This window comes from Cupriavidus sp. L7L (genome assembly GCF_004353535.1).
Lineage (GTDB): Bacteria > Pseudomonadota > Gammaproteobacteria > Burkholderiales > Burkholderiaceae > Cupriavidus > Cupriavidus oxalaticus_A.
The window spans coordinates 1-111203 of the sequence record NZ_SMNY01000009.1 but is presented as its reverse complement, the minus strand read 5'-3'; the positions used below and the strand labels follow the sequence as shown (position 1 = coordinate 111203).

Genomic DNA, 111203 nt, shown 5'->3' with positions numbered 1-111203 from the left:
GGCGGCCTCCCCCGCCGTCAACGCCGACGTCCGGTCTGCCGTTTTGTGCTGTAATGGGCATCGAGCCCATTCCAAGGCCGCCACGAGCCCCTGACACCGTGCGGCCGTGATGTTTTCCACACCAAGGAGAGCGAGCATGAAGAAACTGATCGCGATGTGCGCGCTGGTCACCCCGCTGCTGGCATCCGTGGCCTTCGCCCAGTCGGCGTCGGCACCGGCCGCCCCGGCAAAGGACGCCGCCAAGGCGCCCACCGCGCAGCAGGAAAAGATGAAGACCTGCAATACGCAGGCCGGCGACAAGAAGGGCGACGAGCGCAAGGCGTTTATGAAGCAATGCCTGTCGGCCAAGCCGGACGCCACGCCCAAGACCCAGCAGGAAAAGATGGCTGCCTGCAGCAAGGAAGGCAAGGGCAAGAAGGGCGACGAATACAAGGCGTACATGAAGGAGTGCCTGTCGAAGTCGGCCTGAAGCAGGTCTTCTTCCGAAGCAAACCACGGCAATGGCGGACCGCAAGGTTCGCCATCGTTGTTTCCGGGTCCGCAGTCATCCCCCTGTCATGACGCGGCCATCACGTGATGCTATGCTTCAGTTGCTATGCGCATCATCCTCATCACCGGCATTTCCGGTTCCGGCAAGTCCGTCGCACTGAACGTCCTCGAAGATGCGGGGTACTACTGCGTGGACAACCTGCCGGCGCAGTTCATCCCGGAACTGGCCCGCTACCTCTCCAGCCAGGGCTATACGCACCTGGGCATTGCCACCGACATCCGCAGCCGCGAGTCGCTCGACCAGTTGCCCGATACCGTGCGCACGCTCGCCGGCGAGCACCAGGTCGAGGTGCTGTTCCTGACGGCCAGCACGGACGCGCTGGTGCAACGCTACTCCGAGACGCGCCGGCGCCATCCGCTGTCGATCCGCACCGATGGTGGCGTGGCAAGCCCCGGCGGCGAGCCCGCCTTCAACGACACCGCGCTGATGGAAGCGATCGAGATGGAGCGCGAGCTGCTGAGCCCGCTGGCCGAGGCCGCGCACCGCATCGATACCAGCAATGTGCGCACCAATACGCTGCGCAGCTGGATCAAGGAGCTGATCCGCAACGACAGCGAGCGCCTGACGCTGCTGTTCGAATCCTTCGGCTTCAAGCACGGCGTGCCCAGCGACGCCGACATGGTGTTCGACGTGCGCTCGCTGCCCAACCCCTATTACGACCTGGTGCTGCGCCCGCTGACGGGGCGCGACACGCCGGTGATCGATTTCCTGCAGGCGCAGCCGATGGTGCTGGCGATGGCCGAGGATATCCGCGCCTATGTGGAAAAGTGGCTGCCAAGCTTCATCGCCGACAACCGCAGCTACCTGACCGTCGCCATCGGCTGTACCGGCGGCCAGCATCGCTCGGTCTATATTGCGGAAAGGCTCGCCAACTATTTCCGCGCGCATGGTAATGTGCTGGTGAGACACCGAGAGCTCGCGCCGGCGGGCTGACGCCAAGCGCGCGTGCCTGGGGGCACCGGCGGCGTACGGTCCGGCGGCGCGCCGTTGCTGCATTCTGGCATCCCACTGCATCCCCTTATGCACGCTGGCACCGCATGTCTTCCACCGACCTCTACCGCCCCACCTCGTCCGCCGGGTCCGACCCCGAGCCGCAGACGCTAGACAACCTCCCGCTGTTCCCGCTGCACACCGTGCTCTTTCCCGGTGGCCGGCTGCCGTTGCGCGTGTTCGAGGCGCGCTACGTCGACATGGTGCGCAACTGCCTGCGCGACGGCACGCCGTTCGGCGCCTGCCTGATCGAGAGCGGCGAAGAAGTGGCGCGGCCAGGCAAGGCGACCGTGCCGGAGTCCGTGGGCTGCCTGGCCGAAATCGTCGATTGCAACATGGAGCAGCTGGGCGTGCTGCTGATCCGCGCGCGCGGGCGCGAGCGTTTCCAGATCATCAGCCACGAGACCCGCGACGACGGCCTGCTGGTGGCGCGTGCGCAGGTGCTGCCCGCCGACATCATCGACTGCAAGCTCGAGCTGCTGGGCGAATGCCTGGACGCGCTGCGCCGCATCGTGACGCGGCTGCATGCCGAGCAGCCCGACCGGATGCCGTTCGATGAGCCTTACCTGTGGGACGATCCCAGCTGGGTCGCCAACCGGCTGTGCGAACTGCTGCCGGTGCCGCTGAAGGCCAAGCAGATGCTGATGGCGCTGCCTGACGCGGGCATGCGCATCGAGATCGTGCACCGCTACATGCGGCAGAACCACATCGTCTGAGCGGCGCCGGGGCCGGCTTCAGAACAGGCCGCCGCGGGCCTGGTCTTCCAGCAGCCTGCGCACCGGCGCGGGCGTGCCCAGCGCATCGAGATCGTCGAGCGAGAGCCAGCGCTGTGCCGCTTCCGTGGCGCTGTCCTGCGCCATCAGCTCACCTGACCCCACATCGACGCGAATCGCGCGGATCAACAGGCGGAAGTGCGTGAAGACGTGGGTCAGTTCGCCCGCCATCGCGGCGCGCACGGGTGCGCCATAGGCGCGGGCGTAGTCGAGCGCGGCGGCTTCGGCGGCTTCCGCATCGAAGGGCACGGTGTCGACCGGCATCTCGGGCAGGCTCCACAGGCCGCCCCAGATGCCGCTGCCGGGGCGCAGCCGCAACAGCACTTCACGCTCGCGCCGCACCATCAGCATCACCGTGCTGCGCTCGGGGATCGCGGCGCGCGGCTTTGGCGTGGGCAGCACGCCGGTCAACCCTTCGCGGCGCGCCACGCAGTCGGCGGACAGCGGGCACGCGCCGGCATCGGCCAGGCATGCCGGCTTGCCGCGCGAGCAAACCGTCGCGCCGAGGTCCATCAGCCCTTGCGTATAGGCGACCATGTCTTCGGCCTGGCGCGTGCCCGCTGCGGGCAGCGCGATCTCGGCCAGCTGCCACATGCGCGTTTCCACCGCGCGCTCGCCCGGGTGGCCATGGATGCCGAAGCAGCGCGCAAACACGCGCTTGACGTTGCCGTCGAGAATCGGCGAGCGTACGCCGGCGCTGAAGGCAGCGATCGCCGCCGCGGTCGAGCGGCCGATGCCGGGCAGCGTCGCCAGTACCGCGGGATCGGTCGGGAAAACGCCGCCGTGCTCGCTGACCACCTGCATGGCGCAGCGGTGCAGGTTGCGCGCGCGCGAGTAGTAGCCAAGGCCGGCCCAAAGGGCCATCACCTGGTCCGCGGGCGCGGCGGCCAGTGCATGCACCGTCGGCAATGTAGCGACAAAGCGCTGGAAATACTCGATCACCGCGCTGACCTGGGTCTGCTGCAGCATGATTTCCGACAGCCAGATGCGGTAGGCGTCGCGCGTGTTCTGCCACGGCAGGTCGTGCCGGCCGTGGCAGCGTTGCCAGTTGACGACCCGTGCGCCGAAATCGGGGGGCACCTGGATGTCGTCGGGGATGGGTGCGGTGGCTCGGGGGGCGGACTTGCGGGGCATGGGGTACGGCTTGTGGTGTGGGGCTGGTGTTGGGCCAGCAGCGTGCGAACGTGTCAAAAAAAGCGCCGCTGTACGCGGCGCTACATGATATACCGGCCCTGAAATACGCCTACCGCCAGCCGCTTCCCGTCACGCCACCGCCAGGCTCGCCTGCTCCGCCACACCCGCCGGCCGCAGCAGGCGTTGCGCAAACCCCTCGATCTTGCCGCTGCGCTCATCCAGCCCGTTCAGCACCTCCTCGAGCTCCGCGATACGGCTTTCCAGCGTATCGGTCGCTTCGTGGATGCGCTCGATCGAATCGACGCGCCGGCGCAACTGCTTCTGGTGCTCGCGCACCTGCGCCTCGAGCGGCGTCATCACCGATTTGAGCCACACCTCGATATCGCGATTCAGGTCGCGGAAGTTCTCCAGCACGCGGCTGGCCATGGTGCTGAATGCGTTCTGCACCAGTTGCGGCCGCGAGCGCGTCAGCATGCTGACCGTGCCGAAGTGCGCATGCACCAGCCGCAGCGTTTCCTGCAGCTCGGCCACGTAGCGCTCGGCGGTGAACTGCATCGGCGTGGGCAGCGTGAAGCCATGCTCGGCATTGAAGCGCCGGTACATGCTTTCGATCAGCTGGTGCAACTGCCCGATCTTGTTGTCGGCATCGGTCACCAGCGCGGTGAGCTGGGCGAACAGCGCATCCATGTCCTCGCGCAGGCCGCGCGAGAAGAAGCGCTCCTTCATCTGCTCGCGCGCGGTCCGCATGGTCCGGCGCACGTCGCGCAGCTGCAGGCTCTTGATGATGTCGGCGCTGTGGCGGCCGAACACCAGCCGCAGCGCCTGGAACTTGCTGATGCTCTGCTCGAACTCTTCCTTCTCGCCCTGCACGCGCATCAGCATGTGCTTGACCATCGCGTGGTTCTTGCCGCGCAGCCCGCGCAGCTCGAACAGTTGCTCGACGATATCGCGGCGGCGGCTCTGCAGCAGCTGCTGCGCGGCCCGCGCCATGTCCTGCGCCTGGCGGTGGACCTGATCGGAGACGATGTCGCGCCGCCGCGGGATCAGCTGGTCGGACAGCACATGCTCGAACTCCGGCAAGCCGCTGCGCGCCAGCAGCGCGTCGTCGTGCGTGACCTTTGCCACCAGGCCCTTCTGTGCCGACACGGGATAGACACGCGCCTGCTCGATGCCCAGCACCTGCGCCGTGCTCGAGACCTGCCGCCCGATCTCGCCGGCGATCTCGGCCGGCTGGCGCAGCGGGTCCCACAGCCCGTCGATCTTGTTGAGCACGGCCAGGCAGCCGCGCCGGTGGCCGGCGTCCACGTGGGTGCGCCACAGTTCCAGGTCGCTCTTGGTCACGCCGGCATCGGCGGCCAGCACGAACACCACCACATGCGCGTCAGGGATCAGGCGCAGCGTCAGCTCGGGCTCGGTGCCGATCGCGTTCAGCCCCGGCGTGTCCAGGATGACCAGCCCCTGGCGCAGCAGCGGATGCGGGAAATTGATCACCGCATGGCGCCAGCGGGATATCTCGACCATGCCCTCGGCATCGACCGCGTAGGCGGCGTCGGGGTCGCTCTCATGGTAGAGGCCCAGCGCCTCGGCTTGCTGCGGCGGCACGCGCACGGTCTGGACCACGTGCTGGAAGGCTTCGAGCATGCCCTCGGGCGAGGACGGATCCAGCGGCACCGTATGCCAGTGTGCCGACGGGCCGGCCTCGAGAAAATCCGCGGTCGAAGCGTCCTGGAGCCTGGTCTCGATCGGCAGCAGCCGGATGCAAGGCGGCTCGGCCTCGTCGTAGCGCAGCTCGGTCGGGCACATCGTGGTGCGGCCCGCCGACGACGGCAGGATGCGGCGCCCGTAGTCGGCGAAGAAGATCGCATTGATCAGTTCGCTCTTGCCGCGCGAGAACTCCGCAATGAAGGCGACCTTGAGCCGGTCGCTGCGCAGCACGTTCTGGATGCGCTGCACGCGGTCGTCGGCCTGCGCGTCGTACAGGTCGTGCTGCTGCAGCCACGACTGGAATTCGGCCAGGGACTGGAGGACCCCCGTTCTCCAGGCGCCGTATTGTTCGAATTGGTGGGCGAGCGTTGTCATGGAGCTGTTCGGCTGACTCGGTTTTTGCCTCGGGGCCGCCAGCGGAGGCGTGCCCGTGTTCCCGCACTGCCGGCCCGCCGCGACCCGGGCGAGCCAATCTGTTCCATTTTTGTAACTTTTTATAACTGCGCACACGATACAGGTTTCCACGGCGGTTTTGTGGAATTCGCGTCCCTTGTGAATGGCGTGCGGGCAGAGTGTTGCGCCGAGCCATCGACAATCGCCGCCGGCGCGCATTGTGCGCCACACGGCGCATCGTAATGGCGGCCACCGGTCAGTGCCGGCTCAGTGCCGGCTCAGTGCCGGCTCAGTGCTGGCTCAGTGCTGGCAGTTGGGGCAGTAGAAGGTGGAACGCTGGCCCTGCACGATCTGGCGCACGGGCGTGGCGCAGACCCGGCACGGCTGGCCGGCCCGGTCGTAGACAAAGCAATCGAGCTGGAAGTAGCCGCTGGCGCCGTCGCTGCCGACGAAATCGCGCAGCGTGCTGCCGCCGCGCTCGATCGCCTGCGCCAGGGTCTCGCGCACGGCCTGCGCCAGCCGGTCGCAACGCGCACGGCTGAGGCGGCCAGCCGGCGTGGTCGGGCGGATGCCGGCGCGGAACAGGCTTTCCGAAGCGTAGATGTTGCCGACCCCGACGACGATGCCGCCGGCCAGCAACACCGTCTTGATGGCGGCACTGCGGCCGCGCGTGTGGCGGTGCAGCCAGGCGCCGTCGAAGGCAGCATCGAAGGGCTCGATGCCGAGCGTGCGCAGCAGCGGGTGGGATGGCAGTTCGTGCTCGGGCAGCGTGGTCCACAGCACCGCGCCGAAGCGGCGCGGATCGCGAAAGCGCAGCACCAGCCGGCCCCCGGCGCCCTCCGCCGCCACTACACCCTCTGCACCAGCGGCCAGCACCATGTCCAGGTGGTCGTGGGCGCCGGGTGGCGGCGCCTGCGGCAACACCCTGAGCGTGCCGGTCATGCCGAGATGCACCAGCAGCCAGCCGGCCGGTTCGGCGGGATCGTCGCTGACACACTCGAGCAGCAGGTATTTGCCGCGGCGTTCGATCCGGCGCACCACGCGCTGCGCCAGGCGGGCTTCGAGGTCCGGCTCGACCGGCCAGCGCAACCCGCGGTGGCGCACCGTCACCGCTTCAATGCGCCGTCCCACCACATGCGGCAGCAAGCCGCGCCGGGTCACTTCGACCTCGGGCAATTCAGGCATCGAACCTCTCCGTTGGTTAGCGCTCCAAACTCCTGCCGGCCTTGCTGGCCATGGGCCGGCGCGCCAAGCAGCGCATTGTAGCGGCAGGCTACAATGCCTTTATCCATTCCTTCGCCAGCGCGCGCCCGGAGCACTCGATACATGTCGGACCTGAAGTTGGACCTGACGCCGGACCTGATGCCGGACGCCACATTGCAAGCCTCCCAGTGCGGCATCCCCGTGCACGAGGGCGCATTTTCGCGCACGGCAGGCGCCGCGGGAGCCTTTGCCAGAACCCGCCGCCACGCACGTGCGCTGGGCGCCGCGGCACTGCTCGCGCTGGCCGGCGCCGCGCATGCGGCACCTCCGGCCGGCGACGTGCCGCTGCCGCAGCTTGCGCAGATGCAGATCGCCGCCTCCGATGACGCGCGCCCCGCCAGCAGCACCGCCAAGCCGGCACGCAGCCCGCTGCCGTCGCTGGAACTGACCGACGACATCGTCTATATGGTGCTGGCGGCCGAGATTTCCATGCAGCGCGGCCTGGTCGGGCCGGCCTACCGCACCTACCTCGAACTGGCGCGGCAGACCCGCGACCCGCGCTTCGCGCAGCGCGCCACCGAGATCGCCTTCAACGCGCGCATCCCGCAGCAGGCGTTGGATGCGGCCCGGCTGTGGCGTGAAATCTCGCCCAATTCGCCCGCCGCCGCGCAGGTCCTGTCGACGCTGCTGGTGCTGAACGGACGCTGGGACGATGCCCGCCCGCTGCTGCAGCAGCAGCTCGCCGCCGTACCCGCCAGCCACCGCGGCGACGCCATCCTGCAGATGCAGCAGCAGCTGTCGCGCACCAGCGATCCCGCCGGCGCGGCCACGTTGCTGCAGGAACTGACGCGCAACGATACGAAACTGCCGGAAACCCACCTGGCGCTGGCGCGCGCGCGCGAAATCGCCGGCGACGTGCCGGGCGCGATCGCCGCGCTGGACCAGGCACTGAAGCTGCGCCCGGGCTTTGAGGCCGCCGCGCTGATGGCCGCCGAGCTGCGCGCCGAAAAGGAGCCCGACGAAGCCGTCGCCATCCTGAAGCGCTTCCTTGACAAGTCGCCCGAATCGGTCAACGGCCATATCACGCTGGCGCGCCTGTACCTGCTGCGCAACGACATGCAGGCGGCACGGCAGGAGTTCGAGACCTTGCGCAAGGTGGCGCCCGCCGATCCGCGCGTGCCACTGGCGCTGGGGCTCACGAGCCTGCAGGCCAAGAACTACAGCGAAGCCGAGCAATACCTGCAGGAGTACCTGCAGCTGGTCGAGAAGCAACCCACGGCCAATCCCGACATCGCCTACCAGTACCTGGCGCAGATTGCCGAAGAACGTAAGGACTATGCCGGCGCGATCCAGTGGCTGGACCGCATCGAGGACATCCGCCTGGCGCCCGCGGCCACCGCCAAGCGCGCGCAGCTGCTGGCACGCCTGGGCAAGCTCGACGATGCGCAGGCACTGTTCGGCGAGATGCTTGCCGATGCCGAGGAAATCCCCGACCCGGGCCAGCGCGCGCAGCGCGTCATGGCGATCCGCCAGGCCGAGGTCGCGACGCTGATGGAGACCAAGGCTTACGACCGAGCACGCAAGCTGCTCGACGACCGCGTCGCCGCCGAGCCCGACAACGCCGACTGGATCTACGAGCTGGCCATGCTCGACGAGCGCCAGAAGCGCTACGACAGCATGGAAAAGGGCCTGCGCCGCGTGATCGCGCTGCAGCCGCAGCAGAAGCAGGGCTACAACGCGCTCGGCTACTCGCTCGCCGACCGCAACGAACGCCTGCCCGAAGCGCGCAGCCTGCTGGAACGCGCCTCCGAGCTGGGCCCGGACGATCCCTACATCATGGACAGCCTGGCCTGGGTCAAATTCCGCATGGGCGAGCTGCGCCCCGCAGCGGACCTGCTGCGCAACGCCTACTCCAAGGCGCCCGAGGCCGAGATCGGCGCGCACCTGGGCGAGGTGCTGTGGCAGCTCGGCGAGCACGAGGAAGCGCGCAAGACCTGGACCGAGGCCATGCGCATCGACCCCGAGAACGAAACCCTGGTCGATACGCTGCGCAGGTACAAGTTCGACGTGCAGCTGGCCAAGTAACCAACCTCCTGATCCCGTGCCCCCGCTTGCCGCGCGCTTGCGTTGCCAGGCGCGGCACGGGATTTCCGTCAGTCCGGCGGCCGCCGCCGCGCGCCGCCGCTCCACGACCATGCCCATGAATCGAACCAGACGCCTGGCACTGCTTTGCCTGGGCGCCCCATTGCTGTTGCAGGCGTGCGCCAGCGTGGCACCGTCGCGCGGCTTCGATGCCGGCGAATCCAGCGCAAGCCGGCAATACACCGGCCGCTTCTCGGCCAACTACCAGCGCTACGGCCGCGACGAAGGCGTGACCGGCAGCTTCCGCTGGGAAGAGCAAGGCCGCAACGTGCGGCTCGACCTGGTCTCGCCGCTGGGCCAGACGCTGGCAGTGGTCACCGCCACGCCGTCCGGCGCCACGCTGGACCTGCCCAACCAGCCGCCGCGCAACGCGCCCGAGGTCGACACGCTGATGGAAGACGCGCTCGGCTTCGCGCTGCCGGTGGCCGGCATGCGCGACTGGCTGCATGGCCGCGCCGCGCAGGGATCGCCCGCGCGCGCCACGCGCGACGAGCAGGGGCGCCTGTCGACGCTGGCGCAGAACGGCTGGACCGTGCGCTACGTCGCGTGGCAGGACACGCAGCCCGCAAGCACCGCCGCGGCGCTGCCGCGCCGCATCGACCTCGCGCGCGACTCCGGCAGCAATCCGCTGTCGGTGCGGCTCGTCATCGATCCCCAGACGCCATGACCCCTGACCGGACCCCGGCACTGCCGCCACCCGAACTGCGCGACTGTCCCGCGCCCGCGAAACTCAACCTGTTCCTGCACGTGACCGGGCGCCGCGCCGACGGCTACCACACGCTGCAGACCGTGTTCCAGCTGGTCGACTGGAGCGACACGCTGCATTTCCGCCGGCGCGACGATGGCATCGTGGCGCGCATCACCGACGTGCCCGGCGTGCCCGCCGACAGCGACCTGGTCGTGCGCGCCGCGCGCGCGTTGCAGGCTGCCACGGGCACCCCCTTCGGCGCCGACATCGAGATCGACAAGGTGCTGCCGATGGGCGGCGGCATCGGCGGCGGCTCGTCGGATGCCGCGACCACGCTGCTGGCGCTGAACCACCTCTGGGGCCTGGGCCTGTCGCGCGAGGAGCTGATGCGCATCGGCCTGGCGCTGGGTGCGGACGTGCCGGTGTTTGTGTTCGGCCAGAACGCATTCGCCGAGGGCGTGGGCGAGCAGCTGACCGCGGTGAAGCTGCCCGAAAGCTGGTTCGTGGTCATCCATCCGAAACAGCATGTGCCGACGTCTGAAATTTTTTCGGACCAGCGCTTGACAAGGGATACGCCCATCTCCATAATTGCGGTCTTCGCTGCTCGCACAAACAAATTCGATTTCGGTCGCAACGACCTGGAACCGATAGCAACAGCGAAGTTCGGCGAAGTCGCCCGAGCCCTGGAATGGCTGAAGCAATACAATCAGCATGCCAGGATGACCGGATCCGGAGCCTGCGTGTTTGCGCGTTTTCCTGACGCAAAGACAGCGCAGCAGGTTTTGGAAAGGTTGCCTCCCGAATGGGATGGCAGATGTGTGAGGAGTCTGGCACATCACCCGCTCGCAGCGCTCGCATAGCAAGTTATCGTTCGGCGCGGTACGGCAGTTTGGTACCACGAAGAACGGCCCGGTTGTGTAGGGGAGTCGCCAAGTTGGTCAAGGCACCGGATTTTGATTCCGGCATTCGAAGGTTCGAATCCTTCTTCCCCTGCCATTACTTCCTATAGTGTCCTAACGGAACACGATATCTTCCAAGTCACCGGCTTCGCCGGTGACACCAAGCTCCCCCAGCAGCAAGACAGGTGCCCCGAATGAGCAGCGACGGCTTGATGGTATTTACCGGCAACGCCAACCCCAAACTCGCGGAGGCTGTCGTACAGCACCTCGGCATTCCGCTAGGCAAGGCCCAGGTTGGCCGTTTCTCCGACGGTGAAGTCCAGGTTGAAATCCAGGAAAACGTTCGCGGCAAGCACGTCATCGTGCTGCAGTCCACCTGCGCGCCGACCAACGACAACCTGATGGAACTGATGGTGATGGTCGACGCGCTCAAGCGCGCCTCGGCACGCAGCATCACCGCCGCCATGCCCTACTTCGGCTATGCCCGCCAGGACCGCCGCCCGCGTTCGGCGCGCGTGGCAATCTCGGCCAAGGTCGTGGCCAACATGCTGGAAGTCGCCGGCGTCGAGCGCGTGCTGACGATGGACCTGCATGCCGACCAGATCCAGGGCTTCTTCGATATCCCCGTGGACAACATCTACGCATCGCCGGTACTGCTGGGCGACCTGCGCGAGAAGAACTATGGCGACCTGCTGGTGGTCTCGCCTGACGTCGGCGGCGTGGTCCGTGCGCGTGCGCTGGCCAAGGAACTGAACTGCGACCTGGCGATCATCGACAAGCGCCGTCCCAAGGCCAACGTGGCCGAGGTGATGAACATCATCGGTGAAGTCGAAGGCCGCAACTGCGTCATCATGGATGACATGATCGACACCGGCGGCACGCTGTGCAAGGCCGCCCAGGTGCTGAAGGAGCGTGGCGCGCTGAAGGTGTTTGCGTACTGTACGCACCCGGTGCTGTCCGGCGGCGCCGCTGCCCGCATCGCCGATTCGTCGCTGGACGAAGTGGTGGTGTGCGACACCATCCCGCTGTCGGAAGAAGCGGCCAAGTGCGGCAAGATCCGCCAGCTCTCGACCGCCCCGCTGCTGGCCGAGACCTTTACCCGCATCGTCAAGGGCGACTCGATCATGTCGCTGTTTGCGGGTTCCTGATAGAATTTAATGCTTTGCTGCGTTGGCAGCCGTTTTGCGGCGGCCAGCGTGACTTGATCGGCGCTGATTGTGTTTTTCACGCCGCAACGAGGCTGTCTGGTCGCGGACGGCCTTCTTTACTTTTGGAGTCATCATGAAAGTTGTCGCTTTCGAGCGTAGCGTACAGGGTACGGGTGCGAGCCGCCGCCTGCGCAATTCGGGCAAGACCCCCGGCATCATCTACGGCGGCGCCGCCGAGCCGAAGATGATCGAACTGGATCACAACGCGCTGTGGCACGCCCTGAAGAAGGAAGCGTTCCACTCGTCGATCCTGGACCTGGAAGTCGCTGGCAAGTCGGAAAAGGCCCTGCTGCGCGCATTCCAGATGCACCCGTTCAAGCCGCTGGTGCTGCACGTCGATTTCCAGCGCGTGTCGGCCAACGACAAGATCCACGTCAAGGTGCCCCTGCACTTCATGAACCAGGAAACCGCTCCTGGCGTGAAGCTGGGCCACGGCCTGGTCAACCACATCGTCAACGACCTGGAAGTATCGTGCCTGCCGGCCGACCTGCCCGAGTTCATCGAAGTGGACGTCGGCGCGATGGAACTGGGCCAGACCCTGCACCTGGCCGACCTGAAGCTGCCGAAGGGCGTGACCGTCATCACCCACGGTGACGAGAACCCCGCCATCGCCAGCATCTCGCTGCCGGCTGGCGCCGCTTCGGCCGCCGAAGGCGCTGCCGAGGGCGAAGGCGAAACGCCGGCTGCCTGAGCTGCTGCTGCAGCGGGCGCGGCTTCCGGGCCGCGCCACTGAGAAAACCGCCGCCCTTCGCGGCGGTTTTTTTTCGACCCCGCCGAACCGGCACCTGGCTGGATTTTCGGTATCCTTGGCGCCTGTGGCGCAGTCCTGCGCGCCAACGACTCAGTCAATCGCATGATCAAGCTCATCGTCGGCCTCGGCAATCCCGGTGCGGAATACGAGGCCACCCGGCACAACGCCGGCTTCTGGCTGGTGGACCAGCTTGCCCGCATGGGCGGCGCCACGCTGCGCGTGGAAGGCCGCTTTCACGGGCTGGCCGCGCGCGCGCGGCTGTGGGACCAGGACATCTGGCTGCTCAAGCCCTCGACCTTCATGAACCGCTCGGGGCTGGCCGTGGTCTCGCTGGCACGCTTCTACAAGATCCTGCCCGACGAGATCGTCGTCGCCCATGACGAGATGGACCTGCCGTCCGGCACCGTCAAGCTCAAGCGTGGCGGCGGCGCGGGCGGCCACAATGGCCTCAAGGACATCTCGGCCCACCTGACCACGCAAGACTACTGGCGGCTGCGCATCGGCGTTGGCCATCCGCGCAATGCGCCTGGCGGCGCCGGCGCTGGCCGCGAGGACGTAGTCAACTTCGTGCTCAAGCCGCCGCGCAAAGAGGAGCAGGAGGCGATCGACGCGGCCATCGACCGCAGCATCGATCCGCTGGGGCTGCTGGCGCGCGGCGATGCCGAACGCGCGATGGCGCAGCTGCACACCACTCGCTGAAGGCGGGCAGCGCAGGCACATTCCTGCGACATCCATGTGACACGGGCCGCACACGCGGCCCGTTTGTCGTTGGCGCGCTGCAACTCTTATGTTGCAGACAAGCTGTCATCAAACTTCCATAGGCAGTCCCTACATTGCGGGGTTTCCACCGCGCCGGCATCACATCGTAGCCGGCGCGCATGACAAACCCGCAAGAGAGGAAAGCCCATGTCGTACCTGACCGACGAAGCGCGCGCCGCCGGCCGTGCTGCCAAGCCTGACGTTGACGTTCCCGGCCAGCGGCTGGAAGACATCGTTGCGGCCAATCCGGCCCGCCGCCGTGTGCTGCGCGGCGGCGTGGGCCTGTCGCTGTTCTCCGCCTTCGGCAGCGGCCTGCTGGCCGCCTGCGGCGGCGGCGACGATCCCGCGCCGGCGCCCGCACCGGCCCCCGCTCCGGCGCCGGCCCCCGGTCCGGCACCTGGCGCGGTCACGCCGAGCTATGAGGTCACCTTCGAGCCGGTCGCCAAGTCGACCGCCGACGCGGTGGTCGTGCCGAACGGCTACAGCGTCGACGTGCTGTTCTCCGCCGGCGATCCGGTCGAGGCGGGCGCCACCGGCTATGCCGGCGCGTTCCAGTCGTCGGCCGAAACCGAGCGCCAGGCCGGCGGCAACCACGACGGCATGCACTTCTTCGCGCTGTCGGGTGTCGATCCGCAGAAGGGCGGCTTGCTCGCCATCAACCACGAACTGCCGGACTACAACATCCTGTTCGCCGGCGGCACCTACAGCGCAGGCACCGCCACGCCGGAGCAGAAGCGCATCGCGCTGTCGGCGGTCGGCATCTCGGTGATCGAGGTCGAACTGGCTGCCAGCGGCAAGTGGCAGGTCAAGCGCGACTCGATCTACAACAAGCGCTACACCGGCAACACGCTGTACCGCGTGGGTGGTCCGGCCGCTCCGGTGGTGGGCCCGACCGTGGTTGGCATGCTGAACAACTGCTCAAGCGGGTACACGCCCTGGGGCACCTACCTGACCTGCGAAGAAAGCACGGACAACTACCTGGATCCGATCCAGGACGAGAAGGGCTACGGCTGGGTCGTCGAGATCGACCCGTACGGCACGCTGGGCGCGCCGGCCAAGCGCACCGCGATGGGCCGCTTCGACCATGAGAACGTTGCCTTCATGACCGACGCCGGCAACAACGTGGCCTTCTACATGGGCGACGACGGCACGCCGGGCTGCATCTACAAGTTCATCCCGAGCAAGGCGTTCGACCCCAACGATCGCGCCGCCAACGCCAACCTGCTGGACAGCGGCACGCTGTACGTGGCGAAGTTCAACGCCGACGGCAGCGGGCAGTGGATCGAGCTGACGCAAGGCAAGAACGGCCTGACCGTCGGCGCCTCGGATCCGGGCAACTGGACCCAGTTCGCCACCGCACCGGCACCGACCACGGTCGACTTCGCCACGCAGGCCGACGTGCTGGTCAACACCAAGGCGGCCGCGCGCGTGGCCGGCGGCACGCTGATGGACCGCCCGGAATGGATCACGGTCGGCCTGGACAAGACCGTCTACTGCACGCTGACCAACAACAGCGGCCGCCAGCAAACCGACGCCGCCAACCCGCGCGTGCAGAACCTGCACGGCCACATCGTCCAGTGGAAGGAAGCCGGCGACTCGCCGCTGGCCACCACCTTCACCTGGAGCATCCTGCTGCAGGCCGGCGACCCGTCGCTGGCCACGGACAACCTGAAGGGCAACATCAACGGCGATACGTTCTCGAGCCCGGACGGCCTGCGCGTGGACCCGAAGGGCCGCCTGTGGGTGCAGACCGACTCGAGCACCAGCTCGACCTACACCAACACCTTCGGCAACAACAGCATGTACTACATCTCGCCGACGGGGCAGTCGAAGCGCTTCCTGGTGGGACCGAAGGGTTGCGAGATCACCGGCATCGCCTACACGCCGGACCTGACCACCTGCTTCATCAACATCCAGCACCCGACCGGCCAGTGGCCGGACGCCGCCAAGCCGCCGCGCTCGTCGACCATCGTCGTGCGCCGCACGGATGGCAAGCCGATGGGTGCGTGACCGCGCAGTACCGTGTAGTGCCGTAGTACCGTAGTAACTGGGGAAAAGTTAAGCCCCCGCCACCTTGCGGTGACGGGGGCTTTTTTTACCTCTGAGTGCAGTGCGACTTGGTGCGGCGTGGTGCGAAGCGGTGCGGGCCGACGGCCAGCCGATCAGGTAGCGTGCTTGGCCGCGGTCAGCAGCCGGTAGCGCTGCATCAGCACCTCTTGCGACTCCACCCGGTTCGGATCCTTGGGGATGCAGGCGACCGGGCAGACCTGCTGGCATTGCGGCTCGTCGAAGTGTCCTACGCACTCGGTGCACTTGTTGGGGTCGATTTCATAGATCTCGGGCCCCATCGAAATGGCTTCGTTCGGGCACTCGGGTTCACAAACGTCGCAGTTGATGCAGTCGTCGGTGATCATCAGCGCCATGGTGTTTCCTTCCTGCGGACACGCCCGCGCCCGACTGGCCGCGGTCTGACGTGTCTGAAGCCGTATTTTATTCCGGTTTGGCGATTTTCTCTTGCAGCCAGCGTTCCACCGACGGGAACACGAACTTGCTGACATCGCCGCCCAGCACCGCGATCTCGCGCACGAAGGTGCCGGAGATGAACTGGTACTGGTCCGACGGGGTCAGGAACATGGTTTCCACGTCGGGCAGCAGGTAGCGGTTCATGCCCGCCATCTGGAATTCGTACTCGAAGTCGGACACCGCGCGCAGGCCGCGCACTATCACGCGCGCATTGTTCTTGCGCACGAAGTCCTTGAGCAGCCCGGCGAATCCTTCCACGCGGACGTTGGGATAGTGCCCGAGCACTTCGCGGGCAATGCCGATGCGCTCGTCGAGCGAAAAGAACGGGCGCTTGTTGGGGCTGTGCGCCACGCCGACCACCAGTTCGTCGAAGATGTTCGACGCACGGCGGACTAGATCCTCGTGTCCCCGGGTCATTGGATCGAAGGTGCCGGGATAGACCGCGATGACCATACTTCCTCCTTGATCTGCCCGCTGCCGGCCGTTGTGGCCGCCTCGTTCGCCGGCCGGACCGGCGCGGGTGCTGCGTCGCGAGCGTTGTGACAGCGGCGTAGTGTAACCCTAAATGCGCCACTTGGAAGGCGGGCGGCACACCGTTTTGCGGCACTGCACCCAAGAATCCGTTCCGCAATCGGAAAGGTGCCCTTAGCACATGGCGAAACTGGAGCTTCGCGCAATCCCGGAGCAGGCCGTCAACCGGCGCCGTTGCCGTGCTGTGGGTGCTGGCGGTGCTGGCGGTGCTGCAGCAGATGGAAATGCACCGCGCCGGCGCGCGCATGGCGCACGATCTCAAGCGATGCCGGGACCGGGGCGTCGACGCCGGTCAGCGCATGGTCGGTTTCGACATAGACGGCGCCACCGGGCCGCAGCAGCCGCGCGGCATGCTCCAGCGACGGGCCGATCCAGTCCTCGGCAAAGGGCGGGTCCAGGAACACCACGTCGAAGCTGCCGTCGGGCAGCTGCGCCGCGACCGTAAAGGCATCGCCCTGCACGACGCGCACCTGGCTGGCATCGAGCCGGTACTGGTTGTCGCGCAGCTGCCTGGCTGCGCGCGGGTTGAATTCCACCAGCGTTACTGCAGCCGCGCCGCGGGAGGCGGCTTCGAAGCCGAGCGCGCCGGAGCCGGCGAACAGGTCCAGGCAGGCTAGCCCCGACAGGTCCTGGCCGAGCCAGTTGAACAGGGTTTCGCGCACGCGGTCGGGCGTCGGGCGCAAACCCTGAGCGTCGGGCACCGGCAGCAGCGTACGCTTCCAGCGCCCGCCGATGATGCGGACCTGGGACGGCGCCTGGCGCGGCACCGGGCGCGGAGGGGCTGCGGGAGAACGTCCGCCGGCGGCAGCGGCCGGCGCGGAGGAAGGAGTACGCCCGCCGGGAGCGGGCGAAGGCAATCGGGAACGCGAATTCATCCCGTGATTGTAGAGCCTGCGGGACGGTTCGCCGCAGCCACGCGTGAGGCCGCGCGCATAGGCGGACCCGCGCGTTGAGGCGCCTGCATCACTTTCGCGAGGCGGTCGGCGCGCTTCCCACCGGGCCGCCGACGATCACCGTGGCCATGCCGTCCGGGCGCACATGGCGCTGGAAGGCCGCCCTGACCTGCTCGCGGGTGACCTTGCCGACCTGCGCGGTCCAGGTGTCAAGATAGTCCAGCGGCAGTCCGTACCAGCCGATATTGGCAACGTTCGTCAGCAGCTTGCGGTTGTTGTCGATGCGCAGCGGGAAGCCATTGATCAGGTTGTCCTTGGCCGCGCGCAGTTCCTTGTCGGTCGGCCCTTCCGCGACAAAGCGCGCCAGCACCTGGCGCACCAATGCCAGCGCTTCATCGGTCTGCGCCTTCTTGGTCTGCAGGCTGATGCCGAACGGCCCCGGCTGTTTCGACGGCGCGAAATAGCTGTCGACACCGTAGGTCAGTCCGCGCTTCTCGCGCACCTCGTCGGTCAGGCGCGAACTGAAACCGCCGCCGCCAAGCACGTAGTTGCCCACCAGCAGCGCGAAGTAGTCAGGGTCGCCGCGCGCGATCGACGGCTGGCCGATGGCCACGCTCGATTGCTGCGCCGGATGCGGCAGGCGCTGCTCGCTGGCCGGGATGTTGAGCTTGACCTGCGGCAGCGCCGGGGCGGCACTGCCCTGCGGCAGCCCGCTCGTAAGCCGCTCGGCAAGGGCTTCGGCCTGCTTGCGGTCGATGGCGCCGATCAGCGTCACCACCGCGCGCTGCGCGCCGTAGTTGTCGCGCCAGAATCTGGCGATGTCATCGCGCGTGATCGACTGCACGCTCTCCGGCGTAGCCGCGATGCCGTAGGGATGGTCCGGGTACATGGCCCTGGACAGCGCCTTGTCGGCAATCACCCCCGGCTTGGTGTCGGCCTCGCGGATGGCGGTGATCAGGCGCTGCTTCTCGCGCCCGACCACGGCGTCCGGGTAGGTCGGCGCCTTGATCAGCTGCGCGGCCAGCGCCACCGACTGGTCCAGCTCGGGTTGCGCGGTCAGCGTGCGCAGCCCGATGCCGCCGCGGTCGCCGCCCGCCGCGCCGCCGAAAGCCGCTCCGGTATCGGCAAAGGCGTCGGCAATCTGCGCCTCGTCACGGGCCGGCTGGCCGTCCTGTGCGCCCGCGCCCTTGTCCAGCAGCGCCGCCGTCAGAGTCGCCAGGCCGGCCTTGCCGGGCGGGTCATAGCGGCTGCCGGCATCGAAGTCGATATTGACGTCGAGCATCGGGATCGACGGGCTGTGGACAAAGTACACGCGCGCGCCGGTGGATGCGGTCCAGTGCTCGATCGGGATCGCGGCCTGGGCCAGCTGCGCGGCCAGCAGCATGGCGGCGCCGAGCGCCGCGCCGGCCAGCATGCGCAGCGTGCGGGGCCGCGCATTGAATGAAGTGGCGGACTGGGACATGGTCGTTCCTCAGTGGCGCAGGCCCGACGGGGCCTGGGTCTTGGGCTTGTTCGGATCGATCGGCTGCGGCACCAGCGTGGCCACGGTCAGGTTATCGTCGTTGAAATACTTCGAGGCGACTGCCTGCACCTGCGCCGGCGTGACGGCCTTGATCTTGTCGAGCATACGGTCGATCTGGCGCCACGAGAGATCAGAAATCTCGGATACGCCGATCTCCATGCCTTGCCCGAACACCGAATCGCGCTTGTAGATCTGCCCGGCCACCACCTGCGCCTTGACCCGCTTGAGCTCTTCCGGCGAGACCCCTTCCTTGGCAATGCGCTGGATCTCGGCGCGCAGGGCGCGCTCGATCTCGTCGGTGCTGTGGCCGGCCGCGGGCGTGCCGTCGAGGACGAACAGCGACTCGCCGCGGTTGATGCTGTCGTAGCCGACGTTGACGTCGTCGGCCAGGCGCTGCTCGCGCACCAGTTCGCGCGTCAGGCGGGCATTGTCGTAGCCGTTGAGCACGGCCGCCAGGACTTCCAGCGCGTACGGGTCGACGTCCTTCTCGACATCGCGCAGCCTCGGCACCTTGTATGCCATCACCATGTACTGGTTCTCGGCCGGTGCCTTGACCCAGATGCGCTTGATGCCCTTCTGCTCCGGCTCTTCCTGGTCCTTGCGCAGCGGCAGCGTGCGCGGCTTGAGCTTGCCGTAGTAGCGCTCGGCGAGCGCGCGCACTTCCTCGGCCTTGACGTCGCCGGTGACGATCACCATCGCGTTGTTCGGCACGTACCACTGGCGGTACCAGTCCTTGACGTCCTCGACCCGCATATTGACCAGGTCGTCCATCCAGCCGATCACCGGATGGCGATACGCCGCCGCGGTATAGACGGTGGCGAGCAGTTGCTCATAGACGGTGCCGCGCGACGAGTCGTCGGTGCGCAGGCGGCGCTCTTCCATCACCACCTTCATCTCGCGGTCGAACTCGTCCTTTTTGATGATGAGGTTGGCCATGCGGTCGGCCTCCAGCTCCATCATCTTCGGCAGGTACTGCTTGCCGATCTGCTGGTAGTACATGGTGAAGTCGCGGTTGGTCAGGGCGTTCTCGCGCCCGCCCAGTGCCGCCACCTGCTTGGAGAACTCGCCCACGCCGACCTTGGGCGTGCCCTTGAACATCATGTGCTCGAGCATGTGGGCCACGCCCGTGGTGCCGCTGACCTCATCGATGCCGCCGACGCGGTACCAGATCTGGTGCGCCACCGTGGGCGCCCGGTGGTCTTCCTTGACGATCAGCCGCAGGCCGTTGGAGAGCCGGTATTCGGTGGTGCCATGCGCGGTGGCGCCGACGGGCGCGGTCTGCGCGGAAGGCATCGGCGATCCGACCACGCCTTGGGCGCCGGCCGGCAATGACCAGGGGAGCAGGCCGAGCAGCAACGCCGGGACGATGCGCCGCGCCAGGCGCGCGGCGCCGGCTGGAAGTGCTGAGGAGGTAGGCTGGGAATGCCGTTGGATGCGTGCTTGGGCACCTTCGGCGCCCGCCGCGGTCAGGACAGCGCAATGGTTCATGCGACCCCGTCTGCTAGAATTTTGCCGATCGATCCGCGCGGGCGGCATGCGCGCGCGGATCAGCCATGTAGCGAACTGATGTAGCGAACTATACGCAATCGCCGGCCGGGACCACAACGGGTTCTCCCCGACCTTCGCGATGTCAGCGTAAGCCCTTGATTATTAACCGGTCGCCTGCCGGCAGTGTGCCACCAGGGTAGCGGCCCCGGTATTGACTCCATTCCCCAATGTTTAGTTTCTGGAAGAAGCGCAAGGCCGAGCCCGCGTCCGTCGAGACGCCAGCGCCGGCACCCGCGCCGCTAGAGGCGCCCGCGCCCACCCCCACGCCTGCCCCGGTCCCTACCCCGGCTCCGGTCCCGACGCCGACACCAGTCCCCGCCCAGGTCCCGCCCCCGGCGCCGGCCCCCGTGGCCGTGTCCCAGGCCGCGCCCGAGGCCGCCACCATCGAAACGCTTGAACTGGTCCCCCCGCCCGCCACCAGCGCCGAAGCCCGGCAAGGATGGATGCAGCGGCTGCGTACCGGCCTGTCCAAGACCAGCCGCAACATCGGCACGCTGTTCGTCGGCGTCAAGGTCGACGAGGCGCTGTTCGAGGAGCTGGAGACCGCGCTGCTGATGGCCGACGCGGGCGTGGAAGCCACCGAATATCTGCTCGCCGAGCTGCGCAAGCGGGTCAGGTCCGAGCGCATCGAATCGGCCGAAGGCGTCAAGGCCGCGCTCAAGACGCTTCTGACCGACCTGCTGCGCCCGCTGGAAAAGACCATGGCGCTGGGCCGCGAACAGCCGCTGGTGATGATGATCGCGGGCGTCAACGGCGCCGGCAAGACCACCAGCATCGGCAAGCTGTGCAAGCACTTCCAGCGCTACGACCAGAAGGTGCTGCTGGCCGCCGGCGATACCTTCCGCGCCGCCGCGCGCGAACAGCTGACGATCTGGGGCGAGCGCAACAACGTCACGGTGGTGGCGCAGGAAAGCGGCGACCCCGCCGCGGTGATCTTCGACGCGGTGAACGCGGCCAAGGCGCGCGGCATCGACATCGTGATGGCCGATACCGCCGGCCGCCTGCCGACGCAGCTGCACCTGATGGAAGAGCTGAAGAAGGTCAAGCGCGTCATCAGCAAGGCCATGCCGACCGCGCCGCATGAGGTGCTGCTGGTGATCGACGCCAATACCGGCCAGAACGCGCTGCAGCAAACCCGCGCCTTCGACGATGCGCTGGGGCTGACCGGCCTGGTCGTGACCAAGCTGGACGGGACAGCCAAGGGCGGCATCCTGGCGGCGATCGCGCGCCAGCGCCCGGTGCCGGTGTACTTCATCGGCGTGGGCGAGAAGGTGGAGGATCTGCAGCCGTTCAAGGCGGAGGAATTCGCCGAAGCGCTTCTGGGATAAGCATCCAGAACAACGCCGAAGCCAACGGTTTTGGGTGCTCCCAAGCCGCCCGTGCTAGCCTTAGCAAGGTGTTCTCCCTCTCCCCTCATGGGGAGAGGGTTGGGGTGTGGTCTAGCAAGGAACCACGTGACGCGAGGGCAGCGGTTTGAACCCACAGGCGTCAGCCGTTGAGACCCTCCAGCCCTCACCCCTGCCCCTCTCCCGCAAGCGGGAGAGGGGAGCAAACCCTCAGCACATCAAAGCAACACGCTCACTCCGCGTCCGGCTGCGCCTTCGGCTCCGCCTTCTGGAACGCCTCCATCGCCATGCACGCTTCGTAGATCCTCGCGATCGCCGGATAGCGGCTCACGTCGACATTGAAGCGCTGCGCATTGAACACCTGCGGCACCAGGCAGATATCGGCCAGCGTCGGCGTATCGCCAAGGCAGAAGCGCCCCGCCTTGCCGCCGCGCGCCAGGTTGGCCTGCAGCGACTCGAAGCCCAGCTCGATCCAGTGGCGGTACCACGCGTCCTTGACCTCGTCGGTCACACCCACCTTGTGCTTCAGGTACTTGAGCACGCGCAGGTTGTTCAGCGGATGGATCTCGCACGCGATTTCCTGCGCCAGCCCGCGCACATAGGCGCGGTCCAGCGCCGTGCCGGGTAGCAGCTTCGGCTCGGGATGGACTTCGTCCAGGTATTCGACGATGGCCAGCGATTGCTGCAGCACGTTGCCGTCGTCGGCCAGCGCCGGCACCAGGCCGTCAGGGTTCACCGCGCGGAATTCGGGCTTGAGCTGCTGGCCGCCGTCCTTGAGCAGGTGCACCGGCACGTATTCGTACGGCAGCCCCTTCAGTTCCAGCGCGATGCGCACGCGGAACGAGGCTGAGCTGCGGAAGTAGCTGTAGAGCTTGAGCATCGGATCAGACTACCTTGATGGTGAGGTCGCCCACGCCGCCGACGTGGCATTGCATGACATCGTCCTTGACCACCGGGCCCACGCCTTCAGGCGTACCGCTGAAGATCAGGTCGCCCGGCTGCAACTCGAACAGCCTGGACAGGTACGACACCATCTCCGGCACCGACCAGATCAGGTCCGACAGGTCGCCGCGCTGCTTCTCCACGCCGTTGACCGACAGCGTCACTTCGCCCTTCTGCGGATGGCCGATGGCCGAGACCGGCACGATCGGGCCGATCGGCGCCGACTTGTCGAAGGCCTTGCCGGTTTCCCAGGGGCGGCCGGTTTTCTTGGACTCGTTCTGCAGGTCGCGGCGGGTCATGTCCAGGCCCACGGCGTAGCCGAACACGTGCTGCGCGGCGCTTTCCACCGGGATGTCGCGCCCGCCCGTGCCGATCGCCACCACCAGCTCCACTTCATAGTGGCAGTTGCTGGTGCCCGGCGGGTACGGGAACGCCCCTTCGGTGCCGTCGGCGACGTAGCTGACCGCGTCGGCCGGCTTGCAGAAGAAGAACGGCGGTTCGCGGTCGGGGTCCGAGCCCATTTCGCGGGCATGGGCAGCATAGTTGCGGCCGACGCAGTACACGCGGCGGACCGGGAAGCTAGCGTCGCTGCCACGCACCGGCACCCCAACGGGGGCCGGCGGGGCGAACACGAATTCGGTCATGCATCTCTCCAGATTTTTTCTGATCGGTCCCGCAGCCGGGATGCGAGGGTGTGCATCGCGGCGTCGCCAGCAGACGCCCCCGGCGCGGCAGGGCCACAGGATACACCGCGCGCGGTGGGCTGCGTACGACGGCATACAATGAATCCAGGCGGGCCCGCGACCACTCTGCACCACGGCAGTGCGGCGTGGACCGCCGAACCCGGCGCGAATCTTGCATGGCGCACTGCAACAGAATCAAGCCATGACCCGACGCCATCCGCCCCCATCGCCATCGACGCCTGCCCCCGCCGCCGGTCGGGCGCTGCGTATCCTGCTGGTGCGCGATCCCCTTGACGGTAACCCACTCAACGTCGAGACCATCCGCAACGGACTGGTCAGCGCGGGCTTCAGCGAGATCCAGATCGTCGATGCCGACTTGCGCCTGCCGGACGTGATCACCGCGACCCAGCCCGACATGCTGATCATCGCCTCGGAATCGGCCGCGCGCGACACCATCGAGCACGTCTGCGTCTCGACCCAGCATGCGCCGCGCCCCATTGTGCTGTTCACCGACAACGACGACAGCCAGCGCATCAAGGCCGCGCTGTCGGCGGGCATCACCGCCTATATCGTCGACGGCCTGCGCGCCGAGCGCGTCAAGACGGTGCTCGACGTCGCCTATGCCCGCTTCGAGCTGGACCAGCAACTGCGCGCCGAACTCGACGCCACCCGCCTCAAGCTGGCCGAGCGCAAGGTGGTCGAGCGCGCCAAGGGCCTGCTGATGCAGGCGCGCGGCATCACCGAGGACGAGGCCTACAAGCGCCTGCGCAGTATGGCGATGGAGCGCGGCCTGAAGCTGGTCGATGCAGCCCAGCGCGTGATCGACGTCATGGGCTGAACGCCCGCCTGCCGGCCGCGGGGCGCCACAGCCCGCGGCTGGTGCAATGCACGATACTGGCGCTGCCCCAAAGCGAATCCTTCGCGCCCCGCCGTCCTCGGCTCTGCCCCGGGATGCGGCAGCGCAGCCGGCGCACGCACCGCGTTCGCTCATTTCATCCCGAAGCATCACTCCGCCGGCACGGTTCCGCCCCGAAATGCTGCACCGCACAGGCTGGCACACGCCTTGCGATATGCAGGCATCGGCCAACGGCGGCCGATCACAATTTAGGCGGACCCAGCCAACGCAGGCTGCGTCACGCCATGGACAACGGCGTCCCTGCACCGTACCCGTCTTCTGGCGAAGCCGGCACGGACGGGGACGCTTTTTTCTTGGAGTTTCGCAATGCCCTCTCGCCTCAGGATTGCCAAGCCGCTGCACGCGGCGGTGAACGCCTCCGAAGCCGCCTCGGCGGCCGCAGCCGACGCGGTGCCGGCCAGCAGCGGCCGCCGCCGCGCGCTGGCGACCATCGCCGGCGCCAGCGTGATGACGCTGGTCGATCCGCTGGTGCGCGCCGGGGCGTGGGCGGCGGGCTCCGACGCCCCCGAGAAGACCGACGTGCGCATCGGCTTCATCCCGCTGACCGACTGCGCTTCAGTGGTGATGGCGTCCACGCTCGGCCTCGACAAGAAGTACGGGATCAAGATCACGCCGACCAAGGAAGCCTCGTGGGCCGGCGTGCGCGACAAGCTGGTCAACGGCGAGCTCGACGCCGCGCACGTGCTGTACGGCCTGATCTACGGCGTGCAGCTCGGCATCGGCGGCCCCAGGAAAGACATGGCGGTCCTGATGAACCTGAACTACAACGGCCAGGCCATCACGCTGTCGTCCAAGCTGGCCGAGAAAGGCGTGCGCGACGGTGCCAGCCTGAAGGCGCTGATGATGAAGGAAAAGCGCGACTACACCTTCGCGCAGACCTTCCCCACCGGCACGCACGCGATGTGGCTGTACTACTGGCTCGCGGCCAACGGCATCAACCCGATGCAGGACGCCAAGGCCATCACCGTGCCGCCGCCGCAGATGGTGGCCAACATGCGCGTGGGCAACATGGACGGCTTCTGCGTGGGCGAGCCCTGGGGCGCGCGCGCCATCGCCGACAAGATCGGCTTTACCGCCGAGACCACCCAGTCGATCTGGAAGAACCATCCGGAGAAGACGCTCGGCACCACCGCGGAATTCGTGCAGAAGTACCCCAACACCGCGCGCGCGATGGTGGCTGCGGTGCTGGAAGCGTCCAAGTTCATCGACGCTTCGGCCTCGAACCGCCGCAAGACCGCCGAGACCATCGCCGCCAAGTCCTACGTCAACACCGACATGGACATCATCCTGGACCGCATGCTTGGCCGCTACAGCAACGGCCTGGGCAAGACCTGGGACGATCCCGATGCCATGAAGTTCTACCAGGACGGCAGCGCCAACTACCCGTTCCTGTCCGATGGCATGTGGTTCCTGACCCAGCACAAGCGCTGGGGCCTGCTCAAGGAGCACCCCGACTACCTGGCCGTGGCGAAGCAGGTCAACCGCATCGACATCTTCAGGCAGGCCGCCACCGCGGCGCAGGTGCCGCTGCCCAAGGGCGACTTCCGTACCGCAAAGCTGATCGACGGCGTGGTCTGGGATGCCACCAAGGACCCGAAGGCGTATGCCGACGGCTTCAAGATCAAGGCCGGCGCGCAGAACGCTTGACCACAGGCCGCCACCACCCCACCGATCCGCAGCGCCCCTGGATAAAGGAGCCCGATGTGAATGCCATCGCCCACACCGCGCCTGAAGGCGCCAATGCTGCCAATGTCGCCGCCACCGACACCGACATCAAGGAACGCGCACGGCGGCGCGAGCTGGAAATCGCCGCGCAGGAACGGCGCGCACAACGCCACGCACAACGCCAAGACCTGCTCGGCGCGCTGGTGCTCAAGGCCGTGCCGCCGATCCTGGGCTTTGCCGTGTTCGTGATGGCCTGGCACGGCATCGCCACGCTGATCCCGGCGATTCCGACGCCGGGTGCAACGTGGAACGCGGCGGTGCCGCTGTTCTCCGACCCGTTCTACCGCAACGGCCCCAACGACCAGGGCATCGGCTGGAATGTGCTGGCGTCGCTGGCGCGCGTGGCCGCGGGCTTCGGCCTGGCCGCCGTGATCGGCATTCCGGCGGGCTTCCTGATCGGGCGCTTTGCATTCCTGAACGCGATGGCGTCGCCCGTGATCAGCCTGCTGCGGCCGGTCTCGCCGCTGGCGTGGCTGCCGATCGGGCTGCTGCTGTTCAAGGCTGCCAACCCGGCGGCGATCTGGGCCATCTTCATCTGCTCGATCTGGCCGATGGTGATCAACACCGCGGTAGGCGTCACGCGCGTGCCGCAGGACTACCTGAACGTGGCGCGCGTGCTTGACCTGTCGGAATGGAAGGTGTTCACGCGGGTGCTGTTTCCCGCGGTGCTGCCCTACATGCTGACCGGCGTGCGGCTGTCGATCGGCACGGCGTGGCTGGTGATCGTCGCGGCCGAGATGCTGACCGGCGGCACCGGCATCGGCTTCTGGCTGTGGGACGAGTGGAACAACCTGAAGGTCGAGCACATCGTGATCGCGATCTTCGTGATCGGCATCATCGGACTGATGCTCGAGCATGCATTGCTGGCACTGGCACGGCGCTTCAGCTACGGCGCCAACTAAGAGCGAGGGAGAGACGCCATGGACAAGTTCGTCAGCATCGAGAACGTCGGACAGACCTTCAAGACGCGCAAAGGGCCGTTCGTCGCCCTGCGCGACATCAACCTTCAGATCGCCGAGGGCGAGTTCATCACGCTGATCGGCCACTCCGGCTGTGGCAAGTCCACGCTGCTGAACCTGATCGCGGGGCTGGCCACGCCGACCACCGGCGCGCTGATCTGCGCCGGGCGCGAGATCGCCGGACCCGGGCCGGAGCGCGCCGTGGTGTTCCAGAACCATTCGCTGCTGCCGTGGCTGACCTGCTTCGAGAACGTCTACCTGGGCGTGGAGCGTGTGTTCGGTGCCAGCGAAGGCAAGGCTGAACTGAAGACGCGCACGCACGAGACGCTGGCGCTGGTGGGCCTGACGCACGCCGAGGGCAAGTATCCGCACGAGATCTCCGGCGGCATGAAGCAGCGCGTCGGCATTGCCCGCGCGCTGGCGATGGCGCCCAAGGTGCTGCTGATGGACGAACCCTTCGGCGCGCTCGATGCCCTGACCCGCGCACACCTGCAGGACGAACTGATCAAGATCGTGGCGCGCACGCGCAGCACGGTGGTGATGGTCACGCACGATGTCGACGAGGCCGTGCTGCTCGCCGACCGCATCGTGATGATGACCAACGGCCCGGCCGCCACCATCGGCGAGATCCTCAGGGTGGACCTGCCGCGCCCGCGCGACCGCGTGGCGCTGGCCGACGACAAGGACTACCACGCCTGCCGTACCGCGGTGCTGGACTTTCTCTACCGCAAGCAGCGCAATCCCGCGCTCCAGGAAGCAGCCTGAGCGTGCTCCCCGCCGTCGCGCTCGTCCGTGGCAACGGGCGGCGATGGGCGCGACGGCGCTGCTCCGCTATCATGAACCCAGAACAGACTCCTCCCCCAAGCCGCCATGACCACGCCAGCCAACCCGTTTTCCGCCGCCCGCTATATCAAGGAAGTCGGCCGTGGCGTCAACGGCGCGCGCGCGCTGCCGCGCGACGACGCCAAGACCCTGTTCGACGCGATGCTGGCTGGGCGCGTGTCCGACCTGGAGCTGGGCGCGATCCTGATGGCCTACCGCATCAAGGGCGAGGCCCCGCACGAACTGGCCGGCATGCTCGAGGCCGCCCATGCGCACTGCCAGCCGCTGCCCGCGCCGCCCGAGCGCCAGGTGGTAGTGATCCCCAGCTACAACGGCGCACGCAAGCAGCCAAACCTGGTGCCGCTGCTGGCGCTGCTGCTGGCTCGCGACGGCATCCCCGTACTGGTGCACGGGACGCGCGTCTTCAATGACCGCATCACCAGCATGACCCTGTTCGAGGCGCTGGGCATTCCCCTGTGCGCCAGCACGGCCGAAGCCTCGGCACGGCTGCGCGAGACCGGCGGCGACGGCCCGCTGGCGGTGCTGCCGGTCGATGTGCTGTCGCCGGGCCTGTCGCAGCTGCTGGAGCGGCGCACCGTGATCGGCTTGCGCAACTCGTCGCATACCGTGGCCAAGATGCTGCAGCCGGTGGGCGAGCACGCGCCGGCTGAAGGCTTGCGGCTGTATAGCTATACCCACCCGGAATACCGCGAGACGCTGACCGACTATTTCTCTCACGAGCCGGCCAACGTGCTGCTGGCACGCGGCACCGAAGGCGAAGTGGTGGCCGATGCGCGCCGCAGCGGCCGCATCGACTGGCTGCATGAAGGGCACCAGCAGACGCTGGTCAATCCCTCCGGCGGATCGCTGGCCGAAGTGCCGGATCTGCCGCCCGGCAATGATGCCGGCCTGACCGCGGCATGGATCCGGCGCGTGCTCGATGGCGCCGTGCCGGTGCCGGCGCCAATCGCCACGCAGGTCGAAGCCATCCGCGAGTGCCTGAAGCTCGGCACCCGCGTCACCTGGGCCAGTCCGGTCTAAACGCGCGGTCTGAGCGCGGTCTGAGCGCGGTCTGAGCCCGGACCGCCCGGTTCAGGGCTTGCGCGCGGGCAGCGGGATGCGCTCGCGCTCGTCGCCCGGCACGCGCGGAAACTGGTCGTCCTCCCAGCGTCTGGCAGCGGACTCGATGGCTTCCTTGCTGCTGGCCACGAAATTCCAGTAGATGAAGCGGCGGCCGTCGGTCGGGTCGCCTCCCAGCAGCATCACGCGCGAAGGCGCCGTCGCCATCAGCAGCGCCGGCTGCCCGGGCGTCAGCACCACCATGTGCTCGGCCGGCAGCGGCTCGCCGTCCAGCGACACCGCGCCGTCCACCGGGTAGATGCCGCGCTCGGCATGGTCGGCGGGGATCTCCACGCTCGCGCCCGCATCCAGCTCGATCGCCACGTACAGGGTGCGGCTGAAGACCTTGACCGGCGAAGTCTTGCCGAAGGCATCGCCGGCGATCACCACCATGCGCACCCCCGGCCGCTCGATGCGCGGCAGCGTTGCAGCGGGATGGTGGAAGAAGGACGGTTCGTCGGTCTCGTGCGACTGCGGCAATGCCACCCATGTCTGGATGCCGTGCAGGCGCGCGCCGTCGGCGCGCGCGGAATCGGGCGAGCGCTCCGAATGGACGATGCCGTGGCCGGCAGTCATCCAGTTGACGTCGCCCGGCCGGATCGCCTGCTCGCTGCCGAGACTGTCGCGGTGAATGATCTCGCCTTCGAACAGGTAGGTGACGGTCGCCAGCCCGATATGCGGATGCGGGCGCACATCGGCACCCTCGCCCGGCGGCATCTGCACCGGCCCCATATGGTCGAAGAAGATAAATGGCCCGACCGTCTGGGTCGCAGCGGCCGGCAGCAGGCGGCGCACGGTGAAATCGCCCAGGTCGCGCACATGCGGTTTCAACAAGTGTTCGATAGCAGACATAGCTCCTCCGGAGTATGAGAGATCGGCAAGCGTGCCAGCTTGCCGCCGCTTGCGTCGAGTGTAGCCGCTGGCGCAACAAATCATTCCACTGGCATGCAGAACCGGCGGGCACACATTCGCTCTAACACGAGTGTACCCAGCCACGAGTATCCCCGACGCCGCCTCATAGCGTTATTGCTATTCTATGCGGCGAGTCAATCGACGGGAACTATCAAGACCGTTGGGACTCCAATTAGCACTCACCCGGATGGAGTGCTAAGATGTGTTGCAGTGCCGCCGCCGTTCCCACAAGGACGTGCGGGACATGACCCGGCAACCCAACCGCCGGATGCGAAAGGAGCGATTGAGTGAACGCAGTCTTGTCTGCCGAACAAACCCTGACGACTAGCCGTCTGCCGACGGCGCCCCGTAGCGGGAGCAGCTTTGCGCTGACCTTCCCGGCGACCGTGGGCAATCTCGACAGCTATATCCAGGCTGTCCACCGAATTCCGTTGCTGACCGCGGAGGAAGAGCAGCGCCTGGCGCGCGATCTCCGCGATAACGATTCCGTCGATGCCGCCCGCCAGCTGGTGATGTCCCACCTGCGACTGGTGGTGTCGATCGCCCGCCAGTACCTGGGCTATGGCCTGCCGCACGCCGACCTGATCCAGGAAGGCAATATCGGCCTGATGAAGGCCGTGAAGCGCTTCGATCCCGAGCAGGGCGTACGCCTGGTCTCGTATGCGATGCACTGGATCAAGGCCGAGATCCACGAGTACGTGCTGAAGAACTGGCGCATGGTCAAGGTGGCAACCACCAAGGCCCAGCGCAAGCTGTTCTTCAACCTGCGCAGCCACAAGCAGGGTTCGCACACGTTCACGCCGGAGCAGGTCGAGGCAGTCGCGCGCGAGCTGAACGTGAAGCCGGAAGAAGTAATGGAGATGGAAACCCGCCTGTCGGGCGGCGACCTCGCGCTGGAAGGCCAGGTCGACGACGGCGAAGAGGAATTCGCCCCCATCGCCTACCTGGCTGACAACCACAACGAACCCACGCGCGTGCTGGAAGCCAAGCGCCAGGACCGCATGCAGGTCGAAGGCCTGGAAGAAGCGCTGGGCCGGCTGGACGAGCGCAGCCGCCGGATCATCGAGGCGCGCTGGCTGAACGTGGCCGACGACGGCTCGGGCGGCGCCACGCTGCATGAGCTGGCCGCCGAGTTCGGCGTCTCGGCGGAGCGCATCCGCCAGATCGAAGCCGCGGCGATGAAGAAGATGAAAGGGGCGCTGCAGGCATTTGCCTGATGCCGGGCACCCATGCAAAAAGCCGGTCCAAGTGGACCGGCTTTTTTTTGCCTGCGATCGCAGCGGTGCGACGTTATGCCGCACCGTCAGGCGTCAGGAAAGCAGCTGCTTCAGGTCGTGCGCGATCGGCTCCGGCCCCTGGCCGTGGCGGATGAACAGCCGCAGCCGGCCTTCCGGATCGAACACATAGCTGCCCGCCGAGTGATCCACCGTGTAGTTGTTGGGCGAGCTGCCCGGCACCTTGGCGTAGAACACCTTGAAGTCCTTGGCCAGCTTCTGCAGCGCGGCGTCGTCGGCCGGGCGCAGGCCCAGGAAGCGCGGGTCGAATGCTGGGACGTACTGCGCCAGCAGCGCCTGCGTGTCGCGCTCCGGATCGACCGTGACGAACAGCACCTGGACGCGGTCGGCATCGGGGCCCAGCTGCTCCATCACCGCCTTGAGCTCGGCCATGGTGGTCGGGCATACGTCGGGGCAATGGGTATAGCCGAAGAACATCACCACCGCCTTGCCCTTGAAGTCGGCAATGGTGCGGACTTTGCCATTGTGGTCGGGCAGCGAGAAATCCTTGCCGAAATCCGCCGCGCCGCTGATATCGACATTGCGGAACGACGCCTTCTGCTGGCCGCAGGCTGCCAGCGCCAGCGCGAGCGCGGCAACCAGGGAAAAGCGGCGGAAGGCTGAGAACAGGCCGGAAGCGGGTCTGGGCATGCGCGAAAGCTTGTGTGGAACGATCAGCAATGGAAAGGTCGGCGAAAGCACCCAGTATCGCCGATGGCGCCGCCGCGCTGCGCCGGCCGCGACAAGATGACGCAGCCCGCAGCGTGGCAAGGCCGGTCAGACCTGCGGCACGAACTTGAAGTAATGGTCGACCAGCAGCGCCGCGAACAGCAGCGACAGGTACAGGATCGAGAAGCGGAAGGTGCGCTGCGCCAGCTCGTCCGAGTAATTGCGGTACATCTTCCAGGCATAGGCCAGGAAGCCGCCGCCCAGCGCCAGCGCGGCCACCAGGTAGATGTAGCCGCTCATGCCGTAGACGAACGGCAGCAGCGTCGCCGCGATCATGATCAGCGTGTACAGCAGGATATGCAGCAGCGTGTAGCGCTCGCCGTGGGTGACCGGCAGCATCGGCAGGCCCGACTTGGCATAGTCGGCGCGCCGGTACAGCGCCAGCGCCCAGAAGTGCGGCGGCGTCCACGTAAAGATGATCAGCACCAGGAACCAGGCCTCGGCCGGCACTTCGCCGGCGACGGCGGCCCAGCCCAGCGCCGGCGGCATAGCGCCGGACAGCCCGCCGATGACGATGTTCTGCGGCGTGGCCGGCTTGAGCAGGATGGTGTAGACCACCGCATAGCCCAGGAAGGTGGCGAAGGTCAGCCACATCGTCAGGTCGTTGGCGAACTCGTGCAGCATCCACATGCCAGCGCCGCCAAGGATGGCGGAGAACACCAGCGTCTGCGGGGTGGTGATCTCGCCGGTGGCGGACGGGCGCCAGGCGGTGCGGCGCATCAGCGCATCGATCTTCTGCTCGACCAGGCAATTGATGGCAAAGGCGGCGCCGGCAAGCAGCCAGATGCCTGCGGCACCGCCGATCAGCACGCGCCACGGCACCATGCCGGGCGTGGCCAGGAACATGCCGATGATGGCGCAGAAGACTGCCAGCTGCGTCACGCGCGGCTTGGTCAGGGCGGCATATTGCCGGGCCAGGTGCCGTATCCGGCTCAGCTTGCCCAGTGAATGAGGGTGTGTAGCGGTAACCACGGAAGGGGTCTTGTCTTTCATGTGGCGCGGGCGGCGTTCGGCATGGCTTTGGGGGCGCCGGCGGCCCGGGTCGCGAGCCCTATATTGTAGTGGAGGCGGACCAGCAGCAGCAGGAGCACCGCCGCGCCGCCGTTGTGGGCGACCGCCGCCACCAGGGGCCAGTCGAACACGATATTGGACATCCCGGTGGCCAGTTGCAGCACCAGCATGCCGAGCAGCCAGCCTGCCTGCCGGTGCAGCCCCTCCAGCCGGCGCGCACGCAAGCCGAACCACGCCAGGTAGCCCAGCACCACGAATGCAAAGCCCCGGTGCACCCAGTGGATCGCAACCAGCGCAGCGTGCGGGATGTAGTCGCCAGCGGCCGTCATGCCAAGCTGGCGCCACAGCGTGAAGCCGTGCCGGAAGTCCATCTCGGGCACCAGCTGGCCGTTGCACAGCGGGAAATCCGTGCAGGCGAGCACCGCGTAGTTGGTGCTGACCCAGCCGCCCAGGAAAATCTGGATCACCAGCAACAACAGGCCGATGCGAACCGGCCAGTGCAGCCGCGCCGCCTCGGGTACGACCGGGTGCGGCGGGTCGCTGCGCGAGCCCAGTTGGATCAGCGCGGCCAGCAGTGCCATGCCCAGCATCAGGTGCGTGACCACGATGATCGGCTGCAGCTTCATGGTCACGGTGAACGCGCCGAATGCGCCCTGCACGCACACCAGCACCAGCACGCCGGTGGCGAACCATGGCGATTGCTTCAGCTCGCGGCGCTTGACCCATGCCAGCACCATCAGCGCGATGATCAGCACGCCCACCGCCATGGCGAAGTAGCGATGGATCATCTCGATCCACGCCTTCATCAGCGTCACCGGACCGCTGGGCAGCGCGGTCTCGGCCGCCCGGATCGGCTCCATTGCGGCATGCGGGTTGGAGTGTCCATAGCAGCCCGGCCAGTCCGGGCAGCCCAGGCCGGAGTCGGTCAGCCGCGTGAAGCTGCCGAACATGATCAGGTCCAGCGTCAGGAAGGCGGTGATCCAGACCAGCTTGCGGTATTTGTTGCGATCGCCCTTGACCAGCACGTAGCTGAGCGGCAGCAGTGCGATCAGGACGCCGATGACGGCCAGTTGCAGCAGCATGCCCTTCCCCTTAACCGATGCGCGAGACCTTGAGCAGCTTCTTCAGGTCGCCGCTCAGCTTCTTGGGGTCCGGATCCTGCGGGAAGCGCATCATCAGGTTGCCGAGCGGATCCACCAGGAAGATGGTGTCCTCGGCACGCTTGCCCGGCTCGGCCGGCAGCCATTGCTGCGCCACCTGGTGGTCGATGCGCAGGAAGCGCACGCCGGCGTAGGGCCCGTTGTAGGCGGTGCTCAGGCGCTCGTCGATCTTGCCGTCATCGGTGATCAGCCACACCGGCACGATGCGCTCGCGGTCCTGGCCTTGCCCGGCGCGGATCTGGCGGATGGTGAAGAGCTTCTTTGCGCAGGCCTCGTCGCACGCGGACGGATCCGCCGTCACCAGCAGCCACTTGCCGCGGTACTGCTCCAGCGGCACGGCGTTGCCTTGCTCGTCGGTGACGCGCACCGGCGGCATCGGCCGTTGTGGATCGACCAGCGCGCCGTAGTTGGTGGCGCCGCCCCTGGGCTTGATGACGTAGTAGGTGAAATAGGAGGCGATCACCGGCGAGGCGCACACCAGCAACAGCATCAGCATCTGCAGGCGGCCACGGCGCGTGCGCGCGTCGATGCGGGGATCCTGCGGCGAGGCCGACATCGCGGGAGGCCCGACGGGTGCCGGGGCGGAGTCTTGCTGTGACATGGGAGTACGTCTGTCCTTTTTCATCTGCAGTCAGGCCCGTCCGGGAACCTGCCCCGGTCGTGCTGCCATCCGTTCATGCGTTGTTGCGGGCCGCGGACGCTACCGCGCGCCGGCGCGCGTGCCAGCCCAGCACCGCCACCAATACCACCGTCAGCGCAGCCAGGCCGAACCACTGGAAGGCATAGCCATAGTGCCGGTCCGCGCCCGCATCGGCCGGCGCCCAGTCGCGAGCGAGGCCGTCGCCGGTATCGCTGCGCTGCGCGACCACCAGCGGCTGCAGCGCCAGCCCGGTTTCGGCGGCGTAGTCGGCGATTTCCAGGTTCTGGCGGATCCTGCTGCCGGCCTCGGCGCTGGCCGCTTGGCCCAGGCCATAGACCCGCGGCACGGCCGCCAGTGCCGTGCCTTCGATGGTCACCTCGCCGTCGGGCGTCGGAAAGGGCGCGATCCGGGTGCGGTCCTGCGCATCGCGCGGCAGCCAGCCGCGCAGCACCAGCACCGCCCGCGTGGCGCCGGCACCGTCCTGTGCCGGACTAATCACCAGCGGCGTGACCACCAGGAAGCCGGCACGGCTGTCGCCGCTGCGCCCGCCGGCGCCGTGGGGGCGATTATCCAGCAATACGGTGCGGGCCGTGTCGAACCGCCCCGTGACCCGCACCCTTCGATCCGTCACAACTTGTGACAGCGGCGCGGTGCCCAGTTCCACCGGCGGCTGTGCCGCCAGTGCCTGCAGCCGCGCGGCGCGCGCCTCTTTCTCGTGCGCGCGGTTGAGCTGCCAGTTGCCAAGCGCAGCGGTCACGGCAATCACCACCAGCGCGGCGGCCAGCGGCAGCACGCCGAGTAGGCGGCCTGCCTTCATTGCGCCGACATGCCCGGCGGCATGCATGCGGGGCCGGTGCGATAATGTGCCGCACCGTCATCCATCGCGGCCACTACTACGAGACTGCGGCAAGCTCCGCTGCCAACCCGCCCCGCCATGCGCTTCGTCATCATCGTCGCCTTCATCCTGATCATCGCCAGCCTGGCCTCCGCCCTGTTCTTCATGATGCGCGACCGCGGCAAGACGCCCAACATGATGCGCTCGCTGATGCTGCGCGTGGGTTTTTCGGTGGCGCTGTTCCTGTTCATCCTGTTCTCGAGCTGGATGGGCTGGATCCACAGCACGGGCATCCGCATGGCGCCCTGACGGACCGCATGGCTTGAGGCCAATGCAAACGACAAACGCCGCAGGCTGCCGGGCCTCCTGCGGCGTTTCTCTTTTGCGTTGGCGCCGGCACCCCGCTGCGGGGCGGCCGGCGGGTATGGCAGCTTACAGCCAGTACACCACGACGTAGAGCAACAGCCACACCACGTCAACGAAGTGCCAGTACCAGGCGGCGCCTTCGAAGGCAAAGTGGTGATCCGGCGTGAAGTGGCCCTTGAGCACGCGGCCCAGCACCACCGCCAGCATGATCGCGCCCATGGTCACGTGGAAACCGTGGAAGCCGGTCAGCAGGAAGAAGGTCGAACCGTAGATGCCCGAGGTCAGCTTCAGGTTCAGGTCCTGGTAGGCGTGCATGTACTCGTACACCTGCAGGCACATGAAGATCGCGCCCAGCAGGATGGTCAGCACCATGCCCTGGATCAGCTGGTTGCGCTTGCCGGCCAGCAGCGCGTGGTGCGCCCAGGTCAGCGTCACGCCCGACATCAGTAGCAGCGCGGTGTTGATGGTCGGGATCGGCCACGGGCCCATGGTCTGGAACGATTCCACCACGCCGGCCGGCCCCAGGTTGGGCCACACCGCGGCGAAGTCGGGCCACAGGATCTTGTTGTTCAGGTCGCCCAGCCACGGCATGGCGATGGCGCGGGCATAGAACAGCGCGCCGAAGAACGCCGCGAAGAACATCACCTCGGAGAAGATGAACCAGCCCATCGACCAGCGGAACGAGATGTCGATGTTCTTGCCGTACATCCCGCCTTCGGATTCGCTGATGGCGTCGCCGAACCAGCTCTTGAGCACGAACAGGAACCACAGCAGGCCGAAGACGCACAGGTACGGCGCCCAGGATTGCCCGTTCACCCAACCGGCGGCTCCGGCACCTGTCATCAGCAGGCCGAAGCTTGCCGTGATCGGGTGGCGCGACGGGCCCGGTACGAAGTAGTACGGAGCGTTTGCGCGATTCGCACTCATTCTTTTATCTCCAGCTCAGAGTCTTTGATTCAGTATTCGTTATCCGTGCCGGTTTTCCCGGGGCCGCCCGCCTCCTGTGGACGGCCGCGTCGGCGCGGTTGTTTTTCTGCGACTGCCTTGTTGTCTACCCTTCCTGCCTTGCTACCCTGCCGCCTGGCTGACCACCATCCGGACGATGACGACCAGCACCGCGATAAACACTGCCGCGGCGATCAGCCCGGCGATGACCACATGCACCGGGTTCAGCCGCGCCATGTCGCGCTCGTGCTCCGCGCCCTTGCGCAGGCCGATAAACGACCACAGCACCGCGCGCATGGTCTGCGCGAAGGACATCTTCCGTTTGGCGGCGTCCTTGAGTTCGTCCATCGCGCCCCCCTCAGCTGCCCTTGCCCGCCGGCGCCGTCGCCGGTGCCGACAACTGGCCTTCGGGAGCCTGCGCCACCGGTGTGCCCACCTCGAAGAAGGTGTACGACAGCGTAATGCTCTTCACATCCCTGGGCAGCGCGGGGTCGATCACGAACACCACCGGCATCTCGCGCGCCTCGTTCGCCTTGAGCGTCTGCTGCTTGAAGCAGAAGCACTCCAGCTTCTTGAAATACTGGGTCGCCTGCTTGGGGGCGTAGCTCGGGATGGCCTGCGCGGAAATATCGCGCGACTGCCCGTTGGCCACCTCGTAGACGATGGTCATCATCTCGCCCGGATGCACTTCCATGCTGTTCTTCACCGGACGGAAGGCAAAGGGCCCGCGCGCGTTGGAGTCGAACTCCACCGTGACCGTGCGGCTCTTGTCGACCTGCGTGTTCTTCACCGAGCCGCCATGCAGCTCGCGCGTGGTCACCACGTTGATGCCGGTGATGTCGCAGATCTTCTTGTACAGCGGAACCAGCGCATAGCCGAAGCCGAACATCACGGCGACGATCACCACCAATCGCACCATCATGCCGCGGTTGAAGCGCTTGTCGGCTTCCCGCGCTTCCTGCGCTTCCCTGCCCTGCTGGTCGACGCTCATCTCGCTACCCTGCCACCTCAGCCAAGGAACACCATCTTGGCGAAGAACCCCAAAAAGAAAACCACCACGATCGACAGCAGGATCAGGCCAAGGCGCCGGTTGGCGGCCTTCGGGTCCGGGTGTGATGGGTTTTTGTCTGGAGCCTGCATGTTGTGTGACTGGCTGGCGTGGCGGCGGACATTGCCGCCACCACGCCTGGTTACGCTGGCCGCTTAGCGAACCTGCGGGGGCACTTCAAAGGTGTGGAACGGCGCCGGCGACGGCACGGTCCATTCCAGCCCTTCGGCGCCTTCCCACGGCTTGTCCGCGGCCTTCTCGCCGCCACGGTAGGACGGCAGCACCACGAAGAAGAAGAAATACACCTGCATCAGGCCGAAGCCGAGCGCGCCGATCGACGCGATCGCGTTGAAGTCGGTGAACTGGGTCGGATAGTCGGCATAGCGGCGCGGCATGCCGGCCAGGCCCAGGAAGTGCATCGGGAAGAAGGTCACGTTGAAGAAGATCAGCGAACCCCAGAAGTGGACCTTGCCGCGGGCTTCGTTGTACATGAACCCGCTCCACTTCGGACCCCAGTAGTAGAAGCCCGCGAACAGCGCGAACAGCGAGCCGGCCACCAGCACATAGTGGAAGTGCGCCACGATGAAGTAGGTGTCCTGCAGCTGGATGTCGATCGGCGCCACGGCCGGCATCAGGCCGGTAAAGCCGCCGATGGTGAACACGAAGATAAAGCCGATCGAGAACAGCATCGGGGTCTCGAAAGTCATCGAGCCGCGCCACATCGTCGCGATCCAGTTGAAGATCTTCACGGCGGTGGGCACCGCGATCAGCATGGTCGCGTACATGAAGAACAACTGGCCGGTCACCGGCATGCCGGTCGTGAACATGTGGTGGGCCCACACGATGAACGACAGGATGGCGATCGAGGCGGTGGCGTACACCATCGAGCTGTAGCCGAACAGGCGCTTGCGGGCAAACGCCGGCACCACCTGCGAGATGATCCCGAATGCCGGCAGGATCATGATGTACACCTCGGGGTGGCCGAAGAACCAGAAGATGTGCTGGTACATCACCGGATCGCCGCCGCCGGCGGCCGAGAAGAAGCTCGTGCCGAAGTGGCGGTCGGTCAGCACCATGGTGATGGCGCCGGCCAGCACGGGCATCACGGCGATCAGCAGGTAGGCGGTGATCAGCCAGGTCCAGCAGAACATCGGCATCTTCATCAGCGTCATGCCGGGGGCACGCATGTTGAGGATGGTCACGATGATATTGATCGAGCCCATGATCGACGACGCGCCCATGATGTGCATCGCGAAGATGGCCATGTCCATGCCCGCGCCCATCTGCACCGACAGCGGCGCGTACAGGGTCCAGCCGGCGGCGGTGGCGCCGCCCGGGGCGAAGAACGAGCCGGCCAGCAGCAGCGCGGCCGGAGGCATCAGCCAGAAGCTGAAGTTGTTCATGCGCGCGAACGCCATGTCGGACGCGCCGATCTGCAGCGGGATCATCCAGTTGGCGAAGCCGACGAAGGCCGGCATGATCGCGCCGAACACCATCACCAGGCCGTGCATGGTGGTGAACTGGTTGAACAGCTCGGGGCGGAAGAACTGCAGGCCCGGCTCGAACAGCTCCAGGCGGATCAGCAGCGCCAGCAGGCCGCCCGACAGCAGCATGATGAACGAGAACAGCAGGTACAGCGTGCCGATGTCCTTGTGGTTGGTGGCGAACAGCCAGCGGCGCCAGCCATGCGGGTGATCGTGCGCGTGGTCGTCATGCGCGTGATCGTGCGGATGGGCGAGCGCGTCCGGGGTAGCAGTACTCATCGCAAATGCTCCTCTAATCCTGTTCTGTCTTCAGCGGGTCAGCCTGCAACGCGGTTGCCCGCGAGGCTGGCCTGCTTGGCGCCGGGCTTGGCGTCGGCCTTGGGGGCTTCGCCGCCGGCCGCGCCGCCGCCTTCGGGGAACTTGCCCGCGCGGGCACCCACGAAGTCGCTCGGCTGGATCACTTCACCCGTCTTGTTGCTCCAGGCGTTGCGCGTATAGGTCATGACCGCCGCCAGCTCGGTGTCCGACAGCTGCTTCCACGACGGCATGCCGCCCTTGCCTTCCAGCAGTATGTGCATCTGGCCGGCCTTCGGGCCATTGACCATCTTGGAGCCGTCCAGCGCCGGGAAGGCGCCGCCGCCCTTGCCGTTGGGCTGGTGGCAGACCGCGCAGTTGGCGGCGTAGACCTTCTCGCCACGCACCTTGGATTCGTCCAGCGTCCAGGTCTTGTTGGGATCGTCGGCCTTGGCCATCAGCTCTTTTTTCTTGCCGTCGACCCACTTGGTGTAGTCGGCATCGGAAACCACGCGCACCACGATCGGCATGAAGGCGTGTTCCTTGCCGCACAGCTCGGCGCACTGGCCACGGTACACGCCGATCTTCTCGGCCTTGAACCAGGTGTCGCGCACGAAGCCGGGGATCGCATCCTGCTTGACGCCGAAGGCCGGGATCATCCAGGCGTGGATCACGTCGTTGGCGGTGGTGACGATGCGGATCTTCTTGTTGACCGGCACGACCAGCTCGTTGTCCACCTCCATCAGGTAGGTGTTGCCCTTGGGCTGCTCGTTGTTGATCTGCTCGCGCGGGGTGGTCAGGGTCGACACGAAGGAGATGCCCTCGCCTTCGCCCTTCAGGTAGTCATAGCCCCACTTCCACTGGTAGCCGGTGGCCTTGATGGTGATGTCGGAGTTGGTGGTGTCCTTCATCGCGACCACGGTCTTGGTGGCCGGCAGCGCCATCGCGATCACGATCAGGAACGGGACGATGGTCCAGACCACCTCGACCGTGATGCTCTCGTGGAAGGAAGCGGGCTTGGAGCCCTTGGCCTTGCGGTGCGTGAAGATGGAATAGAACATCACTGCGAAAACCGCGACGAAGATCACCGTGCAGATGATCAGCATCATCCAGTTCAGCCAGTGAATCTGTTCGGCGATCTTGGTAACGGGCTCGGTCAGGTTGAGCTGGCGCACGGCGGGGCCGCCGGGCATGTCGCTGACCGCGAACGCCGCGTGGCTGGCAAGCAGGGACGCACCTGCCAGACAAGCTGCGGATGCCTTCTTCCACATTTTCATTTGTTATCTACCCAATTTACAGATTCAAATCTGTCCCCGCCGCCGCCCCTGCCCCCCCTCTCAGAGGTGGCGCAAGGCCGCTGCGAGCTCCTGCGCGAACTTGCGCCGCCGGTACGGGTCCACGTAACACCCCACCTGTACCTCACGCCCGCCCGAGCGCAGCGTCACCAGCGCGCGGAGCGATTCACCCAGTTCGACCCGCACCCAGCGCGGGTTGAATTCGTGGCGCGTCACCTGCGTGCCGCTGGCTGTCTCCACGACCAGCATGCCGTCGGTAATGCTGACGCGCTCATAGTCTGTCGCATGGCGCGCATACACAAGCAGGGCGATCCCCAGCCCGGCCAGCTCGATGCTGGCAAACGGCAGCACGAGCCAGGACCCTTGCCACGCGAAAAACAGCGCGATGGCAAGCGAGACAGTGAGGATCGAGAGGTAAAACCAGCCGACCTGGCGTGGACTCAGCGAGCAATTCCGCTTCATCAGCCAGTCGTGGGGCGCGGGGAGAGGTCCGTCGTGATTTCCGCCGGAGTCACCACCTGCCGTCTGGAATGCGATACCCAAGTCTTGCATCGCCAACCACTCTGCATCGGATGCACACCCGGGACGATGGCGCCCGGGCTGCACAGTGCAGGTGCAAAACCAGGACGTTCTTGTGCCAGGGGACCACTGCGACAAACTGGCGCATTATAGGGCGCTTCCCATACACGGACAAGGGCGGTCCTTGACCATGGCGCTTGCGCGCCGCTCTATTCTGTGCATGGGAAATAGCCCGGGATGCCGCGCCAGCCCTCGCTCTGCGGCAATCTGTCGCACGCGCAAGTTAACTCTGTTTTAACCTGCCCGACGCGGCTTTGCACGCCCGATCTGGTCCAGCGGCACCACGGCGCGGCCCTGGTCGTCGAGCGCCTGGCCACCGCGCGCCGGCAGCTTCCACGCATGGCCGTAGACGATCTCGAAGGTCAGCGGGATCACCCCGTCGGCGTTGCGGCGCCGCTCCAGCGCCTGCGTCAGGGCCTGGTACCAGCGCCGGCCGCGCAGGCCTTGCGGCAGCGGGCCGGCCGGGCCGCGCAGGCCGCCGAAGGCCTGCACCTCGCGCAGCAGCGTGGCGGGCGACTCGTAGGTCACGGTCAGCGTTTCCATGTCCATCACCGGCGTGGACCAGCCGCCGTGGACCAGCATGTCGCCAATGTCGTGCATGTCGACAAAACGCAACGTATGGGGCGCGCCGTCGACTTCGGCGAAGGCCGCGCGCAGCTCGCCAAGGGTGTCGGGGCCGAACAGCGAGAACAGCACCAGCCCTTCGTCGCGCGTCACACGGTGCCATTCCGGGAACACGCGGTGCGGCTCCGGATGCCAGTGCAGCGCCAGGTTGGACCACAGCAGGTCGAAGCTCGCGGGCGCAAACGGCAGTGTGGCAAGATCGCCCTGGACCAGGTCGAACAGCGGGCGCTTGCCCAGCATGCGGCCGAGCCAGCCCGGGCGGCGCTGCGGGTCGCGCTGGCCGGCTTCGGCCAGCATCGCCCCGGAGATGTCGAGGCCGGCAATCTGCGCATCCGGGAAGCGGGCGCGCAGCGCCGCCAGCCCCTGGCCATGGCCGCAGCCGATGTCCAGCGCACGCCGCGGCGCCAGCCGGATCACCTCCATGCGCTCCTGCATGCGGCGGCCGATCTCGCCCAGCAGGAAGTCCAGCTGGCCGAAATGGCGGCTGCGCCGGTCGAAGGCGAGCCGGGTCAGGCGCGCGGGCGGCAGGAAGGCATCGTTACCAGCGGAGCTATCGGGGAGATCGGCGGCATGCAGGGACACGGACAGGCAGGGCAGCAAGAAAACCAGGAACCGGCGCGCGCGCCGGACGAACGCGGCCGCCGCGCCCGATGGGCCGCGGCCGGACGGCAAGTATACGCGCGCGCCGCGATGGGCGCCGGGAAGGCTCTCGGCGCCGTCTGGCGGGCCGCTGTGCCCGCGCTGCTGCCAAGCGCCTGCGCGCTATGCGGCAGCGTGCAGCGGGATGTGGTGTGCGCACCCTGCGCGGCCGACCTGCTGCGGCCGGTACGGCGCTGCGCCGTTTGCGCGCTGGCGCTGGGCCGCCATAGCGGCTGCGCGGCCTGCGCCGCCATGCCGCCGGCGTTCGACCATGCCTGTACGCTGGGTGACTACGCCAGCCCGCAGGACAGCCTGGTGCTGTCGCTCAAGTTCGGCCACGCGCTACCGCTGGCCGACTGGCTGGCGGGCCGCCTCGCTGCCGCGCTGCCGGCGGCCTGGGCGGCGCAGCGGCTGGCGCCGCCCGACCTGCTCGCCCCGATCCCGCTGGCGCCGCAACGGCTGGCCGTGCGCGGCTTCAACCAGGCCTGGGAAATCGCCCGCCCGCTGGCGCGCCGGCTCGGCCTGCGCGCCGACCCCGTGCTGCTGCGGCGCCGGCGCGATACCGGCAGCCAGCGCGCGCTGGACCTGGCCGCGCGGCAGGTGAACCTGCGCGATGCGTTCCGGCTGACGCGGCCCGCGCGGCTGGATGGGCTGCATGTGGCGCTGGTGGACGACGTGATGACTTCCGGCGCGACGCTGCATGAGGCGGCGCTTGCGCTCAAGGCGCACGGCGCGGCACACGTCAGCGTGATCGTCGCGCTGCGTACGCCCTAGCCCGGATGACAGCGCCCGGTGCGCGCGTTAAGCTGCGCACCGTTCTCAAGAAGCTCCGCATCATGTTCAACGTCGTCCTGGTCGAACCCGAAATCCCGCCCAATACCGGCAATGTGATCCGCCTGTGCGCCAACACCGGCGCGCAGCTGCACCTGGTGAAACCGCTGGGATTCCCGCTGGAAGACGCGCGCATGCGCCGCGCCGGGCTGGACTACCACGAGTACGCGACCATGCGCGTGCACGAGAACTGGGACGCGCTGATGGCCAGCGAGCAACCCGATCCCGCGCGCATGTTCGCGCTGACCACGCGCGGCTCGACGCCGTTCGGACAGGTGGAATTCAGGCCGGGGGACTGGTTTGTGTTTGGCTCGGAAACGCGCGGGCTGTCGCCGGAGCGGCGCGAGTGGTTCCCACCGGCGCAGCGCATCCGGCTGCCGATGCGGCCGGACAACCGCAGTCTCAATCTGTCGAATACGGTGGCGGTGGTGGTGTTCGAGGCGTGGCGGCAGAACGGGTTCGCGGGAGGGAGCTAGGCGCCCCGTCCCGGTACTCCGCCGCTACTCCGGCTGCACGCCCGCAGCGCGGATGACCTTGTCCCAGCGCGCCTTCTCGCTGACCATCGTCTGCCGCAGCGACGCCGGCGCGGTCCCGGCCGGCACGAAATACTGCGCCCGCATCTTGTCGCGCACGTCGGCGCTGCCAATGATCGCCACCAGTTCACGATAAAGACGATCGATCACCGGCTGCGGCGTCCCGGCGGGCGCCAGCACGGCCTGCCACGAAATCGCCTCGAAGCCCGGATAGCCCGACTCCGCCACCGTCGGCACCGACGGCAGCACCGCGGTGCGCCCGGTGGTCGTCACCGCCAGCACGCGCAGCTTGCCCGCGTTGACCTGCGGCATCGCAATGGCCGGCACCATGAAGCCCGCCTGCACCTGCCCTCCCACCATCGCCGTGGTGATCTGCGGGAAGCCGGGATACGGCACGTGCTGCAGGTCGATCCCCGCGATAGCCTTGAGCTGCTCCATCGCCAGGTGCGACGCGCTGCCATTGCCGGGCGAGCCATAGTTCAGCGCGCCCGGTTTCGACTTGGCCAGTGCGACGAACTCGCGCAGGCTATGCACCGGCAGCCGCGCGTCGACCACCAGCACATTGGGCGATGTGGCCACCAGCGTCACCGGGGCGAGCTGGCGGAACGGGTCGTAGTTGAGGTTGCGCGACAGCGTGGGCGCGGTGACCAGCGGGCCGTTGATGGTGAACAGCAGCGTATAGCCGTCCGGCGCGGCGCGCGCCACCATGCCGGTACCGATATTGCCGCCGGCGCCGGGCCGGTTCTCGATCACCACCGGCTGGCCCAGCGCGGCGGCCAGCTTCTCGGTGACGATGCGGGCGATCAGGTCCGGCGACGAGCCCGGCGGGAACGGCACCACCATGCGGATCGGGTGCGCAGGCCACGGTTGCGCCAGCACGCCGGCGGAAGCACCGGCAGCGCAGGCGGCGGCGAGCGCGATCAGCGCGTGTCGGCGGGTAGGCATGCAGAAATTTTCTTCAGGAGGATTGGAGCGCGCGCGGTGTCATTCATCGCGCGCATCGCGCTGGAGCAACTGCGCGACCGCATCGGCGGCACCCAGGCCCTCGAACAGCACGGCGCACACCGCGCGCGCGATCGGCATCTCGACGCCGTGGGCGGCGGCCAGCTCGGCCACGGCCTGCGCGCAGCGCACGCCCTCGGCGACGTGGCCCAGGCCGGCCAGGACCTGGTCCAGGCTCTGCCCGGCGGCCAGTTGCTGCCCGACCTTGCGATTGCGCGACAGGTCGCCGGTCGCGGTCAGGATCAGGTCGCCCACGCCGGCCAGCCCCATGAAGGTCTCGACCCGTCCGCCCAGCGCCAGCCCCAGCCGCGTCATCTCGGCCAGCCCGCGCGTCACCAGCGCGGCCCGCGCGTTCAGGCCGAGGCCAAGCCCGTCGCTGGCCCCGGTGGCGATCGCCAGCACATTCTTGACCGCGCCGCCGACCTCGACGCCGGTCAGGTCGTCGCTGCCGTAGATGCGCATGGCGTGGTGGTGGAAGGCCCGCTGCGCCCGCTCCGCCAGCGATGGCACGCTGCCCGCCACCGTCAGCGCGCACGGCAGGCCCTGCGCGACTTCGCGCGCGAAGCTGGGACCGGTCAGCACGCCATAGTCGAAGCCTTCGGTGCGGCCGGCGGCGTCCAGTTCGGCGCGCACCATCTGGTGCGGCAGCAGGTGCGTGCCGGCCTCGAAACCCTTGCACAGCCACAGCATCGACACCGGCCGCGCGCTGCGCGTGGCCAGCCGGCGCGTCATTTCGCGCAGCCCGGAGACCGGCGTGGCCACCACCACGATGCCGTCCGGGTCGTCCGCGGCATGGGCCACCGCTTGCTCGAAATCGGCTTGCACCGCCAGCCGCCCGGACAGCTTCACGCCAGGCAGGTAGGCCGCGTTTTCACGCGTGGCGGCGATGGCCGCCAGTTGCGCGGCATCGCGTCCCCACAGCACCACGTCATTGGTGGCCGCGGCATGGCTGGCGAGGGCAGTGCCCCAGGCACCGGCACCGAGAAAGGTCAGTTTCATGGCAGCTCGATCGGAGAGATGATCGGAGAGATATCAGGCGCTGGAACATGCGCACAAACAAAACGGGGCCGCAGCCCCGTTCCGTAGCATGGCGCGGCAGGCCGCTCGCTTAGTGGCGAGCCTGGCTGCCGTCGGGCATCACGATGCCGCTGTTGCCGCCTTCGGCCGCCTGGGCTTCCTGCATGGCCGCCTGCAGGCGTTGCTCGTACAGCGCCTGGAAATTGATTTCCGACAGGTGGATGGCCTGGAAGCCGGCGCGGGTGATCACGTCGGCGATATTGCCGCGCAGGTACGGGTACAGGATGGTCGGGCAGGCAATGCCCAGCAGCGGGTCCAGCTGCTCCACCGGCACGTTGCGGATATCGAAAATGCCGGCCTGGTGCGCTTCCACCAGGAATGCCACCTTGTCCTGCACCTTGGTCGTCACGGTGCCGGTCACGACCACCTCGAAGATGCCTTCCTGCAGCTGCGAAGCGCCGACGTTGACCTGCACTTCCACCGACGGGGCTTCCGATTCCAGGAAGATGCCGGGCGAATTGGGCTGCTCCAGCGACATGTCCTTCAGGTAGACGCGCTGGATGTTGAAGAAGGGTTGATCGTCCTGCTGGGTGTTTTGCTGGTCGCTCATGAAAGGCTTCCGGGAGGATGGGCGTTGGGCGCGGCGGCGGCAGCGCCCGCGAGGCGCAAGGACTGGCCGGTGCCCGGTTGGAAAAGTGGAAAGCGCATATGGTACATGACGCGGGTGGCGATTTCACCCGCGCCGGCGCCCGGCCGGCCAGGAATCAGAGAGTTCTGACCGGCAGCGCGATCAGGCCGCCAGCAGCGACACCAGGCCGCCCTTGCGGTCCAGCGCCGAAAGGTCGTCGAAGCCGCCCACATGGGTCTCGTCGATGTAGATCTGCGGCACGGTACGGCGCCCGGTGCGCGACATCATCTCTTCGCGCTTGCCCGGTTCGCGGTCGATCAGGATCTTCTCGATCGTCTCGACCCCGCGGGACTTGAGCAGGCGCTCGGCCATGTTGCAATACGGGCACACCATGGTGCTGTACATGACGACGCGGGCCATGCGGGTTCTCCTTCAATACGAATGCGGCGCGCCTGGCGAACCGGGCGCACTGTGATGGATGCGGCGGAATTGCCTGCGGGATCCGGGGCTTGCTTAGCCGGGCTTACTTGACCAGCGGCAGACCTGCCTGCTGCCAGGCGGCGATGCCGCCCTCGAGCGCATAGATCTCACTGTAACCGGCTTCCTTCAGCGCTGCCTGGGCCTTGCCCGAGCGCTGGCCATTCTGGCATACCACGATGATGGGGGCCGTCTTGTCCTTTGCAAGACCCGCCGCGCGCGACGCCAGGTCGGCCAGCGGGGCGCTCTTGGCCTGCGGCAGGTGGCCCTTGGCATACTCGGCGGGCTCGCGGATGTCGACCACGACGGCGCCACGCTTGTTGATCAGCTGCGTGGCGGCGGCCGTATTGACGGACTTGGCGCCGGTGCTGCGCGAGATCGCAGGCCAGGCCAGCAGGCCGCCGGAGACCACGGCCAGGGCGATCAGGGCGAGGTTGTTGTAGTCGGCAAAGAAATTCACGTTGGCTTTCCGGTAGGTTGGGTCGGCGGCATTATAAAATACGCGGTTTGGCGTCCGGGCCCCTGCCGCAGCGGGCCACCCGTCATTGTCGCCTGTCCGAGACATGGGACACCCATGGAGCACTTCGGCGCACTTCGGACCAGGTGACGGCGCGGACGCACGCAGGTTACCTACTCTCTGGAAGCAGCAGCATGTACAAGCTCGTCCTTATCCGCCACGGCGAATCCACCTGGAACCTTGAAAACCGCTTCACCGGCTGGGTCGACGTCGACCTGACCGAAACCGGCGCCGCCCAGGCCCGCCAGTCCGGCAAGCTGCTCAAGGAAGCCGGCTTCGACTTCGACATCGCTTACACCTCGGTGCTCAAGCGCGCCATCCGCACCCTGTGGCACGTGCAGGACGAAATGGACCTGATGTGGATCCCGGTGCGCAACGAATGGCGCCTGAACGAACGCCACTACGGCGCGCTCGCCGGGCTGAACAAGGCCGAGACCGCCGCCAAGTTCGGCGACGAGCAGGTGCTGGTGTGGCGCCGCAGCTATGACACGCCGCCCCCGGCGCTGGAGCCGGCCGATCCGCGTGCCTCGTTCGACGATCCGCGCTACGCCAATGTGCCGCGCAACGAGATCCCGCTGACCGAGTGCCTGAAGGACACGGTTGCCCGCGTGATGCCGCTGTGGAACGAATCGATCGCTCCCGACATCAAATCCGGCAAGCGTGTGGTCATTGCCGCGCACGGCAACAGCATCCGCGCGCTGGTGAAGTACCTGGACCAGATTTCGGATGACGATATCGTTGGACTCAACATCCCCAACGGCACCCCGCTCGTGTACGAGCTGGACGCCGACCTGCGCCCGATCCGCCACTACTACCTGGGCGACCAGGAAGCCATCGCCGCCTCGCTGGCGGCCGTGGCCAACCAGGGCAAGGCGCGCTGACGCCCGTCCGGGCAGCCGTGCCGGCGCTGGTGCGCCGATGTGCGGCCGCCCACCCTGAACCGGGACGTGGCAGGCCCGTTTCCCCGCACGCCCTTATACTGTCGGACACAGGCGCCCCGCTAACCCGGTCTCTCCCGGCGCCGGGCGCCCGCAGCCGGCATAATCCCCATACGTACAATCCGTACACGTTCAGGCAGCCCTCATGCGCAAGACGCTCAAGAACATCAGTCTAGTTTCTGTCGGCCTCGTCGCCGGCGTGCTCGCCACGCTGCAGATCTCGGCGACCGCACAGAACTCATCGGGCCCCCTGCCGCTGGACCAGTTGCGGCTGATGGCCGATATCTTCGGGCAGATCAAGCGCGAATACGTCGAGCCGGTCGATGACAAGAAGCTGCTGACCGAGGCCATCAAGGGCATGGTCGCCAGCCTCGACCCGCATTCGTCCTACCTGGACGAGAAGGATTTCAAGGAACTGCAGGAAGGCACCCGCGGCCGCTTTGCCGGCCTCGGCATCGAGATCTCGCAGGAAGAAGGCCTGGTCAAGGTGATTAACCCGATCGAGGACACGCCCGCGTTCCGCGCCGGCATCCAGCCGGGCGACCTGATCACCCGCATCGACGACAAGCCGGTGCGCGGCCTGCCGCTGGAGCAGGCGGTCAAGCGCATGCGCGGCGAGCCGGGCACCAAGGTCACGCTGACCATCTACCGCAAGAGCGAGGAACGTACCTTCCCGGTCTCGATCACGCGCGCCGAGATCCGCGTGCAGTCGGTCAAGGCCAAGATGCTCGACAACAATATCGGCTGGGTGCGCCTGACCAGTTTCCAGGAACGTACCGTTGCCGACCTGTCGCGCAAGCTGGCCGAACTGGCGCAGAAGAACCCCAACATGAAGGGCCTGGTGCTGGACCTGCGCAACAACGGCGGCGGCGTGCTGCAGGGCGCGGTCGGCGTGGCCGCGGCCTTCCTGCCGGAAGACTCCACCGTGGTCTCGACCAACGGCCAGGTGCCCGATGCCAAGCGTACCTACAAGGCGTCGTACAACAACTACCGCCTGTCGTCGCTGGAAGACGATCCGCTCAAGAGCCTGCCCGCGCTGTACAAGAAGATCCCGATGGTGGTGCTGACCAACGCCTACTCGGCCTCGGCTTCCGAGATCGTCGCGGGCGCGCTGCAGGATCACCACCGCGCCCAGATCATGGGCAAGACCACCTTCGGCAAGGGCTCGGTGCAGACCGTGCGGCCGCTGACCAACGACACCGGCATCAAGCTGACCATCGCGTACTACTACACGCCGAGCGGCAAGTCGATCCAGGCCAAGGGCATCCGCCCGGATATCCCGGTCGACCAGAACCCCGAGGGCGATCCGGACGACGCGCTGATCACGCGCGAGATCGACACCGAACGCCACCTGCACAACAAGCAGGAATCGGAAGAGCCGGAAATGACCGAGCGCGAGCAGCGCCGCGTCGAGGAACTGCGCCGCCTGGAAGAAGAGAACGCGAAGAAGTCGCCGGAAGAGCGCGAGAAGGAACGCCGCAAGAAGCCGGTTGAATTCGGCTCCGCCGACGACTTCATGCTGCAGCAGGCGATCGCGCAGCTCAACGGCCAGCCGGTCAAGCGTTCCAAGTCAAAGCTGGAAACTAACCCGCCGGCTGACAACGGCAAGGCGGCGAAGCCGAAGGGCGGCGCCAAGCCGGCCGCCAAACCCGCTGCTCCGGCCCCGGGCAAGCAGCCACCGGCGAGCGCGCCGATCGGCGAGCCGCTGGGGACGCCGACCGGCAAGGCGCCCTAAGGGGGGTTCCTCCCCTCTCCCGCTGAGGGGAGAGGGAGAACACCTTGCTTAGGCTAGCTCGGGCGGCTTGGGAGCACCCAACACCGCGCTCCTCTTCTGCCTTGTTCCGGATTTCATCATGAGCGACGACGGCCTCAACGACGAACAGCTGCTGCGCTACTCCCGGCACATCCTGCTGGACGAACTCGGCATCGAAGGCCAGCGGCGCCTGCTGGCCGGCCACGCGCTGGTGATCGGCGCCGGCGGCCTGGGCGCCGCCGCGCTGCCCTTCCTGGCCTCGGCCGGCGTGGGCCGCATCACCATCGTCGACAACGACGAGGTCGACCTGACCAACCTGCAGCGCCAGATCATCCATACCACCGCCAACGTGGGCCGGCCCAAGGTCGACTCGGCGCGCGAAGGCATGCTGCGCATCAACCCGGGCCTGGACATTGTCACGGTGCCGGCGCGCGTGGGCGATGCGGAGCTGGAACAGCTGGTCGCCTCGGCCAGCGTGGTGCTGGACTGCTGCGACAACTTTGCCACGCGCCAGGCGGTCAACCGCGCCTGCGTGCACCACAACGTGCCGCTGGTGTCGGGAGCGGCGCTGCGCTTCGACGGCCAGATCAGCGTGTTCGACCGGCGCCAGCCCGAAGCGCCCTGCTACGCCTGCCTGTTCCCGCCGGCAGAGCCCGCGCCCGAAGTGGCCTGCGCCACCATGGGCGTGTTCGCGCCGCTGGTCGGCATGGTCGGCACGGTGCAGGCGGCCGAGGCACTCAAGCTGCTGGCCGGCGTGGGCGAGAGCCTGGCGGGACGGCTGCTGATGGTCAACGCGCTGACGATGGAATGGACCACAATGCGGCTGGCGCGCACGCCGGATTGCCCGGTGTGCGGCGGGCACTGATCGCGCGAATGGGGCTGCCGCTCAGTCCTGCGGCGCCGCGTGCGCGAGCAGCCAGTCGGTGACCGCGGCGCGGTCGCCGCGGAACACGATGCGCGGCTCGCGCTGCGCGCGCTGGTAGGCATACATGGGATCGTAGTAGTCGCGCAGCAGGATCTCGATCCAGCCGCGGTGCAGCGCCACGTCGCCTGACCCGGCCTGCCGCGCCAGCGCCTGCTCCAGCAACGCCGACAACTTGCCGTAGCGCTCACCCCCGAGCCGCGGCGCGATCGCCGCCATGGCTTCGCGCAGACGGGCGGAATAGGCGTCGAAACCCATGTCGTCGCCATGCCCGGCGACGAATTCCGCAGCCAGGTCCTGCACGTAGTCGCGCAGCACGCGCTCCACGCGTTCCTCGAAAGACGCCTCCAGCCACACCAGCGGACTGGCCTGCATGCGCTGCGCCAGCGCCTGCGGCACATCGCGGCTGCCGATAAAGCGGCCCTCGTCTTCCACCACCAGCGCGCGGAAGCGGGCCTCGATACGGCGCAGCACATCGATCGCCAGCGCGTTCTCGAAGTCCACCTGCGGCGGCTGCGCCTGCGCGCGCCGGCCAAAGGCCGAGCCGCGGTGCCGCGCATGGCCCTCGAGATCGAGCGCGGCCGGCACGTCGGCCAGCACGTCGGTCTTGCCGCTGCCGGTCATGCCGCCCAGCACCAGCCACTGCTGCGCGGCCGCCGCCTCGTCGAGGGTCGCGATCAGGAAGGCGCGCATCGCCTTGTAGCCGCCCGTCACGCGCGGGTAGTTGATGCCCGCGTCATGCAGCCATTGCTGCACCAGCTGCGAGCGCAGCCCGCCGCGGAAGCAATACAGGTAGCCGTCCGGATGCGCACGGGCAAAGTCCGACCAGCCGGCGATGCGCGCCGACTTGAGTTCGCCCGACACCAGCTGGTGCCCGAGCTCGATCGCGGCCTCCTGCCCTTTCTGCGCGTAGCACAGGCCGACGGCGTGCCGCTCGGCATCATCCATCAGCGGCAGGTTGACCGCGCCCGGAAAGGCGCCGCGCGCGAACTCCAGCGGCGCCCGCACGTCCAGCATCGGCACGCCGCTGAGAAACAGGCTGCGGAAGTCCGCGGTATCAGCACGCATGTCAGCCGGCCTCACACGACCTCGACGGCCAGCGCCGCACGCGCCACCATTTCGCCGATCGGCGTCAGCGACAGGCCGAGGCGCTGGCATTCGGCCGCGAACTCCGCTTCGCCGGCCAGCTCGACCGCCACCAGCAGCCCGCCACTGGTCTGCGGATCGCACAGCACCGCGCGCTGCGCCTCCGTCAGCGGCGTGATGCGGTGGCCGTAGCTGTCGAAATTGCGCTGCGTGCCGCCCGGCACGCAGCCCTGGCCGATGTAGTCAACCACGTCGTCGAGCACCGGCACCGCTGCGTAGTCCAGCCGCGCGGTCAGGCCGCTGCCGTCGGCCATCTCGACCAGGTGGCCGAGCAACCCGAAGCCGGTCACGTCGGTCATCGCGCGCACGCCAGGGAGGCGCCCGAAGGCGCTGCCGGGACGGTTCAGCACGCACATCCAGTCGCGCGCGAGATTGCGGTTGTCGGCCCGCAGCAGGCCCTTTTTCTCGGCCGTGGTCAGCACGCCGATGCCCAGCGGCTTGGTCAGGTACAGGCGGCAGCCAGGCGTGGCGGTGTCGTTGCGCTTCATGTGGGCGCGCTCCACGATGCCGGTAACGGCCAGCCCGAAGATCGGCTCCGGCGCATCGATCGAATGCCCGCCGGCAAGGGGAATGCCGGCGTCGTCGCAGGCGCGGCGCCCACCCGCCACCACCTCGCGCGCTACCTCGGGCGGCAGCACGTTGACCGGCCAGCCGAGGATGGCGATGGCCATCAGCGGGTCGCCGCCCATTGCATAGATATCGCTGATCGCATTGGTGGCGGCGATGCGCCCGAAGTCGAACGGGTCGTCGACGATGGGCATGAAAAAGTCCGTCGTCGACACGACGCCCCTGCCGCTATCCGTGCCATCGAGCGCATACACCGCTGCATCGTCGCGCGAGGCGTTGCCGACCCACAGCCGCGGATCGAGATGCTGCGCGCCGCTGCCGGCGAGGATCACATCGAGCACTTTCGGGGAGATCTTGCAGCCGCAGCCAGCGCCGTGGCTGTACTGGGTCAGGCGGATGGGACCGGTGGTCATGGTGGGCTCCGTCGCAGCGCGCCGGCCGGGGAGGAGCCACTACCCGGCCAGGCACGCCTGGATGAAGAAAGGAATTGGAATGAGAAGGGTTACTGCCTACAGCCGAACAACGTGGCAGCGCCGGGTGGCGCCGCGCGGTGGGGCTGGCCGCCCTTGCAGCATACTGCAGCGGCGACCCGGCCTGTGGGACGGACGGCTTACTGCTCGCCCGGCTCCATCTGCGACTGCAGGTAGTTCTGCAGGCCGACCTTGTCGATCAGGTCCAGCTGCGTTTCCAGGTATTCGATGTGTTCCTCGGTGTCGGTGAGGATATCGACCAGGATTTCGCGGCTGACGTAGTCGCCGACCGATTCGCAGTAGGCGATGCCTTCCTTGACGGTCTGGTGCGCGGTATGCTCCAGCTTCAGGTCGCACTTGAGCATTTCGGGCGTGTCTTCGCCCAGCAGCAGCTTGTGCAGGTCCTGCAGGTTGGGCAGGCCGTCCAGCATCAGGATGCGTTCGATCAGGCGGTCGGCATGCTTCATTTCGCCGATCGACTCCTTGTACTCGACGTCACCGAGCTTTTTCAGGCCCCAGTGGCGATACATGCGAGCGTGGAGGAAATACTGGTTGATCGCGGTCAGCTCGTTCTTGAGCTGGGCGTTCAGATGCTGGATGACCTTCTTGTCACCTTTCATTGGCGGCTCCTGTTGCATCGGGCCCGCGCAAAAACACGAAGCGGCGCCATTGGCGCCGCGTGCAGTCGGTGAGAATAGAAATGCGCAAAACGCGCCGTGAACTGACTTTCAGTTCACATGGGCGCGTTCAGGCAACCAGCGCCTTGCGCCGGTCGTTCGCGACTGCCGGGTCCCGAGTGTCCATTATGGTACATGGGCCCGACACGGAACAGGAAGAAATCTCCACAACCTGGATGCTGGCGAGAGAGGCCTTGGTGACGTTGCGCACCGCTGCAACGCCTTCCTGCAACACTTGCTGCGCGCAGTCGCGGCAGCGTCCGCAGCACGTGCCGACGCCAAGCGTCTCGGCCAGTTCGTCGAGGGTCTCGACGCCCAGGTGAGCGGCACCGTGGATCTCACGATCGGTGATCTGGTTGCAGATGCAGACGTACACAAGTCCCTCCGTTGGGGCGCGTGGCACCGGCATGCCACTGCGAATGAACGTCAGAATATCAGAGATCGAAAATGATAACAATTCCCATTAGCGACGTGGGAACGTCTCTTCACATAGGGTGGTAAAACAGCCTAAGGCGCGATAAGAAGGCGGCGAAAGCGGCACTCATTAACAGGCTCAAGTGTCTTTCCTGCCGCCTCGGAGGCTCGGAAAACCCTGACGTTGTCAGGGTCTGGCGATCTGGCTCAGCGCGGCCGCGAGGTCCTCGGGGTCATAGGCATTGAGCACCTGGTCGACCAGCGGCTCCAGGTGCTCGCAATTGGCGTGCAGGATCTCCTGCTTGACCCGCAGCAGCTGCGCCGGGTGCATCGAGAACTCGCGCAGGCCCATGCCCAGCAGCAGCCGCGTCATGGAAGGATCGCCCGCCATTTCGCCGCACACTGCCACCGGTACGCCGGCGCGGTTGGCCTCGCGGATGGTGCGCGCCACCAGCTGCAGCACGGCCGGGTGCAGCGGATCGAACAGGTGCGCCACGGCATTGTCGGCGCGGTCGATCGCCAGCGTGTACTGGATCAGGTCGTTGGTGCCGATGGACAGGAAATCCATCTTGCGCAGGAACAGTGGCAGCAGCAGCACCGCCGCCGGGATCTCGATCATGGCGCCGACCTTCATGCCGGGGTCGTACGGCTCGCCGCGCTCGTCCAGCTGACGCTTGGCCTTGGCGATCAGCGCCAGGGTCTGGTCGATCTCGCTGGCGTGCGCCAGCATCGGCACCAGCAGCCGCACCGGACCGAAGGCCGAAGCGCGCAGCAGCGCCCGCAGCTGGGTCAGGAACATGGTCGGCTCCGACAGCGACCAGCGGATCGCGCGCAGCCCCAGCGCCGGGTTCAGCGCCGTCTCGAAGTCATCGCCCCGCCCGTCGCCGCGGCCATCGCGTCCGTCGCGGCCGTCTAGCGGCTTGTCCGCGCCGATATCGATGGTGCGGATGGTCACCGGCAGCCCGTGCATGGCATCCACCGCGGCGCGGTAGGCCTGGAACTGCTCGTCCTCGTCCGGCAGATCGCCACGCCGGTTCATGAACAGGAACTCGGACCGGAACAGGCCGACGCCCACCGCACCCGCGGACAGCGCCGCGCCGGCGTCCTCGGCCATCTCGATATTGGCCAGCAGCTCGATCTCGAGCCCGTCCAGCGTCACCGCCGGGGTATGGCGCAGCCGCTGCAGGCGCTTCTTCTCCAGCGCGCGCTCGCTCTGCCGGTGGCGGTATTCCTCCAGGATGATGGCGGTCGGGTCGACGATCACCAGCCCGGCATCGCCGTCGATGATGATCCAGTCGTCCTGCCGGATCAGCTCGCTCGCGCTCTGCACCCCAACCGCGGCCGGGATATCCAGGCTGCGCGCGACGATGGCGGTGTGCGAGGTGCGCCCGCCCAGGTCGGTGACAAAGCCGTGGAACACGGTGTGGCGGAACTGCAGCATGTCGGCCGGGGCGATGTCATGGGCCACCACGATCACGCCCGGCGCCGGCTCGCCGTCCGCCGCCAGCGCCGGCACCGGCGCGGGCACCAGCACGGGGGCGCCGGCCAGCGCCTTCAGGATGCGCTCGACCACCTGCTGGATATCCGCCTTGCGCTCGCGCAGGTATTCGTCCTCGATCTCGTCGAACTGGCGCATCAGTTCTTCGAGCCGCGTGGTGAGTGCCCACTCGGCGTTGTAGCGGCGGCCCCGGATCAGCGCCTCGGGCTCGCGCGCGAGCGCCTCGTCGTCGAGGATCATCGCGTGCACATCGAGGAAGGCGCCCATCTCCTCGGGAGCGTCGCGCGGCAGGTCGCGCTTGAGCGCCGCCAGTTCCGCGCGCACCGCCGCGCGCGCGGCGCGCAGCCGTTCGACTTCGGCATCGAGCTGGTCTTCATCGACCAGGTAGTGCGACACGTCCAGCGCCGCGGGCGCGAGCAGGTGCGCGCGCCCGATGGCGACGCCGCGCGAGACCGGGATGCCGTGCAGGGCGAAAGGCATGTACCGCTCCGTCAGGAACGTTTAAGAATTCGAAGTTGCGGGACCGGGGCCGCCGGCCTCACTCTCCCTCACCAAACCGGTTGGCGATCAGCGCCAGCAACGCGTCCATCGCTTCCTGCTCGTCGGGTCCGTCGGTCTCGAGGGTCACGGTGGAGCCGATGCCGGCCGCCAGCATCATCACGCCCATGATGCTCTTGGCATCGACCTGGCGCCCGTTGCGGGACATCTTGACCTGGCTGACGAAGCTGCCTGCGAGCTGGGTCAGCTTGGCGGACGCGCGTGCATGCAGTCCGAGCTTATTGATGATGGTGGTGTCCCTCTGCAGCATATTTGTCGGGATGGTTGGCGGTTTGGTTCTGTACGGTGGTGGTGCCGACCTGCAGCACGCCCTGCGAGCCGCCCGCCAGCGCCTTGTTGGCAAGCTGGTCGAGCTTTTCGTTGCGGTAGCAGATGGCGCGCACGAGCATGGGCAGGTTGACGCCGGCCAGCACGCGCACGCGGCCCTGCTCGGCCAGGCGCGCGGCGATATTGGCCGGGGTCGCGCCGAAGATATCGGTCAGGACCAGGGCGCCGTTGTCTTCGCAGACGGCAGCCAGGCGGCGCCTGGCCTCGGCCAGCACCGCGGCGGGGTCCGCGTCGGGAAGGACGTCGATGGCTTCCAGCCCTTGCGGCTGGCCGCAGTAGACGTGGGCGGCGCAATCGCGCAGGGCCGAAGCCAGCGGGGTGTGCGCGATGATCAGGATGCCTGCCATGATGGTGAATCCGTTGGATTGCCCAGATTGTAGCAGGCGGCCCCCCGCGTTCCCGCTGCCAGCCGGGATGGTTCCGGTCAGCTGCCGGCCGCGCCCACGGCGTGTTCCAGCGCGTCGATGAACATCGCCGCGACGTGGAACCCGGTCTGCTGGGTGATTTCCTGGAAGCAGGTCGGACTCGTCACATTGACTTCCGTCAGATAGTCGCCGATCACGTCCAGGCCCACCAGCAGCAGGCCCTGCTCCCACAGCCCCGGCGCCAGCGACTCGGCGATCTCGCGGTCGCGCTGGCTCAGCTCCTGGGCGCGGCCGCTGCCGCCGGCGGCCAGGTTGCCGCGCACTTCGCCGGCCATCGGCACGCGCGCCAGCGAATACGGCACCGGCACGCCGCCGATCAGCAGGATGCGCTTGTCGCCGTCCTTGATCGCCGGGATATAGCGCTGCACCATCAGGGTGCGGGCGCCGTCCTGGCCCAGCGTCTCGACGATGGCGGCCAGGTTCATGCCGTCAGAGCCCACCCGGAACACGCCCATGCCGCCCATGCCGTCGAGCGGCTTGACGATGATGTCGCGGTGCTCGGCATGGAAGTCGCGGATGCGCGCCAGGTCGCGCGTGACCAGCGTCGGCGTGATGAATTCCGGATGCTGGGCGATCGCCAGCTTCTCGGAATGGTCGCGGATCGCACGCGGCTTGTTGAACACGCGCGCGCCCTGCTGCTCGGCCAGCTCCAGCAGCCAGGTGCTGGTGACGTATTCCATGTCGAACGGCGGATCCTTGCGCATCAGCACCGCGTCGAAGGCCGACAGCGGTTCCAGCGCGCTGTTGCCTTTGCGGTACCAGGCCTTGTCGTCATCCGTCAGGTGCAGGCGCGTCGCCAGCGTCTCGACGGTGCTGCCAGACAGGCACAGCTGCGGCTGCAGGCACCAGTACAGCTCGTGGCCGCGCGCGGCGGCCTCGGTCATCATGGCGTAGGTGGAGTCCTTGTAGGTCTTGAAGGTCTCCAGCGGATCGGTGATGAAGAGGATGCGCATCAGTCAGGACTCGTCAGGGCTCGTCACAGGATCGGGTTCGGGTCAGTCTTTTCGAGTTCGATCGACGCCGCCAGCAGCGCCAGCCGCGCCACCACGCCGTACATATAGAAGCGGTTCGGCACCGCAGCGCCCGGCTTGGCATGGCTGTCGGGGATGCCGTTGGGGGCAAACGCCAGCGGCACGAAATGCATGCCCGGGGCGTTCAGGTTTTCATCGTTGCCGCGGCCCGTGTGCACGCGGTAGAAGCCGCCGACCACGTAGCGGTCGATCATGTAGACCACCGGTTCGGCCACCGCCTCGTTGACCTTCTCGAAGGTGTGCACGCCTTCCTGGATGATGACGTCGCTGACCTCGAGGCCTTCCTTGACGACGCTCATCTTGTTGCGCTCTTTCCGGTTCAGGCCCTTGACCTCGGACGGATCGCGCACAGTCATGATGCCCATGCCGTAAGTGCCGGCGTCGGCCTTGACCACCACGTACGGCGTTTCCTTGATGCCGTATTCGCGGTACTTCTTGGCGACCTTCTTCAGCACGCCCTCGACCGCGTCGGCCAGCTCCTCCTCGCCCACGCGCTCGTGGAAATTCACGCCGGTACAGCGGGCAAAGTACGGGTTGACCATCCACTGGTCGATGTCGATCAGCTTGGCGAACTTCTTGGCCACCTCGTCATAGGCGGCAAAGTGGCTGGTCTTGCGGCGGGTCGACCAGCCGGCATGCAGCGGCGGCAGCAGGTACTGCTCGTTGATGTTTTCCAGGATGGGCGGGATCCCGGCCGACAGGTCATTGTTCAGCAGGATCGAACACGGATCGAAGTCCTTCAGCCCCAGCCGGCGGCCCTTGGTGCCCAGGCGCGCCAGCGGCTCGACCACCAGGGTCTGGCCGTCGGGCAGCTCGATCGGGGTCGGCTCGGTGATTTCCTCGGACAGCGAGCCCAGGCGCACATTCAGCCCCGCCTGGCGCATGATCAGCGACAGCCGCGCCACGTTCTGCAGGTAGAACATGTTGCGCGTGTGACGTTCCGGAATCAGCAGCAGGTTCTTGGCATCGGGGCAGATCTTCTCGATCGCCGCCATCGCCGCCTGCACGGCCAGCGGCAGCATTTCCGGGGCCAGGTTGTTGAAGCCGCCCGGAAACAGGTTGGTGTCGACCGGCGCGAGCTTGAAGCCGGCGTTGCGCAGGTCCACCGAACAATAGAATGGAGGCGTATGTTCCTGCCATTCCAGCCTGAACCAGCGCTCGATCGACGGGGTGGCGTCCAGGATCTTCTTCTCGAGTTCGAGCAGAGGACCGTTCAGCGCGGTGATGAGATGCGGGACCATATCCATCCTATAGATCGTCTTTATCGTTCGCCCCGATTGTAGAGGAACGGCCAAACAGGCGCTGGCACACTCCTGATAAGGATATGCAGGCCATGGCATGAGGGATAACGATATGGGGACGCCGCGCGGGATATAAAGGGCGCTGGCGAAGCGGACAAAAAAAAGCGCGGCATCGCCGCGCCTTTAAATGGCCTGACAGATACGGGGAGCGTTCTGCAGGTGGAGGAAACTGCCTCACTGGCAATGTATGTGCCCCGCACATTAAAGACAATTGAAGCTTTTTAAGATCGGAGTTAAGCACTTTGCGAAAAGCCCACGGGCGTGCCGGGGAGATCGGCCGCCAGCCCGCACCAGCATTGGACTGGCGGCTTTTGCGAGTTTTCTCCGGCCAGCCGCCGGCGAGCCGGTGTGGCGTTGTGTGCGGTGCTAATGCCTGCTTGATAAGACAAGAAAAAAGCCCGGCACGCGGCCGGGCAAAGCTCCTGAGAGACGATTCCCAATCAGCTCTCCAGCACAACACCTTGGCGATCAGCCTTCATACGCGGTCTCGCCGTGCGAGGTGATATCCAGGCCCTCGCGCTCTTCATCTTCCGGCACCCGCAGGCCGATCAGCATGTCCACCAGCTTGTAGGCCACGAAGGAAACGATGCCCGACCACACCACCGTGGTCAGCACGCCCTCGAACTGGACCCACAGCTGGCCGGCGATCGAATAGTCTTCCGCCACCTTGTTGGCCACGTAGTCGTAGATGCCGGTGCCGCCCAGGCTAGGCGCGGCGAACACGCCGGTCAGCAGCGCGCCCACGATGCCGCCCACGCCGTGCACGCCGAACACGTCCAGCGAGTCATCCATGCCCAGCATGCGCTTCAGGCCGGTCACGCCCCACAGGCACAGCAGGCCAGCCACCAGGCCCATCACGATCGAGCCCATCGGGCCGACGAAGCCGGCTGCCGGGGTGATCGCCACCAGGCCGGCCACCGCGCCCGAGGCACCGCCCAGCATCGACGGCTTGCCCTTGCCGATCCACTCGCCGAAGGTCCACGCCAGCACTGCGGCGCAGGTCGCCAGCAGGGTGTTGACGAAGGCCAGCGCGGCACCGGCGCTCGCTTCCAGGCCCGAGCCGGCGTTGAAGCCGAACCAGCCGAACCACAGCAGCGAGGCACCGACCATGGTGAAGGTCAGGCTGTGCGGACGGATCGCCTCGCGGCCGAAGCCGATGCGCTTGCCGAACAGGTACGCGCCCACCAGGCCCGCCACGGCGGCATTGATGTGCACCACGGTGCCGCCCGCGTAGTCGAGCGCGCCCTTCTGGAACAGCCAGCCCGACTTGGCAGTCGCGGCAGCGCCGGCGGCAGCGTCGGTGTAGGCGTCAGGGCCCGGCCAGAACCAGACCATGTGCGCCATCGGGATGTAGGCGAAGGTGAACCACAGCACCACGAACACCAGCACGGCCGAGAACTTGGCGCGCTCGGCGAAGGCGCCGATGATCAGGCCGCAGGTGATGCAGGCGAAGGCGCACTGGAAGGCGAAGAAGCCCAGTTCCGGGATCACCACGCCCTTGCTGAAGGTGGCCGCCATGGCTTCCACCGTGAGGCCCTTCATGAAGAGCCGGTCGGTGCCGCCGAAGAAGGCGTTGCCCTCGGTGAAGGCGAAGCTGTAGCCGTAGATCGCCCACAGCAGCGCCACCAGCGAGAAGATCACCAGGCACTGCATCAGCACCGACAGCATGTTCTTGGAACGCACCAGGCCGCCGTAGAACAACGCCAGGCCCGGTAGCGTCATCAGGATGACGAAGGCGGTGGCCACCAGCAGCCAGGCCACGTCGCCCTTGTTGGGCTGCGGCGCCGCCGGTGCGGCGGCAGCGGCTTCCGCGGGGGCGGCGGCCGGTGCAGCTGCGGCTGGGGCGGCCGCAGGTGCTGCAGGTGCCGCGGCGGCGGCAGCGGCGGGGGCAGCGGAGGCAGCCGGGGCCGAAGCCTCCGCCGCCGCCGGCTTGTCCTGTGCGGCGGCGGGCGCGGACATGCCCACGCCCGCCGTGCCGATGGCCAGCGCCATTGCGCCGGCCGTCAGGAATCGCTTGATCCAGGTTTTCATGTGATTAGCCTCTGTCTCTATGCTGTCTTGGGTCACAGGGCATCGCCGCCGGTCTCGCCGGTGCGGATGCGGATGACCTGCTCGATCGGTGCCACGAAGATCTTGCCGTCGCCGATCTTGCCGGTGCGGGCCGACTTCTCGACCGCCTCGATGGCGCGCTCGACCACGTCGTCGGGCACCGCCACCTCGATCTTCACCTTGGGCAGGAAGTCGACGATGTACTCGGCGCCGCGGTACAGCTCGGTATGGCCCTTCTGGCGGCCGAAGCCCTTCACTTCCGTGACGGTGATGCCGGACACGCCCACGTCCGACAGCGCTTCGCGCACTTCGTCGAGCTTGAACGGCTTGATGACTGCGATGATGAGTTTCATCCGGATTCTCCTCGAGGCAGGCCAGCGCGGCCCGCCCGGCCTGCAACAGTGATTAGAAAGTCTTGGTGATCGAGGCCCAGGCCGCGGCCTTGCCGAGGTAGCGGCCGCGGTTGGCGCTGGTATAGGCCACTTCCTTGGCGTTCGTATCGACGTAGGCCACGGCCAGTGCAAAACCCTTGCCAAGGTCCTTGGTCAGGCCGATCTTCCAGTCGGTGTAGGAGGCGTCGCTGTTGTGCTTGACGCCCTGGTAGCCGACGTGCGCGTTCAGCGTCAGGTCCCAGAAGTTCAGCGGCACGTTGGCGGTCAGGTCGACGTAGTAGCTGTTCTTGCTGTCGGCCCAGCCGAACAGGTTGGTGACCGAGTGCGAGTACTTCAGGAACACCGGGCCCCAGCCGATGCCGGCATACAGCTCGGTGGTGTACGGGCGCGGGTTGTTGTAGCCGCCCGGGTAGTAGTACTCGAGCACGCCCAGGTCGTAATTCAGTTCCACGCCCGACACCTTGAAGGTGTTCTTGAAGCCGCCGTAGAAGTCCATCTCGACCGGCGCCGACACGGCCGGGTTGGCGTCCTCGAGCCAGCTGATGCTCGAGTTCCAGTTGCCTACATAGAAGCCGCTCTCATGCGCATAGTCGAAGCCGCCCTGGATGGCCGGACGCAGGTTGGTCTGGCTGATGCCGCGATAGCGGTAGTCAGAGACCAGCGAAACGTTGGCCGTAAAGGTATGCGGCGATGCCGGCTCGGCAGCGGCGGCGGCGGGTGCCGCTGCCGCGTCGGTGCTCTGGGCATACGCTGTGGCGGCGGCGCCGGACAGGACGACCGCGCTGACTGCAAGGGCCAACTTCTTCATGAATTTCTTCTCCTTTTCCCGGGATGGCTCGGATTTCGTTTGTTGGATTTTGGTGAGGCAGGCGCGATCACTACTGCAACTGCCGTGCCAGCCGCTGCGAAATCGGTGAACCGAAACCCTCATCCTGGCCGCGCCGGTGACCCAAGCCGCGCTTCAATCTGCCTTGCATCAAAGCCCGATGCCGTGAAAAGGTGTGAAGGCAGGCACGCCGGAGCTTTCCCCCACGTGCCGCACCGGCGATAATTGAGACCTGACGGTGGCAGCGTGCGCCCGCACCAGGGAATTCCGCCCGCATTCAGGGCGCCCAAAACCAGTGCGAAAGCGCGCGATACGCCAGATGCCTACCGGGATTGGCACCAGTTAGGTGCGCAAAGGAGAAATCATGAAACCGACCGATCTCTTCAACGACCTGCAGAACAAGGTCAGCGAGGCGCTGCGCAATTCGCCGGCAAGGGACATCGAGAAGAATGTGCGCAGCATGATGACGCAGGGCTTCGCCCGGCTCGACCTGGTCACCCGCGAGGAGTTCGACGTGCAATCGCAGGTGCTGGCCCGTACCCGCGCCCGGCTGGAAGAGCTGGAAGCCCGCGTGGCCGAACTCGAGCGCCGCGCCGGCATCCCGCCCGGCGCCGGTGCGGTGGACTCCACCGGAGGCGCGTGAGACCGCCAGTCCGCGCTGACCACACCAGCCTGCCTGAAGGCCGCCAATCCTGGCGGCCTTTTTCGTTAACGATTCGATGACATGGAGGGCCTGACATGAGTCTTGCCGTCCTGCGCAGCCGCGCGCTGACCGGCATCGCCGCGCCCCCGGTGCGCGTGGAAACGCACCTGGCCAACGGCCTGCCAGTGTTCACCATCGTCGGCCTGGCCGACACCGGCGTGCGCGAGAGCCGCGAGCGCGTGCGCGCCGCCATCCTCAACAGCGGCTACGAATTTCCCAACCGGCGCATCACCGTCAACCTGGCCCCGGCCGACCTGCCCAAGGAATCGGGGCGCTTCGACCTGGCCATCGCGCTGGGCATCCTCGCCGCCAGTGGCCAGATCCCGTCCGAGGCGCTCGACGCCCACGAATTCGCCGCCGAGCTGTCGTTGTCGGGCGAGCTGCGGCCGGTGCGCGGCGCGCTGGCCATGGCGATGTGCCTGGCGCAGGACAACGCCGCATGCCACGCGGCCGGCGCCGCCCCACGCGCTTTCCTGGTGGCCCGCGACAATGGCCCCGAAGCGGCATTGATCGAAGACCTGGCCGTCCACGCCGCCGCCACGCTGCGCGAGGTATGCGAGCACCTCGGTGGCCAGCCGGACGCGCGCCTGCCGCGCGCCGCCCCCGCCGCGCTGCCGAAGTCGAGCGCCAGCGGACCCGACATGCGCGACGTGCGCGGCCAGGCGCAGGCGCGCCGGGCCATGGAAGTCGCCGCCGCGGGACAGCATTCGGCCTTGCTGGTGGGCCCGCCAGGCACCGGCAAGTCGATGCTGGCGCAACGGCTGCCGGGCCTGCTGCCGCCGATGTCGCTGCGGGAGGCGCTGGAATCCGCGGCGGTCATGAGCCTGACGCCGGGCGGCTTCCGCACCGAACTGTGGGGCCGGCGCCCCTGCCGCGCGCCGCACCACACCGCGTCGGGCCCGGCCATGGTCGGCGGCGGCGGCAACCCGCGGCCGGGCGAGATCTCGCTGGCGCACCACGGGGTCCTGTTCCTGGATGAATTGCCCGAATTCGACCGCCGGGTGCTCGAAGTCCTGCGCGAGCCGCTGGAGTCCGGTCGCATCACCATCGCGCGCGCCAATGGGCACGCCGACTTCCCCGCGTGCTTCCAGTTCGTGGCGGCGATGAACCCGTGCCCGTGCGGCTACCTCGGGCATCCCGACCGGCCATGCCGCTGCACCCCCGACCAGGTGCGCCGCTACCAGTCGCGCATTTCCGGGCCGATGCTCGACCGGATCGACCTGCAGATCGAAGTGCCCGCCCAGGACCAGGGCGAGATGCTCGACGGCCCGCCGGGCGAGCCCAGCGCCGCGGTGCGCGAGCGCGTGCTGGCGGCGCGGGCGCTGCAGCTGTCGCGGCAAGGCAAGCCCAACAGCGAACTGGGCGGCCGCGAGATCGAGCAGCACTGCGTGCTGGAGCCGCAGGCACAGGCGCTGCTGCGCGGCGCGATGACGCGGCTGGCGTGGTCGGCGCGCTCGTACTTCCGCGTGCTGAAGGTGGCGCGCACGGTTGCCGACCTCGATCGCGCCGAGGTGCTGACCGCCAGCCACGTGGGCGAGGCGATCCAGTACCGGCGGGCGCTGCGGATGGCCGGCTAGCGCCAGCCGCGGCGAAGCGGCGGGGACAGCCTCGATCCGGACGACCGGCGCGCCGGTCCGCAGTTGGCGGTGGCGGCGGCGGTCAGGCTTCCTCCGACCACTGCACGCCCTCGCGCGCCATGAACGCCGAAGACGCCGCCGGCCCCCAGGTGCCGGCGGTGTAGGGCCGCGGGCCTTCGTCCTGGTGCCGCCAGGCTTCCAGGATCGGATCGACCCAGGTCCACGCGGCCTGCAGCTCGTCGCGCCGCACGAACAGCGCCAGCCGGCCCCGGATCACGTCGAGCAACAGCCGCTCGTAGGCTTCGGCGCGGCGCGTGGTGAAGGCCGAGTCCAGGTTCAGCGCCAGGCTCAGCGGCTTGAGCTTCATGCCTTCGCCCGGCTGCTTGACCATCAGCATCAGCCGCACCGACTCTTCCGGCTGCAGCCGGATCACCATGCGGTTGGCGCGCAGCGTGCTGCCGGGATCGAAGATCGAGTGCGGCACCCCCGCAAACTGGATCACCACCTCGGTCACCCGTTCCTGCATGCGCTTGCCGGTGCGCAGGTAGAACGGCACCTTGTTCCAGCGCCAGGTACCCAGCTCCGCGCGCATCGCGACGAAGGTCTCGGTGCGGCTGTCCGCCGGGATGCCGTCTTCCTGCAGGTAGCCGGGCACCAGCTCGCCGCCGATGGCGCCCGCGGTGTACTGGCCGCGCACCGTGTTGCGGCGCACGTCCTCGGGCGACATCGGGCGCAATGAGCGCAACACCTTGAGCTTCTCGTCGCGCACGGCGTCCGAGTTCAGCGATGCGGGCGGCTCCATGGCCAGGATGCTGACCAGTTGCAGCAGGTGGTTCTGGATCATGTCGCGCATGGCGCCGGCCTCGTCGTAGAAGCCGCCGCGCGAGCCCACGCCGACCGTCTCGGCCACGGTGATCTGCACGCTGCACACGAACGGCGTGCGCCACAGCGGCTCGAAAATCGAATTGCCGAAGCGCAGCGCCATCAGGTTCTGCACCGTCTCCTTGCCGAGGTAGTGGTCGATCCGGTAGGTGCGGTCTTCGCTGAAGTAGCGCGTCACTACCTCGCTGATGGCAATGGCCGAGGCGAGGTCGACCCCCAGCGGCTTCTCCAGCACCAGCCGGGTGTCGTCGGCAATCAGGCCGTGCCCGGCCAGGTTGTCGCAGGTCTGGGCGAACAGGCCCGGCGGCATCGCCATGTAGTAGATGCGCAGCGCTTCGCTGCGCAGCGCCTTCCCCAGCGTCTCGTAGTGGCCGGGCTGCGAGGCATCGACCCGGACGAAGTCGAGCCGCTGCAGGAACGCGCGCCACTTGTCGGGATCGAGGTAGCGCGCATCGACGAAGGGCTGCGCGCGCTCGTCGGCAAAACGCGCGAAGGCCGCGGCATCCCATTCATGGCGGCCCACGCCGATGATGCGCGTGCCCTCGGGCAGGTTGCCGTCGCGATGGCACATGTACAGCGAGGGCAGCAGCTTGCGGGCCGACAGGTCGCCGGTGCCGCCGAAGATCACAAGATCCACCGGCCGTGGATCGGGCGTGCCGAAGGAAGAAGCTGAAAACGCGGAACGGGCGGTAGGCATGGCGGGCTCCTTGCTTGCCGGGAACACCGGCGCGATGTGGGTCGGGCAGCGCGAGCCCGGCCGGCACGCGCGGCAAGCCGCATGAACCATGCCAGTGAGCACGCTGGCCCCCACCCCGGCGCAGGCACAGGCACAGGCGCGGGTCACAGCGCGCCCGGCGCGATGCTTGGACCGCCATACTTTGCGCCCCCAGCGTGACAGGCGAACCATGCCGGGCGCCGCGCCGCAGCGACGAAAGGGAGGAAGGCCTAAAGCGGCCCCGGCGGGCCGCGGCGATCCCTACGCGCGTTTTCCGATTGGCGTCGCCACCGGCGGCTCGACCGGCGGCGGCACCGGATCTTCTTCCGGCGGCAATGGCAAGTCGGGAGGCACGCCCGGCGGCGACGGTTCTTCCACCGGAGGCACGGTGTGGCGCGGCAGCATGCGCGCGCCGGCGCGGGGAATCGGCGAGGCTGGCATTTGGGGCTCTCCGTGGCCGGGGGGGTTCCCCTCATTGAAGCAAACCCCGAGGGTTGGCGCCAGTGCCGGCGCTCAGGCGTGCTGCCGGCGCACGAAGAACAGCGCCGCGCCAACCGCCATCAGCACGCTGCCGAAGAAGCGGTTCTGCCAGCGCACCGCGCGCGCGTTGCGGAACAGGCCCTGCATGCGCGACGCCAGCAGCGCGTAGCCGTGCATCACCACCAGGTCGACGCAGCACATGGTCAGCGCCAGGATGGCCAACTGCGGCGCCAGCGGGTGGTTCGGGTCGATAAACTGCGGTAGCACCGCGACCATGAAGATGATGCCCTTGGGATTGGTCACGTTGGTCAGCAGCCCGGTGGCGAAGCGCCGGCGTGGGCTCATCACGGCCACGCGGGCGGGACCCTCGCTGGCGCCTTCGCTGCTTTGCACCTTCGCGCGCCACTGCTGCAAGCCCAGGTAAATCAGATACAGCGCGCCCACGGTCTTCACCACCATGAAGGCCTGCTCCGAGGCCAGCAGCAGCGCGCCCAGCCCGCCGCCGGCCACCAGCAGCACGATTACCAACCCCGTCTGCAGGCCGAAGATCGTGGTGGTGGTCTTGCGCAGGCCATACGACAGGCCGTGGCTCATCGACAGCACCGCCCCCGATCCCGGCGACACCGCAATCACCCAGCACGCCGCGAAATAAGCCAGCCACACTTCCCAACGCATTTCGATTCTCCTAGACGACAACTGCCCGACAACTGCCGCCGCCGCACTGACGCGGCCCGGCGCAAACCCTGTATTCCTGCGGCGTCCTGCGGGACCTCAGAACGGGTGGAAGCCGCCGAGGAACTGCTCCACCTGCTCGGCCTGGCGCTGGTCGCGCGCGGCGTCGCCGGACTCCAGCACCACCGCCTGGTAGGCGCGCGCGCCCACCGCCACCAGCCGCGCGGTCAGCCGCCGCGGCGACTGGTCCTGCGGCGACACGCCGCTGGCCTGCACTTCCACGCCGGCCAGCGGCCGCCCCGGCTTGTCGGCGGTCGTGATCGTGACCGGGCGCGTGCGCGCCGGCTCGCCCGACGCCGTGCCCAGGTTGGCCAGCAGGCCCGCCTGCATCGCCGCCAGCGCCTCGCGCCGCAGCGCTTCGTCGTCGGCAGGCAGCGTGACCACGCCCACGGCGAACAGCGTGTCGTCGACGCGCGCCGCCTCCATCGTCATCGGCAGCTTGCGGCCGGCGATGGTGACGTCGCGCGCGGCGCTGCTGGGCTTGCCGGGGTAGAGCGCGGCATAGGCGCCCTCGCCGGACTGGATCGTGCGCCAGTCATAGCGGGGCGAACAGGCGCAGAGGGCCAGCGCCGCGCATACGGCGGCGCGGCGCAGCATGGGACTGCGGGCCAGGGCGGCCAGGCTCGACGACTGGGGCGAAAGAGGACGCATGGGGAAGCGTGTGGCGGACAGCGCGCGCAGGCCATGGAGCGGCTCTGGCGGCCGCCGTCGCCTGCGGGCGGAAACCGGTATTATCGCGGAAGTGGCGCCCCGGTGCATGGTGCGCCGCCTGACAGTCTTTCCCGACCGCATGCCTGTTCCCGCCCTGCCCCGCCTCGCCGTACCAGCCCGGACCGCGCTGCTCCGACTAGCGCAACTGGCGCAACTGGCGCGACTGGCCGCCTGCACGCTGCTGGCAACGGCCGCCGGCGCGGCGCTGGCCGCGGGCACGGCGCTGGCCGCGGGCACGGCGCACCTGCCTGCCGCCACCGACCTGGCCGCGCATGGCGCCGAGGCCGCGCAACGTGGCGAGCCGCTGGTGCTGCTGGTGTCGATGCCAGGATGCGGCTATTGCGACGCGGTGCGCCGCAACTACCTCGGCCCGCAGGCCGCCGCCGGCGAGATCGCGGTGCGCGAGCTCGACCTGACCGCCGCCACGCCGCTGCGCGATGCCGACGGCAGCATGACCACCGCGCGCGACTGGGCGCGGGCGCACCAGGTGCGGGTGGCGCCGACGGTGCTGTTCCTCGATCGCCAGGGCCGCGCCGCCGCCAGTCCGCTGCGCGGCATGCAGCCCGATTTCTACGGCGCCTACCTGGAGCAGGCGCTGGACCAGGCACGCGCCGCCATCGCCACACGGCGCTGAACCGCGCGGTGGCGCCGGCATTGCGACAGATTGACGCAAGCAGACCGCGCGCAACACCGCGGCGCCCGCGGCATTAGAATGTGTCGTTGCCCGAAGAGAATTCGCCTTCCTCCGCCTCCCATGACCACTTCCACTTCCGCCAAGTCCTCCCGCAAGCCCTGGCCCATCGTCGCCGCCGTCGTCGTACTGGCGCTGCTGGGCTGGTTCGGCTACCGCGCGCTGGCACCCTCCAACGCCGCGCCGGCCGCCACGTTCACGCTGCTGTCGGGCGAGAAGGTCAGCACCGCCGACCTGAAGGGCAAGGTCTACCTGGTCAATTTCTGGGCCACCAGCTGCGCCACCTGCGTCAAGGAAATGCCCGACATGGTCAAGACCTACGAGCAGTTCAAGGGCAAGGGGCTGGAGTTCGTCGCCGTGGCGATGAACTATGACCCGCCGATGTACGTGATGAACTACGCCAAGACGCGCGGGCTGCCGTTCAAGGTCGCGATGGATTCGGACGGGTCCGCCGCCAGGGCCTTCGGCAATGTGCAGCTGACGCCGACCACCTTCGTGGTCGACAAGGACGGGCGCATCCTCAAGCGTTATGTCGGCGAGCCCGAGTGGGATGCGCTGCACAAGCTGCTGGACGGCGCGCTGGCAAAGTCTGCGTAACGCTGTCACCCGCCGCCGCCCGCAACATTCAGGAAAAGGTGCTCATCGAGCACCTTTTTTATTGGTTCGTGCCCCATCCCGCGCAAAGCGGCTTGCACTGCCGGGCTGTATGGATATACAGTTAGCGCCAGCTTTTTTTGCCCGCCCCATTCCTCTTTCCTGCCTGTGTCACTCGACCTTGCCCCCGCCGCGGACCTCGAATCCGCCCTTGCCCCCGATGCGGCCGACGCAGGCCCCGCCTACCTGTCCAGGCTCAACCCGGAGCAGCGCGCCGCGGTCGAGCATGGCAGCGACGGGCCGCTGCTGATCATCGCCGGCGCGGGCTCGGGCAAGACCAACACGCTGGCGCACCGGGTCGCGCACCTGGTGCTGGGCGGCGCCGATCCGCGCCGCATCCTGCTGCTGACCTTCTCGCGCCGCGCCGCCGCCGAAATGGGCCGGCGCGTCGAGCGCATCGTCGACCAGGCGCTGGGCACGCAGACCGGCGCGGGCCGCGCGGCGCTGCAGTGGTCGGGCACCTTCCACGCCATCGGCGCGCGCCTGCTGCGCGAGTACGCCGAGACGCTGGGCCTGTCGCCCGCCTTCACCATCAGCGACCGCGGCGATGCGGCCGACCTGATGCACGTGGTGCGCCACGACCTGGGCCTGTCCGAGACCGCGAGCCGCTTCCCCAAAAAAGAGACCTGCCTGTCGATCTACTCGCGCGTGGTCAACACGCAGGCGCCGCTGGAGGACGTGCTCAAGCAGCAGTTCCCGCGCTATGCGATGTGGGCCGATGCGCTGCGCACGCTGTTTGCCGGCTATGTCGAGGCCAAGCAGAAGCAGCACGTGCTCGATTACGACGACCTGCTGCTGTACTGGGCGCAGGCCATGGCCGAGCCGGCCATCGCGCAGGACATCGGCGCGCGCTTCGACCACGTCCTGGTCGACGAATACCAGGACACCAACGCATTGCAGGCGTCGATCCTGCTGGCGATGCGGCCCGATGGCCGCGGCCTGACCGTGGTCGGCGACGATGCGCAGTCGATCTACGCGTTCCGCGGTGCGACCGTGCGCAATATCCTCGATTTCCCGCAGCAGTTCACGCCGCCCGCGCAGCAGGTGACGCTGTCGCAGAACTACCGCTCGACGCAGCCGATCCTGCAGGCCGCCAACGCCGTGATCGGACTGGCGGCCGAGCGCTATACCAAGGATCTCTGGTCCGAGCGGCTGTCGGCCGAGAAGCCCGGCATCATCGTCGTCAACGACGAGGCCGACCAGGCGCGCTACGTGGTCGAGCAGGTGCTGGCGCGGCGCGAGGCCGGCCTGGCGCTGATGGCGCAGGCGGTGCTGTTCCGCGCCGCCGACCACAGCGCGCAGGTGGAGATCGAGCTGGCGCGGCGCAATATCCCGTTCGTGAAGTTCGGCGGGCTCAAGTTCCTGGAATCGACGCACGTGAAAGACGTGCTGGCCGTGGTGCGCTGGCTGGAAAACCCGCGCGACCGCATGGCAGGCTTCCGCACGCTGCAGCTGCTGCCGGGCATCGGCCCCAAGACCGCGGCACGTGTGCTCGACGCGCTGGCGCTGGCCACCGAGCCGCTGTTCTCGCTGCAGGAATTCGAGCCGCCGCCGGCCGCTGCCCCCGCGTGGGCCGACCTGCTGACGCTGGCGCGCGCGCTGATGGCGCCGGCCTCGCCGTGGCCGTCGGAGTTCGAGCAGGTGCTGGCCTGGTACACGCCGCACCTCGAACGCCTGCACGACGACGCCGCCGCGCGCCAGGCCGACCTGCAGCAGCTGGAACGCATCGCCGCCACCTACGGCGCGCGCGAGCGCTTCCTGACCGAGCTGACGCTGGACCCGCCCAGTGCGTCGAGCGATGAATCCGGCGTGCCGTCGCGCGACGAGGACTACCTGATCCTGTCGACCATCCACTCGGCCAAGGGGCAGGAGTGGAAGGCAGTATATGTGCTCAATGCCGTCGATGGCTGCATGCCGAGCGACCTGGCGACGGGAACGACCGAAGAGATCGAGGAAGAACGGCGGCTGCTGTATGTGGCGATGACGCGCGCCAAGGACCATCTGGACGTCGTCGTGCCGCAGCGCTTCTACGTGCACCAGCAGGTGGGCTTTGGCGACCGGCATGTGTATGCGTCGCGCACGCGGTTCATCCCGAATCGCGTGATGCCGAATTTCCACAGCCGGGCATGGCCGCCGCCGCCGATGCCGGGCGAGGGGAAGGCAAAGCCGGCGCTGGCGCCGGTGGACCTGGCCAGCCGGATGCGGAATATGTGGCGGTAGTCTCGTCGCGCCGTTTTTCTCCCCTCTCCCGCGCGCGGGATAGGGGAGAAAACAAGCGGCGCGCTAGGGCTGTCGCCGCTTCCGGATCGCAGCGTTACGCCACCTTCTCCAGCAGCAACCCCTTCAGGTACTCCCCTTCCGGGAACGCCGCCAGCATCGGGTGATCGGTGCCGGCCGACAGCCTGCGCAGGATGCGCGCATCCGCCCGCGCATCGGTCATTGCGCCCGCCACGATCTTCTGGAACAGCTCCATGCTGATCGCGCCCGAGCACGAGTACGTGAACAGCAAACCGCCTGGCCGCAGCAGCTGCGTGCCGACCAGGTTGATCTCCTTGTACGCACGCGCGGCACGGTCGATATGCTGCGCCGACGGCGCGAACTTGGGCGGGTCCAGCACGATCAGGTCGAACTGACGCCCTTCGGCGCGGAATTCGCGCAGCGTCTTGAACACGTCCGCGTCGAGCCAGGTCGCGCGCTCCGGATCAAACCCGTTCAGCGTCACGTTGCCCGCGGCGATCTTCAGCGCCTCGCCCGACGAATCGATCGACGTCACCGCTTTTGCCCCGCCGCGCAGCGCGGCCAGCGAGAAGCCGCCGGTATAGCAAAAGCAGTTCAGCACCTCGCGCCCTTCGGCCAGGTCGCCCACCAGCTTGCGGTTGTCGCGCTGGTCGACATAGAAGCCGGTCTTGTGGCCGTTGCGCACGTCAACGTAGTAGCGCACGCCATGCTCGGTCACCGACAGCGCCGGATCGGGCTCGGCGCCGGCCAGCACGCCGGTCACCAGCTCCAGCCCTTCGCGCTGGCGCACGGCGGCGTCGGAGCGTTCATAGACGTTGGGGCAGCCAGTCTCCTTGACCAGCGCCTGCACGATCGCGGTTTTCCAGTGCTCCACGCCGGCCGCATTGAACTGGCACACCAGCTGGCCCGTTTCCCCACTGCCGTAGTAGTCGACGATCAGCCCCGGCAGCCGGTCCGATTCGCCGAAGATCAGGCGCACCGCATCGCTGTCCTTCACCCACTGGCGCCGGTAGGCGATGGCCGCGGCCACGCGGCGCTTGAACAGCGCGTGGTCGACCGGCTCGTTCTCGTCGAAGGTCCACACGCGCGCGCGGATCTGCGATTCGGGGCTGTAGGCAGCCTTGGCCAGGAAGCGGCCGTCGGCGGCGCGCACGGTCACGGTCGCGCCCGGCTCGCAGCGGCCTTCGGTGGTGGCGATGCCGGTGGCATAGATCCACGGGTGGCGGCGCAGCAGGGATTTTTCCTTGCCGGGTTTCAGGGTGATGGTGTTCATGTCGGTATGGGGAGGATGCGTGCCGCAGCCGCGGTGTTTGGCTCCCTGCGGTGCGGCTCCCCTCTCCCGCCTGCGGGAGAGGGGTTGGGGGAGAGGGCGGGAGTGTCAACAAAGTGACGGGCGTCGGCATTGCCAGCGCCTGCCCTCTCCCCCGGCCCCTCTCCCGCGCGCGGGAGGGGGGAGCAAACAATCAGGAAAGATACGTCAGCGGTTACAGCACCACCTTCACCATCGGATGCGAAGTCAGCGCCCGGTACAGGTCGTCCAGCTGCTCGCGGCTGGTCACCCACACCGTCACGGTGAGTCCGAGATAGTTGCCCTTGCTCGAGGGCCGCATCTCCATCTTGCCCGCATGGAAGTCCGGATCGAACTCCTGCACCAGCGTGACGATGGCCTCGGCAAAGCCGTCCTGCATCGAGCCCATCACCTTGATCGGGAAATGGCTCGGGTATTCGATCAGCGACTGCTCCGGCGGGATATCGCCGGGCTTGTTGCCGCTGCCCTGGTTGTCGGAAGTCATGTCGTTTTCTCCGGCGCGGCCCGGCAAATCTCCAGGCCGCGCGTGCCAATCACTTGCGCTTGAACCACAGGCGGATGGTGTCCCACAGGCGGCCGAAGAAACCGGCCTCGGGCACTTCTTCCAGCGCCACCACGGGGAACTCGGCCACCTTGTTGGCGCCGTCCATCAGCTTGACCATGCCCACCTGCTGGCCCGCCGCGATCGGCGCGATCATCAGTTCCTGGCGCTCCAGCACCGGCTTCAGGCGACCGCCGGTGCCCTTGGGCACGGTGACGAAGGTCTCGTGCTGCACGCCGATCTTGACCGTGCCGGCCTTGCCCTTGTAGATCTCGGGCGTGGCCAGCACCTGCCCCTTGTCGTACAGGCGCAGCGTGTCGAAGAACTGGAAGCCGTAGTTGAGGATCTTCAGGCTTTCCTGCGTGCGCACCTGTTCGGTGGTGGTGCCGATCACGATCGAGATCAGGCGGCGCTGGCCGTTGGGCACGTTGGCCAGCGGACGCTGGGCCGACGAGATCAGGCAATAGCCGGCGGACTTGGTGTGGCCGGTCTTGACGCCGTCCACGGTCGGGTCGATGTACAGCAGGCGGTTGCGGTTGGGCTGCCTGATCTTGTTATAGGTGAACTCCTTCTGCGAGTACATGGCGTAGTACTCGGGGAAGTCCTTGATCAGGTGCGTGGTCAGCGTCGCCAGGTCCACCGCGGTGGTGTAGTGGTTCGGGTCGGGAATGCCGTCGGTGTTGGTGAAGTGGGTGCTCTTCATGCCCATGCGCTGGGCCTCGCGGTTCATCATCGCGACGAAGCCCTCTTCCGAGCCGCCCACGGCCTCGGCCAGCGCCAGCGCGGCATCGTTGCCCGACTGCACGATCAGGCCCAGCAGCAGGTCCTGCACGCTGACCGGCTTGTTGGGCTCGATGAACATGCGTGACTCGTCGCTTTTGACCTTGAGCACGAGGTTGGTCGGCACCACGGTCTGTTCCAGCGTCAGGCGCTTTTCCTTGAGTGCCTCGAACGCCAGGTAGGCGGTCATCAGCTTGGTCAGCGAGGCCGGCTCGATGCGCTGGTCGGCATTCTGCGAGGCCAGCGCCTGGCCGCTGGTCACGTCATACAGCATCCACGACTTGGCGGCGACCTGCGGCATCGGCACGCCCTGCGCAAGGACGGCGGCGGGCGCGGCGGCCAGCGTGGCCGTGGCGACGGCAGCGACGATGGCGGCGGGTGCAAAGGCGGAGGAAAGGCGTGTCGTGGCTCTATTCAGCATTATTTCTGTTTCCGACAAGAAAGGGATCGTGCGGGACGGGATGGCGCGGTGACGAAGCTGCGCCGCTCACCGGTCCCACGCGTTGACGACGAGCTGCTTGATGAGGTGCAGCTTGCGGTGAAAGAAATGGTCGGCGCCGGGGATGACGATCACCGGCAGCTCCTGCGGGCGCGCCCAGTCGAATACGCTGGCGAGCGGCACGGTGTCATCCTGCTCGCCGTGTATGACGATGGTGTCGGCGGGCACCTCGGCCACCTGCCAGCGGCTCGCTGCGGTGCCGACCAGCACCAGGCGCTGCGCCGGCGTGCCGGCCTCGGCCAGGCGCCGGGCCACGTGCGTGCTGACAAAGCTGCCGAAGGAGAAGCCGCCCAGCGCCAGCGGCAGCGTCGCGGCCTGCGCCGACCACGCGGTCTGCTCGCGCATCCAGGCGACGACTGCCAGCAGGTCGTCCTGCTCGCCGACGCCATTGTCATGCTCGCCGGCGGTCGCGCCGACGCCGCGGAAGTTGGGGCGCACAGTGGCATAGCCCAGCTGCACGAAGGCGCGCGCCAGCGTCTGCGCGACCTTGTTGTCCTTGGTGCCGCCGAACAGCGGATGCGGGTGGGCAACCAGCGCCAGGCCCCGTGGCTCGCCTTGCGGCAGGTCCACCGAAACGTCGATCGCGCCGACGGGGCCGGCGATGGAAAGTACCTGGGTATGCGCGTTCATAGGACGGTCAGGGCAATCAGGAGGCGGTCAGGATGGCGCTTCAGGATGGTGATACGCCGGCTGGCTCTACCCGGAAATCCCGGGGCAAGAAATGAAAAAACCGTCCGGCGTGCGGGCGGCGGGGTCTGGCATCGGCGCTGCGGCATCGGCAGCGCCTTGGGCTTCGTTCCCGTTCAGCGGTCCACCATCAGCCGCTCGACCGGCTTGCCGTTGAGCAGGTGGCTGTCGATGATTTCATCGATGTCGTGCTCGTCCACATACGTGTACCAAATTGCCTCGGGGTAGACCACCAGCACCGGCCCGAGTTCACACCGGTTCAGGCAGCCCGCCTTGTTGATGCGCACGCGGCCTTCGCCGCCGGCGATGCCGAGTTCCTTGCAGCGCTTCTTGGCGTATTCCTGCATGGCCTTGGCGTTGAAATTGGCGCAGCAGTTCTCGCCGGCCTCGCGCTGGTTCAGGCAGAAGAAGACGTGGTGCTGGTAGTAGCTGCTCATGCGATGCGGTGACAAGGAGGGCGGGCCCGCGCGGCGGCACGACCGCGGGACGTTGAACGGAAGCTCGGAATTATACGGCGTCACGGCGGCACGCCCGCGCCTTCCGGCACCCGCGCAACGCCATTGACCGCGCATGCCGGCCGCGCAGGTGGCGCCTCGGCCACCTTTGCCCGCGCCGGCATTCCGAATCCCCGGAAGCCGGGATTCCGGATTTCCGGAATCCCGGAGGCCCCGCGTCTTGGCAAGACCCGCGTTTCCTTGTGAATCAATCAGTTAGCGATACCGGTTGGACTGGCATGCCGGTTGCAAATTCCCGTCCCTGAACGCGCCGCAACCGTGACGGCGCGCGCCCGCGGCGCCATCGCCCCGGGTACGGTCAACACCGAGGACGACACCATGAAGAAACCCTTCTACAAGATCCTGTATGTGCAGGTGCTGTTCGCCATCCTGGTCGGCATCCTGCTGGGGCATTACTGGCCCGATACGGGCGTGGCCATGAAGCCGCTGGGCGATGGCTTCATCAAGCTGATCAAGATGATCATCGGCCCGATCATCTTCTGTACCGTGGTGACCGGCATGGCCGGCATGAGCGACATGAAGAAGGTCGGCCGCGTCGGCGGCAAGGCGCTGCTCTACTTTGAAGTGGTGTCGACCTTCGCGCTGCTGATCGGCCTGGGCGCCGCGCACCTGCTCAAGCCGGGCGTGGGCTTCAACATCGACCCGTCGACGCTGGACACCAAGGCGATCGCGCAATACGTGTCGAAGGCGCACGGCCAGAGCACGGTCGAGTTCTTCATGCACATCATCCCGGAAACGGTCTTCAGCGCCTTCGCCAACGGCGACATCCTGCAGATCCTGCTGGTGTCGCTGTTCTTCGGCGCCGCGCTGGCCACGCTCGGCGAACGCGCCCGCTTCGTGGTGCAGCTGATCGAGCAGGTCTCCAAGGTGTTCTTCCACATCGTGCACGTGATCACCAAGGTGGCCCCGATCGGCGCCTTCGGCGCGATGGCGTTCACCATCGGCAAGTACGGCCTGGGTTCGCTGGTGCCGCTGCTCAAGCTGATCGGCACCTTCTACTTCACGGCCATCATCTTCGTGCTGGTGGTGCTGGGCACGATCGCGCGCATGACCGGCTTCAGCATCGTGCGCTTTATCTCGTACATCAAGGAAGAGCTGCTGATCGTGCTTGGCACCAGCTCGTCCGAGGCCGCGCTGCCGCACATGATGGAGAAGCTGGAGAAGCTGGGCTGCTCCAAGTCGGTGGTGGGCCTGGTGGTGCCTACCGGCTATTCGTTCAACCTGGACGGCACCAACATCTACATGACGATGGCGGTGATCTTCATCGCGCAGGCGACCGGCATCGAACTGACGTGGATGCAGCAGCTGACCATCCTGGCGGTGGCGATGATCACCTCCAAGGGCGCCAGCGGCGTGACCGGCTCGGGCTTCATCACGCTGGCCGCGACGCTGGCGGTGGTGCCGACCATCCCGGTGGCCGGCATGGTGCTGATCCTGGGCATCGACCGCTTCATGAGCGAGTGCCGCGCGCTGACCAACATCATCGGCAACGGCGTGGCCACGGTGGTGGTGTCGGCGTGGGAACGCGAACTGGACCGCAAGCGCCTGGCGCAGGTGCTGCAGGGCGGCGGCGATGCCGGCGATCTGGCCCAGGCCGGCCAGGGCGCCCGCTAAGTACACCGCTGCGCGGGCGGCTGCATCGGCGTCTTCTGCCCCGGCCGCCCGCCAGCGGGTATCATCGGCACGACAGCCCTTGCGCGCGCCGATGCCCCATTCCGACGATTTCCTAGCCGTGCATGATCCTGCCGCCACCCGCGCGGTGCATGCGCCGGACACCGGCAGCAGCCGGTGGTGGGTCTTCGCCGCCGCACTGGCGGCCGGGCTGCTGCTGTTGTGCGGGCTGACCTGGCTGGTGTCGTTCCAGCGCGGCCTGGCCGCGCTGCAGCAGAGCACCGCCACGCGTGCCGACCGCTACGCCGCCACCCTCGAAAGCACCCTCGACCGCTACGAATTCCTGCCCGCGCTGGTGTCGCTGCACCCCTTCGTGCGCGGGCTGCTCGAATCCCCAAACGACCCGACGCGCGTCGCCGCCGCCAACCAGTACCTGGAAGAGGTCAACCGGCGCGCACATGCTTCGGCCACGTACGTGATCGCGGCCAACGGCATCGCGCTGGCCGCCAGCAACCATGGCCAGCCCGGCAGCTTCGTCGGCACCGACTACCGCTTCCGCCCCTACTTCCAGATCGCCGCGGGCGGCAGGATGGGCCGCTTCTACGCCATCGGCATCACCAGCGACGAACCCGGCTATTACCTCGCGCAGCCGGTGGAATCCAATGGCAAGGTCGTCGGCGTCACCGTGGTCAAGCTCAACCTGGAGTGGTTCCAGCGTGCCGGCAGCGGCGCCGAGCCGCTGATGGTCAGCGACGACCACGGCGTGATCTTCCTGTCATCGGTGCCGGCCTGGCAGTACCGCACGCTGCAACCGCTGCCGCCGGCATTGCAGGCCGAGATGGAAAACACGCGCCAGTACCACGGCCGCGCCGTCACGCCGCTGCCGCTGGAGCCGCTCGACTCGCTCGTCACGCGCTGGCTCGCGCAGACCACGCTGGGCGCCAACGCGCGGCTGGTGCGCGTGCGCGACGACTCGCCCGCCGCCCGCACCACTTTTACCCCCGACGCCACCGCGCGCGCCGACCGCTACCTCGAACTGGGCCGCACCGTGGGCCCGGCCGACTGGACCATGCAGGTGATGGCGCCGCTGGAGCCGGTGCTGGCCAACGCGCGCAACGCCACCGTGGCCGCGGCGCTGGCCTATGCCTGCATCTGCCTGCTGCTGGTCAACTGGCGCCAGCGCCGCCAGCGCGCGCGCGACGTGCAGTACAGCCGCCGGCTGCTGGAAGCGGCCTACGACGAACTGGAGCGCCGCGTGGAAGCGCGTACCGCCGACCTGATGGCGATCAACGAGAAGCTCGAGGAACAGGTTGCCGAGCGCACCCGCGCCGAAAGCGAGCTGCGCGCGGCGCAGGACGAACTGGTGCAAGCCAGCAAGCTGGCCGCGCTGGGACAGATGGCGGCCGGCATCACGCACGAGCTGAACCAGCCGCTGGCGGCGCTGCGCACCTTCTCGGACAACACCCGCGTGTTGCTGGAGCGGGGCCAGCTGGCCGCGGCAGAAGGCAACCTGGCTGCCATCGCCGACCTGACCGAGCGCATGGGCAAGATCACCAGCCAGCTCAAGCTGTTCGCCGGCAAGGCGCGCCCGGTGCGGCGGCCGGTGGTGGTGCGCACGGCGCTCGACCATGTGCTGGCGCTGCTGGCGCCGCGGCTGGGTGCGGTGAAGGTCAACGTGGCCGGCCTCGACGAACAGCCCGGCCTGTCCGTGCGCGCCGACGAACTCAAGCTTGAGCAGGTGCTGCTGAACCTGATCGGCAATGCGCTCGACGCCATCGCCTCGGCGGCGCCCGCGCAAGGCCGCATCGACATCGAGGTGCAGACCAATGCCGGCACCAACGGCGGCACCAACAGCGGCACCATCACCCTCGCCGTGCGCGACAACGGCACCGGCATCGCGCCGGAAGCGCTGCCGCGCCTGTTCGAGCCCTTCTTCACCACCAAGGAAACCGGGCAGGGCCTGGGGCTGGGGCTGGCGATCTCATCATCGATCGTGCGCGAGTTCGGCGGCCAGCTCAGCGTGGCCAACATGCCCGGCGGCGGCGCGCAATTCACGCTGGTGCTGGCAGGCGCGCCGGCCAGCTCCGGCGCGAACGAGGCGCTGCCGGTTTCCACTCCCCAATGAGCATTGCCATGCAAGACGGTCTGCGTGTCCTGTTTGTCGAAGACGAGCCGCTGGTGCGGCAGGCTACCGCGCAGAGCCTGGAGCTTGCGGGCTTTACCGTGCTGGCGCTGCCTTCGGCAGAAGCCGCCATGCCGCATCTGCATGCGGGCTTTCCCGGCGTCGTGGTGACCGACGTGCGCTTGCCCGGCGCCAGCGGGCTGGACCTGCTGCAGCACTGCCGCAATGCGGCGCCAGGCGTGCCGGTGGTGCTGGTGACGGGGCATGGCGATATCACGATGGCCGTGCAGGCGATGCGTGAAGGCGCCTATGACTTTATCGAGAAGCCGTTCGGAGCCGACCGGCTGACCGACACCGTCCGTCGCGCACTCGAGCGGCGCGCGCTCGAACTGGAGAACCAGGCGTTGCGGCGCGAGCTGGCTGGTCCCGCGGCCGGTACGCGGATCATCGGACGTTCGCCGGCGATCGAGCAAGTGCGGGCTCTGGTTGCCAACGTGGCCCCGACCGACGTGCCGGTGATGATCAACGGCGAGACCGGCACCGGCAAGGAGCTGGTGGCACGCAGCCTGCATGCGCTGTCCGGCCGCGCCGAGGGGCCTTTTATCGCGCTGAACTGCGGGGCGGTGCCTGAGGCCATCTTCGAGAGCGAGATGTTCGGACATGAAGCTGGTGCCTTCACCGGCGCAGGCAAGCGACGTATCGGCAAGCTGGAGCATGCTTCGGGCGGCACGCTCTTCCTCGACGAGATCGAGAGCATGCCGCTGGCGCTGCAGGTCAAGCTGTTGCGGGTGCTGCAGGAAGGAACGCTGGAGCGGCTGGGGTCGAATGCGTCGGTGAAGATCGATGTGCGGATCGTGGCGGCGGCCAAGGGGGATATGGATGCGCTGGTGGCGCAAGGTTCGTTTCGTGAGGACCTCTATTACCGGCTGAATGTGGTCACGATTGCGCTGCCTCCGCTGCGGGAACGGCGCGAGGATATCGTGGCGTTGTTCGAGCATTTCATGCTGGTGGCGGCGGTACGTTATCAGCGGCCGGCGCCGATTTTGTCGGAGGCGCAGCGGCAGGGGCTGCAGCAGCGGCCTTGGCCTGGGAATGTGCGGGAGTTGCGGAATGCGGCGGACCGGCTGGTGCTGGGGGTGCCTGAGGGCGGGCAAGCGGGTGCGCATGCGGCGACTGCGGACGAGACCGCGCCGCTGCGGGAGAGGATGGAGCGGTATGAGCGGGCGGTGATTGCCGATGCGCTGGCGCGGACGGGGGGTGCTGTCAGTCAGGCTGCTGATTTGCTGCAGGTTGGCAAGGCTACGCTGTATGACAAGATCAAGCGGTATGGGCTTTGATGTTGGCTTGTCATTGGCTGTTCACCTTGTTGCCATGTGGGCGTCACATTGGTTTTCTATGCTTCGTGGGCGGTTGTGGCATTGGCAGGTGCCCTGCCGGCTGTATCAGTCTTCGTGGTAATTGATGGCCCCGCGGGTATGCGGGGCGTTTTTTTGTGGGCTTATTAGGTGCATGTCGCTGTTGATGACATGCTGTCGGCGGTTGAACCGCCTGGTTCCGCCCTCCTGGGCGGGTCACTTTTTGCCCGAGCGGCAAAAAGTAACCAAAAAGCGCGTTTACTGCCCTGGGCGGGCGGCCACTCTTATCGTAGTGTGCCTGGGCTTTCGTACGGGGCTTTGCTTCGTTGCAGGGCAGGGCTGCCTGACGCCGTGGTGCGCCACGGTGGATGCGGATTGATGCGGTGATTGAACGAGCCCAGAGCTGTGGGTGGCCCCTGCTGCTGGCGGCATGGTAGGAACGCCTTCGGCTGCGCTGCGCGCCGGCCCTAAGGTGGCGGGTTGCCCCCAACGGTCCTCGCCGCGGCTTGCCCCGCGTCATTCACGACGGCGCTGTGCGAGCGCAGCGACGCACTCCGTGCCCGAGCCCCCGACCTACGATACTGCGCGCGCGAAGCGCAGCCGTAGGCGTCCCCGCGTTGACGCCGGCAGCAGGCGGCCTACGCCCGGCATGGGGATTGTCCAATAGTGGGTCGACGCAGCCACTATCCCAAACTCACCTGGCGTAGCAGGTTCGAACCACCAGCCACATCGAACGGAAATCACCACCGCCCGACCCACCCACGCCGCCAAATTGATAGCCAGCCGCTCAGGCGACGCGTTTTTTGGTTACTTTTTGTCGCTCGGACAAAAAGTGACCCGCCCAGCAGGGCGGAACCAGGCGGTTCAACGGCCACAGCATGTCATCAACAGCGACAGCGGACGCTTAAACAGCCGCCAGCATGTCACCAACAGCAAGCCACCGCCCCCAATAACGCCAACGACTTCACAACCACCCCACATTCCCCTCACCCAGCAAGACAACACTGGAGAACCCTTCATCCAGAAGCCCCTCCAAAAATGCCAACCTTCGACTACGACCTAGTAGTATCCGGCGCCAGCTTCGCCGGCGCAGCCTGCGCCCTGGCGGCCGCCCGCGCCGGCCTGCGCGTCCTGGTCCTCGAACGCAAACCCGACCCCGGCGAAAAACTCCACACCACCGGCATCCTCGTCAAGGAAGCCATCGAACAAACCTGGCTGGGCCGCGCCCCCGCCGACTGCATACACCGCGTTGAACGCGTGCGACTCTATTCTCCACGCTTGCGCAGCCTCGACCTGGCCGCCCCAGGCTACTACTTCCACACCACCGATACCCCCAACCTGATGCGCTGGCTGGCCAACGAGTTGGTGCGCCACAGCGCCACGCTGCGCCTGGGCCAGTCGTTCGTCCGCGCTACGCCACGCCATGGCGGCTGGCACGTGACCGGCGTCGGCACCACCCGCTACCTGGTCGGTGCCGACGGCGCCAAATCGCGCGTGGCGCAATGCGCAGGTCTCGGCCGCACCCACGATTTCCTGTATGGAATCGAATACGAATTCCCGGGAATATCCCTGCCCGATCCCGCCATGCTCCATTGCTTCATCACCCGCCGCTTCGCGCCCGGCTACATAGGCTGGATCGCACAGAACCCCACCGGCGTCCAGGCCGGCCTGGCGCTGCGCTACTTGCCCCGTCACGGCCGCGCTCCCGACCTCGACGGCCTGCTCGCCCATGTACGCGCCCGCGCCGGACTGCCTGAACTGACGCAGCCCGCCGCCACGCGCGCCGGCCTGATCCCGTGCGGCGGTCCCGCCATGCCACTCGCGCGCGACGGCGTGATCCTGACCGGCGACGCGGCCGGCATCGTCTCGCCGCTGACCGCCGGCGGCATCCACTACGCCTTCGCCCATGGCGAATCCGTTGGCAAAGCCATCGCCGAACACCTGCTGCACAACGGCCCGGCGCCGGAAGCCGTCGCCACCGGCAGCGCGCCACGCTTTCGCGGCAAGCGCGCGCTGCGCTGGATGTTCGACCGCTTCCAGTGCGACTGGCCCTTCGACCTGATGCTGTATTCACCGCCGCTGCGCTGGGCCGCCGAGCAGATCTACTTCCACAAGCGCGGCGGCGACCAGGCCGCGCCGCCGCCGCGCACCGTGCCCAGCCTCTGACGTGGACTAGAATGCGGGGCATGGGACAACCGCGCATCCTGGTGGTGGAAGACGAGCAAGCCATCGCCGATACCATCCTCTACGCCCTGCGCACCGATGGCATGCAGGCCGAGCACTGCACGCTGGGCAGCGCCGCGCTGGCGCGGATGCGCGCCGATGCGGCCGACCTGGTGATCCTGGACGTGGGCCTGCCCGATGTGAACGGCTTCGAGGTCTGCCGCACGCTGCGCACGTTCTGCGATGCGCCGGTGATCTTCCTGACCGCGCGCCATGAGGAGATCGACCGCATCGTAGGTCTGGAAATCGGCGCCGACGACTACGTGGTCAAGCCGTTCTCGCCGCGCGAGCTGGCCGCGCGCGTGCGCGCCATCCTGCGCCGCGCGCGCGGCGTGGCCGCACCCGCTGCCGCCGATTCCGGCTTCACCCACGACGCCGACGGCGCACGGCTGGCCTACCGCGGCCGCTGGCTGGACCTGACCCGCTACGAATACCTGCTGCTGGCACTGCTGGTGGCACACCCGGGCCGCATCTACACCCGCGCCCAGCTGATGGAACTGGTCTGGCAGGACGCGCTCGACACGAGCGACCGCACCGTCGACACCCATGTCAAGACGCTGCGCGCCAAGCTGCGCGACGCCACTCCGCAAGGCGAAGGCGCGGAGCGCATCCGCACGCACCGCGGCATGGGCTATTCGCTCGATCCCGTGCAGGCCTGAGCGCGCATGCGGATCGGCCTGCGCATCTTCTTTGGCTTCTTCTTCATCGTCGGCCTGGCGACGGTGCTGACGCTGCGCGTGTTCGTGCAGGAGGTCAAGCCAGGCGTGCGGCAGGCGATGGAAGACACGCTGATCGACACCGCCCACGTGCTGGCCGCGCTGGCCGCTGACGACATGAAGGCCGGCCACATCGCCGACGGCGACTTCGCGCGGCGCATGGCGGCGCTGCGCGAGGCGCCGGTCAATGCCGACGTATGGGGCCTGCACAAGGACAGCATCGGCTACCGCGTCTATGTCACCGACGCCGGCGGCATCGTCCGCTACGACTCCACCGGCACCGACGTGGGCCGCGACTACTCGCGCTGGAACGATGTCTACCTGACGCTGCGCGGCCAGTACGGCGCGCGCAGCACGCGCAGCGATCCGGAGGACGAGGCCAGCACCGTGATGTACGTGGCCGCTCCCATCCGCGACGGGGACCGCATCGTCGGCGCGCTCACCGTGGCCAAGCCCAATGCCGCGATGGCGCCCTTCATCGCGCGCAGCCAGCACCGCATCCTGCTGTACGGCGGGCTGCTGATCGGGACCGCGTGCGTGATCGGCCTGGCCTGCACGCTGTGGCTGGTGCATGGCCTGCGCCGGTTGCGCGGCTATGCGCGCGCGGTGGCCGCCGGCGAGCGCGCCGAGATGCCGCTGCACGGCACCAGCGAGCTGGCCGAGCTGGGCCGCGCGGTGCAGGGCATGCGCGAGCGGCTGGAAGACAAGCAGTATGTCGAGCACTACATCCACACGCTGGCGCACGAGATGAAGAGCCCGCTGGCGGCGATCGGCGGCGCCGCCGAGCTGCTGCAGGAAGACATGCCGGCAACGGACCGCGAGCGCTTCGTCGCCAACATCCGCGCGCAGTCGGGCCGGCTGGAAACCATGATCCGCAAGCTGCTGGCGCTGGCGGAGGTGGAACAACGGCAACGGCTGGAAACCCGCGAGCCGGTGCGATTGGGCGAGCTGCTGGCCCAGCTGTGCGCCGAGCTGGAACCGCGCGCGCGGCAGCGCGGCGTGGTGCTGCGGCTGGAGTCGCCGCCGGGTCCCGACGTGGTGGCGGGCGACCCGTTCCTGCTGCGCCAGGCCGTCGCCAACCTGCTGGAAAACGCCATCGACTTCGCCCCCCGGGACAGCGCCATCGCGGTAGCGCTGGAACGGCGCGGCGCGCAGCTGGCGATCACCGTGGCCGATCATGGCCCCGGCATCCCCGAATACGCCCTGCCGCGCGTGTTCGAGCGCTTCTACTCGCTGCCGCGCCCGCAGGGCGCCGACAAGAGCACCGGCCTGGGCCTGTGCTTTGCGCGCGAGGTGGCGGCGCTGCATCATGGCAGCGTGATGCTGGCCAACCGGCCGGGCGGCGGCGCGCTGGCCGAACTGACGCTGCCCGCCGGCTGACCCGCCTGCCATGGCGCGCAGGATCGGCATAGACTTGGGCTTCTAGCGACGCACGCCAGAAACTCCCTATAATCGAACGATCGTTCATTTAGGGCACGACCAGCGTGCCCACCAGTGGTTCAGGAGACACCATGCCCGCCGCCAAGCAACTGCCCCAGGCCCTGCAGAACCTGGCCCTGCCCGTGATTGCCTCGCCCATGTTCATCGTCAGCTATCCCGAGTTGGTGCTGGCGCAGTGCAAGGCCGGCATCGTCGGTTCGTTCCCCGCGCTCAATGCGCGCCCGGCGGAGCTGCTCGACGAGTGGCTGACGCAGATCGAGCAGGAGCTGGCCGCCTTCAGGGCCGCCAACCCCGGCGCGCCGGTGGGACCGGTCGCGGTCAACCAGATCGTGCACGGGTCCAACGCGCGGCTCGAGCATGACATCAAGGTCTGCGTCGGGCACAAGGTGCCGATCTTCATCACCTCGCTGCGCGCGCCCCCCAAGGAGCTGATCGACGCGGTGCATAGCTACGGCGGCATCGTGCTGCACGACGTCATCAGCCTGCGCCATGCCGAAAAGGCGATCGAATCCGGTGTCGACGGCCTGATCCTGGTCGCGGCCGGCGCCGGCGGCCATGCCGGCATGCTGTCGCCGTTCGCGCTGGTGGGCGAGGTGCGCAAGATCTTCGACGGCCCGATCGCGCTGTCGGGCTCGATCGCCACCGGCGAGGCAGTGCTGGCGGCGCAGGCCATGGGCGCCGACTTCGCCTACGTGGGCACGCGCTTCATCGCCTCGCAGGAGGCGCACGCGGCCGAGACGTACAAGCGGTCGATCACCAGCTCGGCCGCCGCCGATATCGTCTACACCAACCTGTTCACCGGCGTGCACGGCAACTACATCCGCGAGAGCATCAGCAACGCGGGCCTGGACCCTGACAACCTGCCGGTGGCCGACAAGACCAAGATGGACTTCTCCAGCGGCAGCTCCAAGGCCAAGGCGTGGAAGGACATCTGGGGCGCCGGCCAGGGCGTGGGCCAGATCCACGACATCCCCAGCGCTGGCGAAATCGTCGCGCGCATGAAAGCGGAGTACGATGCGGCCAAGGCGCGACTCGGGATTTCGCGCTGACCGATCCATCACCGGGGCCGCTTAGCGGCCCTTTGTTCGACCATTGCCCCCTTCCGCCCCTGACCTTTCGCCCGATCCTGAAGCCGTGCTGAGCCACCGCCAGCGCGTGCTGCGCGCCGTCTGGGTGGCGCTGGGCGGGCTCTTCCTGCTGCTGGGCGTGATCGGGATCTTCCTGCCGGTGCTGCCGACCACGCCGTTCGTGCTGCTGGCCGCGGCGTGCTTCGCGCGCGGTTCGCAGCGCTTCCACGGCTGGCTGATGGGGCATCCGCGCTTCGGGCCGCTGGTCAACGACTGGCAGCGGTATCGGAGCATTCCGTTCAAGGCGAAGTGCCTGGCGCTGTCGATGATGTGGGTGTCGATGGGGACCACCGCATGGCTGCTGCGCGGGCGGCCGGTGGCGTCGGCGGCGTTGCTGGCTTGTGCGGTGGGGGTGAGTGTGTGGATGATCCGGTTGCCGACGCGGCCGGAGGAGGGGGGGGAGTCTTGAGGCTTTCCGGCCCGTCGACGCCCTTCACTTCGTTGAGGCTCCGGCCCTCACCCCCACCCCTCACCCGGCTAGCCCTTCACTCATACCGCCGCGCATCCTCAATCACCTTCCCGTCCTGCGGCAACGACCCCGCCGCCACGAACGCCACCTCCCCGCGCAATCGCATCACCTCGCGCAGCGACTCGGCCACCGCGCGCTGCAGTTCCGCATCCTCGCGCGCTGCCTCGCAGCGCAACGTCATCACGTCCGCGCCGGGATCGCCGGTCACCACCAGCCGCGCGGCGCGGATTTCCGGATGGCGGCGCAATACGTCGGCCACCTGCCCCGGATGCACGAACATGCCCTTGACCTTGGTCGCCTGGTCCGCGCGTCCCAGCCAGCCCTTGAGCCGGATATTGGTGCGCCCGCACGGGCTCGGCCGCTGCGAGGACTCCGCCACCACCGCAGACAGGTCGCCGGTGCCGAAGCGGATCAGCGGATAGTCGCCGTTGCCCAGCACCGTCACCACCACCTCGCCGGTCTCGCCTTCAGGCATGGGCCGCGTGCCGCCCGGCTCGACGATCTCGACCAGCACGCCCTCGTCCACCACCCAGCCGTCGCCGCCCTCGGTCTCGTAGGCGATCAGCCCGAGATCCGCGCTGCCGTACATCTGCTGAACGCGCACCCCGCGTTGCTGGAACCACGCGCGCAATGACGGCGGCAGCGCCTCGCCGGAGACCAGCGCCTTCGTCAGGCTGGTGCAGGGAAGTCTCATCTCGTCGCCCCGTTCCAGCAGCAGCTTCAGGAACGATGGCGTGCCAGCGTAGGCCGCAGGCTGCAGGCTGGCCAGCGCCTGCACCTGCGACTCGGTCTGGCCGACGCCCGCCGGGAACACGCAGCAGCCCAGCTTGTGCGCGCCGGTCTCCATCATCATGCCGGCCGGCGTGAAGTGGTAGGAAAAGGTGTTGTAGACCAGGTCGCCGGCACGGAAGCCCGCGGCGTGCATGGCGCGCGCCGTGCGCCACCAGTCGGCGTCGTGGCCGTCGGGCTCGTGGATCGGGCCCGGTGACTGGAACACATGGCGCAGCCTGCCCAGCGGCGCCGCATTGAGGCCGCCCAGCGGCGGCAGCGCGCGCTGGCGTGCGGTCAGGTCGGACTTGCGCGTCACCGGCAACGCCGCCAGCGCCTCGCGCGAGGTCAGCGAGCGCGGGTCCACGTCGCGCAGCAGTTCGGCGAAATACGGCGCATTGTCGCGCGCGTGGGCCACCTGTCGTGCCAGGGCGGCAAGAAGCGCCTGCTCGCGGACTGCCGGCGCGCGGGTTTCGAGCGAATCGAAGTATTCGGGCATGGTGCTGTTGCGTCAGGGAAGGATGCGGATTGCCGCCGCGCCGGTGGCAGCCCGCCACGGCGCGTCGGCAAAGCCAGGGATAAACCGCGCGGCGCTATGCCAGCCAGCGCTTGCGCCGGCGATAACTCTTCACGTCGCGGAAGGACTTGCGCGCGCCACCATCCGCGTCGTTGGCGGCCACGCCCAGGTAGAACTCCTTCACGTCCTCGTTGGTGCGCAGCGACTCGGCGTCGCCGTCCATCACCACGCGGCCGTTTTCCAGGATGTAGCCGTAGTCGGCATAGCGCAGCGCCACCATGGTGTTCTGCTCGGCCAGCAGGAAGCTGACCTTCTCGCGCGAATTCAGGTCTCGCACGATCTCGAAGATCTCCTCGACGATCTGCGGCGCCAGGCCCATCGACGGCTCGTCGAGCAGGATCATCGCGGGCTTGGCCATCATGGCCCGGCCGATCGCGCACATCTGCTGCTCGCCGCCCGAGGTATAGCCCGCCTGCGACTTGCGGCGCGTCTTCAGGCGCGGGAAGTAGTTGTAGATCTTCTCCAGCTCGTCGCGCGTCTGCGAGCGCGACAGGCCGCGCGTATACGCGCCGGTGAGCAGGTTTTCCTCGATGGTCAGGTGCGCGAAGCAGTGGCGCCCTTCCATCACCTGGATCACGCCGCGGCGCACCAGGTCGTTGGGGGTGAGCTGGTCGACGCGGTCGCCGCGATACTCGATGGTGCCCTTGGTGACGTCGCCGCGCTCGGCGTGCAGCAGGTTGGAGATCGCCTTCAGCGTGGTGGTCTTGCCCGCGCCGTTGGCGCCGAGCAGCGCCACGATCTTGCCTTCCGGCACTTCGAGCGAAACGCCCTTGAGCACCAGGATCACGTGATCGTAGATGACTTCGATGTTGTTGATGGACAGGAGGCTCATGGTGCGGCTCGGGTTGGTGTTGCGGTAGCTCCGGATTTCACATCCGTGTCGGCTTACCCCCTCTCCATTTGGGAGAGGGGAGCAAACCTTCAGGATTCAAAGGGCATCAAGACTTCGAGCACCCCGGCGTAATCCCCTTCTCCTTCGCGTACTGCGCCGCCGTGGCCTTGAACAGCGGGTGGATCAGTCCCTTGTTGCCCTCGATCCAGTCCGACACCACCACCCACTTGCTGCCGTCCCATTGCTGGATCTTTACCTTGCCCGAACCCTCGTGGTTTTCGCAGCTGGTCTTGATCTCGGGCAGCAGGCCGGTGGCACCCAGTTGCTGCAGGCGCGCATTGGTCAGGTTCAGGTTCTCGAACGCCCAGCGCATCTGCTCGCCTGTCATGGGCTTGCCCTTGCCGAACTTGGCCTGCGCCACGCGCACCGCTTCCACCGTTACCACCGCCGCGGAAACGCCGCGGTTGTACAGCACCGAACCGATCTTGCTCTTGTCCTGCATGTTCCCCTTGCCGGCGCCGTACACGACCTTCTCGATGTCGGAAATCAGCGGCACGCTCTTGCCCGCGACGTTCCAGGTCGCGCTCATGTAGCCCTTGGAGGCATCGCCCGCCGGCACCGTGTCTTCCTCGGAGCCCGCCCACCACGAGCCGATCATCTTCTCGCGCGAGAAGCCCACCTTCTGCGCGGCCTTCAGCGCGGTCTGGTTCATCACGCCCCAGCCCCAGAAGATCACGTAGTCGGGATTCTCCTGGCGGATCTTCAGCCACTGCGCGCCCTGCTCGTTGCCCGGGTGCGCCACCGGGATCTCGACGAGGTTGAACTTGTTGAGCCTGGCCTCGGCCTGCAGCGCCACGATCGGCTCCTTGCCATAGGCCGAGTCGTGGTACAGGTAGACGATCTTCTTGCCGGCCAGCGAGCCGCCGCTCTTGCTCGCCAGGTACTTGACGATGGCCGAGACCTGCATCTGGTACGTGGTCACCAGCGGGAACGCATACGGGAACACCGAGCCATCCACGGCGTCGGTGCGGCCATAGCCCATCATCACCAGCGGCACCTTGTCGGCGGCGGTCTTGTCGACCAGCGCGTAGGAAATGCCGGTGGACATGGCGTGGTACGCGGTGCCCTTGGTGGTCGCGTTCTTGGCCTTCAGGCGTTCATAGCACTCCACGCCCTTGGCGTTGTTGTACTCGGTCTCGCACTCTTCCCAGCTCAGCTTGACGCCGTTGACGCCGCCGTCCTTCAGGTTGACGTAGTTGAGGTAGTCGATGAAGCCGCCATACCACGACTGCCCGTTGGCGCCATACGGCCCCACGCGATAGCTCGGCAGCGCTACGAACTGCTCGTTGCTTTGCGCCAGTGCCGGCACCGCCGGCGCCAGCAGTGCAGCCGCGGCGCTGACCACCAGGGCGGCGCGTTGCACGTTACGGATCAGGTTGGTCATGACAGTCTCCTTCGCCCTCGGTGGGGCGTTTCGTTATGCGTAGGCTTCAGTACTTCACTCAGGACCTGCGTTCAGACAATAAGACCCCGCTCCGTCAGTGCGGGAACGGCCACAGCCTCAGCTTCTCCTTGGCGATCTGCCACAGCCGGGCCAGCCCGTGCGGCTCCACGATCAGGAAGAAGATGATCAGCCCGCCGAATACCATCAGCTGGATGTGCGACACGGTGGCGTTGGTAAAGGGAAGGTGCAGCAGCGACGCCAGCGGCGGCAGCACGTTGTCCAGGAAGATCGGCAGCAGCAGGATGAACGCCGCGCCCAGGAACGAGCCCAGGATGCTGCCCACGCCGCCGATGATGATCATGAACAGCACGCGGAACGACAGGTCCAGCGAGAAGCCGTCCGGCTCGACCGAGCCCAGGTAGCAGAACGCATACAGCGCGCCGGCCACGCCGCAGTAGAACGAGCTGACCGCGAACGCCATCAGCTTGGTGCGCATCAGCGGGATGCCGATCACCTCCGCCGCCACGTCCATGTCGCGCACCGACATCCAGGCGCGGCCCGTCGCCGAGCGCACCAGGTTCTTGGCCACCAGCGCCAGCACGGTGACGATGGCCAGCACGAACAGGTACTTCTTCACCGGCGTATCGATGGCGATGCCGAACAGGTCCAGCCGCTGCGCCGTAATCACGCCCGACGAGCTGTTGTTGGAGAACCAGGGGAACTTGGTCAGCGCCCACACCACGAAGAACTGCGCCGCCAGCGTCGCCACCGCCAGGTAGAACCCCTTGATGCGCAGCGACGGCAGGCCGAACGCCACGCCCACCAGCGCCGCCGACAGCCCGGCCAGCAGGAACGACAGCAGCACCGGAATGCCTTCGATGCGCAACTGGAAGTTGTAGGCCGCGTAGGCCCCCACCGCCATGAAGGCCGCGGTGCCGAGCGACAGCTGCCCGGCATAGCCGGTCAGGATATTGAGCCCCAGCGCCGCCAGCGAAAAGATCAGGAACGGGATCAGGATGGCCGAGAACCAGTATTCCGATCCGACGAACGGGATCGCCACGAAGGCCACGGCCATCAGCACGGCAAAGCCGATGCGGTCCTGGCGGATCGGGAAGATCTGGCTGTCGGCAACGTAGCTGGTCTTGAACTGGCCGGCTTCACGATAAAACATGGCAAGTCTCCTGTGCGAAGTCGGTCAGACGCGGTCGATATGCTTCTCGCCGAACAGCCCCTCGGGCCGCACCAGCAGGAACAGCAAGGCAAAGACATACGGGAACCACCCTTCGATGCCGCCGAAATTGCCGCCGAACACCGACTGGAACACCGGCGGGATGTAGATCTCGGCCAGCTTCTCCGACGCGCCGATGATCAGCCCGCCGACGATGGCACCGGGCACCGAGGTGAAGCCACCCAGGATCAGCACCGGCAGCGCCTTCAGCGCGGTCAGCGTCAGCGCGAACTGCACGCCATTGCGCGAGCCCCACAGCATGCCCGCCACCAGCGCGACGAAGCCCGCCACGCCCCACACGATCGCCCAGATGTTCTGCAGCGGGATGCCCAGCGACAGCGCGGCCTGGTGGTCGTCCGCCACCGCGCGCAGCGCGCGGCCGACCTTGGTGTACTGGAAGAACAGCGCCAGCGATCCCACCAGCAGGCCGGCAATGGCGGCTGCCGCGAGGTCGAACTTGGAGATGACGATGTTGAAAGTGGTCAGGATCGATTCGATCGGCTCGTCGACGATGCCCAGGTTGATCGGGCGCACTTCATTGCCGAACAGCAGCGGCCCCAGCCCTTCCAGGAAGAACGACAGCCCGATGGTCGCCATGAACAGCGTGATCGGCGGCTGGTTGACCAGCTTGCGCAGCACGAAGCGCTCGGTGCTCATGCCGACCAGGATCATCACGACAAAGGCGCCGATCACCGCCGCCCACATCGGCATGCCCTTGTCCATCAGCCCCACCACCGCCAGCGCGGCAAAGTACACCATCGCGCCCTGCGCGAAGTTGAACACGCCCGAGGCCTTGTAGATCAGCACGAAGCCGAGCGCCACCAGCGAGTACATCAGGCCGGACAGCAGGCCGCCAAGCAGGATTTCAAAGAAGAACGTCATGGTGGAAAACCCCTCAGTGCGATGTGCCCAGGTACGCCTTGATCACGTCCGGATTGCCCTTGACCTCCTCGGGCGTGCCGTCGCCGATCTTCTTGCCGTAGTCGAGCACCACCACGCGGTCGGAGATATCCATCACCACGCCCATGTCGTGCTCGATCAGCACGATGGTGGTGCCGAACTGCCGGTTCACATCGAGGATGAAGCGGCACATGTCCTGCTTCTCTTCCACGTTCATGCCGGCCATCGGTTCGTCGAGCAGCAGCATCGACGGCTCGGCGGCCAGCGCGCGCGCCAGCTCCACGCGCTTCTGCAGGCCGTACGGCAGGCGTCCCACCGGGGTCTTGCGGATCGACTGGATCTCCAGGAAGTCGATCACCTCCTCCACCTTCTGGCGGTGGCGCATCTCTTCATTGCGTGCCGGCCCCCACCACAGCGCATGCGCGAACAGCCCGGTGCGGAACTGCGTGTTGCGCCCGGTCATGATGTTGTCCAGCACCGTCATGCCCTTGAACAGCGCGATGTTCTGGAACGTGCGCGCGATGCCCTGCCGCGCGGCGGCGGTCGGGTGCATCTGCTTGCGCTCCTCGCCGCGGAACACGATGCGCCCCTGCTGCGGGTGGTACACACCGTTGATCACGTTCAGCATCGAACTCTTGCCGGCGCCGTTGGGGCCGATGATGGCGCGGATCTCGTGCTCGCAGACATCGAACGAGATATCGGTCAGCGCCTTCACGCCGCCGAACGACAGCGAGATGTGCTGCAGGTCCAGGATCACCTCGCCGCCGGTGCGGGCGTGCTCGCCGGTGCGCTGCGCGTGCTGCGTGCCGGGTTGCGCGCCACTGTCGTCCGCCAGTCCCGCCGGGGACAGCGGGCCCGCGGGCGCCATCGCGCCGCTGCCGCCGGCCGCACTTGCGTCGGTACGTGCGGTGCCGGTCCATTCCGGCTTGCCGCCGCCTTGCCAGGCCACTTGCGTCATGTTGATGCCTCCGCCCTATGCTCTTATGCCGCGCGCGCCGCCGTGGGCAGCCGCTTCGCATCGACCAGCTTCAGCGTGGCCGACACGCTGCCCTCGCGCCCGTCCTCGAACTTGACGCGCGTCTCGATGAACTGCTCGGACTTGCCCGCATAGAGCGCATCCACCAGCACGCCGTATTTCTCGGCGATGTAGCCGCGGCGCACCTTGCGCGTGCGCGTCAGCTCGTCGTCGTCGGGGTCCAGTTCCTTGTGCAGGATCAGGAAGCGCGCGACCTGCGAGCCGGCCAGCATGGGATCGTTGGCAAGGTCGGCATTCACCTGGTTCACGCATTCGCCGATCATCTCGATCACGTCCGGCTGCGCGGCCAGGTCGACATAGCCCGCATACGGCAGGTGGCGGCGCTCGGCCCAGTTGCCCACTGCCTCGAAATCGATGTTGATGAAGGCGCAGACCTGGTCGCGGCCATTGCCGAAGGCCACGGCTTCCTTGATGTACGGGAAGAACTTGAGCTTGTTCTCGATGTACTTGGGCGCGAACATCGCGCCGTCGGCCAGCTTGCCCACGTCCTTGGCGCGGTCGATGATCTTCAGGTGGCCGTCGGCGTCGATCACGCCGGCATCGCCGGTCATGAAGTAGCCCTCGTCGTTGATGGCCTCGCGCGTGGCGTCGTCGCGCTTGTAGTAGGACTTGAGCAGGCCCACGCCGCGCACCAGCACCTCGCCGTTATCGGCGATGCGGATCTCCATGCCCGGCGCGGCCGGTCCCACGGAATCGAACTTGACCTGCCCGTCGGGCTGCAGGCAGACGTAGGCGCAGGTTTCGGTCTGGCCGTAGAACTGCTTCAGGTTCACGCCGATGGAGCGGTAGAAGCGGAACAGGTCCGGCCCGATGGCCTCGCCGGCGGTATAGCCCACACGGATGCGGCTCATGCCGAGCACGTTGCGCAGCGGACCGTAGACCAGCGCTTCGCCCAGCGCATAGCGCGCGCGCTCCATGACGGACACCGGGCGCCCGTCGAGGATATCGGCGCCGCAGCGGCGCGCCACGTCCATGGCCCAGTGGAACAGCTGGCGCTTGATCCAGCCCGCATCTTCCATGCGGATCATCACCTGCGTCAGCAGGCCTTCATAGATGCGCGGCGGTGCGAAGTAATAGGTCGGGCCGATCTCGCGCAGGTCGGTCATCACGGTCTCGCGCGATTCCGGGCAATTTACCGTGAAGCCCGCCACCATCGCCTGCGCGTAGGAGAACAGGTTGTCGCCCACCCACGCCATCGGCAGGTACGACAGCACGTCGTCCTTCGCGGTCAGGCCGTCGAACGCGCAGCCGTTGCGCGCCGAGCCGATCAGGCCCGCGTGCGAGTGGCACACGCCCTTGGGCTTGCCGGTGGTGCCGGAGGTGTAGAGGATGATCGCGGTGTCGTCAGGCTGGCCCGCGGCAATCGCTTCGTCATAGAAGCCCGGATGCGCCTGGTCGTATTCGCGGCCCAGCTCCTGCAGCCGCTCGTACGACATCAGCGAGGGATGCTCGTAGTCGCGCAGGCCGCGCGGGTCTTCGTAAATGACATGGCGCACGGTGCGGCCGGACTCGGCCAGCTGCGCCTCGACCTCCAGCAGCTTGTCGACCTGCTCCTGGTCCTCGACGATGGCGAAATCGATCTCCGCATCGTTGAGCACGTACACCATCTCATTGGCGATGGCGTCCTGGTACAGCGGCACCGGCACGCCGCCCAGCGCCTGCGCCGCGGTCATGGCCCAGTACAGGCGGGGGCGGTTGTCGCCCACCACTGCCAGGTTCATGCCGCGCCTGAATCCGAGCGCGGCCAGACCACATGCCAGCGCCCTCACCTGCTGTGCCGCCTGGGCCCAGCTGTATGTCTGCCAGATGCCGAGATCCTTCTCGCGATAGGCCGGATGCTCCGGCCGCTGCTGGGCGTGTGCCAGCAGCCATCGCGGGAAGGTCGTCGCCGACGATTCCTGCATCGCTGTCTCCTGTCCCTCCGGCGTGGGGGTCCACGCCCGGTGTCAAGCGCCGGTCCGGTCGTTATACTTGGCTTGCTTTGCCCGGCGGCATCTGCCGCATCGCATCAAGCCCGTCTGTGCCTTGTCTGGAGGGGCCGGGGGAAGCGCCTTCTGCCTTCCCGGCGTGCCCTCTCTGGCACCCGCGGTTCCGTTGTGATCGTACGATAGCCCATGCCAACCACCCGGGTTGTCACGCCGGTGACAATTCCGGGTTAATCCCTACCGGAGCTTCTGCAGGCCATGCTGAACGATTTTGTCGACCGCTGCGTGTGGGCAGCAGACCTGAGCCCCGAGCAGCGCGAACGCGTGCGCCGCGCGATGTGCGTGCATGAATACAGCCAGGGCGATTACGTCTGCCACAAGGGCGACAGGGCCGAGCACTGGATGGGCGTGCTGGAGGGGATCGTCAAGATCACCACGGTCTCGCCCTCGGGCAAGTCGGTGACCTTTACCGGCGTGCCCACCGGCGGCTGGTTCGGCGAAGGCGCGGTGCTCAAGTCGGAGATCCGCAAGTACGACGTGATGGCGCTGCGCCGCTCGACCATCGCCTTCCTGCCGCTCGAGACTTTTCAGTGGCTGCTGGACACCAGCCTGCCGTTCACGCGCTTCCTGTTGACGCAGCTCAACGAGCGCCTGGGCCAGTTCATCGCCGCGGTGGAATACGAACGCTCGCTCGATATCGATTCACGCGTGGCGCGCGCGGTGTCGTCGCTGTTCAACGAGCACCTGTACCCTGGCATCGGCAAGACGCTGGAAATCTCGCAGGAAGAGATCGGCCTGCTCGCCGGCATCTCGCGCCAGCGCGCCAACCAGGCGCTCAAGGTGCTGGAGCAACAGAAGCTGGTGCGGGTGGACTACGGCGTGATCGAAGTGCTGGACCTGGACGGGTTGCGGCAGTACGGGGAGTAGCAGTGGCCACGGTCATCGACTCGGCCACGCTGCAGGCCTATCGCGAAACGCACTATCGCGTGCTGGGCGGCACGCCGATGACCTTGCGGGTAGACCAGGCCAGTGCGCCGCTGGCAACGCTGCACCAGGCGCTTGGCGTAGCGTGCAGCGGCTTCATTACCGCGGCCAACCCCTTCAGCCAGCGTTGCGACGACAACGCCAACGCGGCGCGCCAGCAGGCGCTGGCGCAGGACTTGGCGCAAATGGGATTGCGTGCGATCGAGGCCGCCGGCGAGCATCCCGCCAACGGCTGGCCGGCCGAGCCCAGCTTCCTGGTGCCGGGCCTGTCGCTTGAGGGGGCGCGCTCGCTGGGCGGGAAATACGGGCAGAACGCGGTGGTGTGGAGCGGCGCCGACGCGGTGCCGCGGCTGGTGCTGCTGCGTTGAGCCGCGGCACCTCAGCCCTGCGGCCGCTCAGTGGCGGTGCCCGTGATGGCCGTGTCCGTGTCCATGGCCATGCCCGTGGCGATGGTGGTGGTGGCGATGGTGATGGCGGTGCCCATGCCACTCATGCCGCCCATACCAGCGGCGGCCGTCCCAGTAGCGGTCTCCATGCCAGCCGTGGTAACGCGGCGCATAGACCACCGGCGGCGGCGGCGCCACGTAGACTGGCGCAGGAGCAACATAGACCGGGGCACCGATCTGCACGCCAACATCGACATGGGCCATGGCGGAACGGGCGGCAAGCAGCGACATCGCGCCCGCCAGCAGGGCGGCAACAAGAACCGGAGGCAGCATTGGGTGTCTTTTTTGTCGTAAATGGAATGGGTGCACTGTACCCGGCATTCCTGTTACCGGGTGCGGCGGAGTGTTTCCATTTATAACGACGTGTAAGCGGGATTTGGCATAAGGGGCGCCCACGCCGGAAATGACAGGGGCCGCACGCGGCGGCCCCGGGGGCGGTACGCAACGAGTCAGGTGCGGCGAGTGCCGCCTGAATTACTTGCTGTAGACGTAAACGCCGCGACCCGTCTTGCGGCCCAGGTAACCCGCAGCCACCATCTCGCGCATCAGCATCGCCGGACGGTACTTCGGATCGGCGAATTCGGTGTACAGCACTTCCATCACGGCCAGCATGGTATCCAGGCCGATCATGTCGGCCAGCGCCAGCGGGCCGATCGGGTGGTTGCAGCCCAGCTTCATGCCTTCGTCGATCTCTTCCGGCGAGGCCAGGCCTTCGCCCAGCACGCAGAAGGCTTCATTGATCATCGGGCACAGGATGCGGTTGACGACAAAGCCCGGGCTGTTCTTGACCGTGATCGGGTACTTGCCCAGTTCCTTCGCCAGCGCTTCCACGGCGGCGTGGGTGGCGTCGCTGGTCTGCAGGCCGCGGATCAGTTCGACCAGGGCCATCACCGGCACCGGGTTGAAGAAGTGCATGCCGATAAAGCGGTCGGCGCGCGAAGTCACCGCGGCCAGCTTGGTGATCGAGATCGACGAGGTGTTGGACGCGATGATCACGTTCTCGCCGACGATGCCGTCGATCTGCTTGAGGATCTTGACCTTCAGGTCGTAGTTCTCGGTGGCGGCCTCGATCACGATGTCGGTGGCCTTGAGATCGTCATACGACGTGCTGCCCTGGATGCGCGCCAGCGCGTGGGCCTTTTGCGCCTCGGTCAGCTTGTCCTTCTTGATCAGCCGGTCCAGGCTGCCCGCCACGGTGGCCACGCCCTTCTGCACGGCGGCGTCGCTGATGTCGACCATCACCACGTTCAGTCCCACTACCGCGCAGGCCTGGGCGATGCCATTGCCCATGGTGCCGGCACCGACGATACCTACTGTCCTGATTGCCATCTTCTCTTCCTCTGTTTGTTGGTTGCTTATCGATGTTTGCGTCAGCCGGCCTGCCTGGCCAGCGCGGCGATGATGCGCTCGGCATGCGCCTTGAGCACTTCCGGCTCCTGCATGTCGCGCGCATGGCCGCGCAGCGCCTGGTCGTTGTAGCGCGGCACGATATGGAAATGGATATGCGGCACGGTCTGGCCCGCCGCTGCGCCGTTGAACTGGCCGATCGAGATGCCGTCGGGGCTGAAGGCCGCGCGCACCGCGCGCGCCACGCGCTGCGTGGCCACGATGGCCGCCTGCGCGGCCTGCTCGGACAGGTCGAAGAGATTGACCGCCGCCTCCTTGGGCACCACCAGCGTATGGCCATCGGCCTGCGGCATGATGTCCATGAAAGCGATGGTGTCGTCGTCCTCGTACACCTTGATGCATGGCATCTCGCCGCGCAGGATCTTGGCAAAGATATTGTTCGGGTTGTACTGGCTGTCCATGGTCTCGTATTGCGGTTGTCTCGGGATTTGGTTGCCGCCGGCGCCATGTTGCGGTTAGCTGCGGCGCAGCATTCGAGTGTAACGCAGGGCGACCCTGCACTGCGGCCGCCCTGCGCGATTACCGGTCACTGAGCCGGGTACTACGTGAATCCGGGTCTACATATTGCGCCGGTATTGCCCGCCGACCTCAAACAGCGCGTGCGTGATCTGCCCCAGCGAGCAGACCCGCACCGCGTCCATCAGCACCGCGAACACGTTCTGGTTGTCGATCACCGCCTGGCGCAGCCGCTGCAGCATCGCCGGCGCCTCGCCGGCATGGCTCTGCTGGAACGCGTGCAGGCGGTCCAGCTGGCTCTGCTTCTCGGCCTCGCTGGAGCGCGCCAGCTCCAGCTTCTGCGGGACCGGGTCGCCATCCGGATTGCGGAAGGTATTCACGCCGATGAGCGGCAGCGTGCCGTCGTGCTTAAGCTGCTCGTAGTAGAGCGATTCTTCCTGGATCTTGCCGCGCTGGTAGCCGGTCTCCATCGCGCCCAGCACGCCGCCGCGCTCGGCGATGCGCTCGAATTCCTGCAGCACCGCTTCTTCCACCAGGTCGGTCAGTTCCTCGATCAGGAAGCTGCCCTGGTTGGGGTTCTCGCACTTGGCCACGCCCCACTCGCGATTGATGATCAGCTGGATCGCCAGCGCGCGGCGCACCGATTCGCCGGTAGGCGTGGTGATGGCCTCGTCGTAGGCGTTGGTGTGCAGCGAATTGCAGTTGTCGTAGATCGCGATCAGCGCCTGCAGCGTGGTGCGGATATCGTTGAAATCGATCTCCTGCGCGTGCAGCGAGCGGCCCGAGGTCTGGATGTGGTACTTGAGCTTCTGGCTGCGTTCGTTGGCGCCGTACTTGTCGCGCATCGTCACCGCCCAGATGCGGCGCGCGACGCGGCCCAGCACGCTGTACTCCGGGTCCATGCCGTTGGAGAAGAAGAACGACAGGTTCGGCGCGAAGTCGTCGATGTGCATGCCGCGCGCCAGGTAGGCTTCCACGTAGGTGAAGCCGTTGGCGAGCGTGAAGGCGAGCTGCGAGATCGGGTTCGCGCCGGCCTCGGCGATGTGGTAGCCGGAGATCGACACCGAGTAGAAGTTGCGCACCTGGTGGTGCACGAAGTACTCCTGGATATCGCCCATCACCTTGAGCGAGAACTCGGTGGAGAAGATGCAGGTGTTCTGGCCCTGGTCTTCCTTGAGGATGTCGGCCTGCACCGTGCCGCGCACGTTCTGCAGCACCCAGGCGCGGATCTTGGCCTCTTCGTCGGCGGTCGGCTCGCGCTGGTTGTCGGCGCGGAACTTGTCGAGCTGCTGGTCGATGGCGGTGTTCATGAACATCGCCAGGATGGTCGGCGCAGGGCCGTTGATGGTCATCGACACCGACGTCGACGGACTGGTCAGGTCGAAGCCGTCGTACAGCACCTTCAGGTCGTCGAGCGTGGCGATCGACACGCCCGAGTTGCCGACCTTGCCGTAGATGTCCGGGCGCACGTGCGGGTCTTCGCCATACAGCGTGACCGAGTCGAACGCGGTTGACAGGCGCTTGGCCTCCATGCCCTCGGACACCAGCTTGAAGCGCCGGTTGGTGCGGAAGGCATCGCCCTCGCCGGCGAACATGCGCGTCGGGTCTTCGTTCTCGCGCTTGAAGGCGAACACGCCGGCGGTGTAAGGGAAGCTGCCGGGCACGTTCTCGCGCATCAGCCACTTCAGCACCTCGCCTTCGTCCTCGAAGCGCGGCAGCACCACCTTGCGCACCTTGGTGCCTGACAGCGTCGTCGTGACCAGGCCGGTGCGGATTTCCCTGTCGCGGATCTTCACCACGTATTCGTCGCCGCTGTAGGCCTCGCGCATCTGCGGCCACATCGCCAGCAGCTTGCGCTCGACCTGGCCGAGCGCGCTGTCGCGTTCGGCGGCGAGTGCATCGAGTGCAGCGCCATCGCCCTGCGCGGCCTGCAGCATGCGGCTGGATTCGCGCAACTGCTGGCGCTCGCGCGCGATGCGGCTTTGCTCTGCCACGCGGCGGTGGTAGGCGCGCAAGGTGTCGGCCAGCTCGGCGAGATAGCGGCTGCGTGCCGGCGGCACGATCACGTTCTGGCCAGTGGAGATGCGCCCCCACAGCTCGGGCAGCGTACCGGGCCGCAACTTCAGGCCGCGCTCGGCCAGTGCCGCGCGCAATCCCTGGTACAGCATGGTCACGCCATCGTCATTGAAGCGCGATGCCTGCGTGCCGTAGACCGGCATGTCCTCGGCCTTGCCATGCCATTGCTCGCGGTTGCGCTGCACCTGCTTGGCAACGTCGCGCCACGCATCCTGCGCGCCCTTGCGGTCGAACTTGTTGATGGCGACGAAGTCGGCAAAGTCCAGCATGTCGATCTTCTCGAGCTGGCTGGCAGCGCCGAACTCGGGCGTCATCACGTACAGCGACAGGTCCACGTGCGGCACGATCGCGGCGTCGCCCTGCCCGATGCCCGAGGTCTCAACGATCACCAGGTCGAAGCCCGCCACCTTGCATGCGGCGATCACGTCCGGCAATGCCTGCGAGATCTCCGAGCCCGCCTCGCGCGTGGCCAGCGAGCGCATGAAGATGTTCGGATGGTTGATCGCGTTCATGCGGATGCGGTCGCCCAGCAGCGCGCCCCCCGACTTGCGGCGCGACGGGTCGATCGAGATCACGGCGATCGACAGCGCGTCCTGCTGGTCAAGGCGGAAGCGGCGGATCAGTTCGTCGGTCAGCGACGACTTGCCGGCGCCGCCAGTGCCGGTGATACCGAGGACGGGAATCGAAGCCTGCTTCGCCTGCGCGTGCATCGCCTGCACCAGCGCGGCATCGGCCTTGCCGTTTTCCAGCGCGGTAATCAGCTGCGCCAGCGCGCGGCGGTCGCCGCCTGCAACCGGATCGAGCGACGTGGGCGCGTAGCGCGACAGGTCGATGTCGCAGCGCTGCACCATGTCGGCAATCATGCCGGCCAGGCCCATGCGTTGCCCGTCTTCCGGGCTGTAGATGCGCGCCACGCCGTAGGCCTGCAGTTCGCGGATCTCGTCCGGCACGATCACGCCGCCACCGCCGCCGAAGACCTGCACATGCTCGCCGCCCTTTTCGCGCAGCAGGTCGACCATGTACTGGAAGTACTCGACGTGGCCGCCCTGGTAGCTGGAAATGGCAATGCCCTGCGCGTCTTCCTGCAAGGCCGCCGTGACCACTTCCTCGACCGAGCGGTTGTGGCCCAGGTGGATCACCTCGCAGCCGTGCGACTGCAGGATGCGGCGCATGATGTTGATCGAGGCGTCATGGCCGTCGAACAGCGACGCCGCCGTGACAAAGCGCACCTTGTTGGCCGGACCGCGGCCCTGCTCCGCCGGCTTGGGCTGCGGCGCGCCGCGGCGCACATCATGCACATCGGAAAGGTCGGTCATTGTCTCCACCGTCTCTGGGTGTTGGCTGCCACCGCGGCGTCCGCCGGAGGTGCCGTTCTATGCCGGCTTGGCTGGAAACGCGCGGGCTGCGCCCCGCGGTTGGGGCTGGTCGATTATATGACGTTGACGTTAACGTAAATCAAAGAGACGGAACCCCGACGACGGGGTGCCGGCGTCCTTATAGAGTAGGTGTCTGCGGGCTACGGGCAAACAAAAGGCCACCTTGTCGGTGTAATGCCGTTCAGATAAGGCTTCATGGGTCTGGTCGATGCTCGACGGGCCGCGCCGTTGGTGACATGTTGTCGTCGGTCAACCGCTGGGTTCCGCCCTCCTGGGCGGGTCACTTTTGTCCGAGCGACAAAAGTAACCAAAAGCGCGTCGCCTGAGCGGCTGGCTATCAAGTTGGCGGCGTGGGTGGGTCGGGCGGCGGTGATTTCCGTTTGGGCTTGGGTGCCCGTTCGAACCTGCTAACGCTATGTGAGTTAGGGACCGTGCCTGCGCTAACCGGCTCTTGAACGATCCCCATGCCGGGCGTAGGCCGCCTGCTGCATGCCATATTGGTGGGACGCCTTCGGCTGCGCTGCGCGCGGGCCCTAACGTGGCAGGGCGGCCGATCTCGCCTTGGCCATTGCCGTCACTGCCCAGCGAGCGAAGCAATGCGGGTTCGTGCCGGGGCACCTCACCCGCGAGACTGAGCCGCGCGCAGCGCAGCCGTAGGCGATGATGCGATACCGCAGGCAGCAGGCGGCCTACACCCGTCCTGGGGATGGTTCAAAAGTGGGGATTCGTCAGGCACCCACACTCACTCACTTGGCGTAGCAGGCTGGCATCGCGACCACGCCTCACTGAGACCAAAATCGCCAATATGACTAGAAGCGCCAAATTGGCTCAGCCAGCCGCAGGCGACGCGCTTTTTGGTTACTTTTTGGCGCTCGGCCAAAAGTGACCCGCCCAGGAGGGCGGAACCCAGCGGTTCAACAACTGCAACATCTCACCAGCAGCGACATCGATTACTTAACTGAACCGCATTAGACCTTGTCGGTGGCCTTTGCGCTGCGTCCTGATTGACTGCCGGTGCAAAACCGCCAGCGCCGGCCGATTCACCGGCACAACGCCCATATCCGCGGGCATTCCCCGAACGCATCCGTGCTGTGCTCCTCGACCCGATGGCGCAGCGCGTGCAGCCACGCCGCCATCCTCCGCATCGACCACGGTGCCGGCGTCTGGGCCAGCGTGAAGCGTGCTTCCGGGCCATCGCCCGACAGCCATACGCGATAGCCTTCCGGCAGCGCCAGTTCCTGGCCGGGCTCGAGCCAGATATCGTTGGGATTGCCTTCCACCGTCACCCACAGCTTGCCCGCCGCCGCGCAGACGGTCTGCCCGTAACCGGCGCGCCAGCTCACTGGCTGTCCGGGCTCGTCCAGTTCGAAAGTCCGTAGTTCGCGCATGATGCTCTCCTGATCAGCCTGGCGGAACCGATATCTCCGCCACGCTTCCATTATTCGCATCCCTCACTACAATCCCATGTACAGTTGTGAACAGTTTTCGATGAACTGTTCAGTAGTTTTCCCTGACAGTTGCATCTGACAGTTGCATATCCCGGTTTCCCCCGGCTGCCTGCCTATGAAACTCATATTAGATGCTTCCACCGGGATTCCACTGACCGATCAGATCGTCAGTGGCGTGAAGTCGTGGATCGGCAACCGCGAGGCCCGGCCGGGGGCAAAACTGCCCTCGATCCGCCAGCTGGCGGCGGAAAACGGCATCAGCCGCTTCCCCGTGATCGAGGCCTATGACCGGCTGGTGTCGCAGGGGCTGCTGGATTCGCGGCAGGGGTCGGGCTTCTACGTGGCGGACAGCCCGCTCGCGGGGCGCTCGGAGCGCGGCTGGTCGGACCCCAGCCTGGCGGAGGATCTTTCCGACCACATCCTGGAGCAGTTCAACCACCCCAGCAGTACGCTGAAGCTGGCCGGCGGCTTCGTGCCCGAGACCTGGCGCGACGTGGAAGGGCTGCAGCAGGCGATCCGCGCGATCTCGCGCACCGAGATCGACAGCGTGATCCACTACGCCACGCCGCTGGGCCATCCCGAACTGCGCAGGCAAGTGCTGCTGCGCGTGCGCCAGCTCGGCATCGCGGCGGAACTGCCGCAGGTGCTGATCACCACCGGTGCCAGCCAGGCGCTGGACCTGGTGGTGCGCCACCTGCTCAAGCCGGGCGATACGGTGTTCGTGGAGGACCCCGGCTACTACAACCTGTTCGGCCTGCTGCGGCTGCATGGCGTGCAGCTGGTGGGCGTGCCGCACACGCCCCAGGGCCCGGACCCCGACGCGTGCGAGGCGCTGCTGCGCCAGCACAAGCCCAAGCTGTTTTTCACCAACAGCGTGCTGCAGAACCCCACCGGCTCGACGCTGGCGCCGCCGGTCGCGTTCCGGCTGCTGGAGCTGGCGCGCCGGCACGGCTTCCGCTTTGTCGAGGACGACATCTTCTCGGACTTCCAGACGCACTTCACCGACCGGCTGGCCACGCTGGACCAGCTCGAGCACGTGATCTACATCGGCGGGTTTTCCAAGACGGTGTCGGCGTCGCTGCGGATCGGCTACGTGGTGGCCGACAAGGCGCTGGTCAAGGACCTCGTCGACGTCAAGGTGCTGACCAGCGTCGCCGGCTCGCACTTCGCGGAAGCGGTCACGGCGGCGCTGCTGGAGCGCGGCGGCTATCGCAAATACATCGAGCGGCTGCGCCTGCGCGTGCGCGAAGCGTCGGCCAACGCGGTGCGGCAGCTGACCGGCTGTGGCTGGGAAGTGTTCTGCGAACCGAGCGGCGGCAACTTCCTGTGGGCGCGGCCACCTTTCATCGAGGATTCGCGCGACCTGGTGGCGCTGGGCGAGGAATACGGCGTGACGCTGGCGCCGGGCAATTACTTCCGGCCCGGCGGCGAGGCCTCGGCCTGGATCCGCATCAACGCCGCCTATGCCAACGAGCCGCGCGCGGTGGCCTTCATGAAGGCCGCGGCGGAGCGCCGCCCGCGCTGACGCCTAGCCGCCGTGGTTATGCAGCACGGCGTTGCGCCGCGCGTAGGCGAAGTAGATCACCAGCCCCAGCGCCAGCCACACCAGGAAGGCAATCCAGGTCAGTGCCTGCAGGTGCGCCATCAGGAACAGGCAGAAGCCGACCGACAGCAGCGGCACCACCGGCACGCCCGGGCAGCGGAACGCGCGCGGCAGGTCGGGACGGGCCTTGCGCAGCACCAGCACCGCCACCGAGATCAGCGTAAAGGCCGCCAGCGTGCCGATATTGATCAGCTCGGCCAGCACGTTCAGCGGCACGAAGCCGGCAATCGCGGCAAAGATCAGGCCCACGGTCCAGGTGGCGAAGTAAGGCGTCGCGTGCACCGGATGCACCGACGACAGCCGCTCGGGCAACAGCCCGTCGCGCGACATGGCGAAAATCACGCGGGTCTGGCCGTAGGTCATCACCAGGATCACCGTGGTCATGCCCAGGATCGCGCCCAGGTCGACAAAGCCCGCGACCCAGTTTTGCCCCGCGTATTGCAGCGCCAGCGACACCGGGTGGTCGATGCCGGCAAACTTGGCGAACGGCACGATGCCGGTCATGATCGCCGCCACCACGACATACAGCACCGTGCATACGGCCAGCGAGCCGATGATGCCGATCGGCAGGTCGCGGCGCGGGTTGCGCACCTCTTCGGCCGCAGAAGTCACCGCATCGAAGCCGATGAAGGCGAAGAACACCAGCGCCGCCGCATTGAAGATGCCGCTGAAGCCGAACGGCGCGAACGGCTCCCAGTTGGCCGGCTGCACGTGCCAGACGCCGACCGCGATAAACAGCAGCACCACGCCGATCTTCACGGCCACCATCAGGTTGTTCACGCGCGTGGATTCGCGCACGCCGTAAGACACGACCCAGGTGATGGCCAGCATGATCAGGCAGGCCGGGAGATTGATCAGGGTCTCCACGCCCGGCACCGAGCCCGGCGCGGCGGTCAGCGCCGCCGGCAGCTTCAGCCCGAAGCCCGCCATCAGCGACTGGAAATAGCCCGACCAGCCCACCGATACGGCCGAGGTGGCCAGCCCGTATTCCAGCAGCAGGTCCCACCCGATCATCCACGCGACGATCTCGCCAAGCGTGGCATAGCTGTAGGTATAGATCGATCCCGATACCGGGATGGCCGAGGCAAACTCCGCGTAGCACAACGCGGCAAAGCCGCACGCCAGCGCGGCAATGACGAAGGACACGGTCAGCGCCGGCCCCGCGGTCAGCGCGCCGGTGCCGGTCAGCACGAAAATCCCGGTGCCGATGATGGCGCCGATTCCCATCATCACCAGGTCGACCGGACCCAGCACCTTCCTCAAGCCGTCATCGCGCGCGACGGCCAGCATCGCGTCGATGTCCTTGGTGCGGAACAAACTCATTCAGACTCCTGCAGCAGGGGCCGGCGCGCCTGCTTCTGCATTGGCGGCGGCCCGGAAAAAGCGCGCTAGTTTACGCCTGCCGCACTGCGCGGACGTCACTTTCGGCGCCAGCGCTCCAGCGGGCACGACGTCGGAATGATAGAGAACGCGCGATCGTCCGGTGCTGACCGGCCTCAGCCGGCCTGAGCCGGCCTGAGCCGGCCTGAGCCGGCCTGAGCCGGCATCAGCCGCCGCACCCGGGCGCGGCAAGAATGCCGTCCACGCGAGCCAGCGCGGCGGAGAGCGGGTCCAGCATCAGCATGGCGGTGCCGGCGAGCGCCAGCACCACGAACAGGAGAATCCGGGCCTGCCGCGTGCACGGCATCGTGCAGGCCGCCGCCAGTGGCGCCAGCGTGGCGGACGCCAGCAGAAGTTTCAGCAACATGATGCCGATTCAACGGCTCGGTGCCACAGCCTGCGCCCGGCCAGTCGCCACCACCGGCAACGCCCCCGCCCGGCGCAGCCCGAACCACGAACATGCCGCCGAACACAGCGTGATCCCGACCAGCGCGACGATGGTGTGCCGGTAGCTGCGCGTGGCATCGAACGACCACGCGCCCAGCTGCACCGTCAGGAAGGCGCCCAACTGGTGGCCCAGGAACAGCAGCCCGAATACCTTGCCCTTGATCCGGCTGCCATAGCGCTCGAAGCAGAACATCGAGGTCAGGATCACCGTGCCCAGGTAGCTTGCGCCAAAGCCCATTGCAAAGGGCAGCACGCCAAGGCCCGGCACCAGCAGCAGCACCATCGACAGCGAGCGCAGCGCATAGAACCCCGCCAGCAGGCGATGCTTGTCCCACCGCAACGCCAGCGCGCCGGAGACAATGCCGCTGGCCAGCTCCAGCACGCCCAGCGTGCTCAGCGCGGTGCCCATCGCCAGCCGTGGCACGCCTTGTCCCTGCCAGTGCGCCACCAGGTGCACGTCGATGAAGGCCATGGTCGCGCCACAACCGAAGAAGCCCGCCGCCAGCGCATAGAAGACCGGGTCGCGCCGGACCACCGTCCATGCCGAGACCTCCGCCGCCTGCGGCGCCGGCGCGGCTCGCGGCTCCCGGCGCGAGGCCAGCCACAGCGCGCCAGCCACCGGCAGCGCGAACACCACCCCCGCCGCGCCGAAGGCCGTGGTCCATCCCGCCCGCGGCTGCAGCCAGATCCACAGCGGCGACAGCACGATGAATCCGATCGCGGTACCGTTCGTCACGACCGCATAGGCCAGTCCCTTCCTGCGCTCCTCGAACAGGCGATCGACCAGGATGCCCATCGGCACAAAGGTCATCGCCGCCAGGCCGAACGCGCCCGCCAGCCCGAACGCCAGCACGAAGAATGCGAGCGACTGGTGCCACCACGCCACGCTGCCCAGCGCCAGCCCCGCGGCCAATGCTCCCGTCGCGGCCGTGCGCAGCGGCCCGACCCGATCGCTTAGTGCGCCGACCACCGGCGACATCAGTCCCGTCGCCAGCATGAACACGCTGCCGGACCAGGCGAACTGCGCGCGGCCCTGGCCGAAGTGGGCAACGAGGTCGACGAAATACACCTGGTACAGGCCCTTCACCGCGGTCGAGACGAACATCGCGGCAAAGCCGATGGCGACCAGCGCGAGGGTGATCGCGGGGATGCGGGTGCGGGTCATGGCGGTTCCTGTGTCGGGCGGGCTTGCCGACATGCTAAGCAACGCCATCCTGCCGCCACGGCAAGGTCGTGGACCAGAAAAGCAAATTTTCAGCCATGGCTGTTGCAGCGCCGCCGGAGCGCGCGAGAATGGCGGCATCGGACCGTTCGCCCTTTCCTTGCCGCCATGACCACCGCCTATCTGCTGGTGCTGCCCAACGTCCACATACTCGACCTCGGCGGCCCGCTCCAGATCCTTTCCAGCGTAGCGGAACTGGGCCTTGCACCGCTGCGGGTGCGCTGCGCGGGACCGCATTCGAGCGTCACGTCGTTCCAGGGACCGGCGTTGGGCCAGGTCGAACGGCTGCCTGCGCGACTGGAACCGGGCGATGTGGTTCTGGCGATCGGCAGCAAACTTCTGGACACACTGACCACTTCCGCGGCGTGGCGTGATACGGCGGCCTGGCTCAGGGAAACGTTTGCCGACGGCAGGAACGCGGGCGTGCAGGTCGCCGCCGTCTGCACCGGCGCTTTCCTGCTGGGCGCCGCGGGCCTGCTCGACGGCCGCCTGTGCACCACCCACCATGGACATACCCGCCGCCTGCGCGCGCGGCATCCAGCCGCGTCGGTCATCGACAACCGGGTCTTCGTTCGCGACGGCAATGTATGGACGTCGGCCGGCGTGGCCTCTGGTATCGACCTCGCGCTACGGCTGGTCGCCGACGCGTATGGCGATGACGCCGCCATCGCCGTCGCGCGCGACAACGTCGTGCCCTTCCGCCGCTTCAGCGGCGATCCGCAGCTGGCGCCGCAGTTCCGCGCACGTTCGCATGGCAACGCACTGGTGCATGCGGTGCAGGACGCGATCACACGCGAGCTCGACGCCAATATCGCCGACCCGCGCTTCGCCGACCGCTTTGCCATCAGCGTGCGGCACCTGTCCCGCATCTTCCATGAGGAGACCGGCCTGACGCCCAAGCAATACCAGCTCACGCTGCGCATGGCACGCGCGCGCAAGCTGCTCGCGTCATCAAGCCTGGCCGTGGAGGAAATCGCGCTGAAGAGCGGCTTCGCCAGCGTGCAGGCCTTTCGTGCCTGCTGGAACAAGACCGAGGCAACCACGCCGAGAGCTTACCGACAAGCGCGCGCCGGCACGCAATAGCGCGACAGACTCATTACGACCCGCGCGAAGCGCAGCCGTAGGCGTTCCCAGGTTGACGCTAGCAGCAGGGGCCACTCACAGCTCTGTTCAATCCCGAGCCACCGTGGCGCACCAAGGCGTCAGGCAGTCCTGCCCTGCAACGAAGCAAAGCCCCGTACGAAAACCCCGGCTCACTACGATAAGAGTGGCCGCCCGCAGGGCCGTAAGTCAAACCAACCCTTACTTAGCCACCGGCATCGTAAATTCAGCCCCCTTGGCAATGGCATCCGGCCACCGCTGCATCACGCTCTTGTAGCGCGTATAGAACCGCACGCCTTCTTCGCCGTAGGCATGGTGGTCGCCGAACAGCGAACGTTTCCATCCACCAAATGAATGCCAGGCCATAGGAACAGGGATGGGAACATTAATCCCGACCATACCAATCTGGATCTGCCGCGCAAACGCCCGTGCAATCCCGCCGTCGCTGGTGTAGCACGACACGCCGTTGCCAAACTCGTGCGCATTGATCAACGCAACCGCCTCGGCAAAGTCATGCACCCGCACTACCGACAAGACCGGTCCAAAAATCTCTTCCTTGTAGATGGTCATGTCGGGCTTCACATGATCGAACAACGTGCCACCGACGTAGAAGCCGTTTTCATGCCCTTCGACCTTGTGCCCCCGCCCATCGGTCACCAGCGTCGCGCCTTCTTCCACGCCCCTGGCGATATACCCCTCGACCTTGGCCTTGTGCGCCCCGGTCACCAGTGGACCCATTTCGGCGTCTGACTCCATCCCGTTACGGATCTTCAGCGCACGCGCCCGCTCCGCCAGCCGCGGCACCAGCTTGTCAGCAACGTCCCCCACCGCCACGGCAACGGAGATCGCCATGCAGCGCTCGCCCGCCGAGCCATAGGCCGCACCAATCAGCGCATCGACCGCCTGGTCCAGG

Annotated in this window: 106 protein-coding genes and 1 tRNA gene; 41 read left to right on the top strand and 66 right to left on the bottom strand. The window is 67.3% G+C overall.

The window, feature by feature from the left end; translation table 11 throughout:
- Positions 1-136 precede the first annotated feature (136 nt).
- The 3 genes from E1J61_RS08455 (at position 137) to E1J61_RS08445 (ending at position 2256) form a co-directional block, all read left to right on the top strand.
- Positions 137-469 carry a PsiF family protein gene (locus E1J61_RS08455; RefSeq protein WP_133093640.1) on the top strand — a complete coding sequence of 111 codons (333 nt, stop codon included), beginning with the start codon at positions 137-139 and terminating at the stop codon, positions 467-469.
- Positions 470-595: 126 nt separating this feature from the next.
- Positions 596-1483: an RNase adapter RapZ gene (rapZ, locus tag E1J61_RS08450; protein WP_133093639.1), complete on the top strand. Its 888-nt coding sequence runs from the start codon at positions 596-598 to the stop codon at positions 1481-1483.
- A gap of 104 nt (positions 1484-1587) precedes the next feature.
- A complete protein-coding gene (locus E1J61_RS08445; RefSeq protein ID WP_133093638.1) occupies positions 1588-2256 on the top strand; it encodes an LON peptidase substrate-binding domain-containing protein in 669 nt (222 codons plus the stop codon).
- Positions 2257-2274: 18 nt separating this feature from the next.
- Here the strand turns inward: E1J61_RS08445 and mutY are convergent, their stop codons facing one another.
- The 3 genes from mutY to mutM form a co-directional block, all read right to left on the bottom strand.
- Positions 2275-3447, bottom strand: coding sequence for an A/G-specific adenine glycosylase (mutY, locus tag E1J61_RS08440; RefSeq protein WP_133093637.1), 1173 nt, complete (start codon positions 3445-3447; stop codon positions 2275-2277).
- A gap of 129 nt (positions 3448-3576) precedes the next feature.
- Positions 3577-5526, bottom strand: a complete 1950-nt coding sequence (locus E1J61_RS08435) for a dynamin family protein (protein ID WP_133093636.1) — start codon at positions 5524-5526, stop codon at positions 3577-3579.
- Positions 5527-5844: 318 nt separating this feature from the next.
- Positions 5845-6729, bottom strand: a complete 885-nt coding sequence (mutM, locus tag E1J61_RS08430; RefSeq protein ID WP_133093635.1) for a bifunctional DNA-formamidopyrimidine glycosylase/DNA-(apurinic or apyrimidinic site) lyase — start codon at positions 6727-6729, stop codon at positions 5845-5847.
- A 141-nt stretch (positions 6730-6870) separates the two neighbouring features.
- On the opposite strand from mutM, the gene E1J61_RS08425 reads away from it, so the two are divergent.
- The 8 genes from E1J61_RS08425 (at position 6871) to E1J61_RS08390 (ending at position 15204) form a co-directional block, all read left to right on the top strand.
- On the top strand, positions 6871-8832 hold the full coding sequence (locus E1J61_RS08425; RefSeq protein ID WP_133093634.1) for a tetratricopeptide repeat protein: 1962 nt from the start codon (positions 6871-6873) through the stop codon (positions 8830-8832).
- 115 nt (positions 8833-8947) lie between these two features.
- A complete protein-coding gene (gene lolB, locus E1J61_RS08420) occupies positions 8948-9556 on the top strand; it encodes a lipoprotein insertase outer membrane protein LolB (protein WP_133093633.1) in 609 nt (202 codons plus the stop codon).
- The gene (gene ispE, locus E1J61_RS08415; RefSeq protein ID WP_133093632.1) at positions 9553-10437 is read left to right on the top strand and encodes a 4-(cytidine 5'-diphospho)-2-C-methyl-D-erythritol kinase; all 885 of its coding nucleotides are present in this window, start codon (positions 9553-9555) and stop codon (positions 10435-10437) included. Before lolB ends, ispE begins: the two co-directional genes overlap by 4 nt.
- A 59-nt stretch (positions 10438-10496) precedes the next feature.
- Positions 10497-10573, top strand: a tRNA-Gln gene (locus E1J61_RS08410).
- Between the two features lie 97 nt (positions 10574-10670).
- Positions 10671-11624, top strand: coding sequence for a ribose-phosphate pyrophosphokinase (locus tag E1J61_RS08405; protein WP_133093631.1), 954 nt, complete (start codon positions 10671-10673; stop codon positions 11622-11624).
- Positions 11625-11757: 133 nt separating this feature from the next.
- Positions 11758-12375, top strand: a complete 618-nt coding sequence (locus E1J61_RS08400) for a 50S ribosomal protein L25/general stress protein Ctc (protein WP_133093630.1) — start codon at positions 11758-11760, stop codon at positions 12373-12375.
- Positions 12376-12537: 162 nt separating this feature from the next.
- Positions 12538-13134 carry an aminoacyl-tRNA hydrolase gene (gene pth / locus E1J61_RS08395; RefSeq protein WP_133093629.1) on the top strand — a complete coding sequence of 199 codons (597 nt, stop codon included), beginning with the start codon at positions 12538-12540 and terminating at the stop codon, positions 13132-13134.
- A 207-nt stretch (positions 13135-13341) separates the two neighbouring features.
- Positions 13342-15204, top strand: a complete 1863-nt coding sequence (locus E1J61_RS08390) for a PhoX family phosphatase (protein ID WP_133093628.1) — start codon at positions 13342-13344, stop codon at positions 15202-15204.
- 152 nt (positions 15205-15356) lie between these two features.
- On the opposite strand, the gene E1J61_RS08385 is transcribed toward E1J61_RS08390, so the two are convergent.
- The 5 genes from E1J61_RS08385 to E1J61_RS08365 form a co-directional block, all read right to left on the bottom strand.
- The gene (locus E1J61_RS08385) at positions 15357-15617 is read right to left on the bottom strand and encodes a YfhL family 4Fe-4S dicluster ferredoxin (RefSeq protein WP_133093627.1); all 261 of its coding nucleotides are present in this window, start codon (positions 15615-15617) and stop codon (positions 15357-15359) included.
- Between the two features lie 67 nt (positions 15618-15684).
- Positions 15685-16170 (bottom strand): pantetheine-phosphate adenylyltransferase, encoded by a 486-nt coding sequence (coaD, locus tag E1J61_RS08380; RefSeq protein ID WP_029046761.1) that lies wholly within the window; start codon positions 16168-16170, stop codon positions 15685-15687.
- A gap of 239 nt (positions 16171-16409) precedes the next feature.
- Positions 16410-17123, bottom strand: coding sequence for a 16S rRNA (guanine(966)-N(2))-methyltransferase RsmD (rsmD, locus tag E1J61_RS08375; RefSeq protein WP_207951189.1), 714 nt, complete (start codon positions 17121-17123; stop codon positions 16410-16412).
- 88 nt (positions 17124-17211) lie between these two features.
- Positions 17212-18603 carry a pitrilysin family protein gene (locus E1J61_RS08370; RefSeq protein WP_133093626.1) on the bottom strand — a complete coding sequence of 464 codons (1392 nt, stop codon included), beginning with the start codon at positions 18601-18603 and terminating at the stop codon, positions 17212-17214.
- A gap of 9 nt (positions 18604-18612) precedes the next feature.
- Positions 18613-20151, bottom strand: a complete 1539-nt coding sequence (locus E1J61_RS08365) for a pitrilysin family protein (RefSeq protein WP_133093625.1) — start codon at positions 20149-20151, stop codon at positions 18613-18615.
- Positions 20152-20378: 227 nt separating this feature from the next.
- On the opposite strand from E1J61_RS08365, the gene ftsY reads away from it, so the two are divergent.
- Positions 20379-21539 carry a signal recognition particle-docking protein FtsY gene (gene ftsY / locus E1J61_RS08360; RefSeq protein WP_133093624.1) on the top strand — a complete coding sequence of 387 codons (1161 nt, stop codon included), beginning with the start codon at positions 20379-20381 and terminating at the stop codon, positions 21537-21539.
- 250 nt (positions 21540-21789) lie between these two features.
- Here the strand turns inward: ftsY and maiA are convergent, their stop codons facing one another.
- Together maiA and E1J61_RS08350 are read right to left on the bottom strand one after the other, a co-directional pair.
- On the bottom strand, positions 21790-22437 hold the full coding sequence (gene maiA, locus E1J61_RS08355) for a maleylacetoacetate isomerase (protein WP_133093623.1): 648 nt from the start codon (positions 22435-22437) through the stop codon (positions 21790-21792).
- Positions 22438-22441: 4 nt separating this feature from the next.
- Positions 22442-23143 (bottom strand): fumarylacetoacetate hydrolase family protein, encoded by a 702-nt coding sequence (locus E1J61_RS08350; protein WP_133093622.1) that lies wholly within the window; start codon positions 23141-23143, stop codon positions 22442-22444.
- 241 nt (positions 23144-23384) lie between these two features.
- On the opposite strand from E1J61_RS08350, the gene E1J61_RS08345 reads away from it, so the two are divergent.
- From E1J61_RS08345 to ybiB, 5 genes are all read left to right on the top strand, one after another.
- Positions 23385-24020, top strand: coding sequence for an ANTAR domain-containing response regulator (locus E1J61_RS08345; protein ID WP_133093621.1), 636 nt, complete (start codon positions 23385-23387; stop codon positions 24018-24020).
- Positions 24021-24404: 384 nt separating this feature from the next.
- Positions 24405-25745 carry a CmpA/NrtA family ABC transporter substrate-binding protein gene (locus tag E1J61_RS08340; protein WP_133093620.1) on the top strand — a complete coding sequence of 447 codons (1341 nt, stop codon included), beginning with the start codon at positions 24405-24407 and terminating at the stop codon, positions 25743-25745.
- A gap of 56 nt (positions 25746-25801) precedes the next feature.
- Entirely contained in the window at positions 25802-26725 is a 924-nt protein-coding gene (ntrB, locus tag E1J61_RS08335) for a nitrate ABC transporter permease (protein ID WP_133093619.1), read from the top strand.
- A gap of 18 nt (positions 26726-26743) precedes the next feature.
- On the top strand, positions 26744-27547 hold the full coding sequence (locus E1J61_RS08330) for an ABC transporter ATP-binding protein (protein WP_133093618.1): 804 nt from the start codon (positions 26744-26746) through the stop codon (positions 27545-27547).
- Positions 27548-27652: 105 nt separating this feature from the next.
- Positions 27653-28645: a DNA-binding protein YbiB gene (gene ybiB, locus E1J61_RS08325; protein ID WP_133093617.1), complete on the top strand. Its 993-nt coding sequence runs from the start codon at positions 27653-27655 to the stop codon at positions 28643-28645.
- 51 nt (positions 28646-28696) lie between these two features.
- Here ybiB and E1J61_RS08320 read toward each other — a convergent pair whose 3' ends face one another.
- Positions 28697-29575, bottom strand: coding sequence for a pirin family protein (locus tag E1J61_RS08320; RefSeq protein WP_133093616.1), 879 nt, complete (start codon positions 29573-29575; stop codon positions 28697-28699).
- A 347-nt stretch (positions 29576-29922) separates the two neighbouring features.
- On the opposite strand from E1J61_RS08320, the gene rpoH reads away from it, so the two are divergent.
- Positions 29923-30852, top strand: a complete 930-nt coding sequence (gene rpoH / locus E1J61_RS08315) for an RNA polymerase sigma factor RpoH (RefSeq protein WP_133093615.1) — start codon at positions 29923-29925, stop codon at positions 30850-30852.
- Between the two features lie 93 nt (positions 30853-30945).
- Here rpoH and E1J61_RS08310 read toward each other — a convergent pair whose 3' ends face one another.
- From E1J61_RS08310 to E1J61_RS08290, 5 genes are all read right to left on the bottom strand, one after another.
- The gene (locus E1J61_RS08310; RefSeq protein ID WP_133093614.1) at positions 30946-31560 is read right to left on the bottom strand and encodes an SCO family protein; all 615 of its coding nucleotides are present in this window, start codon (positions 31558-31560) and stop codon (positions 30946-30948) included.
- 126 nt (positions 31561-31686) lie between these two features.
- Positions 31687-32631, bottom strand: coding sequence for a heme o synthase (gene cyoE / locus E1J61_RS08305; protein ID WP_133093613.1), 945 nt, complete (start codon positions 32629-32631; stop codon positions 31687-31689).
- The gene (locus tag E1J61_RS08300; RefSeq protein ID WP_133093612.1) at positions 32628-33731 is read right to left on the bottom strand and encodes a heme A synthase; all 1104 of its coding nucleotides are present in this window, start codon (positions 33729-33731) and stop codon (positions 32628-32630) included. Before E1J61_RS08300 ends, cyoE begins: the two co-directional genes overlap by 4 nt.
- A 10-nt stretch (positions 33732-33741) precedes the next feature.
- Complete coding sequence (locus E1J61_RS08295) at positions 33742-34410, bottom strand: cytochrome C oxidase subunit I (RefSeq protein WP_133093611.1); 669 nt, start codon at positions 34408-34410, stop codon at positions 33742-33744.
- A gap of 73 nt (positions 34411-34483) precedes the next feature.
- Complete coding sequence (locus E1J61_RS08290) at positions 34484-35266, bottom strand: SURF1 family protein (protein ID WP_133093610.1); 783 nt, start codon at positions 35264-35266, stop codon at positions 34484-34486.
- A 117-nt stretch (positions 35267-35383) separates the two neighbouring features.
- Between E1J61_RS08290 and E1J61_RS08285 the strand changes: the two genes are divergently transcribed.
- Entirely contained in the window at positions 35384-35593 is a 210-nt protein-coding gene (locus E1J61_RS08285; protein WP_029046742.1) for a twin transmembrane helix small protein, read from the top strand.
- Positions 35594-35716: 123 nt separating this feature from the next.
- Here E1J61_RS08285 and E1J61_RS08280 read toward each other — a convergent pair whose 3' ends face one another.
- The 8 genes from E1J61_RS08280 to E1J61_RS08250 all read right to left on the bottom strand — a co-directional run bounded on the left by E1J61_RS08280 (position 35717) and on the right by E1J61_RS08250 (position 42501).
- Positions 35717-36577, bottom strand: a complete 861-nt coding sequence (locus tag E1J61_RS08280; protein WP_133093609.1) for a cytochrome c oxidase subunit 3 — start codon at positions 36575-36577, stop codon at positions 35717-35719.
- A gap of 141 nt (positions 36578-36718) precedes the next feature.
- The gene (locus E1J61_RS08275; protein ID WP_133093608.1) at positions 36719-36943 is read right to left on the bottom strand and encodes a DUF2970 domain-containing protein; all 225 of its coding nucleotides are present in this window, start codon (positions 36941-36943) and stop codon (positions 36719-36721) included.
- 10 nt (positions 36944-36953) lie between these two features.
- On the bottom strand, positions 36954-37586 hold the full coding sequence (locus E1J61_RS08270; RefSeq protein ID WP_133093607.1) for a cytochrome c oxidase assembly protein: 633 nt from the start codon (positions 37584-37586) through the stop codon (positions 36954-36956).
- 17 nt (positions 37587-37603) lie between these two features.
- Positions 37604-37735 (bottom strand): cytochrome oxidase small assembly protein, encoded by a 132-nt coding sequence (locus E1J61_RS38175; RefSeq protein WP_209756341.1) that lies wholly within the window; start codon positions 37733-37735, stop codon positions 37604-37606.
- A gap of 63 nt (positions 37736-37798) precedes the next feature.
- A complete protein-coding gene (gene ctaD / locus E1J61_RS08265; protein ID WP_133093606.1) occupies positions 37799-39406 on the bottom strand; it encodes a cytochrome c oxidase subunit I in 1608 nt (535 codons plus the stop codon).
- Positions 39407-39444: 38 nt separating this feature from the next.
- Positions 39445-40698, bottom strand: a complete 1254-nt coding sequence (coxB, locus tag E1J61_RS08260; protein WP_133093605.1) for a cytochrome c oxidase subunit II — start codon at positions 40696-40698, stop codon at positions 39445-39447.
- Between the two features lie 60 nt (positions 40699-40758).
- Positions 40759-41268, bottom strand: coding sequence for a DUF2244 domain-containing protein (locus E1J61_RS08255; protein ID WP_133094196.1), 510 nt, complete (start codon positions 41266-41268; stop codon positions 40759-40761).
- A 261-nt stretch (positions 41269-41529) separates the two neighbouring features.
- The gene (locus E1J61_RS08250; RefSeq protein ID WP_243736814.1) at positions 41530-42501 is read right to left on the bottom strand and encodes a methyltransferase domain-containing protein; all 972 of its coding nucleotides are present in this window, start codon (positions 42499-42501) and stop codon (positions 41530-41532) included.
- On the opposite strand from E1J61_RS08250, the gene E1J61_RS08245 reads away from it, so the two are divergent.
- Together E1J61_RS08245 and trmL are read left to right on the top strand one after the other, a co-directional pair.
- Entirely contained in the window at positions 42490-43332 is an 843-nt protein-coding gene (locus tag E1J61_RS08245) for a ComF family protein (protein WP_133093603.1), read from the top strand. The two genes, E1J61_RS08250 and E1J61_RS08245, sit on opposite strands and share 12 nt — an antisense overlap.
- 62 nt (positions 43333-43394) lie before the next feature.
- Entirely contained in the window at positions 43395-43865 is a 471-nt protein-coding gene (gene trmL / locus E1J61_RS08240) for a tRNA (uridine(34)/cytosine(34)/5-carboxymethylaminomethyluridine(34)-2'-O)-methyltransferase TrmL (RefSeq protein ID WP_133093602.1), read from the top strand.
- A gap of 24 nt (positions 43866-43889) precedes the next feature.
- On the opposite strand, the gene E1J61_RS08235 is transcribed toward trmL, so the two are convergent.
- The 5 genes from E1J61_RS08235 to E1J61_RS08215 all read right to left on the bottom strand — a co-directional run bounded on the left by E1J61_RS08235 (position 43890) and on the right by E1J61_RS08215 (position 47506).
- Positions 43890-44867: a tripartite tricarboxylate transporter substrate binding protein gene (locus E1J61_RS08235; protein WP_133093601.1), complete on the bottom strand. Its 978-nt coding sequence runs from the start codon at positions 44865-44867 to the stop codon at positions 43890-43892.
- 39 nt (positions 44868-44906) lie between these two features.
- Positions 44907-45923, bottom strand: a complete 1017-nt coding sequence (locus E1J61_RS08230) for an NAD(P)H-dependent glycerol-3-phosphate dehydrogenase (protein ID WP_133093600.1) — start codon at positions 45921-45923, stop codon at positions 44907-44909.
- Positions 45924-46032: 109 nt separating this feature from the next.
- The gene (gene secB / locus E1J61_RS08225) at positions 46033-46551 is read right to left on the bottom strand and encodes a protein-export chaperone SecB (protein WP_029046730.1); all 519 of its coding nucleotides are present in this window, start codon (positions 46549-46551) and stop codon (positions 46033-46035) included.
- A 180-nt stretch (positions 46552-46731) separates the two neighbouring features.
- Positions 46732-46989 carry a glutaredoxin 3 gene (grxC, locus tag E1J61_RS08220; protein WP_133093599.1) on the bottom strand — a complete coding sequence of 86 codons (258 nt, stop codon included), beginning with the start codon at positions 46987-46989 and terminating at the stop codon, positions 46732-46734.
- Between the two features lie 103 nt (positions 46990-47092).
- Complete coding sequence (locus E1J61_RS08215; RefSeq protein WP_133093598.1) at positions 47093-47506, bottom strand: rhodanese-like domain-containing protein; 414 nt, start codon at positions 47504-47506, stop codon at positions 47093-47095.
- Positions 47507-47697: 191 nt separating this feature from the next.
- Here E1J61_RS08215 and gpmA point away from each other — a divergent pair, with 191 nt between their 5' ends.
- The 3 genes from gpmA (at position 47698) to E1J61_RS08200 (ending at position 51119) form a co-directional block, all read left to right on the top strand.
- The gene (gpmA, locus tag E1J61_RS08210; RefSeq protein ID WP_133093597.1) at positions 47698-48444 is read left to right on the top strand and encodes a 2,3-diphosphoglycerate-dependent phosphoglycerate mutase; all 747 of its coding nucleotides are present in this window, start codon (positions 47698-47700) and stop codon (positions 48442-48444) included.
- A gap of 202 nt (positions 48445-48646) precedes the next feature.
- A complete protein-coding gene (locus E1J61_RS08205; protein WP_133093596.1) occupies positions 48647-50236 on the top strand; it encodes a S41 family peptidase in 1590 nt (529 codons plus the stop codon).
- Positions 50237-50354: 118 nt separating this feature from the next.
- Complete coding sequence (locus tag E1J61_RS08200; protein ID WP_133093595.1) at positions 50355-51119, top strand: molybdopterin-synthase adenylyltransferase MoeB; 765 nt, start codon at positions 50355-50357, stop codon at positions 51117-51119.
- Positions 51120-51140: 21 nt separating this feature from the next.
- On the opposite strand, the gene mnmH is transcribed toward E1J61_RS08200, so the two are convergent.
- The 12 genes from mnmH to E1J61_RS08140 all read right to left on the bottom strand — a co-directional run bounded on the left by mnmH (position 51141) and on the right by E1J61_RS08140 (position 62839).
- Positions 51141-52244, bottom strand: a complete 1104-nt coding sequence (gene mnmH, locus E1J61_RS08195; protein WP_133093594.1) for a tRNA 2-selenouridine(34) synthase MnmH — start codon at positions 52242-52244, stop codon at positions 51141-51143.
- 11 nt (positions 52245-52255) lie between these two features.
- Complete coding sequence (selD, locus tag E1J61_RS08190) at positions 52256-53302, bottom strand: selenide, water dikinase SelD (RefSeq protein ID WP_133093593.1); 1047 nt, start codon at positions 53300-53302, stop codon at positions 52256-52258.
- Between the two features lie 197 nt (positions 53303-53499).
- A complete protein-coding gene (gene bfr / locus E1J61_RS08185; RefSeq protein WP_133093592.1) occupies positions 53500-53979 on the bottom strand; it encodes a bacterioferritin in 480 nt (159 codons plus the stop codon).
- A 127-nt stretch (positions 53980-54106) separates the two neighbouring features.
- On the bottom strand, positions 54107-54412 hold the full coding sequence (locus tag E1J61_RS08180; RefSeq protein WP_165971445.1) for a bacterioferritin-associated ferredoxin: 306 nt from the start codon (positions 54410-54412) through the stop codon (positions 54107-54109).
- Between the two features lie 225 nt (positions 54413-54637).
- Entirely contained in the window at positions 54638-56428 is a 1791-nt protein-coding gene (ptsP, locus tag E1J61_RS08175) for a phosphoenolpyruvate--protein phosphotransferase (RefSeq protein ID WP_133093590.1), read from the bottom strand.
- A 58-nt stretch (positions 56429-56486) separates the two neighbouring features.
- Positions 56487-56756, bottom strand: coding sequence for an HPr family phosphocarrier protein (locus E1J61_RS08170; protein ID WP_029046719.1), 270 nt, complete (start codon positions 56754-56756; stop codon positions 56487-56489).
- Positions 56725-57180 carry a PTS sugar transporter subunit IIA gene (locus E1J61_RS08165; protein WP_133093589.1) on the bottom strand — a complete coding sequence of 152 codons (456 nt, stop codon included), beginning with the start codon at positions 57178-57180 and terminating at the stop codon, positions 56725-56727. Before E1J61_RS08165 ends, E1J61_RS08170 begins: the two co-directional genes overlap by 32 nt.
- A gap of 77 nt (positions 57181-57257) precedes the next feature.
- Complete coding sequence (gene gshB / locus E1J61_RS08160) at positions 57258-58211, bottom strand: glutathione synthase (RefSeq protein ID WP_133093588.1); 954 nt, start codon at positions 58209-58211, stop codon at positions 57258-57260.
- Between the two features lie 23 nt (positions 58212-58234).
- Positions 58235-59530 (bottom strand): glutamate--cysteine ligase, encoded by a 1296-nt coding sequence (gshA, locus tag E1J61_RS08155; RefSeq protein WP_133093587.1) that lies wholly within the window; start codon positions 59528-59530, stop codon positions 58235-58237.
- Positions 59531-60058: 528 nt separating this feature from the next.
- Positions 60059-61621, bottom strand: a complete 1563-nt coding sequence (locus E1J61_RS08150) for an ammonium transporter (RefSeq protein ID WP_133093586.1) — start codon at positions 61619-61621, stop codon at positions 60059-60061.
- A 32-nt stretch (positions 61622-61653) separates the two neighbouring features.
- The gene (locus tag E1J61_RS08145) at positions 61654-61992 is read right to left on the bottom strand and encodes a P-II family nitrogen regulator (RefSeq protein WP_010814843.1); all 339 of its coding nucleotides are present in this window, start codon (positions 61990-61992) and stop codon (positions 61654-61656) included.
- A gap of 52 nt (positions 61993-62044) precedes the next feature.
- Positions 62045-62839, bottom strand: coding sequence for a TorF family putative porin (locus tag E1J61_RS08140; RefSeq protein WP_133093585.1), 795 nt, complete (start codon positions 62837-62839; stop codon positions 62045-62047).
- Positions 62840-63221: 382 nt separating this feature from the next.
- On the opposite strand from E1J61_RS08140, the gene E1J61_RS08135 reads away from it, so the two are divergent.
- Together E1J61_RS08135 and E1J61_RS08130 are read left to right on the top strand one after the other, a co-directional pair.
- Complete coding sequence (locus tag E1J61_RS08135) at positions 63222-63500, top strand: accessory factor UbiK family protein (RefSeq protein WP_133093584.1); 279 nt, start codon at positions 63222-63224, stop codon at positions 63498-63500.
- Positions 63501-63595: 95 nt separating this feature from the next.
- Positions 63596-65137 carry a YifB family Mg chelatase-like AAA ATPase gene (locus tag E1J61_RS08130; protein WP_133093583.1) on the top strand — a complete coding sequence of 514 codons (1542 nt, stop codon included), beginning with the start codon at positions 63596-63598 and terminating at the stop codon, positions 65135-65137.
- 82 nt (positions 65138-65219) lie between these two features.
- On the opposite strand, the gene zwf is transcribed toward E1J61_RS08130, so the two are convergent.
- The 4 genes from zwf to E1J61_RS08110 all read right to left on the bottom strand — a co-directional run bounded on the left by zwf (position 65220) and on the right by E1J61_RS08110 (position 68597).
- Positions 65220-66716, bottom strand: coding sequence for a glucose-6-phosphate dehydrogenase (gene zwf / locus E1J61_RS08125; RefSeq protein ID WP_133093582.1), 1497 nt, complete (start codon positions 66714-66716; stop codon positions 65220-65222).
- A 279-nt stretch (positions 66717-66995) separates the two neighbouring features.
- Positions 66996-67175, bottom strand: coding sequence for a hypothetical protein (locus tag E1J61_RS08120; RefSeq protein WP_133093581.1), 180 nt, complete (start codon positions 67173-67175; stop codon positions 66996-66998).
- A 72-nt stretch (positions 67176-67247) separates the two neighbouring features.
- Complete coding sequence (locus tag E1J61_RS08115; RefSeq protein ID WP_063236625.1) at positions 67248-67889, bottom strand: LysE family transporter; 642 nt, start codon at positions 67887-67889, stop codon at positions 67248-67250.
- A gap of 96 nt (positions 67890-67985) precedes the next feature.
- Positions 67986-68597, bottom strand: coding sequence for a hypothetical protein (locus E1J61_RS08110; protein ID WP_133093580.1), 612 nt, complete (start codon positions 68595-68597; stop codon positions 67986-67988).
- Positions 68598-68835: 238 nt separating this feature from the next.
- Here E1J61_RS08110 and E1J61_RS08105 point away from each other — a divergent pair, with 238 nt between their 5' ends.
- The 3 genes from E1J61_RS08105 (at position 68836) to E1J61_RS08095 (ending at position 72222) form a co-directional block, all read left to right on the top strand.
- Positions 68836-69291, top strand: coding sequence for a thioredoxin family protein (locus tag E1J61_RS08105; RefSeq protein WP_207951200.1), 456 nt, complete (start codon positions 68836-68838; stop codon positions 69289-69291).
- Between the two features lie 120 nt (positions 69292-69411).
- Complete coding sequence (locus E1J61_RS08100; RefSeq protein WP_133093579.1) at positions 69412-69945, top strand: TlpA disulfide reductase family protein; 534 nt, start codon at positions 69412-69414, stop codon at positions 69943-69945.
- Positions 69946-70110: 165 nt separating this feature from the next.
- Positions 70111-72222 (top strand): ATP-dependent helicase, encoded by a 2112-nt coding sequence (locus tag E1J61_RS08095; RefSeq protein ID WP_133093578.1) that lies wholly within the window; start codon positions 70111-70113, stop codon positions 72220-72222.
- Between the two features lie 94 nt (positions 72223-72316).
- On the opposite strand, the gene E1J61_RS08090 is transcribed toward E1J61_RS08095, so the two are convergent.
- The 5 genes from E1J61_RS08090 to E1J61_RS08070 form a co-directional block, all read right to left on the bottom strand.
- Positions 72317-73513: a class I SAM-dependent rRNA methyltransferase gene (locus E1J61_RS08090; RefSeq protein WP_133093577.1), complete on the bottom strand. Its 1197-nt coding sequence runs from the start codon at positions 73511-73513 to the stop codon at positions 72317-72319.
- Positions 73514-73724: 211 nt separating this feature from the next.
- Positions 73725-74033, bottom strand: coding sequence for a YbeD family protein (locus E1J61_RS08085; RefSeq protein WP_133093576.1), 309 nt, complete (start codon positions 74031-74033; stop codon positions 73725-73727).
- 49 nt (positions 74034-74082) lie between these two features.
- Positions 74083-75291, bottom strand: a complete 1209-nt coding sequence (locus E1J61_RS08080) for a D-alanyl-D-alanine carboxypeptidase family protein (RefSeq protein WP_133093575.1) — start codon at positions 75289-75291, stop codon at positions 74083-74085.
- Positions 75292-75357: 66 nt separating this feature from the next.
- Positions 75358-75999 carry an alpha/beta hydrolase gene (locus E1J61_RS08075; RefSeq protein WP_133093574.1) on the bottom strand — a complete coding sequence of 214 codons (642 nt, stop codon included), beginning with the start codon at positions 75997-75999 and terminating at the stop codon, positions 75358-75360.
- 173 nt (positions 76000-76172) lie between these two features.
- Positions 76173-76493: a ferredoxin gene (locus tag E1J61_RS08070; RefSeq protein WP_133093573.1), complete on the bottom strand. Its 321-nt coding sequence runs from the start codon at positions 76491-76493 to the stop codon at positions 76173-76175.
- Positions 76494-76889: 396 nt separating this feature from the next.
- On the opposite strand from E1J61_RS08070, the gene E1J61_RS08065 reads away from it, so the two are divergent.
- From E1J61_RS08065 to E1J61_RS08025, 8 genes are all read left to right on the top strand, one after another.
- On the top strand, positions 76890-78185 hold the full coding sequence (locus E1J61_RS08065; protein ID WP_133094194.1) for a dicarboxylate/amino acid:cation symporter: 1296 nt from the start codon (positions 76890-76892) through the stop codon (positions 78183-78185).
- Positions 78186-78276: 91 nt separating this feature from the next.
- On the top strand, positions 78277-80307 hold the full coding sequence (locus tag E1J61_RS08060; RefSeq protein ID WP_133093572.1) for an ATP-binding protein: 2031 nt from the start codon (positions 78277-78279) through the stop codon (positions 80305-80307).
- 8 nt (positions 80308-80315) lie between these two features.
- Positions 80316-81641, top strand: coding sequence for a sigma-54 dependent transcriptional regulator (locus tag E1J61_RS08055; protein WP_133093571.1), 1326 nt, complete (start codon positions 80316-80318; stop codon positions 81639-81641).
- 1056 nt (positions 81642-82697) lie between these two features.
- A complete protein-coding gene (locus E1J61_RS08045; protein ID WP_133093569.1) occupies positions 82698-83825 on the top strand; it encodes an NAD(P)/FAD-dependent oxidoreductase in 1128 nt (375 codons plus the stop codon).
- An 11-nt stretch (positions 83826-83836) separates the two neighbouring features.
- Positions 83837-84541 carry a two-component system response regulator CreB gene (gene creB, locus E1J61_RS08040; RefSeq protein ID WP_305791053.1) on the top strand — a complete coding sequence of 235 codons (705 nt, stop codon included), beginning with the start codon at positions 83837-83839 and terminating at the stop codon, positions 84539-84541.
- Positions 84542-84547: 6 nt separating this feature from the next.
- Positions 84548-85978 (top strand): two-component system sensor histidine kinase CreC, encoded by a 1431-nt coding sequence (gene creC / locus E1J61_RS08035; protein WP_133093567.1) that lies wholly within the window; start codon positions 84548-84550, stop codon positions 85976-85978.
- A gap of 131 nt (positions 85979-86109) precedes the next feature.
- Complete coding sequence (locus tag E1J61_RS08030; RefSeq protein ID WP_133093566.1) at positions 86110-87087, top strand: nitronate monooxygenase family protein; 978 nt, start codon at positions 86110-86112, stop codon at positions 87085-87087.
- A gap of 85 nt (positions 87088-87172) precedes the next feature.
- On the top strand, positions 87173-87574 hold the full coding sequence (locus E1J61_RS08025) for a YbaN family protein (protein ID WP_240745917.1): 402 nt from the start codon (positions 87173-87175) through the stop codon (positions 87572-87574).
- Between the two features lie 76 nt (positions 87575-87650).
- On the opposite strand, the gene E1J61_RS08020 is transcribed toward E1J61_RS08025, so the two are convergent.
- From E1J61_RS08020 to E1J61_RS07990, 7 genes are all read right to left on the bottom strand, one after another.
- Complete coding sequence (locus tag E1J61_RS08020) at positions 87651-88901, bottom strand: phenylacetate--CoA ligase family protein (protein ID WP_133093564.1); 1251 nt, start codon at positions 88899-88901, stop codon at positions 87651-87653.
- A gap of 94 nt (positions 88902-88995) precedes the next feature.
- Positions 88996-89811, bottom strand: coding sequence for an ABC transporter ATP-binding protein (locus E1J61_RS08015; RefSeq protein ID WP_029046690.1), 816 nt, complete (start codon positions 89809-89811; stop codon positions 88996-88998).
- A gap of 106 nt (positions 89812-89917) precedes the next feature.
- Entirely contained in the window at positions 89918-91255 is a 1338-nt protein-coding gene (locus E1J61_RS08010; protein ID WP_133093563.1) for an ABC transporter substrate-binding protein, read from the bottom strand.
- A gap of 94 nt (positions 91256-91349) precedes the next feature.
- Entirely contained in the window at positions 91350-92426 is a 1077-nt protein-coding gene (locus tag E1J61_RS08005) for a branched-chain amino acid ABC transporter permease (protein WP_133093562.1), read from the bottom strand.
- Positions 92427-92450: 24 nt separating this feature from the next.
- A complete protein-coding gene (locus tag E1J61_RS08000) occupies positions 92451-93365 on the bottom strand; it encodes a branched-chain amino acid ABC transporter permease (protein ID WP_133093561.1) in 915 nt (304 codons plus the stop codon).
- A gap of 13 nt (positions 93366-93378) precedes the next feature.
- Complete coding sequence (locus E1J61_RS07995) at positions 93379-94341, bottom strand: ABC transporter ATP-binding protein (RefSeq protein ID WP_133093560.1); 963 nt, start codon at positions 94339-94341, stop codon at positions 93379-93381.
- 23 nt (positions 94342-94364) lie between these two features.
- Positions 94365-96323: a long-chain fatty acid--CoA ligase gene (locus E1J61_RS07990; protein ID WP_133093559.1), complete on the bottom strand. Its 1959-nt coding sequence runs from the start codon at positions 96321-96323 to the stop codon at positions 94365-94367.
- A 279-nt stretch (positions 96324-96602) separates the two neighbouring features.
- Between E1J61_RS07990 and E1J61_RS07985 the strand changes: the two genes are divergently transcribed.
- Positions 96603-97271 carry a Crp/Fnr family transcriptional regulator gene (locus E1J61_RS07985; protein ID WP_133093558.1) on the top strand — a complete coding sequence of 223 codons (669 nt, stop codon included), beginning with the start codon at positions 96603-96605 and terminating at the stop codon, positions 97269-97271.
- A 2-nt stretch (positions 97272-97273) separates the two neighbouring features.
- Positions 97274-97696 carry a DUF3293 domain-containing protein gene (locus E1J61_RS07980; protein WP_133093557.1) on the top strand — a complete coding sequence of 141 codons (423 nt, stop codon included), beginning with the start codon at positions 97274-97276 and terminating at the stop codon, positions 97694-97696.
- A gap of 27 nt (positions 97697-97723) precedes the next feature.
- On the opposite strand, the gene E1J61_RS07975 is transcribed toward E1J61_RS07980, so the two are convergent.
- The 5 genes from E1J61_RS07975 to E1J61_RS07955 all read right to left on the bottom strand — a co-directional run bounded on the left by E1J61_RS07975 (position 97724) and on the right by E1J61_RS07955 (position 104477).
- On the bottom strand, positions 97724-98047 hold the full coding sequence (locus tag E1J61_RS07975; RefSeq protein WP_133093556.1) for a hypothetical protein: 324 nt from the start codon (positions 98045-98047) through the stop codon (positions 97724-97726).
- A 201-nt stretch (positions 98048-98248) separates the two neighbouring features.
- On the bottom strand, positions 98249-99133 hold the full coding sequence (locus tag E1J61_RS07970) for a 3-hydroxybutyryl-CoA dehydrogenase (protein WP_243736836.1): 885 nt from the start codon (positions 99131-99133) through the stop codon (positions 98249-98251).
- Between the two features lie 11 nt (positions 99134-99144).
- Positions 99145-99582 (bottom strand): HIT family protein, encoded by a 438-nt coding sequence (locus E1J61_RS07965; protein WP_133093554.1) that lies wholly within the window; start codon positions 99580-99582, stop codon positions 99145-99147.
- 156 nt (positions 99583-99738) lie between these two features.
- A complete protein-coding gene (gene icmF / locus E1J61_RS07960; protein WP_133093553.1) occupies positions 99739-103029 on the bottom strand; it encodes a fused isobutyryl-CoA mutase/GTPase IcmF in 3291 nt (1096 codons plus the stop codon).
- 1100 nt (positions 103030-104129) lie between these two features.
- Entirely contained in the window at positions 104130-104477 is a 348-nt protein-coding gene (locus E1J61_RS07955; protein ID WP_133093552.1) for a DUF2917 domain-containing protein, read from the bottom strand.
- 175 nt (positions 104478-104652) lie between these two features.
- Between E1J61_RS07955 and E1J61_RS07950 the strand changes: the two genes are divergently transcribed.
- The gene (locus E1J61_RS07950) at positions 104653-106062 is read left to right on the top strand and encodes a PLP-dependent aminotransferase family protein (protein WP_133093551.1); all 1410 of its coding nucleotides are present in this window, start codon (positions 104653-104655) and stop codon (positions 106060-106062) included.
- 3 nt (positions 106063-106065) lie between these two features.
- On the opposite strand, the gene E1J61_RS07945 is transcribed toward E1J61_RS07950, so the two are convergent.
- The 3 genes from E1J61_RS07945 to E1J61_RS07935 all read right to left on the bottom strand — a co-directional run bounded on the left by E1J61_RS07945 (position 106066) and on the right by E1J61_RS07935 (position 109132).
- Complete coding sequence (locus E1J61_RS07945; RefSeq protein ID WP_133093550.1) at positions 106066-107463, bottom strand: amino acid permease; 1398 nt, start codon at positions 107461-107463, stop codon at positions 106066-106068.
- Between the two features lie 223 nt (positions 107464-107686).
- Positions 107687-107887, bottom strand: a complete 201-nt coding sequence (locus E1J61_RS07940; protein ID WP_133093549.1) for a hypothetical protein — start codon at positions 107885-107887, stop codon at positions 107687-107689.
- 9 nt (positions 107888-107896) lie between these two features.
- Positions 107897-109132 (bottom strand): MFS transporter, encoded by a 1236-nt coding sequence (locus E1J61_RS07935; protein ID WP_133093548.1) that lies wholly within the window; start codon positions 109130-109132, stop codon positions 107897-107899.
- A gap of 165 nt (positions 109133-109297) precedes the next feature.
- On the opposite strand from E1J61_RS07935, the gene E1J61_RS07930 reads away from it, so the two are divergent.
- Positions 109298-110272, top strand: coding sequence for a GlxA family transcriptional regulator (locus E1J61_RS07930; protein ID WP_133093547.1), 975 nt, complete (start codon positions 109298-109300; stop codon positions 110270-110272).
- A 219-nt stretch (positions 110273-110491) separates the two neighbouring features.
- Here the strand turns inward: E1J61_RS07930 and E1J61_RS07925 are convergent.
- The coding region (locus E1J61_RS07925; protein ID WP_133093546.1) for an aldehyde dehydrogenase family protein at positions 110492-111203 on the bottom strand (712 nt) is incomplete at its 5' end.

What these genes read in the sequence shown, in the direction of transcription:
- E1J61_RS08455 (WP_133093640.1), top strand. Translation starts at nt 137, where the DNA reads ATGAAGAAACTGATCGCGATGTGCGCGCTGGTCACCCCGCTGCTGGCA.
- rapZ (WP_133093639.1), top strand. Translation starts at nt 596, where the DNA reads ATGCGCATCATCCTCATCACCGGCATTTCCGGTTCCGGCAAGTCCGTC.
- E1J61_RS08445 (WP_133093638.1), top strand. Translation starts at nt 1,588, where the DNA reads ATGTCTTCCACCGACCTCTACCGCCCCACCTCGTCCGCCGGGTCCGAC.
- mutY (WP_133093637.1), bottom strand. Translation starts at nt 3,447, where the DNA reads ATGCCCCGCAAGTCCGCCCCCCGAGCCACCGCACCCATCCCCGACGAC.
- E1J61_RS08435 (WP_133093636.1), bottom strand. Translation starts at nt 5,526, where the DNA reads ATGACAACGCTCGCCCACCAATTCGAACAATACGGCGCCTGGAGAACG.
- mutM (WP_133093635.1), bottom strand. Translation starts at nt 6,729, where the DNA reads ATGCCTGAATTGCCCGAGGTCGAAGTGACCCGGCGCGGCTTGCTGCCG.
- E1J61_RS08425 (WP_133093634.1), top strand. Translation starts at nt 6,871, where the DNA reads ATGTCGGACCTGAAGTTGGACCTGACGCCGGACCTGATGCCGGACGCC.
- lolB (WP_133093633.1), top strand. Translation starts at nt 8,948, where the DNA reads ATGAATCGAACCAGACGCCTGGCACTGCTTTGCCTGGGCGCCCCATTG.
- ispE (WP_133093632.1), top strand. Translation starts at nt 9,553, where the DNA reads ATGACCCCTGACCGGACCCCGGCACTGCCGCCACCCGAACTGCGCGAC.
- E1J61_RS08405 (WP_133093631.1), top strand. Translation starts at nt 10,671, where the DNA reads ATGAGCAGCGACGGCTTGATGGTATTTACCGGCAACGCCAACCCCAAA.
- E1J61_RS08400 (WP_133093630.1), top strand. Translation starts at nt 11,758, where the DNA reads ATGAAAGTTGTCGCTTTCGAGCGTAGCGTACAGGGTACGGGTGCGAGC.
- pth (WP_133093629.1), top strand. Translation starts at nt 12,538, where the DNA reads ATGATCAAGCTCATCGTCGGCCTCGGCAATCCCGGTGCGGAATACGAG.
- E1J61_RS08390 (WP_133093628.1), top strand. Translation starts at nt 13,342, where the DNA reads ATGTCGTACCTGACCGACGAAGCGCGCGCCGCCGGCCGTGCTGCCAAG.
- E1J61_RS08385 (WP_133093627.1), bottom strand. Translation starts at nt 15,617, where the DNA reads ATGGCGCTGATGATCACCGACGACTGCATCAACTGCGACGTTTGTGAA.
- coaD (WP_029046761.1), bottom strand. Translation starts at nt 16,170, where the DNA reads ATGGTCATCGCGGTCTATCCCGGCACCTTCGATCCAATGACCCGGGGA.
- rsmD (WP_207951189.1), bottom strand. Translation starts at nt 17,123, where the DNA reads ATGAATTCGCGTTCCCGATTGCCTTCGCCCGCTCCCGGCGGGCGTACT.
- E1J61_RS08370 (WP_133093626.1), bottom strand. Translation starts at nt 18,603, where the DNA reads ATGTCCCAGTCCGCCACTTCATTCAATGCGCGGCCCCGCACGCTGCGC.
- E1J61_RS08365 (WP_133093625.1), bottom strand. Translation starts at nt 20,151, where the DNA reads ATGAACCATTGCGCTGTCCTGACCGCGGCGGGCGCCGAAGGTGCCCAA.
- ftsY (WP_133093624.1), top strand. Translation starts at nt 20,379, where the DNA reads ATGTTTAGTTTCTGGAAGAAGCGCAAGGCCGAGCCCGCGTCCGTCGAG.
- maiA (WP_133093623.1), bottom strand. Translation starts at nt 22,437, where the DNA reads ATGCTCAAGCTCTACAGCTACTTCCGCAGCTCAGCCTCGTTCCGCGTG.
- E1J61_RS08350 (WP_133093622.1), bottom strand. Translation starts at nt 23,143, where the DNA reads ATGACCGAATTCGTGTTCGCCCCGCCGGCCCCCGTTGGGGTGCCGGTG.
- E1J61_RS08345 (WP_133093621.1), top strand. Translation starts at nt 23,385, where the DNA reads ATGACCCGACGCCATCCGCCCCCATCGCCATCGACGCCTGCCCCCGCC.
- E1J61_RS08340 (WP_133093620.1), top strand. Translation starts at nt 24,405, where the DNA reads ATGCCCTCTCGCCTCAGGATTGCCAAGCCGCTGCACGCGGCGGTGAAC.
- E1J61_RS08330 (WP_133093618.1), top strand. Translation starts at nt 26,744, where the DNA reads ATGGACAAGTTCGTCAGCATCGAGAACGTCGGACAGACCTTCAAGACG.
- ybiB (WP_133093617.1), top strand. Translation starts at nt 27,653, where the DNA reads ATGACCACGCCAGCCAACCCGTTTTCCGCCGCCCGCTATATCAAGGAA.
- E1J61_RS08320 (WP_133093616.1), bottom strand. Translation starts at nt 29,575, where the DNA reads ATGTCTGCTATCGAACACTTGTTGAAACCGCATGTGCGCGACCTGGGC.
- E1J61_RS08310 (WP_133093614.1), bottom strand. Translation starts at nt 31,560, where the DNA reads ATGCCCAGACCCGCTTCCGGCCTGTTCTCAGCCTTCCGCCGCTTTTCC.
- cyoE (WP_133093613.1), bottom strand. Translation starts at nt 32,631, where the DNA reads ATGAAAGACAAGACCCCTTCCGTGGTTACCGCTACACACCCTCATTCA.
- E1J61_RS08300 (WP_133093612.1), bottom strand. Translation starts at nt 33,731, where the DNA reads ATGCTGCTGCAACTGGCCGTCATCGGCGTCCTGATCGCACTGCTGCCG.
- E1J61_RS08295 (WP_133093611.1), bottom strand. Translation starts at nt 34,410, where the DNA reads ATGTCACAGCAAGACTCCGCCCCGGCACCCGTCGGGCCTCCCGCGATG.
- E1J61_RS08290 (WP_133093610.1), bottom strand. Translation starts at nt 35,266, where the DNA reads ATGAAGGCAGGCCGCCTACTCGGCGTGCTGCCGCTGGCCGCCGCGCTG.
- E1J61_RS08285 (WP_029046742.1), top strand. Translation starts at nt 35,384, where the DNA reads ATGCGCTTCGTCATCATCGTCGCCTTCATCCTGATCATCGCCAGCCTG.
- E1J61_RS08280 (WP_133093609.1), bottom strand. Translation starts at nt 36,577, where the DNA reads ATGAGTGCGAATCGCGCAAACGCTCCGTACTACTTCGTACCGGGCCCG.
- E1J61_RS08275 (WP_133093608.1), bottom strand. Translation starts at nt 36,943, where the DNA reads ATGGACGAACTCAAGGACGCCGCCAAACGGAAGATGTCCTTCGCGCAG.
- E1J61_RS08270 (WP_133093607.1), bottom strand. Translation starts at nt 37,586, where the DNA reads ATGAGCGTCGACCAGCAGGGCAGGGAAGCGCAGGAAGCGCGGGAAGCC.
- E1J61_RS38175 (WP_209756341.1), bottom strand. Translation starts at nt 37,735, where the DNA reads ATGCAGGCTCCAGACAAAAACCCATCACACCCGGACCCGAAGGCCGCC.
- ctaD (WP_133093606.1), bottom strand. Translation starts at nt 39,406, where the DNA reads ATGAGTACTGCTACCCCGGACGCGCTCGCCCATCCGCACGATCACGCG.
- coxB (WP_133093605.1), bottom strand. Translation starts at nt 40,698, where the DNA reads ATGAAAATGTGGAAGAAGGCATCCGCAGCTTGTCTGGCAGGTGCGTCC.
- E1J61_RS08255 (WP_133094196.1), bottom strand. Translation starts at nt 41,268, where the DNA reads ATGCAAGACTTGGGTATCGCATTCCAGACGGCAGGTGGTGACTCCGGC.
- E1J61_RS08245 (WP_133093603.1), top strand. Translation starts at nt 42,490, where the DNA reads ATGCAGGGACACGGACAGGCAGGGCAGCAAGAAAACCAGGAACCGGCG.
- trmL (WP_133093602.1), top strand. Translation starts at nt 43,395, where the DNA reads ATGTTCAACGTCGTCCTGGTCGAACCCGAAATCCCGCCCAATACCGGC.
- E1J61_RS08235 (WP_133093601.1), bottom strand. Translation starts at nt 44,867, where the DNA reads ATGCCTACCCGCCGACACGCGCTGATCGCGCTCGCCGCCGCCTGCGCT.
- E1J61_RS08230 (WP_133093600.1), bottom strand. Translation starts at nt 45,923, where the DNA reads ATGAAACTGACCTTTCTCGGTGCCGGTGCCTGGGGCACTGCCCTCGCC.
- secB (WP_029046730.1), bottom strand. Translation starts at nt 46,551, where the DNA reads ATGAGCGACCAGCAAAACACCCAGCAGGACGATCAACCCTTCTTCAAC.
- grxC (WP_133093599.1), bottom strand. Translation starts at nt 46,989, where the DNA reads ATGGCCCGCGTCGTCATGTACAGCACCATGGTGTGCCCGTATTGCAAC.
- gpmA (WP_133093597.1), top strand. Translation starts at nt 47,698, where the DNA reads ATGTACAAGCTCGTCCTTATCCGCCACGGCGAATCCACCTGGAACCTT.
- E1J61_RS08205 (WP_133093596.1), top strand. Translation starts at nt 48,647, where the DNA reads ATGCGCAAGACGCTCAAGAACATCAGTCTAGTTTCTGTCGGCCTCGTC.
- E1J61_RS08200 (WP_133093595.1), top strand. Translation starts at nt 50,355, where the DNA reads ATGAGCGACGACGGCCTCAACGACGAACAGCTGCTGCGCTACTCCCGG.
- mnmH (WP_133093594.1), bottom strand. Translation starts at nt 52,244, where the DNA reads ATGCGTGCTGATACCGCGGACTTCCGCAGCCTGTTTCTCAGCGGCGTG.
- selD (WP_133093593.1), bottom strand. Translation starts at nt 53,302, where the DNA reads ATGACCACCGGTCCCATCCGCCTGACCCAGTACAGCCACGGCGCTGGC.
- bfr (WP_133093592.1), bottom strand. Translation starts at nt 53,979, where the DNA reads ATGAAAGGTGACAAGAAGGTCATCCAGCATCTGAACGCCCAGCTCAAG.
- ptsP (WP_133093590.1), bottom strand. Translation starts at nt 56,428, where the DNA reads ATGCCTTTCGCCCTGCACGGCATCCCGGTCTCGCGCGGCGTCGCCATC.
- E1J61_RS08170 (WP_029046719.1), bottom strand. Translation starts at nt 56,756, where the DNA reads ATGCTGCAGAGGGACACCACCATCATCAATAAGCTCGGACTGCATGCA.
- E1J61_RS08165 (WP_133093589.1), bottom strand. Translation starts at nt 57,180, where the DNA reads ATGGCAGGCATCCTGATCATCGCGCACACCCCGCTGGCTTCGGCCCTG.
- gshB (WP_133093588.1), bottom strand. Translation starts at nt 58,211, where the DNA reads ATGCGCATCCTCTTCATCACCGATCCGCTGGAGACCTTCAAGACCTAC.
- gshA (WP_133093587.1), bottom strand. Translation starts at nt 59,530, where the DNA reads ATGGTCCCGCATCTCATCACCGCGCTGAACGGTCCTCTGCTCGAACTC.
- E1J61_RS08150 (WP_133093586.1), bottom strand. Translation starts at nt 61,621, where the DNA reads ATGAAAACCTGGATCAAGCGATTCCTGACGGCCGGCGCAATGGCGCTG.
- E1J61_RS08145 (WP_010814843.1), bottom strand. Translation starts at nt 61,992, where the DNA reads ATGAAACTCATCATCGCAGTCATCAAGCCGTTCAAGCTCGACGAAGTG.
- E1J61_RS08140 (WP_133093585.1), bottom strand. Translation starts at nt 62,839, where the DNA reads ATGAAGAAGTTGGCCCTTGCAGTCAGCGCGGTCGTCCTGTCCGGCGCC.
- E1J61_RS08135 (WP_133093584.1), top strand. Translation starts at nt 63,222, where the DNA reads ATGAAACCGACCGATCTCTTCAACGACCTGCAGAACAAGGTCAGCGAG.
- E1J61_RS08130 (WP_133093583.1), top strand. Translation starts at nt 63,596, where the DNA reads ATGAGTCTTGCCGTCCTGCGCAGCCGCGCGCTGACCGGCATCGCCGCG.
- zwf (WP_133093582.1), bottom strand. Translation starts at nt 66,716, where the DNA reads ATGCCTACCGCCCGTTCCGCGTTTTCAGCTTCTTCCTTCGGCACGCCC.
- E1J61_RS08120 (WP_133093581.1), bottom strand. Translation starts at nt 67,175, where the DNA reads ATGCCAGCCTCGCCGATTCCCCGCGCCGGCGCGCGCATGCTGCCGCGC.
- E1J61_RS08115 (WP_063236625.1), bottom strand. Translation starts at nt 67,889, where the DNA reads ATGCGTTGGGAAGTGTGGCTGGCTTATTTCGCGGCGTGCTGGGTGATT.
- E1J61_RS08110 (WP_133093580.1), bottom strand. Translation starts at nt 68,597, where the DNA reads ATGCGTCCTCTTTCGCCCCAGTCGTCGAGCCTGGCCGCCCTGGCCCGC.
- E1J61_RS08100 (WP_133093579.1), top strand. Translation starts at nt 69,412, where the DNA reads ATGACCACTTCCACTTCCGCCAAGTCCTCCCGCAAGCCCTGGCCCATC.
- E1J61_RS08090 (WP_133093577.1), bottom strand. Translation starts at nt 73,513, where the DNA reads ATGAACACCATCACCCTGAAACCCGGCAAGGAAAAATCCCTGCTGCGC.
- E1J61_RS08085 (WP_133093576.1), bottom strand. Translation starts at nt 74,033, where the DNA reads ATGACTTCCGACAACCAGGGCAGCGGCAACAAGCCCGGCGATATCCCG.
- E1J61_RS08080 (WP_133093575.1), bottom strand. Translation starts at nt 75,291, where the DNA reads ATGCTGAATAGAGCCACGACACGCCTTTCCTCCGCCTTTGCACCCGCC.
- E1J61_RS08075 (WP_133093574.1), bottom strand. Translation starts at nt 75,999, where the DNA reads ATGAACGCGCATACCCAGGTACTTTCCATCGCCGGCCCCGTCGGCGCG.
- E1J61_RS08070 (WP_133093573.1), bottom strand. Translation starts at nt 76,493, where the DNA reads ATGAGCAGCTACTACCAGCACCACGTCTTCTTCTGCCTGAACCAGCGC.
- E1J61_RS08065 (WP_133094194.1), top strand. Translation starts at nt 76,890, where the DNA reads ATGAAGAAACCCTTCTACAAGATCCTGTATGTGCAGGTGCTGTTCGCC.
- E1J61_RS08060 (WP_133093572.1), top strand. Translation starts at nt 78,277, where the DNA reads ATGCCCCATTCCGACGATTTCCTAGCCGTGCATGATCCTGCCGCCACC.
- E1J61_RS08055 (WP_133093571.1), top strand. Translation starts at nt 80,316, where the DNA reads ATGCAAGACGGTCTGCGTGTCCTGTTTGTCGAAGACGAGCCGCTGGTG.
- E1J61_RS08045 (WP_133093569.1), top strand. Translation starts at nt 82,698, where the DNA reads ATGCCAACCTTCGACTACGACCTAGTAGTATCCGGCGCCAGCTTCGCC.
- creB (WP_305791053.1), top strand. Translation starts at nt 83,837, where the DNA reads ATGCGGGGCATGGGACAACCGCGCATCCTGGTGGTGGAAGACGAGCAA.
- creC (WP_133093567.1), top strand. Translation starts at nt 84,548, where the DNA reads ATGCGGATCGGCCTGCGCATCTTCTTTGGCTTCTTCTTCATCGTCGGC.
- E1J61_RS08030 (WP_133093566.1), top strand. Translation starts at nt 86,110, where the DNA reads ATGCCCGCCGCCAAGCAACTGCCCCAGGCCCTGCAGAACCTGGCCCTG.
- E1J61_RS08020 (WP_133093564.1), bottom strand. Translation starts at nt 88,901, where the DNA reads ATGCCCGAATACTTCGATTCGCTCGAAACCCGCGCGCCGGCAGTCCGC.
- E1J61_RS08015 (WP_029046690.1), bottom strand. Translation starts at nt 89,811, where the DNA reads ATGAGCCTCCTGTCCATCAACAACATCGAAGTCATCTACGATCACGTG.
- E1J61_RS08010 (WP_133093563.1), bottom strand. Translation starts at nt 91,255, where the DNA reads ATGACCAACCTGATCCGTAACGTGCAACGCGCCGCCCTGGTGGTCAGC.
- E1J61_RS08005 (WP_133093562.1), bottom strand. Translation starts at nt 92,426, where the DNA reads ATGTTTTATCGTGAAGCCGGCCAGTTCAAGACCAGCTACGTTGCCGAC.
- E1J61_RS08000 (WP_133093561.1), bottom strand. Translation starts at nt 93,365, where the DNA reads ATGACGTTCTTCTTTGAAATCCTGCTTGGCGGCCTGCTGTCCGGCCTG.
- E1J61_RS07995 (WP_133093560.1), bottom strand. Translation starts at nt 94,341, where the DNA reads ATGACGCAAGTGGCCTGGCAAGGCGGCGGCAAGCCGGAATGGACCGGC.
- E1J61_RS07990 (WP_133093559.1), bottom strand. Translation starts at nt 96,323, where the DNA reads ATGCAGGAATCGTCGGCGACGACCTTCCCGCGATGGCTGCTGGCACAC.
- E1J61_RS07985 (WP_133093558.1), top strand. Translation starts at nt 96,603, where the DNA reads ATGCTGAACGATTTTGTCGACCGCTGCGTGTGGGCAGCAGACCTGAGC.
- E1J61_RS07975 (WP_133093556.1), bottom strand. Translation starts at nt 98,047, where the DNA reads ATGCTGCCTCCGGTTCTTGTTGCCGCCCTGCTGGCGGGCGCGATGTCG.
- E1J61_RS07965 (WP_133093554.1), bottom strand. Translation starts at nt 99,582, where the DNA reads ATGGACAGCCAGTACAACCCGAACAATATCTTTGCCAAGATCCTGCGC.
- icmF (WP_133093553.1), bottom strand. Translation starts at nt 103,029, where the DNA reads ATGACCGACCTTTCCGATGTGCATGATGTGCGCCGCGGCGCGCCGCAG.
- E1J61_RS07955 (WP_133093552.1), bottom strand. Translation starts at nt 104,477, where the DNA reads ATGCGCGAACTACGGACTTTCGAACTGGACGAGCCCGGACAGCCAGTG.
- E1J61_RS07950 (WP_133093551.1), top strand. Translation starts at nt 104,653, where the DNA reads ATGAAACTCATATTAGATGCTTCCACCGGGATTCCACTGACCGATCAG.
- E1J61_RS07945 (WP_133093550.1), bottom strand. Translation starts at nt 107,463, where the DNA reads ATGAGTTTGTTCCGCACCAAGGACATCGACGCGATGCTGGCCGTCGCG.
- E1J61_RS07940 (WP_133093549.1), bottom strand. Translation starts at nt 107,887, where the DNA reads ATGTTGCTGAAACTTCTGCTGGCGTCCGCCACGCTGGCGCCACTGGCG.
- E1J61_RS07935 (WP_133093548.1), bottom strand. Translation starts at nt 109,132, where the DNA reads ATGACCCGCACCCGCATCCCCGCGATCACCCTCGCGCTGGTCGCCATC.
- E1J61_RS07930 (WP_133093547.1), top strand. Translation starts at nt 109,298, where the DNA reads ATGACCACCGCCTATCTGCTGGTGCTGCCCAACGTCCACATACTCGAC.